The sequence below is a fragment of the Agrobacterium sp. ST15.13.013 genome (genome assembly GCF_027956525.1).
Classification (GTDB): domain Bacteria; phylum Pseudomonadota; class Alphaproteobacteria; order Rhizobiales; family Rhizobiaceae; genus Agrobacterium; species Agrobacterium salinitolerans.
The window spans coordinates 1-111,330 of record NZ_JAQKGP010000001.1; the positions used below are offsets into that span (position 1 = coordinate 1).

At 56.9% G+C, this 111,330-nt stretch carries 115 protein-coding genes and 1 tRNA gene (1 of these 116 only partly in view); 40 read left to right on the forward strand and 76 right to left on the reverse strand.

Annotation, left to right across the window (positions count from 1 at the left end):
- The first annotated feature begins 333 nt into the window (after positions 1–333).
- Complete coding sequence (locus tag PL597_RS00005) at positions 334–702, forward strand: hypothetical protein (RefSeq protein ID WP_271364320.1); 369 nt, start codon at positions 334–336, stop codon at positions 700–702.
- Between the two features lie 39 nt (positions 703–741).
- Entirely contained in the window at positions 742–1,206 is a 465-nt protein-coding gene (locus PL597_RS00010; protein ID WP_271364322.1) for a lysozyme, read from the forward strand.
- On the opposite strand, the gene PL597_RS00015 is transcribed toward PL597_RS00010, so the two are convergent.
- The 19 genes from PL597_RS00015 to PL597_RS00105 form a co-directional block, all read right to left on the reverse strand.
- Positions 1,203–1,652: a hypothetical protein gene (locus PL597_RS00015; RefSeq protein ID WP_271358732.1), complete on the reverse strand. Its 450-nt coding sequence runs from the start codon at positions 1,650–1,652 to the stop codon at positions 1,203–1,205. The two genes, PL597_RS00010 and PL597_RS00015, sit on opposite strands and share 4 nt — an antisense overlap.
- A 131-nt stretch (positions 1,653–1,783) precedes the next feature.
- On the reverse strand, positions 1,784–2,107 hold the full coding sequence (locus tag PL597_RS00020; protein WP_271364323.1) for a hypothetical protein: 324 nt from the start codon (positions 2,105–2,107) through the stop codon (positions 1,784–1,786).
- Positions 2,108–2,797: 690 nt separating this feature from the next.
- The gene (locus PL597_RS00025) at positions 2,798–3,580 is read right to left on the reverse strand and encodes a hypothetical protein (protein ID WP_271364324.1); all 783 of its coding nucleotides are present in this window, start codon (positions 3,578–3,580) and stop codon (positions 2,798–2,800) included.
- A 39-nt stretch (positions 3,581–3,619) separates the two neighbouring features.
- Positions 3,620–5,743 (reverse strand): hypothetical protein, encoded by a 2,124-nt coding sequence (locus PL597_RS00030; RefSeq protein ID WP_271364325.1) that lies wholly within the window; start codon positions 5,741–5,743, stop codon positions 3,620–3,622.
- Between the two features lie 3 nt (positions 5,744–5,746).
- On the reverse strand, positions 5,747–6,604 hold the full coding sequence (locus PL597_RS00035; RefSeq protein ID WP_271364326.1) for a hypothetical protein: 858 nt from the start codon (positions 6,602–6,604) through the stop codon (positions 5,747–5,749).
- Positions 6,604–7,950, reverse strand: a complete 1,347-nt coding sequence (locus PL597_RS00040) for a hypothetical protein (RefSeq protein WP_271364327.1) — start codon at positions 7,948–7,950, stop codon at positions 6,604–6,606. The genes PL597_RS00035 and PL597_RS00040 overlap by 1 nt, the downstream gene beginning before the upstream one ends.
- 2 nt (positions 7,951–7,952) lie before the next feature.
- A complete protein-coding gene (locus PL597_RS00045; protein WP_271364329.1) occupies positions 7,953–9,347 on the reverse strand; it encodes a hypothetical protein in 1,395 nt (464 codons plus the stop codon).
- A gap of 156 nt (positions 9,348–9,503) precedes the next feature.
- A complete protein-coding gene (locus PL597_RS00050; protein ID WP_271364330.1) occupies positions 9,504–9,740 on the reverse strand; it encodes a hypothetical protein in 237 nt (78 codons plus the stop codon).
- A 301-nt stretch (positions 9,741–10,041) separates the two neighbouring features.
- The gene (locus PL597_RS00055; RefSeq protein WP_271364331.1) at positions 10,042–11,556 is read right to left on the reverse strand and encodes a hypothetical protein; all 1,515 of its coding nucleotides are present in this window, start codon (positions 11,554–11,556) and stop codon (positions 10,042–10,044) included.
- Complete coding sequence (locus PL597_RS00060) at positions 11,547–12,110, reverse strand: phage adaptor protein (RefSeq protein ID WP_271364332.1); 564 nt, start codon at positions 12,108–12,110, stop codon at positions 11,547–11,549. The genes PL597_RS00055 and PL597_RS00060 overlap by 10 nt, the downstream gene beginning before the upstream one ends.
- A 1-nt stretch (position 12,111) precedes the next feature.
- Complete coding sequence (locus PL597_RS00065) at positions 12,112–12,450, reverse strand: hypothetical protein (RefSeq protein WP_416372227.1); 339 nt, start codon at positions 12,448–12,450, stop codon at positions 12,112–12,114.
- A gap of 132 nt (positions 12,451–12,582) precedes the next feature.
- Positions 12,583–13,509 carry a DUF5309 domain-containing protein gene (locus tag PL597_RS00070; protein ID WP_271358744.1) on the reverse strand — a complete coding sequence of 309 codons (927 nt, stop codon included), beginning with the start codon at positions 13,507–13,509 and terminating at the stop codon, positions 12,583–12,585.
- A gap of 18 nt (positions 13,510–13,527) precedes the next feature.
- Entirely contained in the window at positions 13,528–14,445 is a 918-nt protein-coding gene (locus tag PL597_RS00075) for a hypothetical protein (protein WP_271364333.1), read from the reverse strand.
- A gap of 38 nt (positions 14,446–14,483) precedes the next feature.
- Complete coding sequence (locus tag PL597_RS00080) at positions 14,484–14,729, reverse strand: hypothetical protein (RefSeq protein ID WP_271364334.1); 246 nt, start codon at positions 14,727–14,729, stop codon at positions 14,484–14,486.
- Complete coding sequence (locus PL597_RS00085; protein WP_271364335.1) at positions 14,716–16,758, reverse strand: portal protein; 2,043 nt, start codon at positions 16,756–16,758, stop codon at positions 14,716–14,718. The genes PL597_RS00080 and PL597_RS00085 overlap by 14 nt, the downstream gene beginning before the upstream one ends.
- 31 nt (positions 16,759–16,789) lie before the next feature.
- Positions 16,790–18,211 (reverse strand): hypothetical protein, encoded by a 1,422-nt coding sequence (locus PL597_RS00090; protein ID WP_271364336.1) that lies wholly within the window; start codon positions 18,209–18,211, stop codon positions 16,790–16,792.
- A 24-nt stretch (positions 18,212–18,235) separates the two neighbouring features.
- A complete protein-coding gene (locus PL597_RS00095) occupies positions 18,236–18,619 on the reverse strand; it encodes a hypothetical protein (RefSeq protein ID WP_271364337.1) in 384 nt (127 codons plus the stop codon).
- The gene (locus PL597_RS00100; RefSeq protein ID WP_271364338.1) at positions 18,612–18,989 is read right to left on the reverse strand and encodes a hypothetical protein; all 378 of its coding nucleotides are present in this window, start codon (positions 18,987–18,989) and stop codon (positions 18,612–18,614) included. Before PL597_RS00100 ends, PL597_RS00095 begins: the two co-directional genes overlap by 8 nt.
- The gene (locus tag PL597_RS00105; RefSeq protein ID WP_271364339.1) at positions 18,982–19,215 is read right to left on the reverse strand and encodes a hypothetical protein; all 234 of its coding nucleotides are present in this window, start codon (positions 19,213–19,215) and stop codon (positions 18,982–18,984) included. Before PL597_RS00105 ends, PL597_RS00100 begins: the two co-directional genes overlap by 8 nt.
- Positions 19,216–19,277: 62 nt before the next feature.
- Here PL597_RS00105 and PL597_RS00110 point away from each other — a divergent pair, with 62 nt between their 5' ends.
- Positions 19,278–19,631 carry a hypothetical protein gene (locus tag PL597_RS00110; RefSeq protein ID WP_271364340.1) on the forward strand — a complete coding sequence of 118 codons (354 nt, stop codon included), beginning with the start codon at positions 19,278–19,280 and terminating at the stop codon, positions 19,629–19,631.
- A 116-nt stretch (positions 19,632–19,747) separates the two neighbouring features.
- Here PL597_RS00110 and PL597_RS00115 read toward each other — a convergent pair whose 3' ends face one another.
- Complete coding sequence (locus PL597_RS00115) at positions 19,748–20,197, reverse strand: hypothetical protein (RefSeq protein ID WP_271364341.1); 450 nt, start codon at positions 20,195–20,197, stop codon at positions 19,748–19,750.
- A 218-nt stretch (positions 20,198–20,415) separates the two neighbouring features.
- Positions 20,416–22,788, reverse strand: a complete 2,373-nt coding sequence (locus PL597_RS00120; RefSeq protein ID WP_271364342.1) for a hypothetical protein — start codon at positions 22,786–22,788, stop codon at positions 20,416–20,418.
- Positions 22,789–23,754: 966 nt separating this feature from the next.
- On the opposite strand from PL597_RS00120, the gene PL597_RS00125 reads away from it, so the two are divergent.
- The gene (locus tag PL597_RS00125) at positions 23,755–24,387 is read left to right on the forward strand and encodes a recombinase family protein (RefSeq protein WP_271364343.1); all 633 of its coding nucleotides are present in this window, start codon (positions 23,755–23,757) and stop codon (positions 24,385–24,387) included.
- Positions 24,388–24,473: 86 nt separating this feature from the next.
- On the opposite strand, the gene PL597_RS00130 is transcribed toward PL597_RS00125, so the two are convergent.
- The 13 genes from PL597_RS00130 to PL597_RS00190 form a co-directional block, all read right to left on the reverse strand.
- A complete protein-coding gene (locus tag PL597_RS00130) occupies positions 24,474–25,346 on the reverse strand; it encodes a hypothetical protein (RefSeq protein ID WP_271364344.1) in 873 nt (290 codons plus the stop codon).
- 26 nt (positions 25,347–25,372) lie between these two features.
- The gene (locus tag PL597_RS00135; protein ID WP_271364345.1) at positions 25,373–26,095 is read right to left on the reverse strand and encodes a hypothetical protein; all 723 of its coding nucleotides are present in this window, start codon (positions 26,093–26,095) and stop codon (positions 25,373–25,375) included.
- A gap of 2 nt (positions 26,096–26,097) precedes the next feature.
- A complete protein-coding gene (locus tag PL597_RS00140) occupies positions 26,098–27,144 on the reverse strand; it encodes a hypothetical protein (RefSeq protein WP_271364346.1) in 1,047 nt (348 codons plus the stop codon).
- A gap of 38 nt (positions 27,145–27,182) precedes the next feature.
- The gene (locus PL597_RS00145; protein ID WP_271364347.1) at positions 27,183–27,359 is read right to left on the reverse strand and encodes a hypothetical protein; all 177 of its coding nucleotides are present in this window, start codon (positions 27,357–27,359) and stop codon (positions 27,183–27,185) included.
- Between the two features lie 440 nt (positions 27,360–27,799).
- The gene (locus tag PL597_RS00150) at positions 27,800–27,934 is read right to left on the reverse strand and encodes a hypothetical protein (protein WP_271364348.1); all 135 of its coding nucleotides are present in this window, start codon (positions 27,932–27,934) and stop codon (positions 27,800–27,802) included.
- Positions 27,912–28,376 carry a hypothetical protein gene (locus PL597_RS00155; protein ID WP_271364349.1) on the reverse strand — a complete coding sequence of 155 codons (465 nt, stop codon included), beginning with the start codon at positions 28,374–28,376 and terminating at the stop codon, positions 27,912–27,914. The genes PL597_RS00150 and PL597_RS00155 overlap by 23 nt, the downstream gene beginning before the upstream one ends.
- Before the next feature lie 119 nt (positions 28,377–28,495).
- Positions 28,496–28,732 carry a hypothetical protein gene (locus tag PL597_RS00160; protein ID WP_271364350.1) on the reverse strand — a complete coding sequence of 79 codons (237 nt, stop codon included), beginning with the start codon at positions 28,730–28,732 and terminating at the stop codon, positions 28,496–28,498.
- Positions 28,733–28,734: 2 nt separating this feature from the next.
- Positions 28,735–29,325, reverse strand: a complete 591-nt coding sequence (locus PL597_RS00165) for a hypothetical protein (RefSeq protein ID WP_111801481.1) — start codon at positions 29,323–29,325, stop codon at positions 28,735–28,737.
- A gap of 12 nt (positions 29,326–29,337) precedes the next feature.
- The gene (locus PL597_RS00170; protein WP_271364352.1) at positions 29,338–29,532 is read right to left on the reverse strand and encodes a hypothetical protein; all 195 of its coding nucleotides are present in this window, start codon (positions 29,530–29,532) and stop codon (positions 29,338–29,340) included.
- Entirely contained in the window at positions 29,529–29,702 is a 174-nt protein-coding gene (locus tag PL597_RS00175; protein WP_158273768.1) for a hypothetical protein, read from the reverse strand. Before PL597_RS00175 ends, PL597_RS00170 begins: the two co-directional genes overlap by 4 nt.
- Positions 29,703–29,776: 74 nt before the next feature.
- Entirely contained in the window at positions 29,777–31,111 is a 1,335-nt protein-coding gene (locus PL597_RS00180; RefSeq protein WP_271358766.1) for a DUF6538 domain-containing protein, read from the reverse strand.
- A 385-nt stretch (positions 31,112–31,496) separates the two neighbouring features.
- Positions 31,497–31,593: transfer RNA gene (locus PL597_RS00185), tRNA-OTHER, on the reverse strand.
- A gap of 312 nt (positions 31,594–31,905) precedes the next feature.
- Entirely contained in the window at positions 31,906–33,069 is a 1,164-nt protein-coding gene (locus tag PL597_RS00190) for a M20 aminoacylase family protein (protein WP_077985243.1), read from the reverse strand.
- Between the two features lie 164 nt (positions 33,070–33,233).
- On the opposite strand from PL597_RS00190, the gene PL597_RS00195 reads away from it, so the two are divergent.
- A complete protein-coding gene (locus PL597_RS00195; RefSeq protein WP_162520353.1) occupies positions 33,234–34,349 on the forward strand; it encodes a D-alanyl-D-alanine carboxypeptidase family protein in 1,116 nt (371 codons plus the stop codon).
- 192 nt (positions 34,350–34,541) lie between these two features.
- The gene (locus tag PL597_RS00200; protein WP_271364353.1) at positions 34,542–35,681 is read left to right on the forward strand and encodes a CobW family GTP-binding protein; all 1,140 of its coding nucleotides are present in this window, start codon (positions 34,542–34,544) and stop codon (positions 35,679–35,681) included.
- Positions 35,682–35,921: 240 nt separating this feature from the next.
- On the opposite strand, the gene PL597_RS00205 is transcribed toward PL597_RS00200, so the two are convergent.
- The 5 genes from PL597_RS00205 to PL597_RS00225 all read right to left on the reverse strand — a co-directional run bounded on the left by PL597_RS00205 (position 35,922) and on the right by PL597_RS00225 (position 39,808).
- Positions 35,922–36,158, reverse strand: a complete 237-nt coding sequence (locus tag PL597_RS00205) for a sulfurtransferase TusA family protein (RefSeq protein ID WP_077985240.1) — start codon at positions 36,156–36,158, stop codon at positions 35,922–35,924.
- Entirely contained in the window at positions 36,155–37,435 is a 1,281-nt protein-coding gene (locus PL597_RS00210; protein ID WP_271364354.1) for a L,D-transpeptidase family protein, read from the reverse strand. The genes PL597_RS00205 and PL597_RS00210 overlap by 4 nt, the downstream gene beginning before the upstream one ends.
- Before the next feature lie 190 nt (positions 37,436–37,625).
- Positions 37,626–38,579: an acetyl-CoA carboxylase carboxyltransferase subunit alpha gene (locus PL597_RS00215; protein WP_271364355.1), complete on the reverse strand. Its 954-nt coding sequence runs from the start codon at positions 38,577–38,579 to the stop codon at positions 37,626–37,628.
- 63 nt (positions 38,580–38,642) lie between these two features.
- Positions 38,643–39,638, reverse strand: a complete 996-nt coding sequence (xerD, locus tag PL597_RS00220) for a site-specific tyrosine recombinase XerD (protein ID WP_269823429.1) — start codon at positions 39,636–39,638, stop codon at positions 38,643–38,645.
- A complete protein-coding gene (locus PL597_RS00225) occupies positions 39,635–39,808 on the reverse strand; it encodes a hypothetical protein (RefSeq protein ID WP_035239639.1) in 174 nt (57 codons plus the stop codon). Before PL597_RS00225 ends, xerD begins: the two co-directional genes overlap by 4 nt.
- Positions 39,809–39,996: 188 nt before the next feature.
- Here PL597_RS00225 and PL597_RS00230 point away from each other — a divergent pair, with 188 nt between their 5' ends.
- On the forward strand, positions 39,997–40,578 hold the full coding sequence (locus PL597_RS00230; RefSeq protein WP_080795106.1) for a shikimate kinase: 582 nt from the start codon (positions 39,997–39,999) through the stop codon (positions 40,576–40,578).
- A 4-nt stretch (positions 40,579–40,582) separates the two neighbouring features.
- Positions 40,583–41,716 (forward strand): 3-dehydroquinate synthase, encoded by a 1,134-nt coding sequence (aroB, locus tag PL597_RS00235; protein ID WP_269833688.1) that lies wholly within the window; start codon positions 40,583–40,585, stop codon positions 41,714–41,716.
- Between the two features lie 218 nt (positions 41,717–41,934).
- Here the strand turns inward: aroB and PL597_RS00240 are convergent, their stop codons facing one another.
- A complete protein-coding gene (locus PL597_RS00240; RefSeq protein ID WP_271364357.1) occupies positions 41,935–42,216 on the reverse strand; it encodes a BolA family protein in 282 nt (93 codons plus the stop codon).
- A gap of 115 nt (positions 42,217–42,331) precedes the next feature.
- On the opposite strand from PL597_RS00240, the gene PL597_RS00245 reads away from it, so the two are divergent.
- The 4 genes from PL597_RS00245 to PL597_RS00260 all read left to right on the forward strand — a co-directional run bounded on the left by PL597_RS00245 (position 42,332) and on the right by PL597_RS00260 (position 47,051).
- Positions 42,332–42,967 (forward strand): J domain-containing protein, encoded by a 636-nt coding sequence (locus tag PL597_RS00245; RefSeq protein WP_077985232.1) that lies wholly within the window; start codon positions 42,332–42,334, stop codon positions 42,965–42,967.
- A 68-nt stretch (positions 42,968–43,035) separates the two neighbouring features.
- Positions 43,036–44,025: a cobaltochelatase subunit CobS gene (gene cobS, locus PL597_RS00250; protein ID WP_003523293.1), complete on the forward strand. Its 990-nt coding sequence runs from the start codon at positions 43,036–43,038 to the stop codon at positions 44,023–44,025.
- 106 nt (positions 44,026–44,131) lie between these two features.
- On the forward strand, positions 44,132–46,036 hold the full coding sequence (gene cobT / locus PL597_RS00255) for a cobaltochelatase subunit CobT (RefSeq protein WP_269833689.1): 1,905 nt from the start codon (positions 44,132–44,134) through the stop codon (positions 46,034–46,036).
- 37 nt (positions 46,037–46,073) lie between these two features.
- Positions 46,074–47,051, forward strand: coding sequence for an esterase-like activity of phytase family protein (locus tag PL597_RS00260; RefSeq protein ID WP_271364359.1), 978 nt, complete (start codon positions 46,074–46,076; stop codon positions 47,049–47,051).
- 2 nt (positions 47,052–47,053) lie between these two features.
- Here PL597_RS00260 and PL597_RS00265 read toward each other — a convergent pair whose 3' ends face one another.
- From PL597_RS00265 to rpmB, 3 genes are all read right to left on the reverse strand, one after another.
- Positions 47,054–47,389: a pentapeptide repeat-containing protein gene (locus tag PL597_RS00265; RefSeq protein ID WP_077985339.1), complete on the reverse strand. Its 336-nt coding sequence runs from the start codon at positions 47,387–47,389 to the stop codon at positions 47,054–47,056.
- Between the two features lie 90 nt (positions 47,390–47,479).
- Positions 47,480–48,124 carry a queuosine precursor transporter gene (locus PL597_RS00270; RefSeq protein WP_077985230.1) on the reverse strand — a complete coding sequence of 215 codons (645 nt, stop codon included), beginning with the start codon at positions 48,122–48,124 and terminating at the stop codon, positions 47,480–47,482.
- A gap of 164 nt (positions 48,125–48,288) precedes the next feature.
- A complete protein-coding gene (gene rpmB / locus PL597_RS00275) occupies positions 48,289–48,579 on the reverse strand; it encodes a 50S ribosomal protein L28 (RefSeq protein WP_003509888.1) in 291 nt (96 codons plus the stop codon).
- A 252-nt stretch (positions 48,580–48,831) separates the two neighbouring features.
- On the opposite strand from rpmB, the gene PL597_RS00280 reads away from it, so the two are divergent.
- A complete protein-coding gene (locus PL597_RS00280; protein WP_077985228.1) occupies positions 48,832–49,605 on the forward strand; it encodes a DUF3108 domain-containing protein in 774 nt (257 codons plus the stop codon).
- A 109-nt stretch (positions 49,606–49,714) separates the two neighbouring features.
- Here PL597_RS00280 and PL597_RS00285 read toward each other — a convergent pair whose 3' ends face one another.
- Both PL597_RS00285 and gloB read right to left on the reverse strand, forming a co-directional pair.
- The gene (locus PL597_RS00285) at positions 49,715–50,155 is read right to left on the reverse strand and encodes a cupin domain-containing protein (RefSeq protein WP_170985607.1); all 441 of its coding nucleotides are present in this window, start codon (positions 50,153–50,155) and stop codon (positions 49,715–49,717) included.
- Positions 50,155–50,925: a hydroxyacylglutathione hydrolase gene (gene gloB, locus PL597_RS00290; protein ID WP_271364360.1), complete on the reverse strand. Its 771-nt coding sequence runs from the start codon at positions 50,923–50,925 to the stop codon at positions 50,155–50,157. The genes PL597_RS00285 and gloB overlap by 1 nt, the downstream gene beginning before the upstream one ends.
- 106 nt (positions 50,926–51,031) lie before the next feature.
- Between gloB and PL597_RS00295 the strand changes: the two genes are divergently transcribed.
- The 3 genes from PL597_RS00295 to PL597_RS00305 all read left to right on the forward strand — a co-directional run bounded on the left by PL597_RS00295 (position 51,032) and on the right by PL597_RS00305 (position 53,913).
- Positions 51,032–51,793, forward strand: coding sequence for a class I SAM-dependent methyltransferase (locus PL597_RS00295; protein ID WP_173991008.1), 762 nt, complete (start codon positions 51,032–51,034; stop codon positions 51,791–51,793).
- A gap of 84 nt (positions 51,794–51,877) precedes the next feature.
- Positions 51,878–52,984 (forward strand): histidinol-phosphate transaminase, encoded by a 1,107-nt coding sequence (gene hisC, locus PL597_RS00300; RefSeq protein ID WP_142912085.1) that lies wholly within the window; start codon positions 51,878–51,880, stop codon positions 52,982–52,984.
- A complete protein-coding gene (locus PL597_RS00305; RefSeq protein WP_137411439.1) occupies positions 52,984–53,913 on the forward strand; it encodes a prephenate/arogenate dehydrogenase family protein in 930 nt (309 codons plus the stop codon). The genes hisC and PL597_RS00305 overlap by 1 nt, the downstream gene beginning before the upstream one ends.
- Positions 53,914–53,982: 69 nt before the next feature.
- Here the strand turns inward: PL597_RS00305 and PL597_RS00310 are convergent, their stop codons facing one another.
- Positions 53,983–54,984: a DUF2125 domain-containing protein gene (locus PL597_RS00310; RefSeq protein WP_271364361.1), complete on the reverse strand. Its 1,002-nt coding sequence runs from the start codon at positions 54,982–54,984 to the stop codon at positions 53,983–53,985.
- A 49-nt stretch (positions 54,985–55,033) separates the two neighbouring features.
- Here PL597_RS00310 and PL597_RS00315 point away from each other — a divergent pair, with 49 nt between their 5' ends.
- Positions 55,034–55,585: a gamma-glutamylcyclotransferase gene (locus tag PL597_RS00315; RefSeq protein WP_142912082.1), complete on the forward strand. Its 552-nt coding sequence runs from the start codon at positions 55,034–55,036 to the stop codon at positions 55,583–55,585.
- On the opposite strand, the gene PL597_RS00320 is transcribed toward PL597_RS00315, so the two are convergent.
- The 4 genes from PL597_RS00320 to ftsE form a co-directional block, all read right to left on the reverse strand.
- The gene (locus PL597_RS00320; protein ID WP_142912081.1) at positions 55,558–56,355 is read right to left on the reverse strand and encodes a lysophospholipid acyltransferase family protein; all 798 of its coding nucleotides are present in this window, start codon (positions 56,353–56,355) and stop codon (positions 55,558–55,560) included. The genes PL597_RS00315 and PL597_RS00320 overlap by 28 nt on opposite strands.
- Before the next feature lie 115 nt (positions 56,356–56,470).
- Positions 56,471–57,187, reverse strand: coding sequence for a YdcF family protein (locus PL597_RS00325; protein ID WP_162520358.1), 717 nt, complete (start codon positions 57,185–57,187; stop codon positions 56,471–56,473).
- Between the two features lie 129 nt (positions 57,188–57,316).
- Positions 57,317–58,324: a cell division protein FtsX gene (locus tag PL597_RS00330; protein WP_077985220.1), complete on the reverse strand. Its 1,008-nt coding sequence runs from the start codon at positions 58,322–58,324 to the stop codon at positions 57,317–57,319.
- Positions 58,317–58,976, reverse strand: a complete 660-nt coding sequence (gene ftsE, locus PL597_RS00335; protein WP_077985219.1) for a cell division ATP-binding protein FtsE — start codon at positions 58,974–58,976, stop codon at positions 58,317–58,319. Before ftsE ends, PL597_RS00330 begins: the two co-directional genes overlap by 8 nt.
- A gap of 201 nt (positions 58,977–59,177) precedes the next feature.
- Here ftsE and PL597_RS00340 point away from each other — a divergent pair, with 201 nt between their 5' ends.
- The 3 genes from PL597_RS00340 to PL597_RS00350 all read left to right on the forward strand — a co-directional run bounded on the left by PL597_RS00340 (position 59,178) and on the right by PL597_RS00350 (position 60,961).
- Positions 59,178–59,849, forward strand: coding sequence for a DUF3426 domain-containing protein (locus PL597_RS00340; RefSeq protein WP_077985218.1), 672 nt, complete (start codon positions 59,178–59,180; stop codon positions 59,847–59,849).
- A 68-nt stretch (positions 59,850–59,917) separates the two neighbouring features.
- Positions 59,918–60,460 (forward strand): hypoxanthine phosphoribosyltransferase, encoded by a 543-nt coding sequence (hpt, locus tag PL597_RS00345; protein ID WP_077985217.1) that lies wholly within the window; start codon positions 59,918–59,920, stop codon positions 60,458–60,460.
- A 141-nt stretch (positions 60,461–60,601) separates the two neighbouring features.
- Entirely contained in the window at positions 60,602–60,961 is a 360-nt protein-coding gene (locus tag PL597_RS00350) for a response regulator (RefSeq protein ID WP_077985216.1), read from the forward strand.
- Positions 60,962–61,230: 269 nt separating this feature from the next.
- On the opposite strand, the gene PL597_RS00355 is transcribed toward PL597_RS00350, so the two are convergent.
- From PL597_RS00355 to argH, 4 genes are all read right to left on the reverse strand, one after another.
- Positions 61,231–63,921 carry a TIGR02302 family protein gene (locus tag PL597_RS00355; protein ID WP_271364362.1) on the reverse strand — a complete coding sequence of 897 codons (2,691 nt, stop codon included), beginning with the start codon at positions 63,919–63,921 and terminating at the stop codon, positions 61,231–61,233.
- Positions 63,922–64,099: 178 nt separating this feature from the next.
- Complete coding sequence (gene lysA, locus PL597_RS00360; RefSeq protein ID WP_271364363.1) at positions 64,100–65,368, reverse strand: diaminopimelate decarboxylase; 1,269 nt, start codon at positions 65,366–65,368, stop codon at positions 64,100–64,102.
- A 13-nt stretch (positions 65,369–65,381) separates the two neighbouring features.
- Positions 65,382–65,585, reverse strand: coding sequence for an LPS translocon maturation chaperone LptM (lptM, locus tag PL597_RS00365; RefSeq protein WP_003509930.1), 204 nt, complete (start codon positions 65,583–65,585; stop codon positions 65,382–65,384).
- Positions 65,586–65,679: 94 nt separating this feature from the next.
- Positions 65,680–67,080, reverse strand: coding sequence for an argininosuccinate lyase (gene argH / locus PL597_RS00370; RefSeq protein WP_137411445.1), 1,401 nt, complete (start codon positions 67,078–67,080; stop codon positions 65,680–65,682).
- Positions 67,081–67,102: 22 nt separating this feature from the next.
- Between argH and tlpA the strand changes: the two genes are divergently transcribed.
- Both tlpA and PL597_RS00380 read left to right on the forward strand, forming a co-directional pair.
- Positions 67,103–67,771 carry a thiol:disulfide interchange protein TlpA gene (gene tlpA, locus PL597_RS00375; protein WP_077985211.1) on the forward strand — a complete coding sequence of 223 codons (669 nt, stop codon included), beginning with the start codon at positions 67,103–67,105 and terminating at the stop codon, positions 67,769–67,771.
- 136 nt (positions 67,772–67,907) lie between these two features.
- The gene (locus PL597_RS00380; RefSeq protein ID WP_271364365.1) at positions 67,908–69,155 is read left to right on the forward strand and encodes an MgtC/SapB family protein; all 1,248 of its coding nucleotides are present in this window, start codon (positions 67,908–67,910) and stop codon (positions 69,153–69,155) included.
- Between the two features lie 37 nt (positions 69,156–69,192).
- On the opposite strand, the gene PL597_RS00385 is transcribed toward PL597_RS00380, so the two are convergent.
- The 7 genes from PL597_RS00385 to PL597_RS00415 all read right to left on the reverse strand — a co-directional run bounded on the left by PL597_RS00385 (position 69,193) and on the right by PL597_RS00415 (position 74,508).
- On the reverse strand, positions 69,193–70,074 hold the full coding sequence (locus PL597_RS00385; RefSeq protein ID WP_077985335.1) for a 3-hydroxybutyryl-CoA dehydrogenase: 882 nt from the start codon (positions 70,072–70,074) through the stop codon (positions 69,193–69,195).
- 114 nt (positions 70,075–70,188) lie between these two features.
- A complete protein-coding gene (locus tag PL597_RS00390) occupies positions 70,189–71,118 on the reverse strand; it encodes an electron transfer flavoprotein subunit alpha/FixB family protein (protein WP_077985210.1) in 930 nt (309 codons plus the stop codon).
- A 25-nt stretch (positions 71,119–71,143) separates the two neighbouring features.
- A complete protein-coding gene (locus PL597_RS00395; protein ID WP_142912076.1) occupies positions 71,144–71,890 on the reverse strand; it encodes an electron transfer flavoprotein subunit beta/FixA family protein in 747 nt (248 codons plus the stop codon).
- A gap of 184 nt (positions 71,891–72,074) precedes the next feature.
- Positions 72,075–72,848, reverse strand: coding sequence for a rhomboid family intramembrane serine protease (locus tag PL597_RS00400; RefSeq protein ID WP_173990988.1), 774 nt, complete (start codon positions 72,846–72,848; stop codon positions 72,075–72,077).
- A gap of 32 nt (positions 72,849–72,880) precedes the next feature.
- Positions 72,881–73,459 carry a cob(I)yrinic acid a,c-diamide adenosyltransferase gene (locus tag PL597_RS00405; protein ID WP_271364367.1) on the reverse strand — a complete coding sequence of 193 codons (579 nt, stop codon included), beginning with the start codon at positions 73,457–73,459 and terminating at the stop codon, positions 72,881–72,883.
- Between the two features lies 1 nt (position 73,460).
- Positions 73,461–73,658, reverse strand: coding sequence for a twin transmembrane helix small protein (locus PL597_RS00410; protein WP_003520830.1), 198 nt, complete (start codon positions 73,656–73,658; stop codon positions 73,461–73,463).
- 16 nt (positions 73,659–73,674) lie between these two features.
- Positions 73,675–74,508, reverse strand: coding sequence for an SDR family oxidoreductase (locus tag PL597_RS00415; RefSeq protein ID WP_137411450.1), 834 nt, complete (start codon positions 74,506–74,508; stop codon positions 73,675–73,677).
- Positions 74,509–74,684: 176 nt separating this feature from the next.
- On the opposite strand from PL597_RS00415, the gene PL597_RS00420 reads away from it, so the two are divergent.
- A complete protein-coding gene (locus PL597_RS00420; protein WP_271364368.1) occupies positions 74,685–75,602 on the forward strand; it encodes a YihY/virulence factor BrkB family protein in 918 nt (305 codons plus the stop codon).
- Here PL597_RS00420 and gluQRS read toward each other — a convergent pair.
- Complete coding sequence (gene gluQRS, locus PL597_RS00425) at positions 75,570–76,469, reverse strand: tRNA glutamyl-Q(34) synthetase GluQRS (protein WP_271364369.1); 900 nt, start codon at positions 76,467–76,469, stop codon at positions 75,570–75,572. The genes PL597_RS00420 and gluQRS overlap by 33 nt on opposite strands.
- Before the next feature lie 39 nt (positions 76,470–76,508).
- Between gluQRS and PL597_RS00430 the strand changes: the two genes are divergently transcribed.
- The gene (locus PL597_RS00430) at positions 76,509–77,165 is read left to right on the forward strand and encodes a DNA-3-methyladenine glycosylase family protein (protein ID WP_162520350.1); all 657 of its coding nucleotides are present in this window, start codon (positions 76,509–76,511) and stop codon (positions 77,163–77,165) included.
- 6 nt (positions 77,166–77,171) lie between these two features.
- Here the strand turns inward: PL597_RS00430 and PL597_RS00435 are convergent, their stop codons facing one another.
- Positions 77,172–78,590 carry a helix-turn-helix domain-containing protein gene (locus PL597_RS00435; protein WP_271364370.1) on the reverse strand — a complete coding sequence of 473 codons (1,419 nt, stop codon included), beginning with the start codon at positions 78,588–78,590 and terminating at the stop codon, positions 77,172–77,174.
- Positions 78,591–78,708: 118 nt separating this feature from the next.
- Here PL597_RS00435 and PL597_RS00440 point away from each other — a divergent pair, with 118 nt between their 5' ends.
- From PL597_RS00440 to PL597_RS00470, 7 genes are all read left to right on the forward strand, one after another.
- Entirely contained in the window at positions 78,709–80,241 is a 1,533-nt protein-coding gene (locus PL597_RS00440; protein ID WP_077985204.1) for an acyl-CoA carboxylase subunit beta, read from the forward strand.
- A gap of 102 nt (positions 80,242–80,343) precedes the next feature.
- Entirely contained in the window at positions 80,344–81,240 is an 897-nt protein-coding gene (gene yghU, locus PL597_RS00445; RefSeq protein WP_077985203.1) for a glutathione-dependent disulfide-bond oxidoreductase, read from the forward strand.
- A gap of 103 nt (positions 81,241–81,343) precedes the next feature.
- The gene (locus tag PL597_RS00450) at positions 81,344–81,721 is read left to right on the forward strand and encodes a hypothetical protein (RefSeq protein WP_077985202.1); all 378 of its coding nucleotides are present in this window, start codon (positions 81,344–81,346) and stop codon (positions 81,719–81,721) included.
- A 45-nt stretch (positions 81,722–81,766) separates the two neighbouring features.
- Entirely contained in the window at positions 81,767–83,770 is a 2,004-nt protein-coding gene (locus tag PL597_RS00455; RefSeq protein WP_271364371.1) for an acetyl-CoA carboxylase biotin carboxylase subunit, read from the forward strand.
- A 133-nt stretch (positions 83,771–83,903) separates the two neighbouring features.
- The gene (gene scpA / locus PL597_RS00460; protein WP_137411456.1) at positions 83,904–86,045 is read left to right on the forward strand and encodes a methylmalonyl-CoA mutase; all 2,142 of its coding nucleotides are present in this window, start codon (positions 83,904–83,906) and stop codon (positions 86,043–86,045) included.
- A 13-nt stretch (positions 86,046–86,058) separates the two neighbouring features.
- Entirely contained in the window at positions 86,059–86,475 is a 417-nt protein-coding gene (mce, locus tag PL597_RS00465) for a methylmalonyl-CoA epimerase (RefSeq protein ID WP_137411457.1), read from the forward strand.
- 173 nt (positions 86,476–86,648) lie between these two features.
- Entirely contained in the window at positions 86,649–88,193 is a 1,545-nt protein-coding gene (locus PL597_RS00470; RefSeq protein ID WP_271364372.1) for a glycerol-3-phosphate dehydrogenase, read from the forward strand.
- Between the two features lie 19 nt (positions 88,194–88,212).
- Here PL597_RS00470 and PL597_RS00475 read toward each other — a convergent pair whose 3' ends face one another.
- On the reverse strand, positions 88,213–89,445 hold the full coding sequence (locus PL597_RS00475; RefSeq protein ID WP_271364373.1) for an ROK family transcriptional regulator: 1,233 nt from the start codon (positions 89,443–89,445) through the stop codon (positions 88,213–88,215).
- 243 nt (positions 89,446–89,688) lie between these two features.
- Here PL597_RS00475 and xylF point away from each other — a divergent pair, with 243 nt between their 5' ends.
- The 3 genes from xylF to PL597_RS00490 all read left to right on the forward strand — a co-directional run bounded on the left by xylF (position 89,689) and on the right by PL597_RS00490 (position 93,025).
- Entirely contained in the window at positions 89,689–90,729 is a 1,041-nt protein-coding gene (xylF, locus tag PL597_RS00480; protein WP_077985196.1) for a D-xylose ABC transporter substrate-binding protein, read from the forward strand.
- 181 nt (positions 90,730–90,910) lie between these two features.
- Complete coding sequence (locus PL597_RS00485; RefSeq protein WP_077985331.1) at positions 90,911–92,224, forward strand: sugar ABC transporter permease; 1,314 nt, start codon at positions 90,911–90,913, stop codon at positions 92,222–92,224.
- Positions 92,225–92,242: 18 nt separating this feature from the next.
- On the forward strand, positions 92,243–93,025 hold the full coding sequence (locus PL597_RS00490; protein WP_077985195.1) for an ATP-binding cassette domain-containing protein: 783 nt from the start codon (positions 92,243–92,245) through the stop codon (positions 93,023–93,025).
- Between the two features lie 187 nt (positions 93,026–93,212).
- Here the strand turns inward: PL597_RS00490 and PL597_RS00495 are convergent, their stop codons facing one another.
- The 7 genes from PL597_RS00495 to PL597_RS00525 all read right to left on the reverse strand — a co-directional run bounded on the left by PL597_RS00495 (position 93,213) and on the right by PL597_RS00525 (position 99,583).
- A complete protein-coding gene (locus PL597_RS00495; protein ID WP_162520348.1) occupies positions 93,213–93,446 on the reverse strand; it encodes a hypothetical protein in 234 nt (77 codons plus the stop codon).
- Between the two features lie 94 nt (positions 93,447–93,540).
- Positions 93,541–93,978, reverse strand: coding sequence for a helix-turn-helix domain-containing protein (locus tag PL597_RS00500; protein WP_077985193.1), 438 nt, complete (start codon positions 93,976–93,978; stop codon positions 93,541–93,543).
- 126 nt (positions 93,979–94,104) lie between these two features.
- Positions 94,105–95,250, reverse strand: coding sequence for a hypothetical protein (locus tag PL597_RS00505; RefSeq protein ID WP_271364374.1), 1,146 nt, complete (start codon positions 95,248–95,250; stop codon positions 94,105–94,107).
- Positions 95,247–95,960 (reverse strand): TfuA-like protein, encoded by a 714-nt coding sequence (locus PL597_RS00510; RefSeq protein ID WP_271364375.1) that lies wholly within the window; start codon positions 95,958–95,960, stop codon positions 95,247–95,249. Before PL597_RS00510 ends, PL597_RS00505 begins: the two co-directional genes overlap by 4 nt.
- Positions 95,957–97,156 carry a YcaO-like family protein gene (locus PL597_RS00515; protein ID WP_271364480.1) on the reverse strand — a complete coding sequence of 400 codons (1,200 nt, stop codon included), beginning with the start codon at positions 97,154–97,156 and terminating at the stop codon, positions 95,957–95,959. The genes PL597_RS00510 and PL597_RS00515 overlap by 4 nt, the downstream gene beginning before the upstream one ends.
- Positions 97,157–97,193: 37 nt before the next feature.
- On the reverse strand, positions 97,194–97,622 hold the full coding sequence (locus tag PL597_RS00520; RefSeq protein ID WP_077985190.1) for a hypothetical protein: 429 nt from the start codon (positions 97,620–97,622) through the stop codon (positions 97,194–97,196).
- Between the two features lie 8 nt (positions 97,623–97,630).
- Positions 97,631–99,583, reverse strand: coding sequence for a BTAD domain-containing putative transcriptional regulator (locus tag PL597_RS00525; RefSeq protein WP_162520347.1), 1,953 nt, complete (start codon positions 99,581–99,583; stop codon positions 97,631–97,633).
- A gap of 172 nt (positions 99,584–99,755) precedes the next feature.
- On the opposite strand from PL597_RS00525, the gene PL597_RS00530 reads away from it, so the two are divergent.
- The 3 genes from PL597_RS00530 (at position 99,756) to PL597_RS00540 (ending at position 102,046) form a co-directional block, all read left to right on the forward strand.
- Positions 99,756–100,247: a hypothetical protein gene (locus PL597_RS00530; RefSeq protein WP_271364481.1), complete on the forward strand. Its 492-nt coding sequence runs from the start codon at positions 99,756–99,758 to the stop codon at positions 100,245–100,247.
- 90 nt (positions 100,248–100,337) lie between these two features.
- A complete protein-coding gene (locus PL597_RS00535) occupies positions 100,338–100,709 on the forward strand; it encodes a hypothetical protein (protein WP_271364376.1) in 372 nt (123 codons plus the stop codon).
- A gap of 422 nt (positions 100,710–101,131) precedes the next feature.
- Entirely contained in the window at positions 101,132–102,046 is a 915-nt protein-coding gene (locus PL597_RS00540) for a TIM barrel protein (protein WP_271364377.1), read from the forward strand.
- 77 nt (positions 102,047–102,123) lie between these two features.
- Here PL597_RS00540 and PL597_RS00545 read toward each other — a convergent pair whose 3' ends face one another.
- Positions 102,124–103,521 carry a family 16 glycosylhydrolase gene (locus PL597_RS00545; protein ID WP_271364378.1) on the reverse strand — a complete coding sequence of 466 codons (1,398 nt, stop codon included), beginning with the start codon at positions 103,519–103,521 and terminating at the stop codon, positions 102,124–102,126.
- Between the two features lie 251 nt (positions 103,522–103,772).
- Here PL597_RS00545 and greA point away from each other — a divergent pair, with 251 nt between their 5' ends.
- Entirely contained in the window at positions 103,773–104,255 is a 483-nt protein-coding gene (greA, locus tag PL597_RS00550) for a transcription elongation factor GreA (protein ID WP_080795216.1), read from the forward strand.
- A gap of 9 nt (positions 104,256–104,264) precedes the next feature.
- Here the strand turns inward: greA and PL597_RS00555 are convergent, their stop codons facing one another.
- Entirely contained in the window at positions 104,265–105,683 is a 1,419-nt protein-coding gene (locus tag PL597_RS00555) for an O-antigen ligase family protein (RefSeq protein ID WP_271364379.1), read from the reverse strand.
- A 130-nt stretch (positions 105,684–105,813) separates the two neighbouring features.
- Positions 105,814–107,151, reverse strand: a complete 1,338-nt coding sequence (locus PL597_RS00560; RefSeq protein WP_271364380.1) for an SGNH/GDSL hydrolase family protein — start codon at positions 107,149–107,151, stop codon at positions 105,814–105,816.
- A 413-nt stretch (positions 107,152–107,564) separates the two neighbouring features.
- On the opposite strand from PL597_RS00560, the gene PL597_RS00565 reads away from it, so the two are divergent.
- Both PL597_RS00565 and PL597_RS00570 read left to right on the forward strand, forming a co-directional pair.
- The gene (locus PL597_RS00565) at positions 107,565–108,713 is read left to right on the forward strand and encodes a glycosyltransferase family 4 protein (RefSeq protein WP_271364381.1); all 1,149 of its coding nucleotides are present in this window, start codon (positions 107,565–107,567) and stop codon (positions 108,711–108,713) included.
- A gap of 55 nt (positions 108,714–108,768) precedes the next feature.
- Positions 108,769–109,869, forward strand: coding sequence for a glycosyltransferase family 4 protein (locus PL597_RS00570; protein ID WP_271364382.1), 1,101 nt, complete (start codon positions 108,769–108,771; stop codon positions 109,867–109,869).
- A 21-nt stretch (positions 109,870–109,890) separates the two neighbouring features.
- Here PL597_RS00570 and PL597_RS00575 read toward each other — a convergent pair whose 3' ends face one another.
- Positions 109,891–111,090 carry a glycosyltransferase family 4 protein gene (locus tag PL597_RS00575; RefSeq protein WP_271364383.1) on the reverse strand — a complete coding sequence of 400 codons (1,200 nt, stop codon included), beginning with the start codon at positions 111,088–111,090 and terminating at the stop codon, positions 109,891–109,893.
- A gap of 56 nt (positions 111,091–111,146) precedes the next feature.
- Positions 111,147–111,330 carry the end of an O-antigen ligase family protein gene (locus PL597_RS00580; RefSeq protein ID WP_271364384.1) on the reverse strand. It continues 1,388 nt past the right edge of the window, so the window shows 184 of its 1,572 coding nt (coding positions 1,389–1,572); the start codon falls outside the window, past its right edge; its stop codon occupies positions 111,147–111,149.

Consider the following 111,330-nt stretch of genomic DNA (forward strand, 5'->3'; position numbering starts at 1 on the left):
TGGAACAGAGAACGCTGCAAACAATCGACAATCCGTTCGGCACGAGATTGTCACCTATGTCTTAGGTACAAACTGTTACCTATGTCTCCGGTCTGGACAAGGAAAATTTGGTGTCCACGAGAAACGCCAATCCTGTTTTGATATGTCGAATTAGTGAATAAAATCAATTATTTCTGTCGGGCTGTCAACGGCAAAATTGTAGCAGTCCGTCATTTTTCTTGTAGCATTCCTCACCGCTCTAACAGGCTCTTTGTCAAGGCTCTGCGCAGCACCAAAATCCAGAAATCCGTAATTTTCTAAATACTCCTGAATTCAAAAACAGGAGATTTACTAATGGATTTAAACAATTACTTTGATGGACTTAACAGCAAGAAGCACGGTTTCAGCAAGTCTGAAGATTTTGAGAAATATTCCCTTTATCGTTGCTACATCAATATCCTTGCTCGTTGCCGCCATGAAAACCACCCGCGCTATCCCGATTATGGCGGTAGAGGCATTCTTTGCCATTTCGAGAGCTTTGAAGCCTTCGCCCGTGAAGTGGGTCTTCGCCCATCAGCCGATTTTTCCATTGATCGTATCGACAACAATAAGGGCTATGAACCCGGCAATGTTCGTTGGGCAACCGATGCTGAACAGTCTCGCAATCGCCGTCCCTACAAGAAGCGGACAAAGTCAGCGCTAAGAAAGCCTACCCTTCACTAAGCGGAAAAAGCCGGGGTGTCGTGTTCGTCTACATAATGGATGAACAACAAAACATCCCCAAAAGCTCTTCAGATTATCCGTAATGCTGAAGGCTGCAAACTCAAAGCCTATCTCTGCCCCGCAAATATTCCGACCATCGGATACGGACATACCAAGACAGTCACATTGGCTGATGTGAAGCGCGGCAAGACAATCACCCAAACCGAAGCTGATAGGCTTCTTGCCCTTGATCTGGCTGGATTCGAGAAAGGCGTGGCAAAGCTGGTCAAAGTCCCATTGACCGACAACCAGTTCGGCGCGCTCGTATCGTTCGCGTTCAATCTCGGGCTTGGCGCGCTATCAAGCTCAACTCTTCTGAAGAAGATCAACGGCAAAGCGCCGATTACAGAAATCGGGAAGTCTTGGCTGCAATGGGACAAGGCAAGGGTGAAAGGCGTTCTCACACCCTTGCGTGGGTTGACCATCCGAAGGCAGGCAGAATTCGACCTGTTCAGAGCGGGCTAAATCTTACCGTTCTTTTTGATCACTTCGGCAGCGTTGAATGCGCCCTTTGCTCCAGCTTCATTTGCATGGAACATGACGACCGTCACGCCGATTTGTGCTGTCGGCGCGTACATCGGCGTGCTGAAGGTGTTTGCACTGTACGTGCCGTAAGCGGTGTTGCCGTAGACGTTCGCAGAAGCATTGCCATAGGTGTTTGTATTCATTCCGACGAAACGAGAACCCTGCGCGGTGGCGACCTGATCAAGCCTGAAGTGGGTGTATCCACGTTTCACTGTGGCTTCAGCCGCTTTTTTCATGGTGATGGCACCGGCTGCGCTCGTGAAAATCAAACCACTCGCATTGGTGTCCAGTCGCACCGCGTTAGGTGCAAGTGGCATTTCGCTGGTGGTGGCACAGCTTGAGAGCATCGCGCAAAGCACGACGCCAGCAATAAACATGTTCTTCATAGTTCCCCCGAGAAATAGACAACAGCATTTGTATGCATTTTCAAGGGGAAGGCAATTGAATCGAATATCCGACCACAACTTTAGTTGGATTTTTAGTTAAGTGACGAGTCCGGCAACAGTGCCCTTGTTGTTCATTTGAACGATAGCGGTGCGATACGCGGTTCCGGGTGCACCACCGGCTTGACCGCCTGCACCACCGCCATTGTTACCGCCGCCGCCAGCTTGACCGTTTTCACCATAACCACCCCATCCAGCACCAGAGCCACCGTAGCCGCCCCATCCAGCGTTTGTGCCGGGCGCACCACCGCCGTTTCTGCCGGTTGCTCCACCATCGGAGCCTTGACCGCGACCACCTGTTCCGCCAGCACCACCATTTGTCCATCTACCTTCCCAACGCCGACGCGAAAGTTCGTATCTTGAGATGTTGAAAATTGGCGAGTCACGATAGTTGCCACGGTAATACCTCCAACCGTCATTGCCGTCGAACTCCGTGGCACCACCATTACCAACCCCGCCCTTGTCCGCACCGCCCCAAATCGCACCTGCGACATTTGACGTGTAGTTTGCTCGCCAGACGTAGTTAGCGCCGTCATATGCCGGACCCTCGAAGTATTCTTGTGTCCAGTACCCGCCGCCACCGTCACCTCCGCGACCACCGCCCCCGCCGCCAGCAAGGATTGAGCCAAAATTATCGACCAGCATCTTCTTAGACCAAGCGACACCGCTATCGGGATAGATGGCATGTCCACCACGCCCACCATTGTACCAACCGCCGCGCCCTTGGATCGAGCCGTAATTTTCAAGCGTAAGTGTTCCGCCCCAAGTCGCAGTTGCTTGCCCACCATTCTGGGCAGCCAATGCCCACTCGGCAGTCGATCCAGTAACGACGACACCGGAACTGATAATCACTCTCTTACGTGCGCTGGACTGCCATTGGGCAGTCGTGAACAAGTTACCCAAGATTAGGTCAGTTCGGTTGCTTGTGATTGTGACGACAATTTCACTTGAGAATACGTGTTTTAAAATACCGGAACCCGGCAGCTTCGCGTACAACTCTGTGGAGGGTTGCCAAACGCCATTAATTTTCCTGTACGCATCCACGACTTTACGGGGAGCGCTTGCCACCTGAACGTAAGTTTCGCCCATTATTCGTACCTGAAATAGATGTCGCCTTCCGATCCAAAATTGGATGCAGGTACAGCGGTCCCATAATAAAAATTTTTGCTGGCGGAATTACCTAGAGCACCCGGCTGAACTGCAGTATCCGCTTTTGCTCCTTGGGCAGTAGTTGCTTTGCCATCGAGAGCAGCTTGGGTTGCGGTGGAAATTGGAAGAGCAGAAGGCGCATATCCGGCGAGCGTAGTCGCGTTACCGTTGATGTTGATCGGCAACGTGTCACCGAAGTCAGTGTTGTCTGCCTGCATAAGAAGGCGATTACTGGCACTCATACCGAGCGAAATTTTCGCGCTTCCTTGATTGGGACCAGTGCCTTGCTGAACAGGGGTAAAGGCGACACTGAGCAGTTCAAAAGCCGTGCCATTGTAGACGACCTCAACCATCCGACCGGTGACGATAGCCCCGGCAATTAATGGCGAACCGTCAACTCTCGATACGATAGCCCGTGCACCAAGGGAATTGATGTTCAGAGTTGTCGCACCGGTATTTGTCGCGTGTGCCCAAAATCGGTAGATGATACCTTTCGAATAGGCGGCTAGTGGAGCCTCAAACGTCAGAACGTAAGCGTTAACTGCGCCAGTCGAAGTGTAAACGGGATTGGTCTGATTATAGAAGCGCTTCAGCGAACCGCGAATTGATCGAATGATTGGCGCTAATTGGGAAGGACTGTATCCGCCTTGGACGCCGTTCGGAGAAGGCTGACTGTTGTCCGCGTCAAGCTCTTTCCAATCGGAAGAAATTAGGTCTGTCATGAGCTTTTCGCCCTCTTATTATTATTGATTTTATTTAGGTTATTGGTCGTCTTCGTAGCCAAGATCACGGAAGTAGTCGGCAATGGCAGTTGCCACCGCCTGATCAGAAGTACGTTTGCGGATTTCCACGAGCTTCTTCATGTGCCCCTGCATTCCGCCCTTTTGCATCTCTGCCTTGGGAATATCGGCAAGCCACGCGACTGTTTCCGGGTTCTTGAAAAGTGCCATGCGACTATTGGTGAAGAGCTTGTTTGCTCCTGCTTTTGCAGCACCTTTTGCCGCTCCAATGGCAAGTGCGGACATCGGTTCAACACCCGCCGCCATACCGAGCGCGGAAGTCAGCACGTTGTTCTTGTCCAACGGATTGATGTTGTCGAGCATCTGTTTGTGCGTCTGACTATTTGAATGGTTCGCACCCCGGGCATATTGCTTCATGTTGTTGGAGATACGTGCAAGCCTGTCCAAATCCTGTCGGTATTGCTGGTTCTTCGTTCCCTTGAAAATGGCATCTTTGGCTTCTGGAGACATTCTCGACCACTTGTTCAGGAACATGGTGGAATTGAATTGCTCAACGCCTTCAACGTCCGTCGATTTGCCAAGCTGCTCGATGCTGCTGGAAACAACATCAGCCCATGCGTCCTTGCCACCTTCAGATTTTTCAACAGTCCTGCGAATTTGTGCGATGCGGTTTCCGCCCTTATTGGTCGTCTCGGTCGCGAATTGCCAAATCTTGTCGGTATCGGGAGCTTGGATAATTTTATCGGCAACACTGCCTTTCCCGAACCCTTTCACCGGGTCCATGTGGCGACGATACTGGTTGTTGGCTTTGCGCCATGCTTGCGCTGCATCTTCACCAGACGCCAGAGCCGTCTTTTCCATGTCGGCAGTCAATGCGCCGTACAAACTGTTGAGATGACCTGAAAGAACCTTGTCGTCTGTGTCTTTCGCCCGTTGACCAATGATCGTTCGAGTTTTCTGAAGCTGATCGAAAGTCATGCCGTTCTGTGCATCTTCCAGAATAGCCGTCGCATCATCAATCACGCTGTCAGTCTGAGAACCGATTGCACGCTTGTCGAAACTGCCCATAGCTTCACGATCCGCCTTCAGCTTCTTCAAAAAGGAAGACGTGTTGTCGATGACGGCGGGAGAGGTCACTTTCTCGCCAACGCGGTCATAGAGTTGATTGGAGCGTTGGAAGCCAGCCTGTTTTGCAGCCTTTGCCTGTTCCTTGAGAAGCTCCCCAAGTTCAGCCTGCGTTCTGGCAGTTCCTGTTCCCGATACAATCCGGTCGAATTCGCCGTCCATCGCCTGATGAGCATCATCAATGCGTTTCTGAATCTCGTCTCCGTTTCGAAGCGAAGAAAGAGCATGTTCAAATTTTGACGTGCGGGGATTACCGTTCACCATGCCGGGAAGTGGATTGTCAGCGCCAATGGCGTTTAGGTCTGCCAATCTCGCCTGAGCTTTGGCAACATCGTCAACTTCACCGACCAGCATCTTCTTGTAGGCGTTTTTACCTGCTTTCCAGCCAGCGCCAACCGCACGACCGGCACCTTCGCCAGCCGCACCGAGTGCAAATGTTTTTGCAGCATCGGCAGCTTGTTCAGAACCGGTTCGAGTGTCTTCGTTTCCGAACAACCAGTTCAAGCCGCGCTGGACACCTTCACGACCGGCAACAGAACCGCCACCAGCACCAGTTACCGCGCCACCAAAGGCACCAACGCCTGTTCCAATAACAGGAACGGCGCAACCAACTGCACCGCCGCCGAGACCGCCGAGAACACCACCAACAGCGCCGCCAACGGTTTCACCGATTTCCGGCGCGATAGACGCGAAGTCGCCAAGAGACGGAAACCAGCTTTCGCGATTGTAAAGACGCGTCCTGCCGTTCTCATCCGTAAAAATGAAGTTGTCGTCGCCATAAGGTTTTGCGTCGGGATATGTCTTCTGAAGCGCCTTCAGACGGTCTTCGGGCTTATCCAAAGCACCAACCGCCATACGGACATTCCAAGGTGCATCGCCCGCATCGTTAGAAAGGTCGCGAGGATCGGGACCAGCATATTCGAAAACGTTGGTGCCGCTGTCTTTCTCGATGATCTTGCGCTTCCAATCCGGAATGGCACCGCCATCGCGCTCAATAATTTTCTTCTTCCAATCGTCCATATGTTAAAGCGTGAAGCCTCCAAGCCCGGAGAGACCGCCCCGGCGTTTGCGCTGTTGTTCTGGCAACGAAGAAAGAACGGCTATTTCCACGGGACTGCCGCCCCCAATACGACCGCCTTGCGCCCTTGCTGTTGCCTGTATTTGGCTATTTAGCGCGGCGTCCTGTTCTGCGAGGGTCTTAGCGAAATCACCGATCTGGCTAAAGCCTTTGGTCACTTTATCGGTGTCCATGCCGAGAATGGTGTCACCAACCTGAACGTCAGAACCAGTCAGCTTATTGTAAGCATCGATCAGAACACCATTCCGGCTTTTCGGCTCTTCCGTCTTTTGAGCGGAAGCGACAACTTGTGTGCCGGGGATTTGTTTTGGCACTGATGCAGGATCGGCAGCAGCAATCACTTCCGAGACAATATCGGGCTTGGTTTGGGATGGAGCGCCATTGTAGGCGGTTTTCAGCCATTCCGGCGCATTGTCACCTTTACCACCAGCACCCCAAACCCCCGGCGAACCCATGCCGATATGCATGGAACCTGCCTGCATATAGCCGGGACCGGCACCAAAGCCGGTAATGCCGTTTGCTTTGCCTTCACTGACAATCTGCTGAAAGATCGGGCGATCCTGATCGTTCGCCCAATCCAGCTTCTTGCCGTCTTTATAGAAAAAGACATCTGCTGCGCCGCCATGATCATGCCGGGTGGAACCAACGCGACTTCCGCCTTCCTCGATTCCAGGCTGTCCACCTGAGAAGACTTCGGCTGTGACACCCATGTTTTCCAGATAGCCAAGCCGCTTCAGAAGTTCGTCAGAAAGCTCACGATTACGCGTGGCTCCCTGATTGGCATAACGGATGTAATTGACCATCAGCGCTTTCTCCGAACCATCTCGGGCGGATCATCACTGAAACGATAGGCACTACCAGCCGGAACAGCTTCATAACCTGCTTCACTATCAACCACGACTGCCTCAACAGCAGACCGCTTTTCAGGAACAGCAATGCCGCCCTTGAGAAATGCGCGTTGCTTCTCGTTTTCGGGCGTATCAGGATAGATGGCATCAACCCGAGAACTGTAGGTGGCGATCTTGTCTTTCGCGACCTTTTCCTGAATTTCGAGCAGGCGCAAAATGGAGCCTTCATCAAGGCTGATATTGCCGCCTGCCGCCTTCTCTGCAAATGCGCGGTCGCTATCGGAGATGTTGGCAGAACCAACGATGTCCTTGATCATCGCGCCGACCATTGGAGCTACGGCACTCTGGAAAGTTTCAGTATTCTGAATTTCCTTCGTGTCAGCCACGCCGAGCAATGCGCCGACCTTCTGGAGATAAAGCCGCTTATCAGCCATGGCACCGGTAATTGCACCCGACCGAATTGCATTCTGCGCTTCGAAGTTCGATTTCAGACCAGCGACTGCGGAAGTTGCGCCTTTACGTTCGTCAATGAATTCTTCGAAGATTTTGCCGTCTTTGGGAGCCGTATTGACGTTGATGTTCGTGTCGTTCTTTTTCGTAAATTCGTATTTTCGGAAATCAGGATTTTCGACGCCAAACCGATAATCCTTCTGATCGGCAGTAATTTCCGCATTCTGCCCAACAGCCGAACCAAGGCTTTCCGCCTTTTTCGTATCGAAGATGCTCTTTCCATAACCATCCGCAAGCCGATAAGAACCATCTTCCCCAAGGACCATTCCATTGTCTGCGGCATGCTGCTGCAATTTCTGGATTTGCCCTTGCGTCTCCCGAGCGCCAGCATCATCACCATTGGCAAGCTGCATTTGATGAAGGGCGAAAAGCGCCTCAATCGAATAGCCGTTCTCGGAAGGCGAGCTGTATTTTTCAACGAAGGTCGCAGCCCGATTCTGTGCATCCTGCACGCTCTGGAGCTTCACCTGATTGGCTCGATTGGTAATGCCTTTCGTCTGGCGATCAGCAATGCCATCCATGTTCGCGTTGTATGCGCCCACGCCATTGCCGAGACCCTGCCCAACAATAGACAGAAGGTTTGTCGGTTTCTCAGAAGGACCACCAGCCGCCATCATTGCAGCGCCACCCAACAAAAGGCTTTGGGCAAGCGACTGACGCTTATCGGCGTCTTCCGGCAGGAACTGCGAAAGGAAGTTTTCCTTCTTAGCCTCTTCAGGGCTGAGAACGGCTTTTAGATCGTTCTCGCCGTTGGTTTTCTTTTTGAAAAGGAAATCAAATGCACCAGCCATTGTTACGCTGCCTCCATGAGTTTGTTCACATCAACATGGAGCTTTCCGTCGATTTCGATTGCGGCGTCCGTCTTTCGATCAACTTCTTCCGCGATTGGTCCATACCAAAGCTGTTGATCAGGGTCGTTCTTGTAGGTGAATTCGTAGATTGCGAGGCGATCACCATTAGTCAGCGGCATGAAACCAACATGCTTATGCAGGACTTTTTCAGACGCTTGGCAAAGGGCAAACAAGCCAGCAAGCGACGACAAGCCGCCAAGGATTTGACCACCCGTATTCGAATAAACCGGCGTCTGCGAGGTCGTGCTGTTGTAGCCGCCGCCATTGAGCAGGTTGATGAAATTCGCTGCATTCATAATTGGCTGCTGTTGCTGCTGATCCCAAGAACCGATTTCAGCCGCCTTGAGAGCATCCAGACGAGAATCCTGACTTGCCCCGACATTCGCCAATTGTTGAGAAGGCAGGTACTGGTTCTGATACGTCTGACCAGCCATGTTGGCAGCATTGAGCTTTTGAGAAGCCAAACTGGAATCTGCCGCAACAGAAGCATTCGCCGCATTCAGCTTCTGATCGTTCAAGCCGAGCATGTTGGAAATGTTGTTCTGGTAGTTGTTGCTGAGCGTGTTCATACCGGAAAGCTGGTAGGAACGGTCATTCGCTTGCTGGTTTTGATTGTTGGCGATGTCCTGATTATAGAGCGAGCCATAGGCATTCGCTGCATTCATCTGGTTCGAGACATCCTGATTGTACTGGTTTCCGTACATGTCAGTCGCAACCTTCGCCATTTCATTGGCAGCAGCCGTTTCCGCATTATTACGCTGAGTGGCGTAAGCGCCGGAACCCATACGACCGATTGCAGCCGCCTGACTATCAATGCCGGGATTGGTGATGTTCTTCAGCTTATTGGCGATCTGGTCTTGCTGGTTCGAAACCATCTGAGAAAGATACGGATTGTTCCCGATATTAGCGCCCGAAGCAGTCTGTTGAAGGTACTGCATTGCCGGGTTGTTCGATGCCTGCCCAGTCGCAAACTGTCCATTGGCAATCTTGCTCGCCATGTCGTTCGTCGGATTGGGAGAAAAGCCAGCAGTATTCTGAAGCTGAGAATAGGTATTCTGTGCTTGCTGATTGCCATTGCTGTTCATCACGGAATTTACGGCATTCGTTGCATTGGTCAGCGTGGATGTATTGCCGTTTCGAGCGATATTTTCCGCCTGAGCCAGAGCGTCTTTCGTAGCCTGAGACTGATCAGCGATAAGCGAACCCTGATACGCTTGCGGTGCACCAGACTTATAGAGATTGTCAAGCGTCGAATACTGGTCAAGCAGATATCCTTTTGCGCCAGACCAAGGTTCAGTAGTCGAAGTGGTAGTGGTTGTCTTGGGAGTTGATGCCATTGGTTTAAAGCCTCTTTATGAATTCTTCTTCTTGTTTTTCGAAGCCATTTTTCAGGATTAGTTTATGCCATTCGGGACGGGGTGTTCCGACAAGTTTTGTGAATCCTTGATCTTTCAGGAACCGACAAAGCACGACTTGGCAATGCATTATTTCTTTCAGCGATTTGTTTTTTCCCCGGCTAAAAGCAGAACGTTGGCAATCCATTCTCCCTCATATTTACACAGTTCCAAAACACATGCAGAGCGATCAGCCGTGACAAGATGCCATTCGTTCTTGCGCAGCTTTTCGAGCATTTCAGCTTCATTAAATACTGCTGGTGTCCGCTCAAATGCAGATAAAAGCCAACCACGAACCCTAGTATATTCTTCTTCCGTGAAACCCATCTGCATCATACGTTGAACACCACATAATCAAATGTTCTAACGGTCGTCGCAGCGGCATGCGTGATTACAAAAGAGCCGCTATTGATCGCTGAAATGAACGTTGAATTGAGAGCATTCGCAGCAGCAATCGTTCTCGCCTGAAGGAAGATTTTACTCTGGCTGTTTATCTTCGGATTTGTGACCGTTGTTGACGTGGCTGAATTCGTCAGAGTCACAGAACCGGTATTATCAAACTGACTGGCAATTTGATTCAAAACACTCGTGATCTGTCGTGTATTCGTATGATCGTAGACTCTTTCCATTACGCTATTTAGCGTTTTCCCGCCGTCTGCCCGTCGATTTGAACAGCAAATGCAGTCTTCCAATCACCAGAGATATTGATACGGAACCGCTGGAAACGTGACTTTTCCCGGAAATAAGCGAAACCGGTTTCGGCATTTGTATCTTGGGGATTTGACCATTGGATTGGATCGGAAAGAAGCTTGCGAGTTCCTACCTGAACCCGAGCCGTTCCATTGCCTTCAAACAATGGTCTTGCTCTCGAAACAGATGCGATGTCAGCACCAGTCTGATTGGGAAGGACGTTTGCAAGCTGATATTCAGGTGTCTCAATGGATAGTTCGAGCGTTTGACCCGAGAACGAATAAACAGCGCCCCCATCGCTCATCGCCCAAAGCATGGACTTGCCGCCCGACCAAATAGGGTCATCAAAAGAAGCTGGAACATTATCCAACGTTCCATAGGCGTCCAACTGATCAATCGTCCACGGCAGGGAAATGGCATTGAAGATCATGTCCGCTGTCGCATCAGCGGTAGTCCACTCGCCCGTGACGTAATTGAATATCAGCATCATGTCTGGATGACCGTTCGGAGAATTAACCGAGCAGAATGACCAGTAAATCAGAGTTTCTCGGGGATCGGCAGCTACGGACATAAGATGCAGTTTGTCGGGATCGGCATTTTGCAGGAACCACTTATCAATCCGACCGGCTCCAATAGGTGTGAGGCTACCGCCATTGAGCATGTAGAACCCATCATCAGACAGGAAGAAATGTCGCCCTTCGACGGAAATCACGGATTCAGAAACAGAACAGCCTTTTCCAACCACACGGTCTGTGAAGCTGAAAACGTAAGGGGCACCTATGTATTGCATCTGAACAATGCCGCGCTGAAGCAATATCCAGCACTGATCATCGGTGACGATACCCATGATCGAACCAGAGCCATGAATATCTTGGAAATCTGCCTGAGTGGAGGGATTGAAAGCCCAATCGGAAGGTGACTCGATTCCGCTCCAGCGAACGCGGTAAGGAACAGCACCGTCCAGAGCGTCATAGGTATTCCCGAGAATGGTGAAACCTTTGGTCGTCGCAATATGTCTCCCTTTAACAAGGGTCGTCAAATTGGCGAACTGGATGTCCTGATTCATGTCGATGAATTGGGGTTCATCGCTGAAGTTGGTGAAGATTTGCAGGCTTCCGAATTCCACAGACTTCCAACGTTCTTTGCCCGTAGTCGTGTAGCCACCTGATCTGGAAATGTTCGTCCATTGACGGGTAGACGGCGAGAGCTTGTACAGCGCCGTGGCACAACCACCATAAACTTTGGCATCGCCTGATGCGTTTTGACCGATGGCTGTGCCGAGCGGGCGAGATGCCATCGCTGTGGACGAATACAAACTGGCTGCTTTCATCGGAAAGAAAGTGACACCACCCGCAAATGAGCCGCGCCCCGGCGTTCCATTATGCGCCTTCACCAACCCCGCGTTTCCAAGTGCTGGAAGGTCGGGCGTCCAAGACGCGAAGGGCTGGTCGATTACTGCCATGTAGGACCACCAAGCGTGATGGAGCCAGTCATGCGACCGCGCCTGTCATCTTCCGCAAGAACGCTGAGAGCTTCGTTCAAAGCAGCCTGTTCGGAAGCAATGCCTTCGGCATCCTTTTCCCAACGGTAGAATTCCCTGAGAACGGCTGAAATGTAGACGTTCTGGAAATTGTCGAAGAGCCAGTTCGAATTCGTCTCAGTCAACGGTGTGAAGGCTGCATAATAGGTAAGCTTGACGGTATCTTCGACTTGACCGGCAAAGATCAGTTTTCCGGCAATACGATAATAGCCGACCTCATCAGAAGTCAGCGTGGCACTGTTGATGGAAACCGGTCTGTATCGCTTCGCAATACCCGTAATGGAGCGAATTTCGATGAAGTCAGTAGGCAAATCGGCAATGTCGTCGCTGATCGAAAGGACAATCGTTTTTTCAGAACGATAGTGGCGAACAATCGGGCGAAGATGACTTTCAGCACGAAGGATGAAGCTGACAATAGGTGCATCATCGCGGATGGTGTAGCTTTTAATCAGGTCCATGAACTCATTGTAGGTCAAATCAGAGCCTCCAATTGTTCACGCGAAACTTTGCATAATCAGCGTCATTGAGACGGCGTTTCATCGCTTCAGGATCGTCGGTAATGCCTTCGCGTTTCCAATCGAAATACAATCCAATCGGAATGCCAGCGACTTTCACGACATCAGAATGTTTGCCAGTCTGATTGAAATCGGCAGCTTCTGAAGCGTTTGCATCGAGCATTGCCTGAATGTTTTTATAATCGGTTTTGACAATGATTTTGTCACCGTCTCGGATCAAAGTGACCGTATAATCGGGAGTATCTTCCCATACGATTGAGCCGGATTGGATCAAATCACCAGCTTGAAAATTGCCCATCAAGTATGCCTCTAAAATGTCTATTGACGTATTTAGCGGCGGCTTGAATTTGAGAGATTTTGCATAAAAAAGAGCCTCCGAAGAGGCTCTTAGTCGTTCCTTGAATTTATGATTATTTTGGCTGAATTTCAGCCTTTAGCCGTTCAAGTCAGCGATCTTGGCATTGCCCTTTTCATTGAGGCATTCCAGCGTCGTTTCGGTGACGAGCATATAGCGTTCACTATCACCAGTCTTGCCGAGTTCTTTCTTTTCGACGCCACGAAGAACAGCCGAATTCCAAAGAGCGGGATCGTAGGCGATGACAGTAGTCGTGGACATGAAACGATGCGGAAGGATCGTAACAGTACCAAAATCCGAAACATAGAGATCAACAGCCTGATTGACGGTCTTCTTGTCCGCGTTCTGCTGCTTGGTCGAACCACCGTTGAAGGTCGAAATCTTCGACTTCAGAACACCCGGCGCAATAACCGTGTTCGGATCACCGCCAGCTTCCCAAATCTTCTGGAGAGCGGAAATGAACAGTGCTTCAGTGAGCGGGCGAGCCGTACCAGCCGTAGGAGCGTTGACCACACCACCGGAAAAACCGGTCGATACGCCGTTCGCACCATGCAGAGCGTTGGTAGCGATAAATGCTTCAGCACCACCGAGCTTGCGAACGCCAACTGCAACAGAGCCGTTGCCCGAGACATAAGCAGCTTCTTGGTCTCGCTTCAGTTCTTTGCCTTTCTTGGCGATCTGGCGAGCAAGTTCATCCTTCGCGCCAGCCGTGTTGACGGCGTTCAGAGTGGAACTCAGGCGAATGTCCTTCTGGAAAATCTGCGTGACGTTCGAAATGCGAACAGGACCATTGAGGGTCGTATCGGTTGCATCGGCACCTTCAGCAATGGCGTTGTCCTTATTGGCAGCAGCAAGTTCGTCCTGAAGCCATTCGTGCTTGACAGCGGTTGCCTTGGTCTTGCCGATAGAGGAAATAAATGGAGTCTCTTCCGGCGAAATCATTGAAATGACGTTGCTCAAATCTTCGCGTACATGGGAGACATTAGTCGTGGTTAAAGTGGGCATTTTCTTACCTTCTTGTTCTTAGAGTAGATTTTTGATGAGGGCTGCGGCGTCCGCAACACTACGAGATTGGTTGAATTTTTCGAAAGATTGACGATCATAATCAGCAGCCGTCTTTCGCGAATTTTCCTTCGCGGAAATAACCGGCTTCTTCGCGATCTTTTCGACTACCTGCGGAATTGCCTTTTGTGCCTTTTCGGCTTGAACAACTCGGTACAGCAGATCGATTATTCGGAAGTCAGCGATGCTCTTGATTTCCTGCTCGTTAAAGCCGGTATCCAAAAGCAATCCAGTGATGTCACTGAAAACTTCATCAGCCTTATTTTTATCCTTCAGATCAGGGTACTTTTCAAAGAAGCGATTGCTCGATTCCTGAATTGCGATCTGGCGCTGCTCTTCCTCATATGCTGCTGCTTTCTGCTTCAGGGCAGTTTCAGCTTCATAGATTTGGCGAACGGCGTATTCACGCCGTTCCCATTGGGCTTTCTGGCGGACATACTCAGCCGGATCATTTTCTGAGAGCCAATCGAAATCGGGATATTCCATCTGACGAAACTCGATTGAAACTTGCTGTTTCAGGGCTTCAATCCCTGCCAGTGCTTCAGATCGAAGGGAATTAACGTCCCTTTGGTTTTCCTGATAGAACTTCCGTTGTTCGGCAATTTCTTGGGTCTTTTTCGTGTAGTCGGCTTGTCTCATATATGAGGACCGAATTTCGCTAAGGCTTACCTGATTGCCATCGATATCGAAAAATTGCTCTTCCGGCGTCTCTTCAGTTTCAGGAGCTTCAACAGCTTCATCCACTTCCGGTAATTCAACGTTCTCGTCTGGTTGCTCATCAAAAGAGTCCTCAGATACGTCGAGAGTTTGACTGATAAGATCAGCCGCTTCATTAATGTTTAATGCAGTTCCTTCCGGATTGTTGCTTTCAATTTCCATCTATTTAGTAATTCCTAAAATTATTTTGATTCGAATATTTAGTATTCTTCATCTTTCTGCGATTGCGCTTCGTACTTGGCGACTTCAACGTATTTATTGATCCTTTGATTGATCAATTTGAAGCCATGGCTAAGTTGGTGAACACTATCGAGTTCTTCCGCTTGCCCTAACTTCGTGTTCATGAACGCCTCGAAAATTTCGGCTTCAATGCACTTCATTAGGGCGCGAAAATCTTCATTTTCCTTCAAGCGAAGTGCCGCATTTGCTTTCTCAATATTGTTCATTCGGAACCTCAATCATCAACTGAGAAAGGTCATCTCTCGGTTCATTATTTTGCGTGTATTTCTTGTCGAGTTCGATGAGCTTCAGAAGGTAATTTTGCTCCTGCTGTTTGCTCTTCAATTCCATCTCTTCACGGAATTCGGATTGCTGCTGCTGAAGTTGAGCAACCAACTTCTGCATTTCGAAATTGCGATCAGCTTCGTCGGAATTCGCCTTCAACTGCGCCTTGACCTTTTCCATCTCAATCAGACCGGCATTCGGATCGACGGGAGGCTGTGGAGGTGGCGGCGGCGGAAGCGTGGAAGGATCGACAAAGAACAGGCTGCTGTTCTTGAAGCCTGCGGTCTCGGAAAGCTTGGCAAGGGTGTTGTAAATCGTCTGAGCGTTGACGATGGGAAGACCAGCCTGCATGGCGGACATTTGCTGTGCCAAGAGATTGGTCAAGGAAGCGGTAGACTGGTCACGGCTCATCACACCAAAGGCAACGGAGGTCGTCACGTCCAGTTCTGGCGTGAATTCGTCAATCGGCACGAAGTTGTTCGTGAGGCGGGCAATGAACGCCTGAGCCTCTTCCGGTTTCTGAAGAAGCTGGTCAATCACGATACGGATGAGGTAGGCATAACCAGTGTCCGCAAAATAGCGGCTGATCATCTCCACCAGAAGCTGACTGGAGTTATTGCGCTGGTTCACTGCGGTCGCCGTTGCGTTCTGAAGATCGCTTGCATTCAGCGAGACCATTTGCGGACCGACACCAGTCGTGAAGTCGAGACTATTCGACAAGTTGGCAATGACCGGCATGGCATCCCCGCCAGCGAAAGGCGGAATAGAATAGCTGATGCCTGCCTGTGGATCGTTTGAGCGAACGATGGAGCCGGGGTGAACGTTCAGAAGGTCGTCCAGATTGACGGCATCCGGGTTCACGATCTTCGTCGGATTTACGTGGCTGTGCAGATCGTCGATGATAGCGCGGTTCAGCCGAGTGATCAGGATATGATCATCGCCAATCTTGTCAGCGATACCCATGCTGAAAAGGGTGTCTGCCTGCGGGAATGGAACGAACGGAGCATATGGATAGAAACGCGTGGTCTCTTCACAATCGAGCAGGACAGGCTTTTCGATACCACCGGCAAGGGTGAAGCGATAGTGCCGCGCCTTCTTGTCGATCTTCATTTTGCAGTAGACGACAAAGACTTCGACATCATCGCCTGAAACGCCCTGATCGCCACCAAGGTCTTTCGAGCGTTCCAAGGCAATGCCATCATTCTTGCTCGATGCCAGCGCGATTTGCGACACCTTCTCGGCGTCATAACCCATTTCAAGAAGGGCAGCTTTCGACACGATCTTGCGATGCCCCTGAAGTTTGCTGCAAATCCCGCCGGTCTCGGGATCGATCTTCGCGTCTCGGGAAATGATGAAATCTTCGGGAGCGACTGAGAGGACGTTGAAAACTGGATTGCGGCGAACGGCTCTGATTTTCAGGTCTCGAACCGACATACCAACTTCGTTCAGGTAAGGCTTGGATGCTTCTTCAATGACAATCTGACCGGCTTCCTCCTGCTGATCGAATGCCAAAAGCTGCGCGTCTGGAATGCCCTTGATTGTGCGGGGAAGACCTTCAATGGTCTCGGTCGTGAATTCGGCTGTGATGATGCCTAAACCACAAATGAAACCGTTCTGGAGCCATGGCTGAAGAAACGAAAGATGGCTGTTCTTCGTCTTCAAAATCCAGTTCACAACGGACGTTTGCTGACGTGCAATCGCTTCGTCTTCTGGTCCAAATGGTAGGAATTCACAGACGTTTTCCGGGCTGTCGAAGATGCGGATCATGCTGGCAACGGACCAATCAACACGCTGCTGAACTTCAGGCGACACCCATTTCGAGCGACCTTTGATTTTGTCGTCGCCGGGAAGGTAGGCGCGCTTATAATATTTCAGCGCCGTTTCATGCTTGGTCGCGATATTTGAATTGCTGAAATTTACAGCGTCTTTCAGTTTTACCGCAATGCTGTTTTGAATAGCCTGTTCGTCCATTAATCCTTTCTCTTTTTAAGGCTATTTAGCTTCACTGATAGCTCTGGAGATTCGTGTATTCTATCGGCTTCGACCAAGAGTATTTGCTTTGAAAACGAGAAGGATTAACGCTGAAAGTGATAGCCAAGGCGTCGGCATAGTCGGGCGAACGACCGAGACGCTTTTTCAGTGCCTTCTTCTCTTCAAGTTTGATCTTGCCGGAGCCGTCATCATAAGTCGGCGTGACAAGCTCTTCGATAAGCCGCTGATGATTGGGAATGGAGACGTTCTCTGTCTGAAACCATTCGCGCATCTCAAACCAGATTTGGTCACGGACGCGATGATAGCGATCTGGATTGCGTGTCGGCGTTCCGGCGAAAATGCACGAATGCACGGGAAGACCGAAGTCCTTCAGGTTGCTGTAGACGCCGTGACCAAGACCGGTCGCATCAACGGCAATCATGGCTGGTCGAAGGTTCTTCGGCGTGGACTGATAGAGGTCTCTGACTTTGTACGCTAATTGCGTCGGATCAAGTCCTCGCCATTCCGCAAAGCCTAACAGCAAATTGTCATGGCGCATTGCCAGCACGGAACTGTCCTTACCAGCGCCAGCCGGATCAAGACCCCATATGACAGGAGCATTCGATGCAGGAACGACTTCTTTGTTGAGAACGGCGGTTTCGATCCATTCGCGGCTGATCAAACCGTCAATATCGGAAAGCGGGAACTCGCCAAGGACCATGACGCGATATTCGCGGCTGAGCGGCCCCCCGTAATTCTTTGCAAGTTGCTCGAATGTTTTGGGATCGAAATGCGGGCTATCCTTCATTTGCCCATGGACTTGGGTCCACTCGTCGCGAATGTCTGGATCGCAGTGAGTGCGCCAGAAGAAGCCGCTTGCCTTGGAAGGGTTCGAGACGAGACAGAGTTTTGCGTTCGGATCGGTGAGGATGTTCAGCAACGCGCCAGTGAAAACGGCGTCGTCAATACCGGACGCTTCATCCACTATGACGAAGTTGTTGTGGGCATGGATACCACGGGCATTATCGGGCTTGTCGCCGCTTGCCAGACGATATTCGGCAAAACAGGAACTCGGATTAACCGTGCGGCTGATGCGCGTTGCCTGAACGTCAAAGCTCTCTTTGAAGATGGGAGACATCTTTCCATGGAGTACCTGGAGTTCCTTCCAGATCGATCCGCGTAGCTGCGGTTCCGATGGTCCGAAGATGGAAACCTGAACCTGATCGTGGGTGATCAATGCCCACCAAGTCACGATGGCTTCCGCGTGCGTCTTGCCGAAACCGACACCACCGCGAAAGGTAATCGTGCGTTCGGTGCGGAAGGCTTCGCAAAATTCAATCTGTTTCGTGGTAAGGGTAGAGCCAAACACCTGAAACGCGAAAACGGCAATGTCTTCGCGGTAAATGTCTATAAGTGCTGCTAATTCGTGTAAATTTTCATCTTTATTCGCCATCCGATATTTAGCGGAATGGCGAACTCAATCAGATTTCCGGTTGAGGAAACGAAGCAGGAATTCCCGCAAATCCTCTTTCATTTTTGCGGGGTTCTTTGCGTAGTCCTTGGCGATAAGCAGCAATGCTTCCGCAAAATACATGCCGAGAAGACCAACGGCGAACGCGATGGAATTAGATGTCTGTGGATCGGCAATCGAGAACATGTACGCAATCAGGGGAGTGACGTAGGCGGCAATGATGCTGCCGATGAATCCACCGAACAGGTTCTGCCAAAGCGTTCCTGTCTTAGCCACGAAGCTTCGAACGACCGATCCGAAGAACCCTGCGATTATGTGGCTTGTCTGAAACCCGTTGCTTGCCAAGAACAGCGAAACGGCAGCAACTGCCGCAATTATCCAATCAATCATCGTCGTCGGTGTCTTCTTCCGGCGTGATGTCGATCATCTTTTCTTTGGCACCCGGCAGCTTCAGAGAATTGATTTCTGCAAGCATGCCCGCAATCGAATGGGAGTGGCTGACATTGACGTTCGTATCTGCCTTTGCCTTCGGAATGACGGCGCTCAAAAGCCATTCAGCAGCTTTGAAGCGAACGCCGTCGCTGGCGTTCTTATCGTTCATAAGCGCGATCATGTTTTCCAGCGCTTCAGGCGTGGCATCCATAATGCTGTTCCGAAGCTCTTCAGGAAATTTCTTGCGCCCACCAGAGCGATTGCCCTTCTGGAAACCGATCTTCTTTAATCGAGCTATGTTCTCTTCTGACTTGCTCCATTCACTCATTTACGGCTCTGCCTCCAAATGTTTTGAGAAAGGAAAGCGCGTCATCTTCGTACGTGAAATCGACTATGAAAAATCCTTCACCAACCGCTAAATTAAAGTCTTCTGAAATGAGTTCTCGAACCTTCGCGCCGAACTTGGAATCGATCCATTCGGCGTAAATGTTGTCCGCTTTTGCCTGTGTGATTTCGGCTTCATATCCGCGTGGAAGATGAAAAATGACTTGCATGCTTTGCTTTTCTCTGAGATTCGTTTTTCAGATATTTAGCGAAACATTGATCGGAGACCGAAATGACAACTTTCTTGGAATATTCGAAAAGCTATGAGGTTAAAGAGAACGAAGCCGTAAATGCTTTTTTGGCGGCACTTATTCGCCAAAAGAAGGCTTTCGAAACGGGCGAAACAAGCCGTCGCAGTTGGGTAAAAGAGGAAAATGGCAGCTTCTATATCAAGCTCGGAAAACTCGCAAAAACTTATCGCGTGACAAGTAGACCTGATGTCAGCGACTTCCTACATAGGGCGGCTCAGGGCGCGCAGAATGAAGCAGAAACCGATTTCAGAGCATTGATTGAAGAAGCCTATGGCTCGTCGGACGCAGCCGCAGAAAACAAGCCAAGGCGCGGTCGTAAGCCGAAGAACGCCTGATCAATTCGGCTGTTACGCGGTTGCTGTCTTCAGATGGACAGGGCTAAGACTTGCTCAAATGACTTGATGTCAAGGTTGGAGAAGCCGGTCTCTATAGCTTCTCCAACACCAGTTGGTCAGTTCAAGAAGGTCTTCATCGCGCGGTAATCACCATCGGAGATGTAATAGACATTTTCTTCACGCTGCTGACGACGCGCACTTGCTGATCTGACCAAAGCTAATTCGGTTACAACGCGAAACTGGGCAACAGATCGCCTGTCCTCCAGCTCTTCGTCTGCACCAAATTGCTCATGGCTTGCCGCGAATAGATAGTATGTTCCCCGGAATGAGCCTTCCGGGTCGGAGGTTGGAATCGCGATTCCCAACTGGAAGTACTTTCCTTCGATCCAGCATTCGGCAGGCACTACGTACATTGGCATGCACGCGCCTGTCTCAATTAGCGCCTTGTGCGTCCTCTCACCAAGGCGCCTGTTGAAGCTGAGGACGGTTTTCTCCGCTATATTTACGCGGAACCGACTTGATACATTTCTATAACCACTGCCCAGATCGTTGATATCGACCAACATTTCTCTTCCTTATAAAAAATCATTTTCTTTAAGTGGGCACTTGGCACTACGCCAAATCCCTAGATTAGGATGCCTCGGAAAAAGAATTCGTCAACAAAAAAGCTATCGCTGGAAAAAAATTCTGGATGACCTGATAAAAATAAGCAGGAAGCGCAGCAGGGGGTGTGGGGGTGCGAGTTACCCCCTGTTGTTTTTGTACGTCCGTTGACTTCTGCCGATCAAGCCGACTTCACGACAAGACCGTTGTCGTTCGCGCTGCTAATCGTGTTGCTGATCTTGAAGATATGATCAGCAACACGAACAGCATCTCTGTCTTGACCATGCCCAAACATGTGGCGATTTGCCGTTAAGATTTGGATGACTTCACCATAGGAACATCCAGACTTCTTCAGATCAACGCCAGCCTGATAGAAGTGCGTACTGCCTTTACCCAAGCCGGGAGCAATCGACCATTTTTGCAGGATGTCTTCGACAGTTTCTTTGTCTGCGATCTTGCCTGAAGAAACCGCATCTTCCTTGGAATTGCCGAAGTCAATCTGAACGCGGTTGAGATATCTTTCCGTGTCGAGGAACGACACTTTGTACGTCATCATGTCTGTCCACACAGTCCCGTCGATGAATAGATCACCTTTGAAATTCGATACGCACGGCATGCTAATTCGCTTGTTGATGCTCTTGAAACTTGGATCGATTTCGAATGCGTCACCAAACTTTTGAAAGATATCAGCACGGATGAGGGTGAATATCTTCTGGTAGTCATCGCCATTCACAGCCCGATCAAGCGGGATGAACAGATGGAAGCGCTGGTCCAGTGGCTGACTGCTGAAGCTATTGGCGATGACATGCGAGAGTTTGTTCTTCTTGAGGAATGCGCTTAGTTCGCTCGGGTCGCATTTGGCTTTGTCCACATCCATTTGAATGAGCTTCGTCGTCTGGATGTTGCTGACAAGCTTGTGATTGCTTGGATCGATGAAATAGCCTTCTCGCAATTGAGGGCAGGCAGATTTCGACTTCAACACAAGCTCTCTGGAATACCGCTGCATGATCATGACCAGATCATTCCAAGAGGCAGGAACGATAATCGGCTCTTCGCAATTAGTGCGGCTCCATTGGCGAATGAGGAAGTTTTCGTACTGGTATTGATTTTTCGCTTCGTTGCTTTCCATTTTGTTTTTCTTGTTCCTTTTTTGACTTCTTTCGTTGGCGGTCATGGCTTTTGGCTTTTCGCTCCGAAGCTCTTCTAAGCCGATGTCGAAGAACTCTGGTTCGCCTGCACATGCTTCCCCAAACATGTCGTGCAGCGCCATAGCAGACCGCTGATCAAGCACGATGATGGTGACGTGGCTGGAACTGGAATAATCGCGGTAGCTGGTTCTGGAGGCGAACTGGTATTGTGCGGCATAGGAAACTGCCATCTTCACGTCTTCGGATTGCATCTCGAAAAACTCACGTTTGAAATTGTAGACGTAAGTTGGCGGATTGATCGGAGTGAGATGGATGGCGACATTGTAGTGCTGGAAGCCGTTAATGCCCTTTGCAGAAGGGTCCAAGCGCTGCGACAAGCCGGTTTGATCGTGGAGCCACGTATAAGGCGTGGTTGCGTTGCCTTCCTCATCCTTGGCTTTCTTTACACAGTAGATGTGCGGCGTATTCGGGAAGGCTGCGTCGAAAGCCATGGCGACACGGTTTAGAAAATCCTGATAGCCAAGCCTCTTATAGTCCGCCCATGTGTCCAGTTCGTCGGATAGGTAAAGGATATGAACCAATCCTTTTTGATCTTCTGGCAGAGAACGAAGGAAGGGCTTCATTTCTTCATTTTCAACGAAATCGACTTTCTTGTGCCATGCAAAATAGGTCTCAGATTGTTCGAAACCAGCGCTCATAATGGTGACGGATTTGTAGTCCGACAGAACGGAAGGTTGCATCACCACTTGAAAGCGGAGCTTCATATCCTTGACCGTCTCAGGATCGTCCTTCAGCGCATCCTTGTAAGCTTTCAATGACGATCCACGAATAACTACCTCGTAGTCAGCGGATTTCATGGTTTGAGACAGTTCGAGAAGCTTTTGAGATGGAACGAAGGCTTCATCATCGTCAAATGTCGAAAGCAAATCGGCAATCGCTTTCGTATAGGTCATTTTATAATAGAGATGGCTATCGGAAATTATGTCATCGGGAAACAATGAAAGCAGGATGCTTTGAACGATCTGAAGGGAGGATTTCAACTTGATCGTCTTTTCAATCTTCGGTTCTTCATCGATATAAAGATCGTAATTTTCAGTACCGTTAATCTTCTTCATAGCGACGGAATGATCCACGATTATGATTTCGTGGTCGTCAGCTTTAATGGCATCTCGGAAGGCTTTCGTACAATTGGAATAGGAATTTTCGTCGTCATCCTTTCCGTCTTTGCCAGTGATAAGCTTTACGGAAAAACCGGCGTTCTTGAACATTGCTGCGATTTCGCGGCTTACGGCTTTTCGGGGAGTGGCAATCACGTTGCGGGAACCGGGCTTGATGACTTTCAGCAAGGAGTATGTCTTGCCGGAACCGGTTCTGGATGAGAGATATTTGAAAAGAAGTTTGGTCATAAAAATGGTCTCGTAAAATAGGCAATAAAAAAGGGGTTTCCCGAAGGCGGTCCGTCAAGACCTTCAAGGAAACCCCGATATTTTTTACGAGATTTTGAGTGCAGAGAAGATCAGCGGTCCTATTCGAATTGAAGACGATTAGGACTTGACGGACCTTCTCTAACTTCAGACTTATTTAGGGATTTTTGTTTCTGGCTTTTCCAGAGCACAGGGTCTCAATCGAATTATTTTTGATTATTTTCCGAAGAAGGAATGTCTCGATTAAGTCTGATCATATTAGCTTAAATTGATAGAAAAATCAATAGGAAAGATTGATTTCAATGGATACTTACACACTCTCGCTACGCGAGAATGAGCTTCGCTCATACGAACTGGATTTGAATAGGTGACTATATCTGCCAGTCGGCTATCCTGTTCATCAACAGGTTGAAAGAAGATATTGGTTGTTTTAGATTCTTAAAAAAAAGATGTCACGATTAGTATATAATAAAAAAATGCTATTATACAAAACGTGATACGTTTTTTTCAACCTGTACATAAACGAAGTAGCCGACTGATCAAATCATAGGACCATGAGCGAAGCGAATTCGAGCCGTAGGCGAGAGTTGTTAAGGTCAACTAATCAACCTTTTTCAAGCAGCTATTCAAACCCTTTCCGAAAATCAGTACCTTCTCAAATTTCCTTAAATCTAGCATTTCAAAACCCCTGCAAAATAAGGCTTTCCGGCTGCTTAATAAACGTCTTTTTTAGCGAAACGCATAATCTTACCCCCACCGGAAAATAAAAACGCTCTCAGTTTAAGGAAATCGACCAAAACCCTTGTTTCTCAGGGCTTGTAGCGTCCGATAGGGTATAGCTTTGCGTACATTAAAAATCGGGGTCTAATAGGTGTCCGTTAGGGTTGACTCCCGTCAACGTACATGCATTTAATCGGTCATTACCTTTTCGGACGCTTTGGAGCCACTATGACCACCTTCCTTTACGCTCGCGTATCAACCCTCGAACAAGACCTTTCACATCAGGAAACCCATGCGCGGGAAGCCGGTTTCAAAATCGATGAGGTGATTGCAGATCATGGCGTTTCAGGTGTCAGCACGAAGCTTTCCGAAAGACCTGAAGGAAGGCGACTGTTCGACAAGCTGCGCAAAGGTGATGTGCTTGTTGTTCGTTGGGTGGATCGTCTTGGCAGAAATTACGAGGATGTGACGGAGACTATTCGACACTTCATGAAAATGGGTGTGATCATCCGAACCGTCATCAACAAAATGACTTTCGACGGATCGACTAAAGACCCAATTGAGATGGCAGTCAGAGACGCCCTGATTGGATTCATGGCAGCAACCGCACAAGCACAGGCGGAAGCCACGAAAGCCGCTCAGAGAGCAGGTATTGAAGCGAAGAAGGGTGATCGCGAACTGTATCGGGGGAAGAAGCCAAGCTTCGACAGGAAAGGCTTCAGCGATGTCATTGACATGCTGGCTAACGATGCAGGCGCATCAGCCATTTCCAAGGTGACTGGACTTACACGACAGACCATTCTCCGCATTAAAGCAGACCCGGCAGCGGCTGAAACCGCATTGCAGAGATGGGGTATGTGATTGTTCTATAATAGTGGAATATCGCAGAAAAGTGGGGGCTGTCTTGGCGCGGGCGGAATTTGTGGTGACAGTAGCAGCTATCCACTCTAAATCAAAGATGCCTGCGGGCGCAGCATTTCATTAACATACATCCTGACGTAAGGGTCAATCACACTACGACTGATCTTGGCGTTCCTCCCAAGTACCTCTCTTTGTACTAAACTAGAGAAAAGTTGGAGGTCATTTTCATTAGTGAAATCGAAGACAGATGAACCTTTTACATCGTTGATGCAGTTTTCGATCAAGAGGTGCTGTGACTTCTCACCCATGTCGTAGCTGTGATGGCGAACCTCTTTTGTAACACGCAACGATAAATTGACCATTTCGGCTTTTAGGCTCTGAAGCTGCTCGACTATAAACTGTTCTGAACTAACCGTCTTTGTTTCAAGTCCAGCCAACTTGAACTTGCCGAAATGTCCGAGGAATGGCGAATAAGATTCGTCATCCGTTTTCCGTGCAATGCTTCCCGTTATCGCGGCAGCTACCTTTTTCTTAAAATCCCGCACATCGTCAAAACGCAAATCTGCTCGATAGTTGATATGCTCAATGGGCGACGTGTCGAAACTGTAGTCGGTCAGGTCGTCTTTTATCACGATGGTAGGCTTGTCAAATGCCAGCCTCAGCCCGAGTTCGAACATGACGTTGGCGTTCTTTCCGCTCACGTCACAGACGACAATAGGATCGTCGTATAGGTTCTGTACAATCCGTGCATGGATTACGCCAATGTCCTCACTTTCGCTAACGAGTCGAGGCGTGTAGCCAGCATCTTCAATAGCCTCATCGAGGACGATGCGTACTCGGTCCCAATGAGACTTTTCGTACTTTCCCATTGCGGCAATAGGCATGATGATGCCGCAGAAAGGACGGCTTACGTCTCTATTCGAACCTTCCGTCATTGGCTTTTGCGGTTTCGCGTTCATTCATATCCCCCATCTTGTATTCATCATCAATTGTCACTCACGCGCATAGAGGCGGAAAACTTTTCCGAGCGCTCCACAGCTAAAAAGAACTGATCATTTAGCCAGTTGGAAACCTTTTTTATTTCTGCTTCGACTTCATTGCTGCTGTATATTTCCACAAACCCTCCGTATTTGTCATAATTTTTGCTGACACCTGACCTTCTTAAATCTTGAAGGTGATAAATATTTTCGGAGATTTCATGAAACCAATCATCGATATCGCTTCCGAAGACAAACGTTGATTTCTGCATCAGTTCAACGAAATCAGTATAAGCTGGATCGCGATATTTTTGCTCGTCGTACTTTTTCCCAAACGCGATGAACTCTTCGTAGATTTTGTATCGCTCTTCGAACAGGCTTAGGCGGTAGGTCTTCTGAGCCGTCTTTTCCGCCAACTCGTGTTGTTGCTGAAGTAAGTCCGATTGCTCGTTTATCGTTCTCAACTGAGCATCAACAACTTCTTGATTCGCGGCGAATTGATCTCGCGTTTCAGTCAATTCCTGTCTTTGCGTAAGGACAGCCGCTACGAGCCAAATGAAAGCTAGCGGTGAGAATACGCCAGCAATGAAATCACCGACTTCGTTCAAGGAGTTATTCGTTGGGTAGATCAAAATTCGATCTAGCCCCAACCAACCGACAAAGATGAATACGTAGGCGATGGTTGCGATGCCTGCCACAAGAAGCCAGTTTACATTCTTCAAGTTCGGCATCTTCACTTCACCAAATTAAGCCGATGAATATCGAAGAATTTTTTACACGTCGCACCATACTGGAAATGAATTCCTTGATCAGCCTGCATACTCCACTGTCCCATATATAAATCGGTGATCTTGGATTTTAGAGAACCTTCGACTTCTTCAGGTATTCCGAGAGCGGTGGCATAGACATCAGGGGTACCAGTGATTTCGTGCGCGAATAGATCGGTCTTTTCGGGCTGCGAATTGAGCAAATCCATGTTTTGGGCAGCAAATCCAAATCCCATGAACACTATTTGCTCGGCTTCCCGGATGGCTTCGCGCATCTTCGCTACAATTTCCGGATCGCGAACGCTTTCTGACCACGTAATTAGGTTGCCAGCCATTGCTGGAAACGCGTCTGCGGTCCCGAAGGGAAAGAGTTCCAAATCTCCAAGCCATCCATACGGATGTATAATATTGATGTTGTTTACTATTTCTCTAGCCGCTTTTGGCGTCAGGTCTTCAAAGCTGCGGGCTAGAGCGTGTTCGAGATAGTGTTCGATGCATCGATCATAATTGAAACAGATGATTGTGATGTTTTGCCCAATGTTGTTCACTTCATCTGCCCGAACGCCATTTATCAACGCTTTAGTGAAGCTCCAAATCCAAGTCTCATCTAGGGATGGAGGATAGTCCACATAACCACGAGCCAATGTGGAGTTTTTCTCAGCCAATGATATGGCGTAAGCAATTTGGAGCTTTCCTACCTCGGATATAGTTAGATTGCCGGAATAGCGGTAGATGTATTCATCGATGCTATCAGCGCTATCTATCCCGACCTTGATTTGCTCACATGCTTTCAAACGAAGCAGGAACTGTTGTAGACTTTCCTCCGTCTCTCTCCCGAAGACCCTGTCGTAATGGCGAAAAATCGCCGTTGGTCCGTCTTTCAATTGACGCCACATATCAAGTTCAAAATGGCAATTATCTTTGATAGTTTTCAGCAACTGCCAGCCAACGGGGAGACCAAACTCGGCACTCGCTCCAGCGCCAATTACGAAAACGGTGTTGTCCTTGAACATTCTTGCGCAGCCCGATTTGCAACTTTACCCATCGCGAACTAAATCATGCGTTGAGTTTGGCTTGCAATACCATTTTTACGGGGAGGGTCTCGCTTTTCGAGATATGCCCAGATTACTGCCAAGGCAGTCAGGGCGATGACCGATGCAAGGACAACGGACAACACCCCTTGAGCAGAGACTTCCAGTCCCAGGAATTTTATGGTGATCTTGGGCATTGGTCGCACCTTTCCATTAAAAAACGAAATCGGTGCTGCTTGCTGCTTCGCATAATGAGAGGTGGGAGAGATTCGTCAATGGTATTGTTGCAACATTATCCCCGACACAACACCTAGTAATTCTTCTGGTGGAAAACGGGGATACGGATTGACGCTTATTTCCTGTAAGCCGCCAGCCCCATAGCAATTATCGCAAGAACGAAGATGAGGACCACCGATACGAGTCCAGATGCACTGGCTTCGAAGAACAGGAATTTGACCGATAGTTGCTGATCCATTGGAGGCGCACCTTTCCATTTAGAAAACAAAATGAAGCTGGTGCTGCTGTGCTGCGCACAATGCATTGTGAAAGGTTGTTGCGTCAACTCAAACCGTGCGCGAAGCTTGCCTCTGGACTCAAGCTTGGACCACCCCGCATCCACAGAATGGCTCCATTACAGTCATTTCGCGTTAAGTCGACTCTCGATTTCAGCCAGCTTTTCCAGATCGCGTTTTGTCAGCTTCAGCATCTGTTGCGTGAGGCTTCTGGCTTCTTTCAGAATGGCTTCGAGTTCAGCAAATCGTTGATAGTCCATGGTCGTCGTTCTCCTGTTTGATGACAGGAGTATTTAGATTTTTGACGTGTTTGCGCGACACTCGGCACATTATCCAGTCGTTGAAATATGCCGGGGTCAAAAGGACATCATGATCGAATTGGGCTTTCGCTTCGAAGTAACCGCATTCAGATGAGGAACGGCACAGATGGAGGATTTCGCGCCTGAAGCCTTCGGGACCGTTTGCGGCAACCAGTTCTTTCAGGGTCGCGTTGCTGCCGTAGTAGGTTTGCCAGTCGCTCTCTGTGATCTTCGAGCGCTTGCGGGATTTGCCTTTGAGTGGTGGAAGGGTGCGTTTTGACCTGAAGGCTTTACGACCGATGTATTTGCGACCGGTGGCAGTCTCGGTGATGAGATAGACGAAGCCGTAGAAGTTTGAGATGTCGGCGGAAGTGAATTCCTTTCCTTGATAGAGCCAAGCCATATAAAAATACCCGAATAAAGGGGTATTTATCGCGGCAACAAAAAAGGCTTCGGGAAGGAGAGAACCCGAAGCCTTTTAAGCGGAGAATAATCCATGCTGACTGAATTGCAGGATCGTCTCTATTTAGCTGTTTCTTGCGCTTGAGATTTGAGCGTCCGAATATAGGCGTCACCTTCATTGAGATAGCACTGAACCAACGCCGCTTCTTCTTCGTCAGTTAAAACCCGATTTCGGTTTGCCCATGCCCATATGCGTTTCACGCATATTACTACAATGAAGAAAACCGCCGTGGAGACGATCCATAGGAGTATCGCGCCGCCCAAGATCGTTGCAAGTATGACAGCTAATTCGGTCATAATCATCTCCGGTACGTATAGGCTTCGTTCAAAAAGGCTGCGCAATTATCGAGGTCAAGAAGTGCTTCAACACGAAGAGATGAGCTATTCTCGGTCAATAATTTCTCAAGTTTGGCAATCGCTTGGTGACAATAATCGAGGGCTTCTTTTCCCGAGCTTTGCAGGAGTTCATTATCAGACTGAGTAGAATCGCTGATAAGCTCTTCGACTGTGTTCTTATAGCGCTGAGCAACCTCCAAATCCGAAATACGGCTGTTCACAAGAGGCGCGGCAAAGTGATCCCATGAGAAGCCAAATCCTTTCAGAACACCCTGTAGTATTGCCAAAAGCCCATGCGCTTCATTGCACTTCTCAATAGCAAGACTTGGATCAGCGAGGACGCCTTCCAACGCGTCGTCAAATCTTTCCCCCACCTCTTTGAAGACGCTATTCACATGATCCCGAAGAAATTCGGCTTCCTCGTCTACTGGATCGGCGTCACCCACAAAAACCTCTAAACCGCTTGCAATGTTTTTCATTTCGTCGCGGTCAGCGGCGATTGCCTTCTCCATAAAGCTCTTCAAAGCTTCCGGATCGATTGTTGTCTGTAGCATTATTGTTCTCCCTTAGATGTGGATGATCAGATTGAGTTCGTCTTGAACCCGCTTCTTCGCCTTGGCATGTGCAATTGCCGCGTCGATGAAGCCTTTTTCTTTCGCGATACGGATCAGCCAATCATAGTGATCGAAGAATTCGTTTCGAAGTTTCTCGCTCGTTAAGAGCTTCTCAAATGTGAATTTAGCCACAAATATATCTTTCAAATAAGTAATCCAATTTCGTTTTGGATTCGGTTTTTATTGCGGGCATGAATGATGGCAGCATCGTAATAGCCCTTCTTTTTCAGTTCGGAGATCAGGCGGTCGTAGAGAAGAAAAAATTCCTGCCGAACGTTGTCGTGTTTGATTATATTTTCGAATGTAAATTCCTTCATTTTGCATATCCGTGTTGGGATATGACTCTGTTTCATATTGTATTTTTGGCTTCTGCCTTCACGGTCAAGTCATACTAAGTTTCAGTTTGGGTTGCTTGTTGTGGGACTGCTTTTTGAAGAGCGTCCAGTTTGTTTTCGAGGTCGTATCCAGCGCCGTACCTCATCGTCATGCCAGCGCTCGAATGCCCCATAATGCTGTTTTTGAGAGTATCGTTGCAGCCAGAGTTTCGCAGGCGATCTGCCATCAGATGGCGGTAACTGTAAAAGCTCTTGTCCGGGGTGACTGTGCGAATGAGCTTGTTCACCATCGCAGAGAAAGCTTCTGGTCCCGTATCGTGATTGTAGCGAGGGAATCCGTTCTTAAATTTCTTCAAGGCATTCACCGCCTCTGGAAGTAGCGGTATGTCTCTCACTCGGCTTTGAGCCTTGGCTTTTGCACGCAAAGCGTTGGGCTGGATCGAAATGTAAGGGATCGGCTCATCAATGTGGATGTCATCCGCCGTTAGAAAGGCAAGCTCTTTGCAGGTTGCGCCGGTCAATTCGCCAAGCAGCGCAATGCATTTCAGTTCGTTGTTCGCCTTGCTGCCTTGAATCTTCTCTCGAAGCTGCACCACTTCAGTTTCTGTAAAGGTGTCGCGTTTGCCATCTTGAGTTTTGAATTTAAGACCGTCGAACGGGTTTAGATGCGCCCGTTCTGGTGCAACCTCCTGCAATGCTTCTTTTACTACGACCTTCAGCCACATGAATTTCTTGTTCGCCGTGGCAGGGGTAATCTTGCCTTCCTTCTTTGTTGCCGCCTTGAACCGCTTCGACAGTTTGAGCTTGTAGTCGCGAGCAACCGTTGCGGAGATGTCGAGAACGTCCAAGTCACCGATTTCTTCGATGAAATTGCTGACGGCTTCCCGGTACTTCATCCATTTTTTATCGGACTCTCTTTTATTGCCCGAATGCAACTCATCGCTATGGAGGTTGATGTACCGTTCCAGCGCCTGTGAGAGTGTCATTGCCGGTTTTGTGGCAACGCCGCCAAGTGCGGCAATTTCGGCATGGTCTGGAGACTGGATGATGTTCATCATCTTTAGCTGCCCCGCCATCATGGAAATTGAATCGCGTATGTTCGCCAACTCAACTTCGAACGCTGGCTGGTAGTTGACCCCCAACCTATTCGAGACTTTCGAAAGCTCATCGAATGAAGGTCGTTCAATATCTGCGATATCGGACTCACTGAACAGATTGCGATAGTAAGTCATGAACGCGGCTGCTTTTACCGCCGCCTCATTCTCGGATCGGGTTTTCAGTGAGTGCCAGAACTCCCGCCTCTTGAATTTTCGTCGTTGGGAGACGGGAACGGCGATCCGGAAATAATATACGCCCTTACGGTTGAATATGTGTTTTACGTCGAGCCGCATTACCATGACCTCCCAATATGAATAAAAAACACCTCCTTCGACAGAACATCGGTGAATTGATTTGTTTTCAAAATATATTTGATTTCCGCACGGGCGAATAGAAGCGAATATGTGACGCCTCCGCGAATGCGGTTGAATATATTAATGGCATATTCAATGAATGCTGTCAATAGAAACGTGGGAGTTATTCTTGTTCTTCTAAAATAGTAACTTTCTGTTTTGGAAACATATTGGATTTTGCGCTCAATGATACTTCGATAGCGCAAGAGGCTCCGTATAGGATCAAGCAAACATATGAACGCACGCGATTTTGTAGCAACGCCGTCTGAAAAATGTAGCAAAAAGGGGCTTCTACCCCTTAATTTATTGATTTTTATAGAAAAAATGGTGTCCACGAGAGGATTCGAACCTCCGACCCCAGGATTCATACCGCTTCGGCTTTCGCCGCCGTCCCGCCGTTTGCCGGCAAGACGTTCGTGGTCTGGACTGTCCCTTCACCATGGGCCGTCAGGCCTTTAGGTGCTGCCCATCCAGTCTCTACACCTTCACCGGATTTCTCCGGAGCTTGGCTCGGGATTGGCATGCTGGAAGACCAGCGAAGCTTTCCCCGACTTTGAGCAGATCGATTGCGTCGTTTCCGGGCGCAACCCCCAATTTGTCTTAGGAATCCTGTGCTCTATCCTGCTGAGCTACGTGGACACTGAATTGCTCTTTAACCCGAGGCAGCCATTGGATCAACCGCGTTCTTCATCGCGGTCGATCTCTTCCTCGGCTTTCTTCGCGTTGACCGGCAATCAGCTCGTCAGGCGCTGTTCGGCCAGTTTCACCCAGTAGGAAATGCCATAAGCGATGGCGTCATCATTGAAATCATAACCGGGATTGTGAAGCCCGGCCGAATCGCCGTTGCCGATGAAGATGAAGCAGCCCGGCCTTTCCTTCAGCATAAAGGAGAAATCCTCTCCCGCCATGGAGGGATCGACATCGGGGTCGACATTCGGTTCGCCCGCCACATCGCGGGCCACACGAATGGCGTGGTCGGTCTCGGCGGCGTGGTTGAAGGTGACCGGACAATAACGCTCATAAACGACTTCCGCTTCCGCGCCGTTGGCAAGGGCGACACCTTCAGCCATCTGCTTGATGCGATCCTGCGCCAGATCGCGCACTGTTTCATCCAGGCTGCGCACCGTGCCGGCGATCAGCGCCTCGTTGGGAATGATGTTGTGGCTTGAGCCGGCCTGAAAGCGGGTGACGGAGACGACAACCGAACGGATGGGGTCGGCGTTGCGCGAGGCGATCATCTGCAGGTTGCCGACGATCTGCGCGCCGATGGTAATGGGGTCGATGGTGCGGTGCGGCTGCGCCGCATGGCCGCCACGGCCCTTGACGGTGATCGAGAATTTGTCGGGTGCCGCCATGATGCCGCCCTTGCGGATGGCGAAGGCGCCGAGCGGTATGCCCGGCATGTTGTGCATGCCATAGACCTCGTTGATGCCGAAACGCTCCATCAGGCCGTCCTCGACCATGGCAAGCGCGCCGGCGCCGCCTTCTTCCGCCGGCTGGAAGATGACGGCGATGGAGCCGGCGAAGTTACGGGTCTCGGTGAGATATTTGGCCGCGCCGAGCAGCATCGCCGTGTGGCCGTCATGGCCGCAAGCATGCATGGCGCCCGCGGTTTTGGAGGCCCAGGGCTTGCCGGTTTCCTCGAGGATGGGCAGCGCGTCCATATCCGCGCGAAAGCCGATGGTGCGATTGCCCGGAAGATTGCCCCTGATGATGCCGACGACACCCGTGCGTCCAAGACCGGTCACGATTTCGTCAACGCCGAAAGATTTCAGCTTCTGCGCAACGAAGGCTGCGGTGTTGTCGACATCATACAAAATCTCGGGATTTTCATGCAGGTGACGCCGCCATTCGCTGACTTCCTGCTGGAGTTCGGCGGCTCTGTTCAAAATTGGCATTCGTTCATTCCTGGGTTCATCGGTACGGCGTGCGGTAAAATCCTATCCTCCGTGCCGGATAGTGCGCCGCATAATTGACGTAATCAATGTACTTTGCCATTGCTAGGACATATATGGTGAATATTGCCATTCCCCGACCGAAGACGGGAATTCGAGGACAAGCCTTGCCACAGATTTTTAAATCGTCAAACGCCGCCCGACGGCTCTCCGCAGCTATTGCCATCGCGACCGCAGGCCTCGTCGCCGCGGCGCCCGTGGCCAATGCCAATCCGAAAATGGTTGTCGATGTTAAAACCGGCAAGGTGATTTCCCACCAGGAAGCCTTCCGCAAATGGTATCCCGCTTCGCTCACCAAGCTGATGACCGCCTATATCGCCTTTTCGCAGATGAAGGCCGGCAAGATCAGCCCGCAGACGGAAGTGGTGATGAGCAAGAAGGCCGCGGACCAGCCGGCCTCGAAAATGTATTTCAAGCCCGGCCAGAAGCTGACGATGGATAGCGCTTTGAAACTGCTGCTCATCAAATCCGCCAATGACATCGCCGTGGCGATTGCAGAGACCATCGGCGGCACCAGCGATAATTTCGTGGCGCAGATGAATGCGCAGGCCCAGCGGCTGGGCATGAGTTCCACCCGTTACATCAATGCCAATGGCCTGCCCGGCAAGGGACAATATACGACAGCCCGGGATCTGGCGCTGCTGGCGCTGATCATCAAGCGCGAGTTTCCGGAATATGCCCATTATTTCTCGCTGGAAGGCGTCAGCACCGGCAAGAAGAACTATGCCAATTTCAACATGCTGGTCGGCCGTTTCGATGGCGCGGACGGTATGAAGACCGGCTTTATCTGTGCCTCCGGCTTCAATCAGGTGTCGTCGGCCGTGCGCAATGGCCGCTCTGTCATCACGGTCGTGTTGGGTGCGGACAGCCTCGCCGGGCGCACCGACCAGTCGGCCGATCTGTTGCAGATGGGTCTGACGGCCCCTTCCGGCCAAGGCGTTTCGCTGGCCGCGCTGGCGCCCTATGGCGATACCGGTGATGTGAACGATATCAGCGCCGAGATCTGCAACCCGAAGGCCGCCAAGGTGCGCAGCGAAAGCCGCGACGAGGCCGGCCGCATGGTCATCCATTCCCCCTATGTTCAGGAAATGACCCGCCCGCCCGAATATTCCTTCGCCGGCCTCATTCCCGGCAGCGAGACGGTGGCGGTGAATGCCACCAAGGGAGCCGGTAAGGGCGAACTCGCGAACGTGCCGATTCCGATCCCGCGCCCGACATTCTGACGATCGGTGATTTCCTTAAGGGAGAGCCTCGCGGTTGCAATGCGGTTTGTGTATTCGCAGGTCGATGATGTTATGATATTACAGTGTCGCTCGCGGCTTGCAGGCGCGGGCGATTTCTTTTAGCTCCAAGCGGCTCCGGGTTTCGTGTCGTCCAGTGACCTGCCGGAGCGGCCATCAACACACAGGCAGGTCATGTCTCGCGATCGCATCCCGGTTTCCATCATCACCGGATTTCTCGGCGCCGGAAAATCGACGCTGCTCAACCGGCTCCTCAAGGATCCGGCGATGAGCGATGCGGCGATCATCATCAATGAATTCGGCGATGTCAGTATCGATCATATGCTGGTCGAAAGCGCTGGTGAGGGCATTATCGAACTGGCGGAAGGCTGCCTGTGCTGCACGGTGCGCGGCGAGCTGGTGGATACGCTGGCGGAACTGATGGACGGCATCCAGACAGGCAAGCTGAAGCCGGTAAAACGGGTGGTGATCGAGACGACGGGCCTTGCCGATCCTGCCCCCGTCATGCAGTCTGTGATGGGCAACCCGGTCATAGCGCAGAATTTCGTTCTGAACGGTGTGATTACGGTGGTGGACGCCGTGAATGGCCTTTCCACGCTCGACAATCACCAGGAGGCGGTGAAACAGGCCGCTGTGGCCGACCGTCTGGTGATGACCAAGCGCGCGCTTGCCGATGCCGCGACAATTTCCACGCTGACAGCCCGTCTACAAGCGCTCAATCCGCGTGCGATCATCGAGGATGGCGACAAAACCGATTGGAGCGCTGCGGGGCTTCTCGACAACGGCCTTTACGACGCCGGCAGCAAGAATGCCGATGTCGGTCGCTGGCTGGGCGAGGAGGCGGAGCACGATCACCATGAACATGATCACGAACAGGGTCATCACCACCACTATCATGGCGAACACGACAACCATCACCACGACGTGACCCGGCACGATGCGTCTATCCGTTCTTTCTCGATCGTTCACGAAGAACCGGTCAGCCCGATGGCGATCGACATGTTCGTGGATCTGCTGCGCTCGGCGCATGGGGAAAAGCTTCTGCGCATGAAGGCCATTGTCAAGCTGTCGGATAATCCGGGCCGGCCGCTGGTGCTGCATGGGGTGCAGAATATTTTCCACACGCCCGAGCGCCTAGCGGCCTGGCCGGATCCGGTCGATCAGCGTACGCGTATGGTGCTGATTACGAAGGATTTGCCTGAGGCTTTCGTCCAGGACCTGTTCGCGGCCTTCACAAGCACACCGGGTGTCGACCGGCCGGACAGGCAGGCGATGACGGATAATCCGCTGGCGGTCTCCGGGTTGCGGTTTTAGGGCGTGTCGTGATGGTCTAGGTCGGTGGGAGTGGTTCACCCCCCTCTGTCCTACCGGACATCTCCCTCTCAAGGGAGATCGACAAGCGGCTTGCTCCGACCATCTTTATGGGGACAGCAACCCGAAGTGCAGAGCTGGTGAGAAAACGAGCAGTCGCCGCAACTGATCTCCCCACCTTGAGGGGGAGATGCCGGGCAGGGTAGAGGGGGGTAAGCCCGGAGCGTCAGCATTGAACGCCGGTTACCCGCCCTTCACAATCCGAAACCGGTGTCCCTTATCCAGCGCAGTGGTTTCCACCAGGCTATGCCCATCCTCATTGCACATATGCGCAATATCGATCACCGCCAGCGGATCGGTCGTCTCGACGGTCAGAACATCTCCCGCCTTCAGGGTTGCGAGTTTCTTGCGGCTTCTCAAAACCGGTAGGGGGCATTTAAGCCCCCTCAAATCATAGACGATCTCGGCCGTGTCGCTCATTCCTTGGCCCAGAACTTCCAGAACGGCTTCTTTTCCGGCGCTTCCGGAGCAGCAGGTGCTGCGGAATAGGCAAGCGGGTTCATGGTCGGAACCGGGACGCTCTGCCCGGCTGCTGCGGGGGTAGCCGAGGCAACCATCGTCGGTGCCGCGGGGGCCGGGTTCGATTGCGGTGCTGCGGGCTGTACTGCCGAAGGACGCGGGCCACGCAGGGAAGAGGCGGTTGCGGTCGTCGCCGGTGAGGACGACGTCACCTGCTGCGCCTTTTTCTCCATCAACGCGGCATATTCGGTTTCCTTCATCAGCTTGCCGGCCTTCAGCGCCGAGCCAGTCGGGGCATAGGCGGGCTCGCGGCCCTTGCGCTTTTCGGCCACCAGCGCCTTGCGCTCGGCTTCGCTCGGGTCGTACCAGGCCATGCCGTCATATTTCTTCATCGCCTTTTCATAGGCGAGATCGTAGGTCTTCTCGTAGCTGGAGAGTGCGCTGACGAGCGCCGGCGGTGTGCTCATGGCCGGGCATTGGGCAGACGCATTGAAGCTGCCGCCTTCCGTCTGCTGGTTGAAGACATATTTCTTCTCGCAGACATTCACTTCCGGCGGGCGCTTGGTCACTTCGAAATTGTCGTATCCGACCTTCAGCATCTTCCAGAATTCGAGATGTTCGCTCTTGCGATGACGGGCCATGTTTTCCGCCGTCATGCGGAAGGGGAAGGCCTGCAGCTGCACTGTCTTCTGGCCGCCCTTGAAGGCGTCGCGCGCAAAACCGTAGATTTCAAGAATCTGCGCATCCGTCATCGAATAACAGCCGGAGGAGGAGCAGGCACCGTGGATCATCAGATTGGTGCCGTTGCGGCCATTGGCGGCATCATAGCGGTTCGGAAAGCCGGTATTGATGGCGAGGTAATATTTCGAGTTCGGATTGAGATGCGCAGGCGTCAGGTTATAGAAACCTTCAGGCGCCTGCCGGTCACCCTCTTTCACCTTGGGGCCGAGCTTTCCGGACCAGGCGCATATCTGGTATTCGGCGATTTTGTCGAAGCGGTTGTCGCGCTTGGCCTTCCAGATTTCCAGCGCGCCTTCTTCCTTGAAGATGCGGATCATGATCGGCGAGGTACGATCCATGCCCTTTTTGTCGATCTCGGCCAGGATGGACGGAGACAAGGGGTAATCGACCTTGTTCTTGATGTGCGACACATCACGTTCGACGGTTTCAAGCGTATCGTTGCAGCCGGTGAGAATAAGCGCGGTGCAGGCGAGAAGGGCAAAATGTGTCAAACGCATGATCTGATCCGAAAGACGATGGCACGAAATGGCGGCAGTTCTATACCGTTCCGTGTGCAATTTAAATACGGTATTAACCGTTTACATCTTCTTAACTCAAATCGGATCCGCCCCGCGGCCGCCGATACATCTGTTGATGTGACCGGACTATGGCCGAGTTGGGGCGACAGCGGCGGAAATTAAGGCCGCCTTAGAGGTTTCGGCCGATATCCAGGAATTTCTGGCGGCGTTCGGCGCGCAGCTGCGTGCCAGAGCGCTGGGAAAGATCGGCCAGGGCCTTGGCGATAACGTCACCCGTTGCGTTGATGACGGTTTCGGGAGCGCGGTGCGCGCCGCCGATCGGTTCCGGAATGATTCCGTCGATGACGCCGAGCGATTTGAGATCTTCGGAGGTGATCTTCATGTTGGTCGCGGCTTCCTTGGCGCGGGTCGAATCGCGCCAGAGGATGGAAGCGGCGCCTTCTGGCGAGATCACCGAATAAATCGCATGTTCGAGCATATAGACGCGGTTGCCCGTAGCAATCGCAATTGCGCCGCCCGAGCCGCCTTCGCCGATGACGACGGAGACGATCGGCACCTTCACGTTGAGGCACATTTCCGTCGAGCGGGCGATAGCTTCGGCCTGGCCGCGCTCTTCGGCGCCGACGCCGGGATAGGCGCCTGCCGTATCGATGAGGGTGATCACCGGCAGCGAGAAACGGTCGGCCAGTTCGAGCACCCGGATCGCCTTGCGGTAACCTTCCGGGCGCGGGCTGCCGAAATTATGCTTCAGGCGGCTTTTGGTGTCGTTGCCCTTTTCCTGGCCGATGATGGCGACGGGCTGACCGTTAAAACGGGCAAGGCCGGCCTGAATGGCGGCGTCTTCGGAAAATTTGCGGTCGCCGGCCAGCGGCGTGAAATCGGTGAACAGCGTCTTGGCATAATCGACGAAATGCGGACGCTGCGGGTGACGCGCGACCTGCGTTTTCTGCCAGGCGTTCAGCTTGGAATAGATGTCCTGCATCGCGTCGTTGACGCGCGATTCCAGGCGGTTGATCTCCTCCGAGGTGTCTATGCTCTCGTCTTCATCGGCAAGCTTCTTCAGCTCGATAATCTTGCCCTCAAGGTCCGAGATAGGTTTTTCGAAGTCGAGATAATTGTGCATGAGATCCGTTTCCGATCGTTTTGCGCAAGGTTTGAGCCGGATTATCCGGCGGTTCCGGTCGCTCTAATCAAGGTTTTTGCCCTGTTTGGCAAGGGGGTGATGCGTTTGTACCAGCTCTTGCAAGCGTTCTTCCAGCACATGTGTATAGATTTGTGTCGTGGAAATGTCGGAATGGCCGAGCAGTTCCTGCACCGCGCGCAGATCCGCACCGTTCTGCAGCAGGTGGCTGGCAAAGGCGTGGCGCAGGACGTGCGGCGATATCGCAGACGGGGTTAGGCCTGCACGGACGGCGATGTCCTTCAGGTCGCGGGCGAAGACCTGGCGGGGCAGGTGGCCTTCCTTGCTGCTGGAAGGAAATAGCCACGGGCTTTCCGGTGTCTCCGGTTTTTTCTGCGAAGCGGCCACCTTGCTTTTCTCGGATGCGAGCGCCTTTCTGGCAGCCTCGTATTTTTCCATCGCCTCGATGGCGGCGCGGGAAAGAAGGACCATGCGGTCCTTGTTACCCTTGCCGCGGATCATCAGGAAGCGGCCTTCCTGACGCAGCACCTTGACCGGCAGCGAGACGAGTTCGCTGACACGCATGCCGGTGGCGTAAAGCAGTTCGAGCAGAAGATGCATGCGGATGCGGGCAAGCTGGCCCGGGCCTTCGGTTGCCGCTTCCTGCGCCGCGAGACCGAGAAGCCGGTTCACATCGGCGACGCTCATCGTTTTCGGTAAAGCGAGACCTTTCCTCGGCGCGTCGATGATGCCGGTCGGGTCGTCGCCGCGCAGCCCTTCCGAATAGAGAAAGCGATAAAACTGCCGCATGGATGAGAGGCGCCGCGCCTGCGAGGTGGCGGCAAAACCCTGCGCGGAAAGATGGCTCAGATAGGCGGAAAGGTCAGGCGTCTGCGCCTGCGTCAGGGACTGGCCGCGCTGACCGAGAAATTCGCGCAGATCGGAAAGATCGCGCTCATAGGAAGAGAGCGTGTTGGCGGCAGCCCCGCGTTCGGCGCTCATCATTTCCAGAAAACTTTCCAGCCGCGTACCGTCGCGCCCTGCCATCGGTTGTCCGCTCATGGGGTGCGCCTTGCCGGTTCGGTCGACGGCGGGTTCAGCCGCTCGGAAGGGATGCGGACCGTCACTTCGCGGTCGCGCGGTTTGACGACCATGACGAGCAGAACCATGCCGCCATAGATCAGCCCCGCGATGGTCGCCAGTATCATCGTGAAGCGGAAGAGGGTGGGCATGGCGGCTCCGTGAAAGTGGCGGTCGAAATTTATATGCGGTGCGGTGAAAGCGGCGACAAGATCAAAATGCCCGCTCCGCCCCATGCCGCATGCGGCGATGATTGTGATTCACCGCAATTCAGTCAGCAATTTGGCTTGACGCTTCGTAAACATTTGCAGATATCCATGCCAAACGGGCTTTCAAATCTATGAATGAAACGAATTTATCCGTCCCGGCCACACTCGGGGAGCAAGCGCGGGCAAAGCTCGGACGGCGCAACATCGTCTTCGTCGGGCTGATGGGGGCTGGAAAGTCGGCGGTGGGCCGCATGGTCGCCCAGCAGCTCAGGGTTCCTTTCATTGATACGGATGTCGAGATCGAGCGCGTGTCGCGCATGACGATATCGGAACTTTTCGCTACCTATGGCGAGGAAGAATTCCGGGCGCTGGAAACGCGGGTCATCAAGCGGCTGCTGCGCGGCGGCCCCAAGGTCATTTCCACCGGTGGAGGTGCTTTCATCAACGACAATACCCGTCGGCACATCGCGCGCGGCGGCATTTCATTGTGGCTGAAGGCCGATCTCGAGGTGTTGTGGGAGAGGGTCAACAAGCGCGATCATCGCCCGCTTCTCAAGACCGAAAACCCCAAGGCCACGCTGGCGGCCCTGATGGAGAAACGCTATCCGATCTATGCAGAAGCGAATCTGACCATCGAATCCCGTGATGTCCGCAAGGAAATCATCGTGACCGAAGTGCTGGCCGCCATAGCCGGCATCGAACAGAAAGACTGATCCCATGACGCCTTCCGAAATTCACGCCGATGAACGTCTCGTCCATGTGCCGCTTGGCGAGCGCGCCTATGACATTCTGATCGGGCCGGGCGTCATCGGCCGGGCGGGCGGCGAGATTTCGGCGCGGCTGAAGGGCAAACGCGCGGCGATCATTACCGACGAACATGTTGCGCCGCTTTATCTCGAAGGCCTGATGGATGGCCTGCAGACAGATGGCATTGAGGCCGTCTCGCTGACGTTGCCGGCTGGCGAAAAGACCAAGAGCTTCGAGCATTTGGTCACCGTCTGCGATGCGGTTCTCTCCGCAAGGGTGGAGCGTAACGATGCGGTGATCGCGCTCGGCGGCGGCGTGATCGGCGATCTCGCCGGTTTTGCCGCCGGCATCGTGCGCCGTGGCGTGCGCTTCGTGCAGATACCGACCTCGCTTCTGTCGCAGGTGGATTCCTCCGTCGGCGGCAAGACCGGTATCAACACCCGCCACGGCAAGAATCTGATCGGTGTTTTCCACCAGCCCGATCTGGTGCTGGCGGATACGGCGGTGCTGGATACGCTAAGCCCGCGGGAATTCCGCGCCGGTTATGCCGAAGTTGTTAAATACGGCCTGATCGACAAACCGGATTTCTTCTTCTGGCTGGAAAAAAACTGGGATGACATCCGCACCGGCGGCCCGGCCCGCATTCAGGCGATTGCGACCAGCTGCCAGGCCAAGGCAGACGTGGTGGTGGCCGATGAAAAAGAAAACGGCGTGCGCGCCCTTCTGAACCTCGGTCACACTTTCGGTCACGCACTGGAAGCGGCAACCAATTACGACAGCAAGCGGCTGGTGCACGGCGAAGGCGTCGCCATCGGCATGGTGCTGGCCCACCAGTTCTCCGCCCGCCTCAATCTGGCAAGCCCCGACGATGCCGCCCGCGTCGAGGCACATCTGAAGGCCGTCGGTCTGCCGACCACGATGAAGGATATTCCCGGCGAATTGCCGCCGGTCGAGACGCTGATGGCGGCAATCGCGCAGGACAAGAAGGTCAAGGGCGGCAAGCTCACCTTCATCCTTACCCACGGCATCGGCCAGTCCTTCGTGGCTGACGATGTGGCGGCGTCCGAGGTGCAGTCGTTCCTGACGGAGAAGCATCCGGGATGAGATGTTGAGCGATACGGTGAGGGCGCCCCCTCATCGCCTCGCTCCGCTCCGGCACTTCTCCCCGGCGGGGAGAAGAACAAGCCGCTTTGGCAATGCTATACGGGGGAACGGCGCTGGCGCTTTGAGCAAGGCGTTGCCGCCCGGTTTCTTCTCCCCGCCGGGGAAACGGTGGCCCGAAGGGCCGGATGAGGGGGCTTGCTCTCGGCTCCAATGACCACCTAGAACCGCACCGCTTCCCCCGGTGCCGCCGCCTCTATCGCCAGCGCATGCAGCCCGGCATCGAGTTCCGGCTTCAAAAGCGCGTTGATCGCCCGGTGGCGTTCGACGCGAGACTTGCCTGAAAAGCTTTCCGACACTATCTGAACACGCATATGTGTCTCGCCCGTACCGGTTATATCCGGCTGGTGGCCGGCATGCATCTGGCTTTCATCGACGACCCTCAGGCGCTGCGGTGAAAAGCTTTCCCTGAGCTTGGTTTCTATGCGCTCTCGCAGAGACATTCGAAGGGCTCCAATTCTGTTTGCAGGTCTTTGAAGGGGGCTCCTTAAAAGCCTGTAACATTCCACTTTGTCAATTCTTGTTGTGCGGCTTTTCGCACCCCATAATCAGGGCATCATGAAACTGGATTCGAAATATTTCGACCGCATCCGCACGCGCCGGAAAAGGGAGCGGGAACCTGAGGTTCAGGCCCCAACCTGCCAGTGGGACGGATGCGACAAGCCGGGCGTTCACCGGGCACCCGTCGGCCGCAATGCCGAGGGGCAATTCTTCCTGTTCTGTTTTGAGCATGTGAAGGAATACAACAAGGGCTATAATTACTTTTCCGGCCTCTCCGACAGCGAAATCGCCCGTTACCAGAAGGAAGCGATCACCGGCCATCGCCCCACCTGGACGGTGGGCGTGAACAAGACTGCGCGCGACAGCCCGCTGCATTCCACTTTGCGCTCCGGCTCAGCCAGCGGCAACGCGCGTATTCGCGATCCTTTCGGCTTTACCGGCGGTTTTGCCGGCGGAGGAAGGGCCGGCGGCACGCGCATGCAACAGGACCGCAAGCTGAAGACGCTGGAGGCAAAAGCCTTCGATACGCTCGGTCTTCCGTCCAGCGCAAAGCAGGAAGACATAAAAAGGCGTTATAAGGAGCTTGTCAAAAAGCACCATCCTGATGCTAATGGTGGCGATCGTGGTTCGGAAGAACGTTTTCGGGCTGTTGTTCAAGCATATCAATTGTTAAAGCAGTCAGGTTTCTGCTAAGCCAACTTACGTGTTTACCGCCTGATTGATGATGTGGCCGGGTGGCTGCCGCCCGCCTTGGAGACGTGATGAGCAAAATCGACCTTGATATTTCCAACCTGCCCGACACGACGGTGTCTGTGCGGGAGGTTTTCGGCATTGATACGGATCTGCGGGTTCCCGCCTATTCCCAGGGCGACGCCTATGTGCCGGACCTCGATCCCGACTATCTTTTCGACCGCGATACGACGCTCGCGATCCTTGCCGGTTTTGCTCACAACCGACGTGTCATGGTCTCCGGTTTCCACGGCACGGGTAAATCCACCCATATCGAGCAGGTCGCCGCCCGCCTCAACTGGCCCTGCGTGCGCGTCAACCTCGACAGCCATGTCAGCCGTATCGACCTCGTCGGCAAAGACGCCATCGTCCTCAAAGACGGCAAGCAGGTCACTGAATTCAAGGACGGCATCCTGCCCTGGGCCTACCAGCACAATGTGGCGCTCGTTTTCGACGAATACGATGCCGGCCGCCCTGATGTGATGTTCGTTATCCAGCGCGTGCTGGAATCTTCCGGCCGCCTGACGCTGCTCGACCAGAGTCGCGTCATCCGTCCTCACCCGGCGTTCCGCATTTTTGCGACCGCCAACACCGTCGGCCTTGGCGATACGACCGGGCTCTACCACGGCACGCAGCAGATCAACCAGGCGCAGATGGACCGCTGGTCCATCGTCACCACGCTGAACTACCTGCCGCACGAGCAGGAAGTGAACATCATCGCCGCCAAGGTGAAGAGCTTCGACAATCCGAAGGGCCGTGAAACCGTCTCCAAGATGGTGCGCGTGGCCGATCTCACCCGTTCGGCTTTCATCAATGGCGATCTTTCCACGGTCATGAGCCCGCGTACCGTCATCACCTGGGCGGAAAATGCGGAAATCTTCGGCGATCTCGCCTTTGCCTTCCGCGTAACCTTCCTCAACAAGTGCGACGAGCTGGAGCGCACGCTGGTTGCCGAACAGTATCAGCGGGCCTTTGGCGTCGAGCTGAAGGAAAGCGCTGCGAACATCGTTCTCAGCGCCTGATCGTCCCCGGCTTGTCCGGAGACGATTTCGATGACTTGAAGACGCTGGCAGACTGCGCGCATATCGATGGGCGGTCTCCACGCGTCGGCAAATGACAGGAAAGACAATGGCAGGGCGCGGCGACAATTCCAGAGCAAAACCGGGTACGGCGGTCGATACGGAGCCGTTGCGTCAGGCGATTGCCGGATGCGTGCGATCCGTCGCTGGCGATGCCGAAGTCGAAGTCGTCTTCGCCAATGAACGGCCGGGCCTTGCCGGCGAGCGCATGCGCCTGCCGGAAATCTCCAAGAAACCGACAGCGCAGGAAATCGCCATCACCCGCGGTCTCGGCGATTCCATGGCGTTGCGCCTTGCCTGCCATGATGCCGATACCCACGCGGTCATGTCGCCGCAGGGCGCCGAAGCGCGGCTGATTTTCGATGCTGTCGAACAGGCGCGCGTGGAATCGATCGGCGCGCTGCGCATGCCCGGCATGGCCTCCAACATCCAGGCCATGAACACCGAAAAATACGCCAAAGCCAACTTCGCCGGCATCAACAACAAGGACGATGCGCCGCTTGCCGAAGCTGTGGCGCTTCTGGTGCGCGAGAAGCTGACGGGTGAGAAGCCGCCGGAAAGCGCCGGCAAGGTTGTCGATCTGTGGCGCGATTTCATCGAGGACAAGGCCGCCGGCGACCTCAAGGATCTCTCCAGCGTCATCACCGACCAGAAGGCCTTTTCGCGGCTGGTGCGCAAGATGCTGACCTCCATGCAGATGGCGGAGGATTTCGGCGACGAGGATAACGAGCCCGAGAGCCAGGAAGCGGAATCCAACGAGGACCAGCCGCGCACCAACGAGACCGAAGAGGAACAGGTCGAGGAAGAGGCCGGCTCCGACGCGACGCCCGCCGATGAAAACGAGGCCTCGCAGGAGGAAATGGAAGAAGGCGAGATGGACGGCGCCGAGATGTCGGACGAGGAAATGTCCGACGATCTCGACGAGGATTCCGAAACGCCCGGCGAGACCCGCCGCCCCAACAGCCCCTTCGACGACTTTAATGAAAAGGTCGATTACCGCATCTTCACCCAGGAATTCGACGAGGAAATTCACGCCGAGGAACTGTGCGACGAGGCGGAACTCGACCGTCTGCGCGCCTTCCTTGACAAGCAGCTCGCTCATCTTCAGGGCGCCGTCGGACGGCTGGCAAACCGGTTGCAGCGCCGCCTGATGGCGCAGCAGAACCGTTCCTGGGACTTCGATCTGGAAGAGGGCTACCTCGATCCGGCCCGCCTCGTCAGGCTCATCATCGATCCGATGCAGCCGCTTTCCTTCAAGAAAGAACGCGACACCAAGTTCCGCGATACCGTGGTTTCGCTCGTCATCGACAATTCCGGTTCGATGCGCGGCCGTCCCATTACCGTGGCTGCCACCTGCGCCGATATTCTCGCGCGCACGCTGGAGCGGTCCGGCGTGAAGGTGGAGATTCTGGGCTTTACCACCAAAGCCTGGAAGGGCGGGCAATCGCGTGAACAATGGCTCGCCAATGGCAAGCCGGCGTCGCCGGGCCGTCTCAATGATCTGCGCCATATCATCTACAAATCGGCGGACGCTCCGTGGCGGCGCGCGCGGCGCAATCTTGGCCTGATGATGCGTGAGGGACTGCTCAAAGAAAACATCGACGGTGAAGCGCTGATGTGGGCGCATAACCGCCTGATCGGCCGCCCCGAGCAGCGCAAGATCATGATGATGATCTCGGACGGAGCGCCGGTGGACGATTCGACCCTGTCGGTCAATCCCGGCAACTATCTGGAACGGCACCTGCGCGCGGTCATCGAGCAGATCGAGACACGGTCGCCGGTGGAACTGCTGGCAATCGGTATCGGCCACGATGTGACGCGCTATTATCGCCGCGCCGTGACCATCGTGGATGCGGACGAACTGGCCGGCGCGATGACCGAGCAGCTTGCGGCGCTCTTCGAGGATACGAGCGGTGCTTCCGGTTCGTCCCGCAGGCTGCGCCGTGCCGGATAAGCGGGGTAAGGCTTCTTCCCTTTGCAAGACGCTTGCGATGGCCGCCATTCTCGCGGCCGCATGGCTGTTCCCGGTTTCCATCGGCGCTTCCACCATCGATGTGCCGGTGAGCGCGCGTCTCCTCTCCTCTTTCGAGGTCGGCACCAGCGAAAAACGTTTCGGCAAGCTGGAGTTTGTCGGCGGCATGGTGATGAGCGCGCCGGAAAAGCTGTTCGGGGCGATATCGTCCATCCGTTTCCGCCCCAATGGGGAGGACTTTGTTGCGGTGCTGGATACCGGCCATTGGCTGACGGGCAGGGTCTTGCGTGACGCTCGCGGTGCTTTGTCCGGAATTGCCGATGCGCGCATCACCCCCATGCTGGACATGAGCGGGCGCGAACCGCCGCGCAAGATGGAGATGGATGCGGAAGGGCTGGCGCTGCGCGACGGCAAGGTGTTCGTCAGTTACGAGCAGCGACACAGGATCGATATCTATCCCGATCCGGGCTTCGCCACCGCAAAGCCGCTCGAACGTCTGCCATATCTCATCCCCAGCAACGAGTTGCGTCATAACGGCGGCCTGGAGGCTCTCGCGGTATCGCCGGCCGATTCGCCGCTCGCCGGCGCTCTGGTCGTCGTGGCTGAAAAAAGTATCGATACGGACGGCAATCTTCTCGCCGCCATATTGGAAGGCCCGCTGAAGGGCACATTCGCCGTCACGCATCATCCGTCATTCGACGTGACTGACGGTGTGTTCCTTCCCAATGGCGACCTGCTGCTTCTCGAGCGCCGCTTCAATTTCGCTGAAGGCGTGGGTATGCGCATCCGTCGCATCCGTGGTGCTGATATCCGGCCGGGTGCTGTGGTGGATGGCGAAATCCTCATGGAAGCCGGCATGGCCTACCAGATCGACAATATGGAAGGCATGGATGTGGTGAAGGGGCCGGACGGCTCGACGCGCCTCATCATCGTTTCCGATGACAATCACTCGTTCCTCCAGCGCAACTTGATGCTGGAATTCAAGCTGGTGGAGTAAAATCAGGCCTGCTGCTGTGCCGCCTTGTAGGCTGCCATCAGGTCCTCGACGGGAATGCCGTCGATCTTCATGCCGGTCATTCGGCATGACGTTATCTGCGCACCCGACAGGTTTGAGTTGCTCAGTTTCAGACCGGAAAAATTGACGTCATCGATCGACCAGCCGGACATGTTGTTATCCGTGAACGACGCACCCGACAAATTGATATTGTTGAAGCTCGCCCCGGAAAGATTGACGTTGTCGAAGACCGTGCCGGATAGATTGACGTCGTTGAAGGTTGAGCCTGAAAGCGTGGCGCTGGCGGCCTCCACGATGTCTATAACGTCCTTGATCTGCATGTCGACCTGCCTCCGCGCTGTGCCACGGACGACAGACTGCAATGCTGACGGCTGGCTTGCAAGCGCGATTTGATCCGCGCTTGCCCGGCCTCAAACGCGGCCCGTTTTGACGGTGTCCGGCATCGGCTTCAGCGTGTTCATCAGCGCGCCGTAGGGCAGGAGCATGACGAGGCCGACGAGAACTTTCACCGACAGATCGCCCAGCGCCCAGGAAATCCACCGAGGGGCCTCCAGAGCGAAAACGCCGAGCAGCGGCGCGCTTTCGGTGGCGAAGGCGTCGTTGGGGCCGACAAAGGAGAAGCTCGCGGCAAAGGCGATGGAGAAGAACAGGGCCGTGTCCAGCACCGATCCCAGCATCGAGCCCGCGAGTGGCGCATGCCACCAGCGTTGGCGGCGCAGGCGGTTGAACACGGAAATATCCAGCAACTGGCCGATCAGATAGGCGGTGCCGGACGCAACAGCGATGCGCGGAATGGATGTCCAGAAGGACAGCGTGACACCAACGACGAAGCCGGCAAGCACGACGCGACGCGCTATGGACGGGCCGAACTGGCGGTTGGTGAGGTCCGTGACGAGGAAGGCGATCGGATAGGTGAAGGCACCCCAGGTCAAAAGGTCGCCGAGATTGACGCCGAACAACGAGCCGGAAAGCGGGTATTGCACCAGAATATTGGACGCGACGACCACCAAAGTCATCAGCAGAACATAGATAAGCGTAAAACGCAGATAGGGCATTTTTTTATCCTGGGTGATGCCACCAGTTGGAGCCAAGCATCGGAAGAAAACGTCTCAAACGGTTTTCGCAAAACCCGATGCAACGAAAATCTGGAACAAACAAAAGGCTTGAGCGGCAAAAGCCATCCAAGCCTTCTGAATATCAAATGATGTCGAAGCCGCTATTAAGCAGCTTCAGCCGTCTTCTTGGCGATCTGGCGGCGCAGGAGACGAGCGCGCATGCTCAGTTCGTTTTCGCCGGACTTCAGAAGGAAGGCATCGAGGCCGCCACGGTGTTCAACGGAGCGCAGAGCGGCTGCGGAAACACGCAGGCGGAAACGCTGGCCGAGAGCATCGGAGATCAACGTGACCTGGCAGAGATTCGGAAGGAACCGGCGCTTGGTCTTGTTGTTGGCGTGGCTGACGTTGTTGCCCGTCTGGACGCCCTTGCCGGTCAATTCGCATACACGGGACATGGGTACACCTATTTCGTTTCGTCTGTTTCACCACTGGCTCGCCACCGGCAAAACCGGGGTGGCAATCCAACTGGCCATGATTGGAAAGTTGCGGTTCTATAGTCAGACGGGACCTAACAGTCAAGCCGCTCGCGATCAAATGAAAGGAAATTCCGGCGTTTTCAACCGGCATCCGCTTTTTTATTGCCACAAGTCAGCGTATATGATCGCCCGATAAGGCCGCTTCCGCGCCTCTTTTAAGGTGATATCGAAATGATTGCCAGAGGAAAAAGCATTTTCGTGGCCGCGACAATAGCGTTAACGGGCGTCTCCCCCTCGCTCGCCGCAGAAGCGCGCCACACAAGCGAATACAGCATCAATCTCGGCATTTTGCCGATTGCCAGGGCGAGTTTCTCGACTCGCATGGATGGGCCGAATTATTCGATCTCCGGGTCCTTCAGCGCCGCCGGCCTCGCCAGTATCCTCAAGGATATTTCCGGCAAGACGACCGTTTCCGGCGCCAAGCGCGGCCACCGGCTGCAGGCCAACGAATATTCGCTGGTCTACAAGGACGGCAAGCGGGTACGCACCTATGACGTTGTCTATCGCAACGGCAACGTCACATCGACGACGGTGAAACCCGAACCGAAAGCCCGGCCGGACAACTGGGTTGACGTGAAGGACCGCGACCTGCGCTCGGTTCTCGATCCGATTTCCGGCCTCATCATTCCAGCCGGCGGCCGCATCTGCCCGACTCGCCTGCCGATCTATGACGGCGAATCGCGGCTCGATCTGGTTTTGAGCTCCAGCGGCACCAGGCCGTTCAAGACCAACGGTTTTAACGGCGACGCCATCGTTTGCAAGGCGCGGTATGTGCCGAAGTCGGGTTACAGGCAGGGGCGCAAGGATATCGAATATCTGAAATCCATTTCCATGGAGATCTGGTTCGCCAAGTCGAACAACATGGATGTCTATGCGCCTGTCTACGCCATCATTCCGACCCGGGTGGGGCAGGTCTATATCACCGCTACGAAATACGGCGGCTGACCAAGATTGATGGCAGGGCAATTGAAAGTAGGCGTCGCCGCGTATTTCCTCTCCCCGGCGGGGAGAAGAAACAAGCGGAGCACGACCGGGCCTCTAATTGCTCTCAGGGTTATGCCGCATCACCTGGCGACCAGCCCGGCTCGGCCATAACGAAGCTCGAAAAGGCAAAGCCCGGCGAGACGGTGCAGCCGACGAGCGTGAAGTCACCGCGGCTTTCGGCCGATTGCCAGCAATTGGCGGGAACGATGACCTGCGGGCGCTCGCCTTCAAGAATGGCGGGGCCGAGCGTGAAGGTCCGCACTTCCCGACCGTCCTGCGAAAGATGCAGCGCAATCGGCGCGCCGGCATAATAGTGCCAGACCTCAACCGCATCGGTGACCCGGTGCCAGTGCGAGCGGTCGCCCTTTTCCAGGAGATAATAGATCGCCGTCGAATGACCGCGCTCACCGCCTGCCTTGTCGCGGAACGTCTGGTGGTAAAAACCGCCCTCGGGATGCGGCTCCAGCCCCAGTTCGCGAATGATCGCCTGCGCCGATATCTCCGTTCCCATCAGAAATTGTCCTTGCGTGTGCGGATTTCCGCGAAAACATCGGCATCGGTGGCGCTTTCAAGGCCGAGATATTTGCGAATGCCGGCATCGGCCACCCGCATATAGGGGTTGGTCTGTTTTTCGAGCCCGATGGTGGTGGGAATGGTGAATTCATTCGCCTGTCGCGCCTTTTCGATGTGGGCCGCGCGCTCGCTCAGTACAGCATTTTCCGGGTCGACGGTGAGGGCGAAACGGGCGTTCGTCAGTGTATATTCATGGCCGAAATAAACTTTGGTCTCATCCGGCAGTGCCATGAGCTTCTGGAAGGAATGCCACATATCCGCCGCCGGACGTTCGAACAGGCGGCCGCAACCCATGGCAAACAGCGTATCGGCGGCAAACAGCAGCCCGTCATCGGGCAGATAATAACAGATATGGCCTGCCGTATGTCCGGGCGTGGCGATAACCTGAACGCGGCGGCCGGCGAATTCGAATTCGTCGCCATCGGCCTGCGAACGGTCGAGGCCCGGAATCGCAACCGCTTCGTCATAGGGGCCGTGAATTTCGCAGCGGAACCTGTCTTTCAGAGCCAGATTGGCTTCCACATGGTCCTGATGGTGATGAGTGGTCAAGATATGGGTGAGTTTCCAACCGTGGCCGTCGAGCGCCCGCAGGATAGGCCCTTCTTCCGGGGCGTCTATGGTGGCCGTCGCGCCGCTTTCAGGATCGTGCAGGAGCACCCCGAAATTGTCGCTGCGGCAAAGAAAGACGTCAATTTCCAAAGGTTTCATCTTATCCTCTCCATTTGCCGGCCAAAACCGGCGCATTCGTCCGCCTGCTTTCCTATGTAAGGGCAGACGCCTTGAAGTCCAACCGCCTGATGCTACATTCTCGCCCATGAATACCGATATCGTCGATCTGCGCGAATTCTATCATTCTCCGCTTGGCCGCGCGGCCGAGCAGGCGATCACCATGGCGCTTTCGACGCTGTGGCCGCCTTTGCCGGAAGAGCGGCTGGTCGGCCTTGGTTACGCCGTGCCGTTTCTGGAGCGGTTCCGTCGCGATACGGAGCGCACCTTCGCCTTCATGCCGGCGGGGCAGGGGGCTGTGAACTGGCCGGCGGGCGAGCTGTCTTCCACGGCGCTGGTCTTCGACGAGGAACTGCCGCTGCCTGATTCGTCGATAGACCGGGTCTTGATGGTGCATGCGCTGGAATTTGCCGAAAATCCGCGCGAAAGCCTCAAGGAACTGTGGCGGGTGCTGGCGCCCGGCGGCCGCCTCGTCATCGTGGTGCCGAACCGGCGCGGCGTCTGGGCGCGCATGGAACATACACCTTTCGGTTCCGGAAGACCCTATTCACGTGGACAGCTGACGGCGCTTTTGCGCGAAACCAATTTCACGCCGGGCGCCTCCGCCGAGGCGCTGTTCTTTCCGCCCACCACAAGCCGGCCAATACTGAAATTCCGCCGTTATCTCGAACATACCGGCCGTCGCCTCTGGCCACTGTTTTCCGGCGTCATCGTGGTGGAAGCCCAAAAGCGCCTCTATCAAGGGCTGCCGGTCACCCAGCGTGCCTCGCGCCGCGTTTTTGTGCCGGTACTGGCCCCACAGGGCGTGCCCACCACCCGCATCGCGGCAAGCCAGAGAAAGCCGCGCTGACCCTCGACAAAGTGCCCATTCCGGTCTAATGCCTCCGGCATTGCTTTTGCCGGGTTCTCCGGCGTTTTTCCAAAGGTCGATCAAATGAGTGCAGAGCTTAGCCAACCTGTTCCGCGTCCGGGTATTCTGGATATCGCCGCTTATGTTCCGGGCAAGGAACATGTGGACGGCGTTGCGAAGGTTTATAAGCTCTCCTCCAATGAAACGCCGCTTGGGCCGAGCCCGAAGGCGATCGAGGCTTTCAGCGCTGCCGCCAGCCATCTGGAAATCTATCCGGACGGTCAGGCGATTGCGTTGCGCCAGGCGATTGCCGACGTGCACGGTCTCAATATCGCAAACATCCTGTGCGGCAACGGTTCGGACGAGCTTCTCGGCCTGCTTTGCCACGTCTATCTAGGTGCCGGCGATGAAGCGATCATCACCGAACACGGTTTCCTCGTCTACAAGATCCAGATCATGGGTGCGGGGGCAACCCCGGTGACGGTGAAGGAAAAGGATTGCGCTGTTGATGTGGATGCGATCCTCGCCGCTGTGACGCCGAAGACCAAGATGGTTTTTCTCGCCAATCCGGGCAATCCCACTGGCACCTATGTTCCGGTTGCGGAAATCCGCCGCCTGCAGGCCGGGCTGCCGAAACATGTCGTGCTGGTGCTGGACGCCGCTTACGCCGAATATGTGCGCAAGAACGATTACGAAGCCGGGCTTGAACTGGTCTCCGGCAACCGCAACGTGGTGATGACCCGCACCTTCTCGAAGGTCTATGGTCTCGCCGCCCTGCGCGTCGGCTGGATGTATGCCCCTGTCGATATTATCGACGCGCTGAACCGCGTGCGCGGGCCGTTCAATATGAGCGCGCCGGCTATCGCGGCGGGCGCTGCGGCCATCCGCGATCAGGCCTTCGTAGAGAAGGCCGTGGCGCATAACGCGCTTTGGATGGAGAAGCTGGTCACGGCCTTTACCGGCCTTGGCCTTACCGTCACGCCTTCGGTCACCAACTTCATCCTCATCCATTTCCCGGATCAGGACGGCAAGCGCGCGGCGGATGCGGACGAGTTCCTGAGCCGACGCGGCTACATTCTGCGTGCGGTGCGGGGGTATGGTTTCCCGAACGCGCTGAGAATGACCATCGGTTCTGAAGAGGCCAATCTCGGCGTCATCGCGGCCCTCACCGAGTTCATGGGGCAGGCGTGATGGGTGAAATCATGTTCGAACGCATCGCGCTGATCGGCATCGGCCTGATCGGCTCGTCGATTGCCCGCGATGTCAGGGAATTGGGGCTTGCCCGCCATGTGACCATTTCCACCCGCAGTGAAGATACGCTGACACGGGCGGAGGAACTGGCGCTTGGCACGGATTACACCGTTTCGGCGGCTGAAGCGGTCAAGGATGCCGATCTCGTCATCGTCTCGGTGCCGGTCGGTGCTTCGGAAAGTGTGGCGCAGCAGATCGCGCCGCATCTGAAGCCGGGCGCCATCGTCACCGATGTCGGCTCCACCAAGGCTTCTGTTATCGCGCAGATGGCACCGCATATTCCTGACAACGTGCATTTCATTCCCGGCCATCCGCTGGCGGGTACGGAAAAATCCGGCCCGGATGCCGGTTTTGCCGGTCTCTTCCGCGAGCGCTGGTGCATCTTCACGCCGCTGCCGGGCACGGATGCCGCGGCGCTGGAAAGGCTGAAGGATTTCTGGCGGGCGCTGGGTTCCCGCGTGGATGAGATGGATGCCGAACATCACGATAAGGTCTTGGCGATCGTGTCGCATCTGCCGCACATCATCGCTTACAATATCGTCGGCACGGCGGACGATCTGGAGACGGTGACCGAATCGGAAGTCATCAAATATTCCGCCTCCGGTTTCCGCGATTTCACCCGTCTTGCCGCCTCCGATCCCACCATGTGGCGGGATGTCTGCCTGCATAACAAGGATGCGATCCTTGAGATGCTGGCGCGGTTTTCCGAAGACCTCGCTTCGCTGCAAAGGGCGATCCGCTGGGGAGAAGGCGACAAGCTGTTCGAACTGTTTTCCCGCACCCGCGCTATCCGACGCTCGATCGTCCAGGCCGGTCAGGATGTTGACGCGCCGGACTTTGGGCGTCACGCGCTGGATCAGAAGAAGTAGGGCGCATTTAGTCTCCCTCTGTCATCCTCGGGTCAAGCCCGAGGATGACAGAGGGTATAAATCAACTGCTCAAATCGGCGGGATTTTCCCAAGCGGAATAAAGCCGCTGACCGTGGCGCGGCCGCGATCCACCACGAGGTCGACGGATGCCCTGTCGCCGCCGCCGGCGAGCGCGCCGAGCAGTTTGCGGGCAGTATCGATGGTGGATTGCAGCTGCGGAAACGCCTGTTTGGCATTGTCGGACCACGACCCCAGCTTTTCGATTTCCAGCTTGAACTTTCCGGAGAGATAACCCTCATTGTCAAATGAGAAGGGGCCGCTGATGCGCATGGTGCGGCCTTCGCCAATATCTGCCACCAGCCGGCGAAGCTCGCCGCTCGCGCCATAAAGGCCGGATTTGTCGCTGCCATCCACCATGCCTGCCTTGCCCGCCAGCGTCACGTCCAAGATGGCGTCGAGGCGCGGAAGAACCTGCGGCCAATCCTTGATGACGGTTGCCGAATCGGTGAGCGTGATCGCGCCATCGAGATCGGCGCCGTTCTGGCGCAGATGCATTTCGGTCTTGACGGCATCGAAGTCGATGGTCTGCCCGGTGACGGAAGAAATCGCCTGCGCCTTCAGCCCGTCGATGACGAGCGAACTGCGGTCAATGCCCTTCAGCTTGGTGACGATGCTGGACTGCATGTTCTGCCAGGCGGCTGAGATCGTCAGGCCATGGGCGGAACGGATTTCCGCCGGCGAATCGAGTTCCCAGACGATGTGGCCGGGATTATAGACCTGCGCCGCCGAGCGAAGTTCGCCGAAGGAAGCGGAAACGCCGTTCTCCTTGTCATCCACCGTCACCCTGGAGCAGAAGAGACCGATGCGGAAGGGATAACCCTTGAAGGCGATATCGCCGCATTCACCGCTGACGTTGCGGGCCTGCGAGGGGGCAATGACGTTCAGAACCGTCTGTTTCAGCCTATCGGCGGCATAAAACCACCCGGCGGTATAAAGTCCGATGACCACGAGGATGGCGATGGCGAGCCAGAGGAATTTTTTGGAGGTGCCGGATTGGCTTGACGCTGCCATATTGATCTCCGATGAACAGACTTCAGACAATTTCGATTTGGCTTGCGATATGGACGATTTTTGGGTCTTTGGCTACGGTTCGTTGATGTGGAACCCCGGCTTCGCCTTTGAAGAGCGGCAGCAGGCGCGGCTTCACGGGTATCGGCGCTCACTCTGCATCAGTTCCAATTTTTATAGGGGCACCGAAGAAAAGCCCGGTCTCGTTCTCGGTCTGGAGCGCGGCGGTTCCTGCCTTGGCGTCGCTTTCCGCGTGCGTGGAGAGGACCGGGAGCCGGTCATGGTCTATTTGCGCGAGCGCGAACTGGTGACGAATGTCTATAAGGAGCGGCTGGTTTCCATCGCGCTTTCCGATGGCAGGCGCAGCAGCGCCGTAACCTATGTGGCCGATCCCGCGCATAAGCAATATATCGGCGGTCTCGGCGTTGCCGAGTCGGCGACCATCGTTGCAGCCGCATCGGGCCGGTCCGGGCCGAATACGGATTATGTCTTCAACACCGTGCAGCATCTGCAGGAGATGGGCATTCGCGATTCCCTGCTGGAGAGCATCGCCAAAAATGTCGGCACGCTCGTTGCTCAGCCGGCGCCGGTTTCCTTGCCCTGAAGTTCGGCGATCCGCTTCACGGCGGTCGGCGGCAGCGGCAAATGCGGGTTGTTGCGCACCGTTTCCAGCAGCAGCTCGTCGCTCGCCTTTTCCGTCACATCGATCAGGCGCTTGAAGAACACGTCGGGGTCCAGCCCCGGCTCGATGGCCGGCAGGATACGCACCTTGAAATGGCCGGGATAACGCATGGTGGACCGGCGCGGCCAGAACAGGCCTGGATGCATGGCGACGGGAATGACCGGCACCTGAAGGTCCCGGTAAAGCCTTGCGATGCCATAACGATATTCAGGCTCCGCACCCGGCGGGCGGCGTGTGCCTTCGGGATAGATGATGAGTTCGCGGCCGGCGGCCATTTCCTCTTTCGCCCGCTCCATCACCTTCAGCATCACTTTGCCGCGGGCGGCGCGGTTGACCGGGATCATGCGCTGTTTCATGGCGTACCAGCCGAACAGCGGAATCCACAAAAGCTCGCGCTTCAGAATATAGACCGGATCGGGAAGATTGGGCAGCAGCGCGTAGGTATCCCAGAAGGACTGGTGCTTGGGCGCGAAGATGCAGCCGGTTTCGGGAATGTTTTCCAGCCCTTCGATCTCGAAGGTGGTGCCGACGATGGTTTTCATCAGCCAGTGGTTGGATCGCGCCCAATTCTTGGGAATTTCGTAGGCGATCTTGCGCGGCAGGATGAAATAGATCGGCGTCAGCACGATCATGCGGACAATCAGGTTGAGATAAAACAGCGTATTGAAAAGAAAAGAGCGCAGCTTGAGCATCAACAGCCTTCCCGGAGCGCAGCCGTTCCGAAGCCGTGCATATGCCTCGATACCGGATGCCGATGCCAGACGCCTACACGAAAACAAGGGGCCGCAGCAAGCACGTTCTCGCCGGTCAGGACGAAGCGCTTGTCGTCTTTATCCGGGAATAATCGGCGGCGGCCTTGCGCAGACCGTCGCCCTTGCCGAAACCGGTGAGGTCGCGTCCCGCCGCCGCCACGAACTTCAGATATTCGTAAAGCATGGTTCTCACCACATCCGGCTCCACGAACCAGTTGGTGCGGACAAGATCGGCGCTGATGACGGGATAGGCGATGAATTGCGTCTGCGGGCTGGCGCTGCGCAATTCATGCAGGCTGCGATGCATGTGGTAATTATTCGTGACGACGACGATGGAGGAATAATTGTGGTCGCGTATCCAGCTTGCGGCCTCACTGGCGTTGCCGATCGTATCGATCGCCTTGTAGCCCATGTCCACGCAGCAGGAAAACATGTCGGATGACCCTTGCGTCATCTTGCGGATTTGCGAGCGAGTGGTGGCCGGGTTGACGCCGGAAATCAGAAGCCGCTTGCCCACGCCGTCTCTGAGCAGGCCAACGGCCTGTTCGATGCGCTGATAACCGCCCGTAAGAACGATGATGGCATCGCCTCTCGCCCCCTCCGGCGGACGCATGGAGGCGACGGAATCGGCAAACCACAGGAAACCGCCGGAAAATGCGCCGAGCGCAATGACGCAAAGCAGGATGAGCACGCGAATAAAACGGCGCAAAGGACCGCGCCGCGACAACAGGCCTTTTCTGGCCGGCCGCGCCGTCGTCTGATCCTGGTCCATCCGACTCACAAACATTCCTCCTGAATACTCGCCGATTAAGGCAAGGAACAGGCATTTTTGTCCACCGTCTGCAGGTTACATCCGGCTTGTGACGGTTTCAGTTTTCCCGCGGGGTTATCGGGGATAACCTCACGATGCAAGCCCATCGCTTTTCGAAGGATCGGAGCGGACGCGGTCGATATCGTCGATGGTGCGGATGACGGTTATACGAGCCGTGAGGGTGGTCAAAAGCGCGATGACGATCATCGTCATGGCGATGCCGAGATACCCGCCGAGACCCACCGAAAACGAGCCGAAAAGCGCGCTTGCCTGATCGCTCTGCGGCGTAGCGACAGTGCTCGATTGCCAGAAACCGGCGACAAGGAATACGCCGGCGGCCAGTGCGCTGCCGGCCGCCGCCCCCTTGAGGCTGATCTTCAGGAAGTGCTTCTGGAATTCACGCGCCACAAAGCTGCTTTCGGCGCCGACAAAATGCAGAACCTCGACGATATGCCGGTTGCCGGAAAGCGCGCCGCGCGTCGCAAACACCACCGTCAGCACCATGGCGGTGAACACGAGGATAAGAACACCGACGCCGATCATGACAGTGGTTCTGGCCATGGAGACCAGCCTGTCGACCCACGTGCGGTGGTCGTCCAGAAATGCCTGCGGAATTTCGGCCTTCAGCATATCCCGCATCGCCTGGAAATCGGGTGGATTGTTTTCGTCGATGGTGATGACGACGAGACGCGGCACCGGCAGTTCCGAAAGATCGAGACCGCTGCCGAGCCACGGCTCCAAAAGGCGCGACGTTGCCGCATCGTCGAGGATGGTGCCATCCCGCGTGCCCACGAAGGTAAGCGCCAGATTGCGCGCCTTGTTTAGCGCCGCATTCATGTCCAGCCCGTCCTCGGGCTTGATCTGGATGGTGATCTCGCGGGAAATCTGGCTCTGCCAGGTGGCGGCGGTGGCGCGCACCATGGAGACGGCACCAAGGGTGAGGCAGGCGAGAAAGGCCATGATGGCGATCACCACCATCAGCGCATTGCCCTGAATGTTGGAAGGCGGCAGGATCGGCGCCATCGGGCGGATGCGCATGGGCGGGCGCTTCGGCTGCGCCGCTTCCGGCTTCAACGGCTTGCGGTTGATCTCATTCATAGATATCGAGCCGCCCTTCAGTGAGGATCATCCGGCGCGCATCGATCTGGTCCATCAGGCCAAAATCATGGGTGGCGATGACAACGGCCGTGCCCAGCCGGTTGAGTTCCAGGAAAAGGTTGAGAAGGCGCTTGGCCATCGGTGGATCGACGTTGCCGGTCGGCTCGTCGGCCAGCAATATTTCCGGCTGGTCCATGAGTGCGCGGGCGATGGCGGCACGCTGCTTTTCCCCGCCGGAAAGAATGGCCGGCAGCACGTTGATGCGCTCGCCGAGCCCGACCCATTTCAGAAGCTCTATCACGTCGTTGCGATAGGCGCTTTCTTCCTTGCCGCGCACGCGCAGCGGCAGGGCGACGTTTTCATAGGTCGTCAGATGGTCGAGCAGCCGAAAGTCCTGAAACACTATACCGACGCGACGGCGCAGCATCGGCAACTCGCTACGTGGAATGCGCGAAACGTCACGGTTGAACATGCGGATATGCCCGCGCGTAGGCTGCAGCGACATCAAAAGCAGGCGGAGCAGCGTGGTCTTGCCGGCACCCGAAGGGCCGGTCAGAAACTGGAACGAACCCTTGGGGATATCGAAGGTCATGTCCCTCAGGATCTCGGGTCCCATGCCGTAACGCAACCCGACATTTTCGAAATGGATCAACGGACTTCCAGTCTCTTCGTTTCGTGGTGCTTCGCAAGCCGCTGGCGCATGAGGCCCGGACGGCGCGGTCTAACCCGGTTCCGGTGGCCTGTGCGAGCCGTTTTTGCGAAGCATTAACCAATTAAATTTAAAACTTGGCAGGATTCGTTGCAATGCCCAGTTTTGCGGGCCGGAAAACCTCACCCAAGGAATTCTATGGCTATGTTCCGTTCATCTCGCCGGCAAGCGGCATTCGATTTCGACCTCCTGATGCCGGAAACGCCGGTACGCCGCACGGCGCGGGCGGCAAATCCCGACCGCGATGTGGTAGACGCGGAATTTGTCACCATCAAGGAAAACCGTTCGCGGCAACCCGGAAACGACAATCGCGGTGCAGCGCGCCGGCAGGTGAAAAAAACGCCCGTTACCCTCGCCATTCTTTGCCTCGCTTTCATCGGCTGGGTGGATCGCAGATTGTCTCGCCTGTCGGCGGATGCCTATTCGGCACTGGTGGCCGGCCTCGCCATTTTTGTCTTCGTATGTTCGGGCGGCCTCTCGGTCGTGGTGCCGGAAAAGACGGCTGTCGCGGCCTCGGTCAATCCTCTCGCCATTTCCCATGTCACCGTAACCCCGCAGGAAGCGGGTGGCATGGATATCCTGCTCATCAACGGCATCGTGGAAAACAATGGCGGCAATCTGGAAGAGGTGCCTGCCCTACGCGCCGATCTCTTCGCCGCCAAGGGGCAGCTGGTAGCCAGCATGGTCATCGAGCCGCCGGTCAAGGAAATGCAGCCCGGTTTCAGCCACGGTTTTTCGGCAAAGTTGCGCCATCCCGGTGGAAAAACGCCTGAGATCAAGCTTTCCTTCGTCGAGGCGGGTGCGTCTGAACGCTGACTGTGCTAACGCGTGTCTTCTATTTTTACTGAAAGGTAAAATCGGCAAGGCGCAGCACAGGAGTAAGAATGCCCGTCGTCCGTGGAAAAAACATCGAGCCGCTTTATAGCGCCGAGCAGATCGCCGAGCGCAATCGCGACATGGCCAAGCACATCGCCAGCGGCCCGACCAAGGATTTACTGGTCATTGCCGTGCTCAAGGGATCGTTCATTTTCGCAGCCGATCTTATCCGCGCACTGCATGACAGCGGCCTTGCTCCTGAGGTCGAGTTCATCACGCTGTCGAGCTATGGCGCCGGCACGGTGTCGCAAGGGGTCAGGATCGTCAAGGATATCGACAGCGACGTGAAGGACCGTGATGTGCTCCTGATCGACGATATTCTCGAATCCGGCCGCACGCTGCGTTTCGCCAAGGAACTGCTTTACGAGCGCGGTGCGCGCAATGTCACCATCGCGGTGCTTCTCGACAAGAAAGTGAAACGCAAGGAAGATCTGGAGGCCGATTATGTCGGTTTCGAATGTCCTGATTATTTCGTCGTGGGTTACGGCATGGACGTGGCTTATGCCTTCCGCGAATTGCCCTTCGTCGGCGTCGTGACCGGCGACGCCTGAGTACTTCGTTGTGCCGGAACGGCACAGCACGGAGACGCCTCATTAACCATTCACCCAGCCAAGGGCTGGGTGTTTACCTCTTGAAAAGAGGAGCCTGCGATGTTGCTCACGGCTGGAAATGATGCCCAGGAGCAATGAATAATGGCGAAGATTCTGATTACCGAAGACGAGGATGCACTGCGGGCTTTCGTCGCTCGCGCGCTGCGTCTCGACGGTCACGAGACCTATGAGGCGGCGGATGGCGAGCAGGGGCTGGAGAAGCTCCAGGAAACCAGTTTCGATCTTCTTCTTTCGGATATCCGCATGCCGGTCATGGATGGCATCGAGCTGGCGCACCGCGCCGCCGAAAGCTTCCCGGCCATGCGCATTTTGCTGATGACGGGTTATGCCGAGCAGCGTGAACGGGCTGATGATCTGGCGACGAAGATTGTGGATGTGGTTTCCAAACCCTTCGCGCTTCCGGATATTCGCAAGGCCGTGGCGCGGGCGCTTGCGGCGTGAGTGATAAGATCACACAGATTTGAGGAAGGCGGCCCCATGGGTCGCCTTTTTGTTGCGGAGTTGTCAACTCTCTCCTCGTCATGCTCGGGCCTGTCCCGAGCATCTGCGACGTATCGGTTTCATGGGAGGTTGACAGATCCTCGGCACAAGGCCGAGGATGACGTCAAAGTGTTTCGCGACGCGCCTAGTAGCTTTCGCCGCGGCCTGCTCTTCCGGAAAGTCACGAAATTAAAGTGGCGGGCCGGATCGCCGTGAATGGCTTCTGATCCTCACCGTATATCCAGCAACCGCTCCAGATACCGCCGCTCGATTTCACCGGGCGGGTTGTTGCCGAGTTTTTCGCGGATAGCCTCGAGGATTTCGCGGGCGCGCTGCACGTCGATTTCATCCGGCACTTTCACCTGGTCGCCGAAATCCGGGCCGGTGGTGCTGCGCGGGCGGCCGAGCGGGTCGCGGCCGTTCTGACCGCCCTGGCCCGCCATGCCCTCCTGACCCTGTCCGGGCTGCTGGCCCTGCTGGCGCATGGCCTGCATGATCTGGCCCATCATGTCCTGCGCACCCTGGCGCAGCGCATTCAGCGCATTGCCCTGACCTTCGACCGCCTGCTCGCCCTGGCCCTTGCCCAGTGCCTCGCCGGCTCCTTCCATTTCCTGCTGTGCCTTGCCGAAGTTCTCGCCCGGTTCCATGCCGAGATCACGAAGGCCCTGCTGCAATTCGCCGAGCTGCTTGCCGAGCGCATCCTGCTGGGCCCGCAGGTTTTTCAGCGCGTCGCGCAATTGTTCGGCCGTCATCCGGTCGCTTGGCTGTCCGCCCTGCTGGTCATTCTCACCCTGTTGGTCCTGCTGTCCCTCTTGCGGCTGCTGGCCGTTTTCACCCATCTGCTGTTCGTCTTCGCCGCCCTGTTGCGGGTCGCCGCGCTGCATCCGGTCGCGCAGCGCCTGATCGAGCTTGAAGGTCTCGTCCATCAATTTCTGCTGCTGCTGCAGTATTTCGCCCAGCTTGTCGATCTGCTGGCGCATCTTGCTGCTCTGCTGCTGCCCCTGCTGGCCCTGACGCTGCGGGCGGCCCGCCTGCAGATTGTTCATCATGCGCTGCAGCTGCGAGAGCATTTCCTGCGCGGCGTCGCGATTACCGGAGCGGGCAAGGTTCTCGATCTGGTTCATCATGTTTTCCAGATCGCGCTGACGTAGAACGTTCTGCGCCTGCTGGTTCATGTTGGCCTGCGGCGCATTCTGCATGCGCTGCGCAAGCTCGCTCATGAACTGCTGCATCGCCTCGCGCAGTTCCTGCATCAACCTGGCGATTTCCTCGTCGGAGGCATTGCGCTGAAGCGCTTCGGAAAGCGCATTCTGCGCATCGCGCAGGCGTCTTTCGGCTTGCGAAAGATCGCCGTCCTCGATGCCGAGCGCGATTTCCCAGAGATAATCGGCCGTGTCCTTCAGCATCTCCTCATTATAGGCGAGCCGCATGCGGGTCTGGGCCGATTGCAGCAGGAGATAATGGGTGGTGTTGGGAATGGTCTCTTCCGGGCGCAGGCCCACCGCCTCGTTATAGGCGATAGCTTTCGGCATCTGGCGCGTATCGAGCGAGAATATCTGCCGCTGCTCGGCAATGGAAGCGGCCAGCGGTTCGGAGAAATTGCGGCCCGGCAGCACCATTTCATGCGCGGGGCTACGACCCGTCTGGCCGGCACCGTCCGTCGCCACCAGTGTGATGCGCACGCGCTTTCCCGCCATCGGATGTTCGGTCAGGTTGCGGCTGGTCAGGCCCTTGATCTCGCGATTGTTCTGCCGCGGCAGATCGAGCTTGAATTCCGGCGGCGGGTAAAGCGCGCTTGCACCTTCCACAACGCCCACAGGTTCGATGATGGCGTGGGCTTCCTTCAGCCCATAATCGTCCTTGGCGGTAAAGCCCACTTCCAGCGCGCCGTTAACGGCCCGGCGCGGCATGTTGTCGAAGGCAATGCTGGGCGGCTGGTCGGCGATGACGTTGAACACCCATTGTTCGCCATTGGCGGTAATCATGCCGCTTTCGGTAACATCCATGGTGAAGGTGCGCGGCGCGACGGGCTGATCCGCCGAACGAACCGGCGTCTGAACGGCGATATCGCCGCTTGCGCTGTCGACACGCGCCGTTTCCGGCGCAAGCTTTTGCAGCGCGCCTGCCATTTCAGGCTCGAAAGTCACTTCCTCGCCGCCATCGCCGCCGGTCATGCGGATCGTCAGCTTGGAGGATTGCGGCACGGAAACCGCGTCACGGTTGGTTGCGTCACGTCCGGTCAGGAAAATCGGCGCGCGACCGGTATAGGATGGCGGCGTGACCCACGCGTCGAGACGAATATCGGGATTGAGCGGACCGACGGCCGGTCGGCTACGGAAGGCATCCGCAATCGTGCCCGCGCCGTTGGAATAGGAAAAACCGAAGGCGGCGGCCAGAAGAAGGGCGGGAATGGCGCGCAGCGCCAGACGGTCATAACGGGCGATATCGGGTTTCGGCAGGCCCGCATTCAGCGCGGCAATGCGCTCCGCCATGCGGATCTGGTGTTCTTTCCACAGCGTTCGGGAAAAGGGCGTATCGAAGGCGGGCTCGTCCTCCTGCACGCCAACCGGCTGGTGCGCGAGACCGTTGCGGTCTTCAAGCAGGCGCGAGGCTTCATGATCCGTCGGCCATTTCAGCCGAAGGATCGGTAAAAGCGTGGCGATGAAACTGAAAACCAGCACGAAAACGACGCCGAGCCGCAGGAAATCCGGCATATGCCGGTAGAGGCCGAACCAGGCAAGGGCTAGAAACACGGCGGCGATGGAAAGTGGCCACAGCGTTTTCGGCGCAATTTTCTCCGAGAGCAGCACGATTTTTGCGAAGAAGCGCTTGGCGACGACCCGGCGGGCAAGGTCCGGCCGCTGCGCAAACGCACCAGTCGCGCGCTTTCCGCCAGTCTTGTCCTCTCCGCCTGTGGTCATCAATCCGTTCTCCCGGTTCTGGCCACGTCGAACGCCATTCCCGGAACGGCGAGCTGTTTGTATCACGGGGGCAAGGATAACATTCTTTGTGGCGAAGACGAGGGCGCCCAAGCCCTCGCCCCCATTTTTTAGGCAGCTTCGCTTGATTGTGATCGGCAAACCGGTGATACGGGCGAGCTCAATCGAGCCAGGCGGGTACGGAATCGAGCGCGATCAACTCTTCATAGGTGCCGCGCGGACGGATCACGTGGAATTTGTCGTCCTTCACCAGCACTTCCGGCACCAGCAGGCGGGAATTATAGGTGCCGGCCTGCACCGCGCCATAGGCGCCGGCGGAGCTGACGGCAATCAGATCACCCGGCTGCGGTGCCGCCATCTCGCGGTCGAGCGCCAGATAATCGCCGGTCTCGCAGACGGGGCCAACGATATCGGCCTTGATGCGCGGTGTGTTTTCGGCCGGCTGCACCACCGGGCGAATGCCGTGATATGCCTCGTAGAGCGTCGGGCGGATAAGGTCGTTCATGGCGCCGTCAACGATCACGAAGGTCTTGTCGCCGCCATCCTTCACATAGATCACTTCGGTCACCAGAATACCGGCATTGCCGACGATCAGGCGGCCCGGCTCGGTCACGATCTTGCAGTTGAGGCTCTTCAGCTCATTCTTGACGATATGCGCATAGGCATCGGGCAGTGGCGGCGGGTTGTTGTCATCGCGATAGGGAATGCCGAGACCGCCGCCAATATCGACATGGCTGATCGTGTGGCCATCGCCGCGCAGCGCCTCGACGAGTTCGCGCAGCAGCCGGAAAGCGTCCTCGAAAGGCTGCAATTCGGTGATCTGGCTGCCGATATGCATGTCGATGCCGGTCACTTCGATGCCGGGCAGGGTGGCGGCATGGGCATAAACCGCGCGGGCGCGTTCATAGGAAATGCCGAACTTGTTTTCCTTCTTGCCGGTGGAAATCTTGGCGTGGGTGCGCGCATCCACATCCGGATTGATACGGAAGGAGACATGCGCCCGTTTGCCGGCCTTGACGGCGCGCAGGTTGAGGACTTCCAGTTCCGGCTCGGATTCGATGTTGAAGCAATAGATGCCGGCTTCCAGCGCATAATCCATTTCCGCCACCGTCTTGCCGACGCCGGAGAACATGATGCGGCTTGCCGGCACGCCGGCTGCGAGTGCGCGGCGCAATTCGCCGCCGGAGACGACGTCGATGCCGGCGCCGAGCTTTGCAAGCGTTTTCAGCACCGCCTGATTGGAATTGGCCTTCATGGCGTAACAAACCATCGCGTCCACATCCGCGAAAGCGCCTGCGAACACCTTGTAGTGGCGTTCCAGCGTTGCCGTGGAATAGACGTAGAAGGGCGTGCCGACCGCCTTGGCGATCTCAGGCACGGGCACGTTTTCGGCGTGCAGCACGCCGTCGATATAGCCAAAATGGTTCACGGCTTTTTACCCGTCAGAGAAGCTTGTCGAGAATGAACGGACGCTCAGCCGTCGCCGGCTTCGGTTCGCTTCCATCGGCGGCGCGTTTGTTGCGCATTTCGACCGGCGTGCTCGGCGGATCGATGTCGCCCTTACGCCCGCAGGCGGAAAGAGCAAGGCTGACGGCGAGCGTCATGCCGATGGGAACGATGAGTTTGCGCGCGGTTTTTGAAAGCATGGGCCTGTCCAAAGGAAATATGTGCCTCTCTGATAACGAAAAACAGGGCGCTTGTGCACCCTGTTTCTTGTGATCGCATTGTAACGCGAATTTATCAGTTGCGTTCACGCCACCAGGCGATCTGCTTGCGCACCTCCGAAGGGGCCGTGCCGCCGAAACTCGTGCGGCTGGCGACCGATGCTTCTACGGACAGAACGTCAAAAACACCCTTGGTGATGCCGGGGTGGATGGCCTGCAATTCTTCCAGCGAAAGATCGGCGAGATCGCAGCCTTTTTTTTCCGCCAGCGCTACGGCATTGCCGGTCACATGGTGGGCATCGCGGAAGGGCAGGCCCGCTTCGCGCACCAGCCAGTCGGCAAGATCGGTAGCGGTGGAATAACCCGAACCGGCGGCGGCACGCATACGGTCCTTGCGCACTTCAAGGTCGCGGATCATGCCGGTCATGGCGGCAATCGCCAGTTCCAGGCTTTCGGCGGCATCGAAAACCTGTTCCTTGTCTTCCTGCATGTCCTTGGAATAGGCGAGCGGCAGGCCCTTCATCACTGTCAGAAGGGCGATCAGCGAGCCGTTGATGCGGCCGGTCTTGGCGCGCACCAGTTCGGCGGCGTCGGGGTTTTTCTTCTGCGGCATGATCGACGAGCCGGTGGAAAAGGCGTCCGACAGGCGGATGAAGCCGAATTGCGGCGTCGACCAGATGACGATCTCTTCGGCGAGACGCGACAGGTGCGTGGCACAGATAGAAGCGATGGACAGGAATTCCAGCGCGAAATCGCGATCGGAGACGGTGTCGATTGAGTTGCGGGTCGGTTCGCGGAAACCAAGAGCGCTTGCCGTCATGTGGCGGTCGATGGGATAGCCGGTGCCGGCAAGGGCGGCTGCGCCGATCGGGCTTTCGTCCAGATGCTCGATGGCGTGGCGCACGCGGGCGCGGTCACGGCCGAACATTTCCACATAGGCCATGCAATGATGGCCGAAGGTCACCGGCTGCGCCGTCTGCAGATGGGTGAAGCCCGGCATCACGGTATCGGCATTTTCTTCGGCGCGGTCGAGGAAGGCGGCGATGAGGGCGGTCAGCATCCCTTCCGTCTTCTGCAGTTCTTCCTTGACCCACAGGCGGAAATCGAGCGCCACCTGGTCGTTGCGCGAGCGGGCGGTGTGCAGGCGACCAGCCGCTGTGCCGATGAGGGTCGCAAGGCGCGCTTCGATATTCATGTGAATATCTTCGAGTTTGCGCGAAAATTCGAAGGTGCCGGCTTCGATCTCTGACAGGATCGTGTTCAGACCCTCGATGATCTTGTCTTTATCTTCAGGCGAAATAATGCCTTTAGATGCCAGCATGGTGGCATGCGCCATAGAGCCGCGGATATCCTGGGCGTAAAGCTTCTTGTCGAAGCCGATGGAGGCATTTATCTCTTCCATGATGGCAGATGGCCCGGAAGCGAAACGCCCGCCCCACATCTGGTTGGAGGATTTCTGATCTGTGCCGTCAGCCATGTTAAGTGCCCTGGAGTATTCGATGACAGAAAAAACGCCGTTCAGGCTTCCTTCCGCCAAATTGGTTGCAATTGCTGCCGTGGCCGGTGTGCTCGCCGGTGCTGGCGCGGTCTGGTTCAGGCATATTGGGTCTGAGAGCCCGGTTCAAGGGGCAGCGGTGGCAGACGGCGGTTTATGTGAGGGTGCGGCAAACCGCATCGCCTCGCTGAAACCGTTTCTGAAAGGGCAGGTCGCGGCCATGTCGGCGGCGGACAGGCCGCGCATCATTCCGCTGTCCTTCAAGGGGCCGCAGTCGCAAGACATGACGCTTGCCGATCTCAAGGGCAAGGCGGTTCTTCTCAATCTCTGGGCCACATGGTGTGTGCCCTGCCGCGAAGAGATGCCGGCGCTGAACGCGCTGGAGAAGGAAAAGGGCGGCGAGAATTTCGAGGTCGTTGCCGTCAACATCGATACTGGCGCGGATGAAAAACCGAAAGCTTTTATGGATGAATACAAGATCGATGCTCTGAAGCACTACCGCGACAGCTCCATGGGCGTCTTCAACGTTCTGAAAAAGGAAGGTCTTGCTTTCGGCCTGCCGGCAACCCTGCTGCTGGATGAAAACGGCTGCCTGCTCGCGGCCATGAACGGCCCGGCGGCGTGGGACAGTGAAGACGCCGAGGCGCTGGTGACCGCGGCTACTGGAAAATGATGCGGTGGCCGGAATATTGGGCACTATGAGCCGCAACCGCCGTCAACGCCCGGCTTTCCAGCGGACGGGCCGGTGCAGACAAGCCCGTACCCGCCTCGTATAATGATACTGGCTTCCGCCATGAATGGGTGCCGATATGGAGTTGCTAATTCCCCGGCTTGGTCTTGCTCTCGCCATCGGCCTGCTCGTCGGCCTTGAGCGCGGCTGGCGGGAGCGCGATGCGCCGGCGGGCAGCCGTACCGCCGGGATCCGGACCTATGGCATTACCGGTCTGCTGGGTGGCGTCTTCGGCGTGTTGGCCGCAGAGCAGAATAGCGTTTTCGCTTTTGCGGCGGGTTTTCTGGGGTTTGCATTCAGTTTTTCATGGTTCAAGCTGCGCGAAGCGCGTCATGACAATGATTTCAGTGTCACCGGCGTGGTTGCGGCTCTCTGCGTCTTTGCCCTCGGCGGGCTTGCGGTAACGGCGCACTATCAGGCGGCGGCGGCTGGTGCTGCGGCCCTTGCGGCATTGCTTGCCGGCAGGGAAGTTCTCCACCGCCTGCTGAAACGGCTGACTTGGGTCGAGCTCCGCTCCGCGCTGGTGCTTGCCGTGATGACCGCCGTTGGCCTGTCGATCCTTCCGAACCGGGCGATCGATCCGTGGGGCGGCTTCAACCCGTGGGAAATATGGCTGTTCACCGTGCTCAGCGCCGCGATCTCCTATTGCGGCTATATTGCCGTGCGCCTCCTCGGCTCAACTCGCGGCCTGCTGGTGACCGGGCTGGCGGGCGCCCTTGTTTCATCGACCGCTGTAACTGCCAGCTTCGGGCAGAAGGCGAAAAGCGGTGAAAACGCGTGGCCTCTGGCCGGTGTGGCGGTGCTGGCCGCGGCTGTATCGTTGCTCCGGATTCTCGTTATCGTTCTCGCCCTCTCGCTGACAACGTTTTCGCTTATCGCACCGGCGACGCTGACTGCGGCACTGGTTCTCGGATTGAGCGGCGCCGGCCTGATAAGGCTGCAGGACACGCAGACCGGGCAAGAACTCAATGCAAAAAACCCGTTCGACTTGGCGCCCCTTGCCATCTTCGCCGCGCTTTTTGCCGCAACGCGAACGCTGAATGCCGTTCTTCTCGTCTGGATCGGCGCCGGCGGCTTCATCGCGCTCACGGCTCTGTCCGCCATATTCGATGCCGATGTCGCGGTTCTCAGTGCGTTGCGAACCAGCGCGCAGAGCATTTCGTCGGACATTTTGGCCAGCGCAATCCTCGCCGCTCTCGCCGCCAACGCGGCAGGACGCATATTCGTCGCCGCCGTTTCCGGAACGCTCGTTTATTGCGGATTGCTTACGGCCGCATCCATCTTTGCCGCGGGTGTCGGAGCGGTTACCTATTTGCTGATTGCCTGAGGGTTCAGCCGAAGGCAGAGACGATATTGGTCCGGGCTCAGCGCGTCGGAACCGGCGTCTCACCCCGATAATCGTAGAAGCCGCGGCCGGATTTGCGGCCGAGCCAGCCGGCCTCGACATACTTGACCAGCAGCGGGCAGGGGCGGTATTTGCTGTCGGAGAGACCGTCATGCAGCACCTGCATGATCGACAAACAGGTATCGAGGCCGATGAAATCGGCAAGCTGCAGCGGTCCCATCGGGTGGTTGGCGCCAAGTCGCATGGCTGTGTCGATAGCTTCCACCGAACCGACGCCCTCATAAAGCGTATAGATCGCCTCGTTGATCATCGGCAGCAGGATGCGGTTGACGATGAAGGCCGGGAAATCTTCGGCAACGGTGATCGCCTTTTCGAGCGTCCGCACATAATCCTTGGCCGCGTCGAAGGTCTTTTCATTGGTGGCGATGCCGCGCACCAGTTCCACCAGCTTCATGACGGGGACCGGGTTCATGAAGTGGATGCCCATGAACTGTTCGGGACGGTCGGTGGCCGATGCAAGCCTAGTGATGGAAAGTGACGAGGTGTTGGTGGCGAGAAGCGCTTCCGGCTTCAGAACCGGGCAGACCTGCGTGTAGATCTTGCGCTTGATCTCTTCGTTTTCCGTAGCAGCCTCGATGACAAGATCCATCGGCGCCAGATCATTGACGTCGGTCGATCCGCTGATGAGCGTCAGCGCCTGCTTGCGGGCCTCGTCGGAAAGCTTGCCGTTGGTGACCTGGCGGGCGAGATTGCCGTTGATCGTGGCAAGGCCGGCCTCAATGCCTTCCTTCGAAAGATCGTAGATGTGAACCCTGTATCCGGCAATGGCGGAAACATGCGCTATGCCACACCCCATCTGACCGGCTCCGATGACACCGATATTCTTAAAGGGGGCGGTCATATGCTGTTCTCCCATGTGCTGCATATAGTAATTCGCTGGCGATGTTACGCATATCGCTGAAAAAGAGAAGGCGGCGCGTTCAAAAAACGCGCCGCCTTCATCATGTATTTAAAATCAAAGGGCTTTTTGCAGTTCCGGCAGCGCCTCGAACAAGTCTGCGACGAGACCGTAATCGGCAACCTGGAAAATCGGCGCTTCTTCATCCTTGTTGATGGCGACGATGACCTTCGAATCCTTCATGCCGGCCAGATGCTGGATGGCACCGGAAATACCGGCCGCGATGTAAAGCTGCGGCGCGACCACCTTGCCGGTCTGGCCCACCTGCCAGTCATTCGGCGCGTATCCGGCATCGACGGCAGCGCGCGACGCACCAACGGCGGCGCCCAGCTTGTCAGCGACGGGAAGGATGACTTCCTTGAATTTTTCCGAAGAGCCAAGCGCACGGCCGCCGGAGATGATGATCTTGGCGGAGGTCAGTTCCGGACGATCTGACGAGGCCAGCGCGTCGGAAACGAAGCTGGAGACACCGGGGTTTTCAGCGGCTGCAATGGTTTCGACTGCCGCCGAACCACCTTCTGCCGCTGCCGCAAAGGCGGTCGGACGCACGGTGATGACCTTCTTCGCGTCGGTCGCCTGCACTGTCTGGATGGCGTTGCCGGCATAGATCGGTCGCTTGAAGGTATCAGGGCTGACGACCTCGATGATTTCCGAGACCTGCGCCACGTCGAGAAGGGCCGCAACGCGGGGCGCTACGTTCTTGGCGGATGCCGTCGCCGGGGCGATGATGACATCATAAGAGGGGCTGAGCGAAACGATCAGCGCCGCCAGCGGCTCGGCGAGCGCGTTGGCATAGGAGGCGTCGTCGGCGAGCAGCACCTTGGAAACGCCCGTCAGCTTCGCGGCCGCGTCGGCCGCCGCTTTCGCGCCAGAGCCAGCGACCAGCACGTGGACGTCGCCGCCGATCTGCGTTGCCGCCGTCAGCGTCTTTGCCGTCAGGTCGGAAAGGGTTGCGTTGTCGTGTTCTGCCAGAAGAAGAATGGCCATAAGAATATCTCCCTTTTCCGAAACCTTAGAGGACGCCGTCGGCTTTGAGCTTTTCGACCAGTTCGGCAACCGAGCCAACCTTGATGCCAGCCTTGCGGCCCGCGGGCTCCTCGGTCTTCAGCACCTTCAGGCGCGGCGAAACGTCGACGCCGAAATCGGCCGGCGACTTTTTGTCGAGCGGCTTCTTTTTTGCCTTCATGATGTTCGGCAGCGAGGCGTAACGCGGCTCGTTCAGACGAAGATCGGTGGTGACGACGGCTGGCAGTTTCAGCTCGATAGTCTGCAGGCCGCCATCGACTTCACGGGTAACCGCGACCTTTCCATCAGCCGGTACGACCTTGGAGGCAAAGGTGCCCTGGCCCCAGCCGAGAAGGGCTGCCAGCATCTGGCCGGTCTGGTTCGAATCGTCATCGATCGCCTGCTTGCCGACGATGACGAGACCGGGCTGCTCAGCCTCGGCCACACCCTTCAAAAGCTTGGCGACGGCGAGCGGCTCGACCGTCTCGTCGGTCTCGATCAGGATAGCGCGGTCAGCGCCCATCGCAAGCGCGGTGCGCAGCGTTTCTTCCGCCTTGGCCGGGCCGATGGAGACGACCACGACCTCTTCGGCCTTGCCGGCTTCCTTCAGACGAAGGGCCTCTTCCACCGAGATTTCGTCGAACGGATTCATCGACATCTTCACATTGGCAAGCTCAACACCTGAACCATCCGATTTTACGCGGATCTTCACGTTGTAATCGACGACTCGTTTGACGGGGACAAGGATCTTCATCGGCGGCTTTCCTCAAACTCCTGTCCGCTTTGGCCAGTTGACCGCGCGGACCTCCAAAAACAGGTTGGCGACATGGATAAGCATTTTTCCCGCAATTACAACGGAGCAATCTTCATTATCGCATGCGCGTAAGGCATATCTTACGTTGACGTTCACGTAAATACTCTATCTCTTTTGCAAGAGCTCATCTGCTCCCGTCATAGCCCCGTTCGATTTGCGACAACCCCGCCGTTTGCGACGGATTCTTGAACTGCGCCGCCCTTGGCGGAACAATCGTGCGGTCAAACAGGGGAACGCCCCGCCTGCGCATGAAAATCACCATGATCGCGCCAGCCATGATGCCGCCAACATGCGCGCCCCAGGAGACGTTTTCCTCAAGCCCGAGTGCCAGCATCAGGAACTGCTGGCCGATCCACAGCGCCAGCGGAACGAAGGCGGGCAAGGGAAGCGGAATGCGCATGAGAACCAGCACCCAGACGCGAACCCTGGGATGCAGAAGGAAATAGGCCGCGACGACGCCCGAAACCGCACCCGAAGCGCCGATCAGCGGCCCTTCCGAGGTGGGGGCGACGAAACCGTGAAACAGGGCGCCGGCAATCGCGCAGACGATATAGAAGATCAGGAAACGGAAATGGCCGAGCGCATCCTCGACATTGTCGCCGAAGACCCAGAGAAACAGCATGTTGCCGGCCAGATGCCAGAAATCGAGATGCAGGAAAGCATAGGTGACAACGGTCAGGTCATCGGGAACGACCTGCAGGGCGGGTTCCAGATAGGCGTAGTCGAACACCACTGCCGGAATGAAACCGAGGCCGAGCGCTGCTGCATTGGCCTGCGTGTCGCTGGCAAGGACGCCGGTGAACAGCCAGACCAGCACATTGACCGCGATCAGACCGATCGTCACATATTGCAGCCGGATATGCTTGAGGGAATTCGCATCGTGCAGCGGTATGAACATCGAACGCCCTTTGGTTGTGTCGTTGAAACGCTTTAGCGGTTCTTGCCGGGAACCCACAATATGTCGGCCTTGCCGGCCTCATTGGCGAAGCGGGCGGCGACGAACAGGAAATCGGACAGGCGGTTGGCGTATTTAAGCGCCGCCGGGCTGACGATCTCGTTCTCAGTGACGGACAGTTCCACCATCAGTCTCTCCGCCCGCCGGCAGACGGTGCGCGCCATGTGCAGATTGGCCGCCGCCGCGCTGCCGCCCGGCAGCACGAAAGAGGTCAGCGGTTCAAGCGCGACATTGAGATCGTCGATTTCGTTTTCCAGCCGCGTGACCTGGCTTTCGACGATGCGCAGCGGCTCGTAAGAAAGCGGCTCGCCATTATCAGGCGTGGCGAGATCGGCGCCGAGGTCGAAAAGATCGTTCTGGATCCGGAACAGCATGGCATCCAGCTTTTCAATCCCGCCCGTATAAAGCCGCGCGACACCGATCGCCGAATTGGTCTCGTCGACCGTGCCGTATGCCTCGACGCGAAGGTCGTGCTTGAGGCGACGCGGGCCGGAAACCAGAGCCGTCGTGCCCTTGTCGCCGGTGCGGGTGTAGATCTTGTTCAGCTTCACCATGTCAGCGGCCACCGCCGGTGAGCCAGAGGGTGAACATGATCAGCACAATCGCCACGGCCTGCAAAAGCAGACGAAGCTGCATCAGCTTGTTGGAACGGTTGGCGTCCTGTCCCTTCAGCATGTTGAAGAGGCCGCGTATCAGCACGATGACGACGAGGCCCATAACGATAAGGGCCAGAACGGTGGTGAAGCCGGACATGCGGTATTACTCCTCCTCAATCGAATCTGCGCAGCAGACGATAGAATAGTCCGGCAGGCAAGAGCCGTTTCAGGATAAGCCCCTGTTTGGCCGGCACGGTAACGGGATAATGCGGCTTCGGTTTTGCCGCCGTCAGGGCGTGTTTCAACACGGTATAAACGGCGTCCGGACCAAGCTTGTGGCGGTTGACGGGGCCGGAACCATCCATGCGCGCCAACTGGCGTTTATATTCCGCCGCATGGGCTGAATTTTCGAGATCGATGTGCTCGTTGATATGGGCAAGCGCGGTGGCGGTGAATTTGGAGGTGATCGGACCCGGTTCGATCAGGCTCACATGGATGCCGCTGCCCTGAAGCTCCATGCGCAGCGTGACGCCCAGCCCCTCAAGCGCAAATTTCGAAGCGGTGTAAGCGCCGCGATAGCGATAGGGAACGAGACCGAGAATGGAGGAGCAATGCACGATGCGGCCCGAACCACGCTTGCGCATGAAGGGAATGACCCGCCGCGTCAGATCGTGCCAGCCGAAGACATTGGTTTCGAACTGGGCTCTCAGCGCTTCGACAGGCAGGTCTTCCACCGCGCCCGGCTGGCCATAAGCGCCATTGTTGAAAAGCGCGTCGATGCGCCCGCCGGTGCGGGCGGCAACCGTATCCACCAGTGCTGCGATGGTTTCGGGCTTGGTGTAGTCCATGATCAGGGTTTCGATGCCCTGATTTTCGAGAGCGGCCATATCGGCGATGCGGCGCACGGTGGCAAAAACCCGCCAGCCATCCCTGTGCAGCGCGCCGGCGCAATGAGCCCCGATGCCAGAGGAACAGCCGGTGATGATGATGACCGGTTTTTCAGACATGTTCTGCCCCGCCAATGGACTTTGCGCCAAGGGGCGCTCAGATTCACAAAATTAAATTGCGCAAAATCCTTTTCGGAAATGGAACCGAAAGCCGGGTTTGCGCGCTGTACAAAGCGAAGCTGATTTCCCATATTCGGGGCGAAGTTACAAATGAAATGCCGATGAATGGAGGTGACATGGTTGCCGCAGTGCGCCTGGCAGGCAAGGTTGCCTTCGATGCCTATTCCCATTTCGCCGAGGATGACGGCTGGGCGATGGCGAGCCATATGGCGCTGTCCATCCTTCTGGCGCTGTTCCCCTTCCTGATCTTCGGCACGGCGCTGGCCGGTTTTCTCGGGGCCGACCAGTTTTCCGAAACGGCGGTGCATCTGATTTTCGATACATGGCCGGAAGCGATTGCCGGGCCGCTGGCGGCGCAGGTGCAGCAGGTGCTGACCATTCCGCGCGGCGGGCTGCTGACGATTTCGGTGCTGGCAGCTGCCTATTTTGCCTCCAACGGCGTCGAGGCGCTGAGAATTTCGCTCAACCGCGCCTATCGTGTCACGGAGACGCGCTGGTGGTATATTACCCGTCTGCTCAGCCTGCTTTACGTGCTGATTGCGGTTGTGGTCTTTGCTGGCATCAGCATCGTCCTCGTCGCCGTGCCGGTCGCCACCTCTTTTGCCGAGCAGCGGTTCCCCTGGCTGACAGACGTGCTGAATACGGTCTCCAGTCTTGGTCTTTACGGTACCATCGTTGTGCTGACGGCGGGGCTGGTGGCGGCGCATCTGTGGCTTCCGGCCGGCAAACGCCGCATCTGGGATGTCTGGCCGGGAATCCTGCTGACGATGATCTTCTGGGTCATCGGTGCGGCGATCTTCGCCTATTACCTCTCCACCTTTGCCAATTATGCGGCCACCTATGCGGGTCTCGCCTCGGTTATGGTGGTTTTGGTGTTTCTTTATATGGTCGGCGTCATCTTCATGCTGGGTGCGGAGGTGAATGCGGCGCTGATGAAGTACAAGGTCCGGCAGATCATCCGCCGCAATATCGGCAGCAATGGCCCGCGTCGCGAGCGGGCACTAGAGGAGGCCGACAAGCCGGCGGATATCTGAGGGCGTCGCTCCTTCTGCCCGCAGGGCGGAAATGCCGGTACTGCCTTCGCTTTTCGAAAGCTTGCGCCCGTCTGCGCCCAAGATCAGCCGGTGATGGTGATAGGCCGGTTGCGACAGGTCCAGCAGGTGTTGCAGCAGCCGGTGAATGGCGGTGGCATGGAACAGATCCATGCCGCGCACCACATGGGTGATACCCTGCAGCGCATCATCCACCACGACGGAAAGATGATAACTCGAAGGCGCGTCTGAGCGCGACAGCACCACATCGCCCCAAAGGGCGGGCTGGGCCTCGATTTTTCCCGTCTCGCCATCGCCGCTTTCCTGCCAGAACAGGGGGATGCCAGCGGCGCGGATCGCCTTTTCCATGTCGAGCCGCCAGGCGTGCGGCCGGCCGGAAGCGAGCAGCGCTGTCCGTTCCGCCTTTGGCCTCTCCCGGTCTATGGTCGGGTAAAGCGGCGCGCCATCGGGATCGCGCGGCCACAACCCTCCCTCCGTTTCGAAGGCCCTGACGATCGCCTTGGTTTCTCCGCGGCTAAGAAAGGCAGGGTAAGCAAGCCCTGCCTCGATCAGCCTGTCCAGCGCCATGCGGTACTCATCGAAATGCTCCGATTGCCGCCGCGCAGGTTTCTCCCAGTCGAGACCCAGCCAGCCAAGATCGTCATAGATTGCCTGTTCCAGCTCCGGGGTGCAGCGCGTCTGGTCGATATCCTCGATGCGCAACAGGAAGCGGCCGTCATTGTCTCGCGCCATATCTTGGTTCAGGAAGGCGGAAAGCGCATGGCCGAGATGCAGCAGGCCATTGGGGCTTGGTGCAAAACGGTAAACCGGTTTTTGACGGAACGGCGAAGGCATGGTTTCTTCTGCCATGTTTTAAAGAGCCAAACCAGCCGGCTGGCGGCATATGGAATGACGGATATGAAAATCATTACCGGGATGGATGACATCAGCGAAGGGCTGGAACATCTCACTCTTCTCGATCCTGCGCTTGGCCCCGTCATTGAAATAGCCGGTCCGCTGGAACTGCGCATCCACGAGCCCGGCTTTGCCGGCCTTGCCCATATCGTCGTCTCGCAGATGGTGTCGCGCGCCAGCGCCAATGCCATATGGGCGCGTATCCTTGCCGGCACCGGCGGCGCGGTCACGGCGGAGAATTATCTGGGTGTGCCGGAGGAATTGCGCGCCACCTTCGGCCTTTCCCGGGCCAAGGCGACGACACTGGAGGGACTGGCGCGCGCCGTCACGCAAGGGCAGATCGACCTTGACGGCGTGGTGCGCAAGGAGGGACTTGCGGCCCTTTCCGAACTGGTGGCGCTTCGCGGTATAGGCCCGTGGACGGCGGAGGTTTATCTGATGTTCTGCGGCGGGCATCCGGATATTTTTCCGGTCGGTGATGTGGCGCTGAGATCGGCGGTGGCGCATGCGCTCGATATGGAAGTGAGGCCGGAAGCGAAATGGCTGGCGGAGCGGGCGGCGCTCTGGTCGCCGTGGCGCTCCGTGGCCGCCCGGCTTTTCTGGGGTTATTATGCCAACATCATGCGGCGCGCCATGGCGCCGCTGCCCTGAGTGTGGTCAAAAATCGGCGATACTGTAGGGCAGGGCCCCGCGCGACAGATGATCGAAATGCAGCTTGCGTTTCAGCGGCGGCACCGCGCGCTGTACGCAATCCACCCTCTCGCAGACCCGGCAGGATATGCCGATCGGTTTGAAGGAGGCGGCATTGCCGAGATCGAGCGTATCGGCATAAACGAAATTCTGCGCGTGGGAAATTTCGCAGCCGAGCGCGATGGCATAGCGCGGTCTATCCGTGTTGAAACCCGCGCCGGCTTTCTCGATCTGCGTGGCAATGGAAAGATAGCGTACGCCGTCAGGCGTTTCCGCCAGCTGCCGCACGATCCTGTCGGAGCTTTCGAAGGCCTGATGGATATTCCACAGCGGACAGGCCGCGCCGAAACGGGCAAATTGCAGCCGCGTGGCGCTGTGGCGTTTGGTGATGTTGCCGGCGCGGTCGATCTTGGCGAAAAAGATCGGCACGCCTTTTGTACCTGGCCGTTGCAAGGTGCTCAGCCGGTGGGCCACCTGCTCAAGGCTTGCGCCGAAACGAACGGCCAGAAGCTCAAGATCGTGGCGTAGCTCCTGTGCCGCCTGATGAAAGCGGCCATAGGGCAGGATGAGCGCTGCGGCGAAATAATTGTGCAGTCCGATACGACAGATTTCGGCCGCTTCCGTGTTGCGGAAACCGGCGCCGGCCAGCACCCTGTCCACCGTCGCGCCGGCGTGAAGCTGGGCAATCTGCAATGCAAGCTGAAAAGAGCGGGTCGGCGCGGCCATGTAGGAGCTCAGGGCGAGCGTCTTGCTCGCAGGATCGAAATGCCGGATCAGGCCGCCCGCCGCATCGGTGCGGGTGATATGGATGCCGTAACGGTTGTGCAGATGCGTCGCCAGAATGCCGTAGGTCTCGCCACCCTCGATGTCCAAGTCCTCTGCCAGCTCCTCGGCCAGAAGATCGATCTCGGCGACGTAGTTGTCGACGAAGTGGAAGAAGTCGCGCACCTCCTCGTAAGGGGTTCTTTCCACTTGCGCGGTGCCGCGACCCAGCCGGTCATCCAGCTGCACCAGCTGCTCGCTGTTCTGACGATAGGCCTGGTGGGCGCGCAGCAGCGCATGGGCAAAACCCGGCGCGTTCTGGGCGATCAACTTCAATTCCTGGAGCCCAGGCTCGTAATTCAGGAACAGCGGGTCTTTCAGCGCCTCGCGCACGGCGGAAACCAGCCGGTCGCTTTCACCGGTCGCCAGCTCCGCCATGTCGAGCTGGAATTTTTCCACCAGCGTCACCAGAACGCTGGCCGAAACCGGGCGCTGGTTGTTTTCGATCTGGTTCAGGTAACTCGCGGAGATACCAAGCCGCTCGGCAAATTGCGCCTGCGTGGCGCGGGCGTTTTCGCGAAGGCCGCGAACCTTGCGGCCGATGAAGAGTTTTTCCGTCGCCATGTTGCAACTTTGCAAAATTTAATATTGCAAATATTTATGGCACGCATACGCGCACGATCAAGGCTTCTAGGCGAATGTTTTCTAAGCTATTGATTTTGAGGAAACGCATGGAGGAAACATGCCCGGCATTCTGGAGCAATTGGAAACGCGGCGCGCCGAGGCGCGGCTCGGCGGCGGCGTCAAGCGCATCGAGGCGCAGCACGCCAAGGGCAAGCTGACGGCGCGCGAGCGCATCGATGTGCTGCTGGATGAAGGCTCCTTCGAAGAATACGACATGTACGTGACCCACCGGGCGGTGGATTTCGGTATGGCGGAACAGAAGGTGGCCGGCGACGGCGTCGTCACCGGCTGGGGCACCATCAATGGCCGACAGGTCTATGTGTTTTCGCAGGATTTCACCGTGCTCGGCGGTTCGCTGTCGGAAACCCATGCGCAGAAAATCTGCAAGATCATGGATATGGCGGTGCGCAACGGCGCGCCGGTGATCGGCCTCAACGATTCCGGCGGGGCCAGAATTCAGGAAGGCGTGGCCTCGCTCGGCGGTTATGCCGATGTGTTCAAGCGCAATGTCGTCGCCTCTGGCGTCGTGCCGCAGATATCGGTCATCATGGGCCCCTGTGCGGGCGGCGCCGTCTATTCGCCGGCCATGACCGATTTCATCTTCATGGTGCGCGATACCTCCTACATGTTCGTGACCGGGCCGGATGTGGTCAAAACCGTGACCAACGAGATCGTTACGGCGGAAGAATTGGGCGGAGCCTCCACCCACACGAAAAAATCCTCCGTCGCCGACGGCGCTTATGAAAACGACATCGAGACGCTGGAGCATGTGCGGCTGCTGTTCGATTTTCTGCCGCTCAACAACCGCGAAAAGCCGCCGGCGCGCCCGTTCCACGACGATCCGGCGCGGCTGGAAGCACGTCTCGATACGCTGATCCCTGATAGTTCCAGCAAGCCATATGACATGAAGGAACTGATCCACGCGCTGGCCGACGAAGGCGATTTCTTCGAGTTGCAGGAAGCTTTCGCCCGCAACATCATCACCGGCTTTATCCGTCTCGAAGGCCAGACGGTGGGCGTCGTCGCCAACCAGCCGATGGTGCTGGCCGGCTGCCTCGATATTGACGCCTCGCGCAAGGCGGCGCGTTTCGTGCGCTTCTGCGACGCCTTCAACATTCCGCTTCTGACGCTGGTGGATGTGCCGGGTTTCCTGCCCGGAACGGCGCAGGAATATGGCGGCGTCATCAAGCACGGCGCGAAACTTCTGTTCGCCTATTCCGAGGCGACGGTGCCGATGGTGACGCTGATCACCCGCAAGGCCTACGGCGGCGCTTATGACGTGATGGCCTCGAAACATATCGGCGCTGACGTGAACTATGCCTGGCCGACGGCGGAAATCGCCGTGATGGGCGCAAAGGGGGCGGCGGAAATTCTCTATCGTTCCGAGCTCTCCGATCCGGAAAAGATCGCTGCGCGCACGAAGGAATATGAGGAGCGTTTCGCCAATCCCTTCGTCGCTGCGGAGCGCGGTTTCATCGATGAGGTCATCATGCCGCATTCCTCACGCCGCCGCATCGCTCGCGCGTTTGCGTCGCTGCGCAACAAGAGCGTGGAAACCCGCTGGAAGAAACACGACACTATTCCGCTCTGATCCGCCGCAGGGCTGGAAAAATGCTTCGGCCACCTTACTATATGGATGTTAAGGCGCCCGGATGTCCGGATGTCCTCCCGAAAAGCAAAAGGACACATTTTCATGGCCGAAAATTCCTCCGCAGATAATTTACCCGCAGGATATGAAGTGCCCAAGGTCTGGACCTGGGAAAAGGGCAATGGCGGTCAGTTCGCCAATATCAACCGCCCTATCGCCGGTCCCACCCATGAAAAGGAACTGCCTGTCGGCAAGCACCCGCTGCAGCTTTATTCGCTGGCGACGCCGAACGGCCAGAAGGTCACCATCATGCTGGAAGAATTGCTGGCCGCCGGCCACAAGGACGCAGACTATGATGCCTGGCTGATCAAGATCGGCGAGGGCGACCAGTTCGGCTCCGGTTTCGTCGGCGTCAATCCGAATTCCAAGATCCCGGCGCTGATGGATCACTCGACGGCTGAGCCGACGCGCGTTTTCGAAAGCGGCTCGATCCTCGTTTATCTCGCGGAAAAATTCGGCGCTTTCCTGCCGAAAGAGGGCAATGCCCGCACACAGGCACTGAACTGGCTGTTCTGGCAGATGGGCTCCGCACCCTTCCTCGGCGGCGGTTTCGGCCATTTCTACGCCTATGCGCCGATCAAGATCAAATACGCCATCGACCGTTACGCGATGGAGGTCAAACGCCAGCTCGACGTGCTGGACCGGCACCTGGCTGAAAACCGCTATCTGGCGGGTTCGGAATATACCATCGCCGACATGGCCGTCTGGCCGTGGTATGGCAAGATCGCGCTTGGTCAGGCCTATGGCGATGCCGGTGCGTTCCTTGAGGCGGACGGTTACAAGAACGTCATGCGCTGGACGCTCGAAATCGGCGAACGCCCGGCGGTCAAACGCGGCGTGATCGTCAACAAGACTTCGGGCGATCCGTCCGAACAGTTGCATGAACGCCACGACGCCTCCGACTTCGAGACGAAGACACAGGACAAGATCGGCAAGGCGTAAGGAAGGATTAGAGCGCCAAAAGCGCTCTAACTATTTGAATTGACGCATTTCCGGACGTAAAAGCAAGGCAGCTTTTACTGGAAATGTTCTGGAAGGACAAAAGATGGCGAACCTGCCCGAAATGACCAAACACAAGGGATTTCCCTCCGGCATGCCGAGCACGGGCGTCCAGTTCACCATCCGCCGCGCCAACCCCAAAGGGGTAACACCTATCAAGATGATACCCCGAAGGGCGCGCAACGACACCAAGGAGCATCGCATCGATGCCGCCTTCCTGCACTCGCTCTGGCACCATTTCGGGCCTGAGCCCTTCGAGCGTGGCAATCTCGACGCCGCCCGCCTCAACCTCCTCTTCGGCCGCGAGGTGGTGCCGGCGGAAAAGAACTTCGATCCGCTTTCCTATCAGGCGATGCTTGTTATCGATGAGCGTGTCGCCCGGCAGAATTTCCCGGAATCCTTCGAGAATTTTTTCGAAATTTGACGACTACTCACGGGTTTGCGCTGAGGGAAGAGGGGCAACAACCGCATGATCAAGAAAATCCTCATCGCCAATCGCGGCGAGATCGCCTGCCGGGTGATCAAGACGGCCAGGAAGATGGGCATCGCCACTGTCGCGGTCTATTCGGATGCGGATGCCAATGCGCTGCATGTGAGACAAGCGGATGAGGCCGTTCATATCGGCCCGGCCCCCTCGTCGCAGTCCTATATCGTCATCGACAAAATTCTGGAGGCCATCAATAGGACCGGGGCGGATGCGGTCCATCCCGGCTACGGCTTCCTGTCGGAAAATGCTGTCTTCGCAGAAGCGCTGAAACAGGCGGGCGTCGTCTTCATCGGCCCGCCTGTTGGCGCCATCGAGGCCATGGGTGACAAGATCACCTCCAAGAAACTGGCCGCGAAAGCGGGCGTTTCCACCGTCCCCGGCCATATGGGGCTGATCGAGGATGCGGATGAGGCGGTCAGGATCGCTTCGCAGATCGGTTATCCCGTCATGATCAAGGCGTCGGCCGGCGGTGGCGGCAAAGGCATGCGCATCGCCTTCAACGATGCCGAAGCGCGCGAGGGTTTTCAGTCCTCCAAAAACGAGGCGAAGTCGTCTTTTGGCGATGACCGCATCTTCATCGAAAAATTCGTCACCCAGCCGCGCCATATCGAAATTCAGGTGCTGGGCGACAAGCACGGCAATATCCTTTATCTCGGCGAACGCGAATGCTCGATCCAGCGGCGGAACCAGAAGGTCATCGAGGAAGCGCCGTCACCCTTTCTGGACGGAGCGACCCGCAAGGCCATGGGCGAGCAGGCCGTGGCGCTGGCGAGAGCGGTCGGTTACCATTCGGCCGGCACGGTGGAATTCATCGTCGATGGTGACCGCAACTTCTATTTCCTTGAAATGAATACCCGCCTGCAGGTGGAGCATCCGGTGACGGAGCTGGTTACCGGCATCGATCTGGTCGAACAGATGATCCGTGTGGCATCAGGTGAAAAGCTCTCCTTCGGGCAGGCGGATGTGAAGCTGAACGGCTGGGCGATTGAAAGCCGGCTTTATGCTGAAGACCCCTACCGCAACTTCCTGCCCTCTATTGGCCGGCTGACGCGTTATCGCCCGCCGCAGGAAGGCGAACAGGAAAACGGAACGGTCATCCGCAACGATACCGGCGTTTTCGAAGGCGGCGAAATCTCGATGTATTACGATCCGATGATCGCCAAGCTGTGCAGCTGGGGCAAGGATCGGACGACTGCCATCGATGCCATGGGAGAGGCATTGGATCGTTTCGAGGTTGAAGGCATCGGCCACAATCTACCGTTCCTGTCGGCCGTCATGCAGCATGAGCGTTTCCGTGCCGGCCGCCTGACGACGGGCTTTATTGCGGAAGAGTTTCCGGAAGGCTTTTCCGGCGTCGAGCCGGATGAGGCCGCCGCGCGCAAGCTTTCCGCCATTGCGGCCATCATCAATCAGCGCCTGCAGAACCGCGCGGTTGAAATTTCCGGCACCATTGGCAATCACCGCCGCATTGTCGGTAGTGACTGGGTGGTTTCGTTTGGCGCGCTCCGCCACGGGGTCAGCGTCGAAACCGGTGCGGATGGTACAGCGGTCCGTTTTGAGGATGGGATGGCGCTGACCATCGATACCGGCTGGCGTCCCGGCCAAAGCCTTGGGCTGTTCACAGTGGCGGGCGAGGTCATCGCCGCCAAGGTCGATCTTGCAGGTGCAGCGGTTCGCTTGCGCTGGTGCGGCATGGATGTTCTCGCCCGCGTGCGCAGCCCGCGCGTGGCGGAACTGGCGCTGCTGATGCCGGAAAAACTGCCACCGGATACGTCGAAACTGCTGCTCTGCCCCATGCCGGGCGTCATCACCGGTATTTCCGTGGGTGAGGGCGAAGAGGTGGAGGCCGGGCAGGCGCTGGCGACGGTGGAGGCCATGAAGATGGAAAACATCCTGCGCGCGGAAAGACGCGGTCGCGTTGCCAGGGTGGCGGCTAAACCGGGCGACAGCCTCGCGGTGGATGAAGTCATCCTCGAATTCGAGTGACGACCTTTGGCCGTTTTTGCGGAACGGATGCGGATCGGAGTGGTTTAAGGGGGCGGGCCTGCGGGCGGCCGTTCGATTTTCGTCACGATCAGCCGCCACAGTGCTAAAATGAAATGCAGAAGGGGAGAGATGCATGTCGGGTGAAAAAACGGTGCGGGATTGGCTGCAGCTTGCCGAAAAGGAGCTGAAGCGCTCACCGGACACACTCGTCTGGCACACGCCGGAGGGCATCGAGGTCAAGCCGCTCTATACGGCTGACGATCTGCAGAAGATTTCCCATCTCGACAGCCTGCCCGGCTTTGCGCCCTTCACGCGCGGCCCGCGCGCCACCATGTATGCCGGGCGGCCCTGGACCATCCGCCAATATGCCGGTTTCTCCACGGCGGAAGCCTCGAACGCTTTTTATCGCAAGGCGCTCGCCGCCGGTCAGCAGGGCGTTTCCGTCGCCTTCGATCTCGCCACCCATCGCGGTTATGACAGCGATCATCCGCGCGTGGAGGGCGATGTCGGCAAGGCGGGCGTGGCGATCGACAGCGTCGAGGACATGAAAATCCTGTTCGACGGCATCCCGCTCGAAAAAGTCTCGGTGTCGATGACCATGAATGGCGCGGTTATTCCGGTGCTCGCCAGTTTCATCGTTGCGGGGGAAGAGCAGGGGGTGCCTCGTGCCGCCCTTTCGGGCACCATCCAGAATGACATTCTCAAGGAGTTCATGGTCCGCAACACCTATATCTATCCGCCGGAACCCTCGATGCGGATCATTGCCGATATCATCGAATATACGGCGAAGGAGATGCCGAAATTCAACTCCATCTCCATTTCCGGCTATCACATGCAGGAAGCGGGCGCGACGCTGGTGCAGGAGCTTGCCTTCACGCTGGCGGATGGCCGCGAATATGTGCGCGCGGCCCTTGCCAAGGGGCTGAATGTCGATGATTTTGCCGGGCGCCTGTCGTTCTTTTTCGCCATCGGCATGAATTTCTTCATGGAGGCGGCGAAGCTGCGCGCCGCGCGCCTGCTCTGGTCGCGCATCATGCAGGAATTCAAGCCGCAAAAAGCGTCATCGCTGATGCTGCGCACCCATTGCCAGACGTCAGGTGTCTCGCTTCAGGAGCAGGACCCTTATAACAACATCGTCCGCACCGCGTTTGAGGCCATGTCCGCCGTGCTTGGCGGTACGCAGTCGCTGCACACCAATTCCTTCGATGAGGCGATTGCCCTGCCGACGGAGTTTTCCGCCCGCATCGCCCGCAATACGCAGCTTATCCTCCAGCATGAAACCGGTGTCACCAAGGTCGTCGATCCGCTGGCCGGTTCCTATTATGTCGAGAGCCTGACCGATGAACTGGCAGAGAAGGCCTGGGCGCTGATCGAGGAGGTGGAGGCGCTTGGCGGCATGACCAGGGCGGTGGCGGAAGGCCTGCCGAAACGGCTGATCGAAGAGGCGGCAACACGCCGCCAGGCGGCGGTGGACAAGGGCGAGGAGGTCATCGTCGGCGTCAACCGTTATCGTCTCGAAAACGAGGAAGATATCGATGTTCTCGATATCGACAATGCCGCCGTTCGCGCCGCGCAGATCCGCCGCATTGAGGAGACGCGCCGCCGCCGCGATGGCAAGGATGTGACCTCCGCCTTGGCGGCACTTTCCGAGATCGCCCGCAGCGGCAAGGGCAATATTCTCGAAGCCGCCGTTGTCGCCGCCCGCGCCCGCGCCACGGTGGGAGAGATTTCCGATGCACTGCGTGCGGTCTTCGGTGACCATGCCGCCGTGCCGGAGGTGGTGAGCGATATTTATGGCGAGGCCTATAGGGATGAGCCTGAACTTGCCACGCTCTCCGCCCGGCTTTCCGGTGTTGCTGAGAGGATCGGCACCAAGCCGCGCATCATGGTCGCCAAACTCGGGCAGGACGGACATGATCGCGGCGCGAAGGTCATAGCCTCCGCCTTCGGCGATATCGGTTTCGATGTGCTGGCCGGCCCTTTGTTCCAGACGCCCGTTGAAGCGGCGGATATCGCCGTTCAGAACAGGGTGCATGTGGTGGGCATGTCGTCGCTCGCCGCCGGTCATAAGACGCTGGCGCCGCAGCTGGTTGAGGCGCTGAAACAGAAGGGCGCGGAAGACATCATCGTCGTGGTCGGCGGCGTCATTCCACGGCAGGATTATCAGTTTCTGCTCGATCACGGCGTTTCGGCAATTTTCGGACCCGGCACCAATGTCATGGATGCGGCCAACAAGGTTCTCGACCTGCTCGAAGGCGTCAGGCGGAACGTGTGAGGGGAATACGGCCATGTTCGCAAGATTGAATCACGTCGCCATCGCGGTGCCCGATCTCGATGCCGCTATTGCCCGCTACAGCGCACTTGGCGCAGAGGTCTCGGAGCCGCAATCGCTACCTCAACACGGGGTGACGGTGGTTTTCATTCAGGCTGAAAATACCAAGATCGAGCTTCTTTATCCGCTCGGCGAAAATTCGCCGATTGCCGCTTTTCTCGAGAGAAATCCGGGCGGCGGCACGCACCATCTTTGCTTCGAAGTGCCTGACATTGTCGCGGCGCGCGACGATCTCGTCAAAAAAGGCGTTCGAATTCTGGGTGACGGCGAGCCGAAGATCGGCGCGCATGGCAATCCCGTTCTTTTCCTGCACCCAAAGGATATGGGCGGCGTGCTCTATGAGCTTGAACAGGTTTCTCGGACACATGGCTGAAACACAGACCCCGTAAGAGGCTGGCCATACGGTGGATGGCGCGCAGCGGCCGTTCGCCTTTGCCGGAACGTGTTTCGTTTGTTTTCTTTTGACATTCGTTTTGTTTTCGTTTTTATGGCAATTGTCTTTCAACGATGGGGACGAGGTCCCCCCGACGCTGTCGTGGAGGCTCTATGTCCGGCGAGAATATTTTCGATCTTTTTGTCATCGGTGGCGGCATCAATGGCTGCGGCATTGCCCGCGATGCCGTGGGCAGGGGCTATTCCGTGGCGCTTGCGGAAAAGGGCGATTTCGCTTCCGGCACGTCTTCCGCGGCCACCAAGCTCATCCATGGCGGTTTGCGTTATCTCGAACATTACGAGTTTCGCCTCGTCCGCGAAGCGCTGATGGAGCGGGAAATCCTCTGGGCCATGGCCCCACATGTCATCTGGCCCATGCGTTTCGTCCTGCCAATCCAGAAAGGCGGCGTGCGCCCGGCCTGGATGGTCCGGCTCGGCCTGTTTCTTTATGACAATCTCGGCGGCCGCAAACTTTTGCCGGCGACCGGCACGCTCGATCTTCGCAAGGACCCGGCGGGCAAGCCTCTGAAACCGGCTTTCGCCAGGGCTTTCGAATATTCCGACGGCTGGGTGGATGATGCCCGCTTCGTGGTTCTCAACGCACGCGATGCGGCGGATCGCGGCGCGACCATCATGAACCGCACGCGCGTCGTTTCCGCACGGCGCGAAGGCGGGCTGTGGCTCATCGAGACGCTGGACGAAAAAACCGGTCGTTCGGCCACGCATAAAGCGCGCATGCTGGTCAATGCTGCCGGTCCCTGGGTGGATACTGTGCTTTCCGGCGTCTTCGGGCGCAACGACGTGCACAATGTCCGGCTCGTGCAGGGCAGCCACATCGTTGTGCGCAAGAAGTTTTCCGATCCGCGCGCCTATTTCTTCCAGAACCCTGATAACCGCATCATCTTCGCCATTCCCTATGAGCGCGATTTCACGCTGATTGGCACCACGGATCGCGACTACAAGGGCGATCCGGCCAGGGTTCGCATTTCCGAAGACGAAATTTCCTATCTCTGCAACGCGGCCAGCGACTATTTCAGCGAACCCGTTCGGCCGGAAGACATTGTCTGGACTTATTCCGGCGTACGGCCGCTCTTTGATGACGGCGCTTCGAAAGCGCAGGAAGCCACACGCGATTACGTGCTGAAGGTTGAAGAGGCCGAGGGTGAAGCTCCACTCCTCAATATTTTCGGCGGCAAGCTCACCACCTATCGGCGGCTGGCGGAACATGCGCTGGAAAAGATCGGCGCGGCAATTGGCGAAAAGGGCAAGCCGTGGACGGCGGGCTCCCACCTGCCGGGTGGCGATTTCGGCGCTGAGAGATATGAGGCGCAGGTTCGGGCGCTCGTCTCCCGATACCCTTTCCTTGATGGACGCCATGCCGAGCGGCTTGTCAGAAACTACGGTACGAAGGCTGCAGAACTGTTGGGAGGCGCCACCGATGTCTCCGGCCTCGGCCGGCATTTTGGCGGCACGCTTTATGAATGCGAGGTGCGCTGGCTGGTTGAACACGAATGGGCCTCCGCGGCCGAGGACATTCTCTGGCGACGCACGAAACAGGGCCTGCGCCTGAGCAAGGAAGAGGCTGCCGGTCTCGATGAATTCGTGGCCATGCTGACGGGCGGCGAGCAAAAGGCCGAAGCCGTGGCGGAGCGCGCCTGAAAATCCGCCAGCCGCCCTGTCAGCTCCCTGAACTCTTCACCGGTCTCTCCGGGCCGTCGGCGCTCAGGATGTAGTCGTCTGCGGCTGAAAGCGCGTGTTCCATATGCCCTTCAAACACCAGTTCCGGTTCGTTGGGCGCTATGGCAATTTTCGGCATGCCGCCGAAACGCACCGCCTGCGATTGCGCCAGACCGTCGCGCAGGCCGCTTTCCAGAAGATCGAAATAGCGGGTGCCCGGGCCGGTGATGAAAACCGGCATATGGCCATGCAGACTGAAGAGGCGTGAAAGACCGTTGCCGAGCGCAAGTCCGGCGGTGCGAAAGGCGAACCGCGCCATGCGGGCGCCGGTGCGGGCCGAGGCGGCGATCTTGTCCACCTCCGCAATCGGCACGAATTTCGCCGGTTCCGCCTGCGGCGGGGCTTCGAAAGCAGAACGCAGTATGGCGTAAAACCCGGAATAGGCCTCAATGCAGCCTTTGGTGCCGCAACGGCACAGCGCGCCGTCGGCCAGATGCAGCATATGGCCGAAATTGGGGGCGCTGACCTCGATTGCGCCGCGCGCCGCGCGGGCGATGCCAAGGCCGATGCTGTGGCCGAGGGAGAGGGTGACGAGGGCCTCCGGCGCCGGGTTTTCTTTTGCCTGCTCCCGCATCCAGATGGCTTTTGCGGCCAGCAGCGTTTCGTTGTTCAGCGTCACGCGAATGCGGCCGTCCCCGGATACCAGCCGCTGGAAATCAATCCTTTCGTCACCGAGAACCGGCGACCAGACGAGTGTTGCCGTGGCCGTATCCACCAGCCCCTTGCTGCTGATCGAGACCTGGAGGATATCGTGCCGGTCAATGCGTGAGCGATCGGCAAGTCTTGCGAGACCGGCGAGGATCGCGCCGCCGAATGTACCTTTTTCAGCGGCAATCCTTTGTTCGGTGAAACGGTCCACCAGCTTGCCGGCATAATCGACCAGCGAATATTGCACGCTTTCGGAAGAGATGATGATGATGGCGACATGGCAGAAAGCGCCGCGCGGGCCGAAGAGAATGCGAGGCCGGCCGCGGCCGGCGGCGGCGAGCTGCTCTTTTCGCAGGATGAGACCGGCCCGCTCAAGCTCGGTGGTGATGGCGGACACGGTTGCGGAGGCAAGCCCGGTGGAAGACGACATGTCGGTATGGGAAAGGCTGCCGTGCAGGCGCAGCGCCGCCATCACCGACAGGCTGTTTTTCTGGCGCACCAGTTCCGTACTTGCAATGGCGGACATGGGCTGGGGCATGCTCCCTGAACGGCCTTTTTCCTGTTGTGCTGATCTGCTCTGATGGCGCATGCCAAAGCGAAGATCAAGGCACCCGGATGCTGCCCGCAGCCGTTGTTGACAGCATGGGGAATCTCTGACATTAATTTTCTCGACTGTCGAGAAAATTGTGAAACCACAGAGACCGGCAGCTTTTTCCGGGCGATTTTCCTGCATGGAGGTGTGGGGCGTCGCCCTTACCGGGAGGACATCATGAATTCTTTTGCCAAGCTTTTGGCGGGTACAGCCGTACTCGTTTCCCTGCATACCGCGGCTATCGCGGCCGATCTCGTCGTCGGCGTTTCCTGGTCGAATTTCCAGGAAGAACGCTGGAAAACGGATGAGGCGGCCATCAAGGCGGCGCTTGACAAGGCCGGCGCGAAATACATCTCCGCCGACGCGCAATCATCCGCCGCAAAGCAGCTGACCGACGTGGAATCGCTGATCGCGCAGGGCGCCAACGCGCTGATCATCCTGGCGCAGGACAGCGACGCGATTGGCCCGGCTGTTGAAAAGGCCGTTGCCGAAGGCATTCCGGTCGTGGGTTACGACCGCTTGATCGAAAACCAGAACGCCTTCTACATTACCTTCGATAACAAGGAAGTCGGACGTCTTCAGGCTGCCGAAGTCTTCAAGGTGAAGCCCGAAGGCAATTACGTCTTCATCAAGGGCTCTTCTTCCGATCCGAATGCGGACTTCCTGTTCGCCGGTCAGCAGGAAGTGCTGAAGGCTGCCATTGACGGCGGCAAGATCAAGAATGTCGGCGAAGCCTATACCGATGGCTGGAAGCCGGAAAATGCCCAGAAGAACATGGAACAGTTCCTGACCAAGAATAACAACAAGGTCGATGCGGTCGTCGCCTCGAACGATGGCACAGCCGGCGGTGCAATCGCCGCTCTCGCCGCGCAGGGCATGGCCGGTTCGGTTCCCGTTTCCGGTCAGGATGCCGATTTCGCCGCACTGAACCGCGTCGCGCTCGGCACGCAGACGGTCTCGGTCTGGAAGGACAGCCGTGAACTCGGCAAGGAAGCGGCAGGCATCGCGCTGGAATTGGCCGGCGGCAAGAAGATGACGGAGATCAAGGGCGTCACGGCCTTTGACGGCGGCCCGAAGAAGGTCACGATGCAGTCGGTCTTCCTGAAGCCGATCGCCATCACCAAGGACAATCTGAACGTCGTCATCGATGCCGGCTGGATCAAAAAGGAAACGGCCTGCCAGGGTGTGAAGGCCGGAACCGTCAAAGCCTGCGATTGATCGAATACGTCCCGGTTCGGGCGCTGCGCCATGGCTCATGGCGCAGCGCCTTTTAGAGCATTTCCAGGAAAAGTGGGCCCCGGTTTTCCGTCCGGAGATGCGCCAGAAAAAAGCGTTGGAGCGTTTTCGCGATTCAGGGAAAAACGAAAACGGTCTAAGATGTAAGGAGCACCGGCAGTTCATGGCCGATACGACCCAATCCAATTCCACAACGTCGCAAAAGACGGAAAAAGCAGGCTCGATAACGCGCTTCATCAACGCCACCGAGCTGGATACCAGGCTGCTCGGCATGGTGGGTGCACTTCTTCTGATCTGGATCGGATTTCATATCCTGTCGGGCGGATTGTTTCTGACGCCGCGAAACCTCTGGAACCTTTCCGTGCAGACCGCGTCCGTGGCTGTCATGGCGACCGGCATGGTGCTCGTTATCGTCACCCGCAATATCGACCTGTCGGTCGGGTCGATCCTCGGTTTCTCCGGCATGATCATGGGCGTCACACAGGCGGAAATCCTGCCGCAAATCCTCGGTTTCGAACATTGGGCAACCTGGATCGTCACGCTTCTGGTCGGGATTCTCGTCGGCGGCGCCATCGGCATGCTGCAGGGCTCCATCATCGCTTTCCTGAACGTGCCGTCCTTCATCGTTACGCTTGGCGGCCTGCTGGTCTGGCGCGGCGGCACATGGTTCATCACCAGCGGCCGCACCGTGGCGCCGATGGATTCCACCTTCCGCCTGATGGGCGGCGGCACCAGCGGCTCGATTGGCGCGACATGGAGCTGGATCGCTGCCATCATAGCCTGCGTCGCCATCATCGCGGCAATCCTCAATTCCCGCCACCAACGCCGCCGCTTCGGTTTTCCGCTGCGGCCCGTCTGGGCGGAATATTTTCTGGCAGCTCTCGGCTGCGTCGTCGTCATCGGTTTCGTGGCGGTGGTCAACAGCTATCCATGGCCAATCAACATCGCCCGCAACTATGCCGATGCCAATGGCATCGCCTGGCCTGAAGGCGGCCTGTTCATTTCGCACGGTATCGCCATTCCGGTACTGATGGCGCTTGCCGTCGGTGCGGTCATGACCTTCATCGCCACAAGGTTGCGTTTCGGACGTTATGTCTTCGCCATCGGCGGCAATCCGGAAGCAGCCGAACTCGCCGGTATCAAGACCCGCTGGGTGACGGTGAAAATCTTCACGCTGATGGGCGTTCTGTGCGCCATCGCCGCGGCCATCTCGACCGCCCGCCTCAACGCGGCCACCAATGCCCAGGGCGAGCTGGACGAGCTCTACACCATCGCGGCGGCCGTCATCGGCGGCACCTCGCTTGCCGGCGGTGTCGGAACCGTAGCGGGCGCGATGCTCGGCGCGCTCGTCATGCAGTCGCTGCAATCCGGCATGGTACTGGTGGGCATCGATACGCCCTTCCAGCGTATCGTTGTCGGTGTGGTCCTGGTCGTCGCCGTCTGGCTCGACACCATCTACCGCGCCCGCGCCAAGTAAGAACCGAGGAGAACTCCTATGACGGACCAAGTCACGCCCCTCGTGGAAATGCGCAATATTTCCATTTCCTTCGGCGGTATCCATGCGGTGGAAAACGCCTCTGTCGATCTTTTCCCCGGTGAGGTGGTCGCCCTTCTCGGCCACAACGGCGCGGGCAAATCGACCCTTATCAAGATACTCTCCGGCGCATACCGGCGCGATGGCGGCGATATTCTCATCAATGGCGAGGATGCCGATATCCGCAATCCCCGCGACGCCAAGAAATACGGTATCGAGACCATCTACCAGACGCTGGCGGTGGCGGATAATGTCGATGCGGCGGCCAATCTTTATCTCGGCCGCGAGCTGAAGACGAAATGGGGCACGCTCGATGATGTCGCCATGGAAGCCTCGGCCCGCGAGGTGATGGGGCGGCTCAACCCCAATTTCCGGCGGTTCAAGGAGCCGGTGAAGGCGTTGTCGGGCGGCCAGCGGCAATCCGTCGCCATCGCCCGCGCCATTCTGTTCGATGCCCGAATCCTCATCATGGACGAGCCGACGGCCGCACTCGGGCCGCAGGAAACGGCGCAGGTGGGCGATCTCGTCAAGGAGCTGAAACGGCAGGGCATCGGCATCTTCCTCATCAGCCACGATATTCACGACGTTTTCGATCTGGCCGACAGGGTCTTCGTGATGAAGAACGGCAGAGTGGTCGGCCACGCGCGGACCGAGGATGTCACCAAGGATGAGGTTCTCGGCATGATCATTCTGGGCAAGGTGCCGCCGGGCGCAGTGGCGGGTCCGGGCGCCGTCGTCGTCTGACAACAGGATTTGCCAGTCTTTACCTTTGATATAAATCGAGGCCCGGTAAAAACCGGGCCTCGACAAACGCTAGGAACAAATTTTATAAAATAGGTGCGTCCGGTGTGTTTCAGCCCAGCCGGAACCGCAGACGAAAAATGTCTGCAGCTCTGCGCAATTGCAGACGCGGTCTTTTAAATGCGGTTGTTCAATGTAGTTCGGCGTGTGCCAAACCGCTGCCGTTCATCTCTGCAGCTGCGTTCGGCAAGCCATGCTGATTTATGTCCTGCGCCAGCGACAACAGCGCCATTTCCAGGAAATAGGTCGACATGCCCAGTTCCAGAGATTTCGAGCGCTGGCAGAGATAGGAAACCATCCGCCCGAGCGCCAGAATCTCGTCCGCATTGTCCTGTTCAAGTATAGCCGTGGTAGACGCCGCCATGATTCCCTCTCGACAGTCGACACTATGAAAACGCGATGATGTTGCGTTGTTCATTTTCGACCACATCGAGCGTCACGCGAGCGTCACACCTGTGTCAATCGCCGTTTTTGTCCGCCGGCGCGGCGGCGTTTTCCGCCGCTTCAGTGGCGGCAAGCGATGTCACGAGAGCGACGATGCTTCTGCGCACGGCGGCGCTCTTGATACGCGAAAAGGCCTGGTTGAGCGAAAAGCCTTCATTCGAGGCCACGAAGGTCTGCATGGCATTGATCGTACCAAGAGCCGGGTTGGCCGGATCGCCATCGGGCGTGGCGTTGGCGAACAGGGAACTGACCTCAACGCCGAGAATCGACGCGATGGCCTGCAGACGGGACGCACCGACACGATTGGCGCCCTTTTCATACTTCTGGACCTGCTGGAAGGTGATGCCCAATCGCCCGGCCAGCGCACTCTGGCTCATGCCGAGCGACTTGCGGCGCATTCTGATTTGTGCGCCGACATGGACGTCGATCGGGCTGGGTAGTTTGGCGTGCATTACAAATTCCTCCGCTTGAGGTTCTTAAATCCGATGATTATCAATTAATATTGTTGAAGGTATACATTCAACACAATTTCCACGGGTATTATGAAGCTTTATTGACAAAATTGCACGGTTTTTTGTTCATAATCGCGTGTCCGGGCCGCGATTTATTATTTTTGTCGCACAACGCAACGCACCGTTGCGGCTGGAAAGGTGGCTCCATCCGCTCACGCCGATGGTTTGAAAGCCGAATCCATCCCAAATTCTTCGGTTCATTGCATCGAATTCCTCAAGCGGTTCGGTATCGCCAAAATGCGGAATCCAGACGAATGGCCGTTCCTGACCGGAACGTATGACATTTTCAAGAAACACATTGTTGTAAAGTCTGGGCAGGCATTTGTTGGTGTCGATGGCCGGCGAAATCGGGATGGGATTGCGCTCGATCGCAAAGCCCTGCCGCGCGAGCCAAAGCGCCGAGGCGTCCAGTTTTCGTTTAAGCTCCGTTGCGGCGCGGGCATCGCATCCGCCATGGGCGAGGGGGTCGGCGAGGAGCAATAGCGGCCGGCCGCCGCTTCTCAGACCGGTGACGGAAACGAACTGGTCAACGTGAAAGCCGCATTGGTGCATTTTTTTATCGGCAACCTCCGCTCCGCATGTTTCCATCGCGGAAAAATCGGAAGAAGCCGGAATTTGACCGAGATCGCCCGGCCGATATCCGAAACTGAAAATGCTGCTGCCGTCGAGAGCCTCAATCTTTCGCAACCGCTGCGAAGGGATGGGCGCATTCCTTCCGATTCCCCTGTCATCCCGTAGGCTGGAATGGCCCACCAGCCGAAAATCCGGGCCGACGAGCTGGTTGCCCCCTGCCAGGGCGACATCGGAATGGGTTGTCGCCGCTCCCATATATTCGGCGAGGCTGGCGCCGACGGCATTCTCTGCCAACAGCACGAATTCCGCCGTAATATCCGCCGCACGTACATGGAACATGTCCTGTATCCATGGATGGGAAATACTGTCGTTTCCGGCAAGGGGTATCAGATTCGTGCTGCAGCGTGTTGGCAGGCTGCCGAGCCAGGCTCGTGCCGACTGGAGACAGGCGTGATCAATCACGATAACGGCGGTGATATCTACAGGCAGGGCCGAGAGCAGGTTTCCGATCGGAATGAGCGGTGAAACACAGTCAGCGGTCCTGTTTTTCGCCAATAAAGAGGCGGGCAGTGCGAGCGCAATCGTGCGGATCAGCCCGCCGCAATCGGGGATCAGAGACAAGGGCTGGATGGCGCTCAAGACGTTTTGTTCCCTGCCGGCCGCCTTGCCGCCAATTGCTGGAAAAACATCGTATTCTGGAGTTTCCATGATGGCGACGGTGGCGATGGCAATGTTTCTCCCGTGAGCATTGCCAGAAGCCTCGTCGCATCGTTTCTCTTGACGGAAACCGCATTGGCCGCGAGCAAATCTGCCGTCGCGGTGCCGAGACCGGCTTCGGCAGCGATGGAGCGCCATGTCCTGCCGGCAAAATGCAGGTTGCTGGCGGCACGCGCGAGCGCGCCAGATTGCTCCGGGGTGAGCGTCTCGCGGCAGGCCGCAAGCGTCGCCTCGGCGTCTACCAGCGCAACCGTCAGCGGGCGGTAATCGAGCGCACCCGGCGCGTGGCTCACCGCCACATCGGCATCGGAAACACGCCGCCCATCCCGATAAGCCTCGAAAATCTCGCCGATGCCGATCATGCCGAAGGGGGCGCATTCCGCCGCCCTGAGCGCACCCATGCTGGCAGCGCCGATAACGGTAACGCCGTTCGAAAGCGCATAGAGGATTTCCTTGTGCCAGACGGCGGCGCAATCGCCGTAAAGCCCGTCTATCAGTCCGATTGTGCCGACACCGTGCCGAACCGCATCGAAAATATCGCCGCAGGCGGCCGGACCGCAAAGATCGAGACCGGCAGTATATTCGCCTGCGATGCCGTGGATGGACGGGCCTGCAAAAACCACCGGCTTCATTCGAGGCCCCCGACAGTCAGCATGCGATCGAGAGTGCGCTGCGAGATGTGTTGCAGGCCGCCGCCGGCCGGGGCAAGGCCGCTTGCCAGAACCCGCACCACATGCAGGCCGGATACCTCCGTTTCCAGTGGAAAGACATAGATATCCTCAATGCCGCCGGCGAACAGGTGCGTCGCAAGTTGACGCCATGGCGGCGAAGAGGCGGCGTCATGTATAAAATCGAGATTGGCCGACGCCCTTTCCATCGGCTGCACGCCGGCGGCCGAAGACCCGGCCGCAACCATATCCCGCTGGTAGCGGAGAGGAGAAAGATCGTCCCTCGTGCCACTGATATCGGTCAATCGCGACTGGATCGCCTCCAGCAGCGCTGCAATCGCAGCGCCATGAATATCAGGCCGGCAACCGGCCCCCGCGGCGCTGCGGGTGGCAGGCCCATCCTGCGCCTGCAGCGACCGGGGCAGGCTCGCCATCGCCACCGGCACGCCAAGCCCATTCGTCAGGTCGAAGAAGGACGGCGGCAGGCCGATGTCCGACAGATGTTGGACAAGACGGTCAAACGAAGGATCGACGCCGGCCGGAATGAGGATCGGCTGCGGTGCGACGGCGCGCGTCTCGAAAGTGTCGACGAGAAAGCAGGCGTCGTTTTCAATGAGTTCGAGCAGGGCATGGAGAACCGCATGGTCATGGTTGAACCCGGCCGCGAGCCCTTGCGAACTCATGCGGAAGGCCCGCCGGTCCCATGGGAAATCCACGCGGAAATCCATGCCGACAAGTTCGTAAGGCGCAAAAACCTCCTGTTGCCGGCGAATGGACGTTCCCTTCACCCAGGCGCGTTCTTTTCTCGGATCGAGCGCGTCGCAATCAACTCTGCCGACGGTTTCGAAGGGAATGATGGGAGTTTCCTTCTCCCGCATCTGCTGAACGGAGCTGAAGGCGGCGATATGTTTGCGGGTTTCTTCGGCAACTGCACCTTCGATCGCTTCCATGATCGCCGATAGCCGGGCCTGTTCCGCGACAAGCCCCTTGCCCTGCGAGACCGACAGCCCGCGCGAATTGGGCCGGGCCGCGAACCAGACGGGAATACCGATAATATCGAGACCGGTCACATCACCGACACGGGTAATCCCGAACCGCCGAAGCAGTCCGGGATCGAAGAACGAAGCGTCGGCATGCCTTGAAGCCGCTGTCGCTGATATGGGAGCATCGGCGCGGGCCAAGGCTGCGCGACCGCGATCAGGGCGCGGTGTTGCTGTCGTCGGCAAGAATCGCGTCGAACAGTTCGCCGGTGACGGCGCCGGCCGGGCCGACAGCCTTCAGGGCCGCTTCGATCGGCGCCTGCACCATGCGGTTGAAATCCCAGCCGGCGTCGACCACTTCGCCGATAAAGGCGAAATCTGCTTCGGAAACCACGGCGCCGCCGGCGACGAGGGCTTCGATGCCCTGGATCTGCACCTGATCCAGTTCCGCTTCCGGCTGGCCGTCCTGGCGAACGAGCATGGACTTTGCGGCCGCGGCCACACGGGCATAGCCATCCACGCCCGGATGGCTGGTTTCATACGCGGCAATCGTCTCATGCGAGACGGACGCAACCCGAAGCGGCGCCGTGCGAATGAAGAGAACGCCAAAACCCTTTTTTCCGACAATGAAGAAATGCGAGGACATAATATCTCCTATTTAATCCCAGCTAATCGAAGTGCGTGATAGAATTTTTCATTCGCTACCGGGTCCCGGTCCGGAGACAGACTGCTGATCTCCCTCGCCGTCATACCCGGATAGTTTTCCTGAAGCCTGTTGCCGGTTTCCAGAGCGGCGGCCAGATCGCCATGCAGGGCGTGGCTTGCGGTCAGGACGCGCAACGCAGGCTCGTCATTTTCCATCCGCCCGCACAGTTCCACCGCCGTGCCGTAATCCTCGCGCTTGAACGCGATGCTGGCGCCGGCCCACCAGTAGATGTCGGGCGCCAGAGGATTGAGATCGATGGCCTGCTGAAATTTCTCCCAGGCGATTTCCGCATCGCCGAAATGAGCAAGCGCGTCGGCATGCTGGAGCAGGAGGTCCGCCGAGTTGGGCGCCAACGCCTCCGCCTCGAAGAATTTTTCGGCTGAGACATCGAAATCCCGCTGGTAGAGCGCCACCACCGCGCACATCCAGTGGCCCACCCCAAGGGCGGGGTCGATTTCGACGGAGGAGTCTGCTTCCGCCTTGGCGCGATGCAGGAGATGGGGGTCGTTGCCGCCCAGCATCAGCCATTCCAGTTGCAGGCTCTGCGCCACGCGGGCGCGGGCAACCGCCATGCCGTGGTCGAGATCGACCGCCTTGCGGAACATCGAGCGGGCTCTTCTGAGAAGCGGCAGATCGCATTTGCCGCGCAGAAGCTGCTGGCCCTCCAGCAATTGCCGGTAGGCCTCGCCGCTGTGGTTGCGGTCGGGCTCCACCTGAAGCCGCTCGATTTCGCGGGCAAGCGCTGCGGCCACCTGTTTGGAGAGCAGGCGGAAAGCGGCGTGAATATGTCGTTCGGTCAGAACCGCCTCCAGCGACCAGACGATTTCACCGCTGGCGTCCTCGATCAGCGCAACCGACATGCGGGTTTCGTCGAACACGGTCGAAATGATGCGGTAATCCGCCCGCAGCATGGCGTAGCCGTCATCGGCCCGGTCATGCGCCAGTGCAAAGGTGCTGTGCGGCGAAAGCACGGTGAAGGTGCGGTATCGGACAAGGCTGTTGGCGACATCCTCGACAAAGGCCTGCATGACCGGCGAGACCGGCTGCCCGTCGACCCTTGCCGGACGAACGAATGCGATGCGCGGTTTCGTCTGGGATTTCCGGCGAATGCCCTCTTCCGCCTCGGCGGGGGCCGCTATCGTGGCGGCCAGGCTTTGTATTCGCCGTCGCAGCGCCACGGTTTCCGCTTCCGGGGAACGACCTTCCTGACGAAGCTGCTCCATCAGAAGCTGGTGCATGCCCTCACAGGCGCTGATATTTCCGATCCGCGCATAGGCCGCCATGGCGGCGCGGTAGGTTTCTTCGCGTTCCGGTTCGAGCTTGCAAGCGCATTCGGCAAGCCTGGAGATGTCGTTCGAACTGGCGCGGCCAAACCGCGTCAATTCCTCCAGAAGCTGGGTATAGCTCGAAAAGAACAGGTCCCTGAGGCGGCGGCGCTCAGAAAGCAGCCAGAGATAGAGATGGTCCTGCCCGGCCTCCAGCCCCTCCAGCAACTCGCCGCCGAATTCCAGCAGCGCATTGAGCCGCCGCATCGGGTCTTCGGCCCTTGCGCCGGCAAGGAAGAGGGCAAGGTCGGTGCGCTGCGCCAGCCTGCCGGCCTTCAGGTCGTTTCCTTCGGTCAGAAGGATGGCGTCGTCCTCATTGGGCAGTTTCTGCAGGCGCAAAATCAACTGCCGCAAATTGCCGAGAGCCCTCTTCTGCTCGACATTTTCCCACAGCAGCGATGCGGCGTACTGGCGGGAAAGGGACTGGTTCGGCGCAAGGATGAGGGCGGCGGTCAGCGCGAAGCCCTTGGACGGAAAAAATGCCTCCCGCACCGCATCACAGCGCGGGGTGCCAAAAAGCCGGATCGGTATCAGTTCAGCGTTCCCAGCCACTTTCGTCCCCTCATGAACCATCATCTAACAACGTGTCCGGGAAATTGAAAGTCATCATAGCGTTCCATTTGACGCTGGTGTGACGCGGCTTGGGTATTGTCGCAGACAGAAGCATGAATGACGGGTGGAAAACAGCGGACATGCGACGGGCAGGCATCGGGAATTTTCGACAGTGATAGCGTTCAACGGAAGCTACATGGCCTTCGAGCCGCGTATCGAGCCTTACCAGCGTGCCGACGATGTCGGATATGCGGTCAGTGAATTCATGTGGTTCAAGGGTCGTCCGTTCTATCCGGTATCGGCGCTCGTCCATGCGAAGGTCGCGCATGCCAGGCTGTCTGCGGAAAAGGGTGACGACGAGGACGAGGATAATCTCGATATTCTCTTTCGCATGCCGCTGGTGGCGGGCGGGCACTTTTTCGAGATTGTGCTGCGTTCGAATGAGGGGACGTCCTACGGCGGCTGGGTGTGGGGAGAGGAACTGGAAATCCTCAATGAATTCGTCAACGGTTATCGCGTTCTGGCGGGGAAGTTCGACGACAGGTTCATCCGATTCGAATATTCCAGGCGATTTCAGCGCTACCGGACAATCGAGCCGCTGCCGGTGGAAAAATCCGTTTTCCTGATCCAGCGGGAGGCGAAACCTTATGCGGGCAGGCGTGATCTGCCGGGGGTCCCGGTAGCCTGATGACGGGGGCGGCCTTTGGGTCGGCGGGGGAAGCATGGACGCGCTTATCGCGGCATGTCCGGTAAAGCGCAGCTTTACCGGAAGTAACTCGTGAATATTTTTATTTTTATTGTGTGGAAGATTATGATGCCCAATAGAGGTAAAGTGCGTAACAGGGGGGTATCATCGCAGCTTGTGGCGGTGAATTGCGTTTCCCGCGACGATACGCTTTCCGATGCGGAGAGCGTCGGGGATAATTCGCGTCCGCGCGGCGACAGGCTCTACGTTGTCGGCGAACCTGTTTCGCAAACATTATCTTCATCTGTCGTCGTGGACGATCGAGCCGGAGACGAGGCGTCGGGCAGGGCCGAGATTCGAAACAGGATCGTCGATGCCGATATCAGGGCCGCCAAATGGGCCTGGGCGATATTGGCCATTGCGCATTGCTGGCTGATTTATTTCATGGTGTACAATCTCGGTTAGCGCCTTCCGCCCGAATACATGCAGCTTTAACCCGCCGGTGCGAAAACCCATCGCCGCAATTTGCGACCAATCCGATTTTGAGCGGACCCGAGCGTCCGAAACCAGACCTTGCGACAATTTCCCCCGCAAGTCTTCATGATGCCGCCGCTTGTCCAGGCGCGGCGTGCGCTCCCTGCTGTTTGCCAGCGGAAATGTCATAAAGCTGTAAATGAAGAAACTTAATTGAGGGATCGGTTTCAACGGAAACGGATCACAATGTCCCGTTCGCTTTCCAACACAACGGCGGCGACCCTGGACTTTCTTACGATATCGCACCGCCCGGGATAGACGACGCCAATATCGGCCGCCCGGACCTGCTGGAAGTGGCGTCGCATGCACGGCGCCCGAGCTCCCATGACCTTTTTAACCCTGGAGATGACGACGTGAGCAATCTTATAGGTACCGGCTTCAACGCCCACTCGGATGATGGCGAACTGGCCACCCTCGAACACGATCTGCGCGCGCTTGCCGAAATCGGCTGCGATACCGTGGAAATCGCCGCAACAAGCCTCGACATGATCGCCGGCGGCCAGCTCATCGAGGAGCGCGCCGACCGTTTCGTAGCGCTCGCGAAGCGGTTCGACTTCCGTTACACCGTGCACGGTCTCGTCTCTTCGAATTTCATGGATCCGGTGACATGCCGTTACCAGATCGACGCGGCCAAGGCGCTTGCCGTTCTATGCGACCGTATCGGTGCGGGCATTCTCGTCCAGCATGGCGGCGCGCTGCGTGCCGACCAGATCGCCGAACGGGCCGATGCCGACAGCCGCGAGCGGGACGCGCTTTTCGAACTGGCTGAATTTTGCAGGCCCTATGGCGTGCGCATCGCACTCGAGAACATCTTCTCCACCGAGCCCGGCCAATATCGCCAGACGCCGGCCGAGGTGGCCGCAACCGTGAAGGCTGTCGGGCACGACAATCTCGTAGCGCTGATCGACTTCAGCCATGCCTATCTCGAATCCACCTATCGTGGCCTCGATTTCCGCGATGAACTTCGCGCCATGGCGCCGGTTGCCGGCCATCTGCATGTGCATGATTCCTTCGGCCGCCCGCAGGGCTTCTATCAGCCCTATTTTCCTCAGGAAAACACAGCGCTCGGCATCGGCGATCTGCACATGCCGCTCGGCTGGGGCGATATCGACTGGCAGCACATCTTCTCGGAACTTTCCTTCCTGCCAGATACTGTGCTGATGATGGAAATCGGTCGCCGCTATCGCGCCGAGCAGCCGGCAAGCCTTGAAACGGCGCGGCATCTGATTTCGCTGAACGCCGCCCGCACCCAGCTCGCGGCCGAGTGATGGGCCTGACAAGGCGTGAGCCGAGAGGCTGATGTTTGAAACGCCGGCAGTCCCGATGCGACTGCCGGTGTTTTAATTTATGCGGCCCAGTCCGAGAGCGAATAGGCCCTGATGTAATCGATCATCATCTGCGAGCCGTCGCTGAAATCGGCTGCCGATGGCGTTCCCGCCGTGCCACCGACGGCAAGGTTGACGACCATGTACATGGGGTCATGCATATCGTCAGGCGTATCCGTCTGCGCCACGGCGACATCATCGAAATACCAGGTTATGTGTTCGGCATCCCACAGCACGCCATAAGTGTGAAACCCGTCCGTGCTCGGTACGCTGACATTGTTGATCACCGAGGTCTGTTCACCGGTGGCGTTGGAATGGGCGGACATGATGAGCGTATTGGGGTTCTGGCCGCGCATTTCGATGACATCGAGTTCAGGCGGCCAGGAGCCATCTTCGGGCAGCAGCCAGAAGGCAGGCCAGGCGCCCCGGTCGGTCGGCATATCCGCGCGGATCTCGAAATAACCATAGGTCTGGCTGAAGGAGGAATAGGTGTTCAGCATCCCCGAGGTATAGTCATAACCCTCGACCTCGTCGGCAATCGACTGCGGGGTCTCCTCGGCGGTGATGGTCAGGACGCCGTTTTCGGTGCTGAAAGGATCGACCTCCGATGTGCCGGCATAGGCCGGGTTGATATACCATTGCGCCTCACCATTCGTCGTCAGCGAGCTTCCCTTTTCCGGCGCCCACCAATATTTGGCGTCCCAGATACCCTGATCGCCACTGCGCAGCGAGAGCGTATCGAATTCATCGGCAAAGGTCTGGGTAAGTGACGAGCGGTCGAGGCTGAGTTCGAACTGGTCGGCCTGAAGGTCGTTTACGGTCGTTCCAGCAAGAACGATGGCCTCGCCATTCGAAAAATTGAGCCACAGGTCGTCGCCTTGCTGTGTGGCGCTGCCGACAAGCTGATCGAAAGATGTGATGCCGTAGCCATTGAGCCGGATCGTGTCGTTGGCGCTGAAATCGGTAATGAGATCGGTGCCGTTGCCGCTCGTGAAAACAAAGGTGTCGGCCCCGCCGCCGCCGATCAGCACGTCGTTGCCGGCCCCGCCATCGATCGTCTGACTGCCCGACCCGCCGGTAATGATATTGTCGAGCGAATTGCCGAAGGCAAAACGCCCGTCACCCGTTACCCGCAGATTCTCGAAATTGTCGGGCAGGGTGTAACTCATCCATGTATCGATGGTGTCGATGCCTTCCCCGGCATTTTCGGCGGCGCGATTGATGCTCGAATAGAGATAATAAATATCGTCGCCCGTGCCGCCGGCCATGGTCACGTTGACGGAACTGTCTCCCCACATGGAATCATTGCCTGCCGTGCCGGTGAGCAGCGGGCCGGAACCCGTGGCGGAGAAAAATCCCGTGGAGTTGCCGCTGTAATAGAGTGTGTCTCCAAGCGCATTCACTACTGTCCGGGCCATGAGCCGTCTCCTGTCCGTTAGCGTTGGCGTCTCACTCCTCCTGCTGCACACTCTAACAGGGCAAAAAGCCCCCTGTTAGGCCGAAATATGAGGGGTATGTTCCGTTACGGTTGCATTGAGCTGTTGAACGAGCACGTTGTCCTGACCCGCTTGCGCCTGTTACATGTCCGTTTTGAACCCGCGCAGCGTGCTCTTGCGGGCGCCTGCGAGCGATGGCAGGATTGGGGCATATCGGGAATGGAGTGTCAGGATTGAGCGTAGCCTTTACCAAGGAAGACAGTGCAGAAACCGCAGCCGAAACCGTTCTGCCGGACCGGATAATCTCGCCTCATCCCAATTTGGTAACGCGGTCCGGGCTGAAGGCCCTGGAAGAGCAGCTGCGGCTGGCGCGCGAAGCCTGTGAGGCGGCTAATGCCATTGAAGACATCAATGAAAGACGCCGCATTTCCGCCAGCCCGCTTCGCGATCTGCGATATTTCTCCGAGCGGGTCCGTACCGCGCAATTGATGCCTGATCCGCCAGCGGACGGCGTCGTCGTCTTCGGCAGCCTGGTGACGTTCAGCCGCGATGACGGGCGAACGCAACGGTTCCGGATCGTCGGCGAAGATGAAGCAGATCCCGCTGCGGGAACGATGTCCTATGTCTCCCCGGTTGCAAGGGTGCTGATGGGAAAAGCGGCTGGCGATCTCGTCAGTTTGGGCGGGAGGGAGATCGAGATCGTCGATGTGGCCTGAAACGTCCCGTCAGAACACAGGCGGCCTTAGACCCGGCGGGTCGCTGATGAGGCTTCGTTCTCCCCTGTTGCGCGCATTGTCTGCCGTTCCCAGCATCCGCATCATTGTGTTTCTCAGGAAAAGCCTGAAGTCCAGATCAATGGCGGTATAGGCAAGCCCAAGCCCCACATGAGCCATGAAGACGGGGTTGAAATTCAGCTCTTCAAATTGATAGCCAATAATGACGCCGATTGCTGAATAGGCGAAAAAGCCGATTTTGCGTTTTCGGAAAATTACATAAACCAGCGCAAAGGCGCTCATGATGCAAAATCCCAACCCGGAAGCGTAGGCGGTGGCCATAAAACCATTATGTGGTGTGCCGATCCTCGATATCCGCGCAAGTTCTTCGTATCGCGCGGTAAACCCTATGCCCACAGGATGCTGGAACATGACCTGAAAACCGCCGGTGATCGTCTCCCACCGCTCATGCAAATTGTTGCTGCTGTTGCTGTCCTCAAGAAAACGTTTCGTAAAGGCCTGTTCCGCAAAGTCGAAAGCACCGAGCGGCAAAACGGCGGCGATGACGAGCGCGCACAAGGCAAACCCGAAATAGGTGCTGAGCAGCATTTTGATCGAAAAATTCCGAACGTAGAAATAGAGCCCGATAGCGAGGACGGCAAACACCCCCGAGCGGTTGAGCGTGAGGGTGAAGCTGGCGAGATATACGAGCAGAAACACGGCAAACAGTGCGGGGCGTTTGTGGCGTTCGGCGACATAGGCCGCGGCTGCTCCGGCCAGCGCGAAGGCCGGTCCAGCTGTATTGCCGACGGGCCAGATGCCGCCTGCCTTTTCGACGCGCAAAAGCAACGGTGTCACTTCACCTTTCGCCGCAAGCTCCAGGACGCCTGCCTCATCGAACATGAAGGACAATCCGAGCGAGGCGAGCTGGTCATGGATGACGGTGTCCAGGAAAAGCAGGATCGTCACCGCTATGAACCCCGCAAATATGCCCCAGCAGAACAGTTCGAGGAGGTTTTCCTTGAACAGCATATAGGCAAAGAACAGAAAATAGACGGCATAAAAATAGGTCATCGCCGTTGTATAAAACTCGCCATCGCCGCGCGCGTCGGCAAACAGCGTCGTGAGGACAAACAGCATCGTCAGCGGAACAAGATAAAACAGGATAATCGACAGCGTCAGGCAGCGAATGTAAAGCAGGGCGAGGACGGGCAGCGTCATCAGCACCAGCATGTCGGTAATATTGAGGAAACGCAGGCCGAGATTGCTGGTCAACACATTGCACTGAATGAAGAAACCGATGGAAAATACGAATATCGCGAGACAGACGCCGGGAATATTGATCGTTTTTGACGGGTAAAACGGCATTGCCAAAATAAAACCCGGTATAGAGGGCTGGCGCGACGCCGCATGATTTGCTGGTCTTCTCATCAGCAGTCTCTATCTTTTGTGAGCGGATTTCGACTGTCCATAGGAGAGCTCTACCGCCTGGCAATGAATATAATATAACGACTATTAGTGGGCTGGATGGCGCCGCCACGCAAGACATTTTATCGTTTCGTCATGAGATCAGATTGCCTTTCGGCAAATCCCCTTCGACGGCGATGATGCGCTGAATATGAAGTGGCTCATTCGAGCCGGGCGCGCCGGTGCCGAATGCCGGAAGGATTCGCAAATAAAGAGTATACCCCGCCGGGTTGATGTCGGGGTCTATGGCGATCCCGTTGGCGATCGCCCACATCCAGCCGCTATTGCCGGCGATGTTGGCCCCTCCAAATTGCAGGGCGGAGCAAACGATCGTCCGGACTGCGCCGCCGCTTTTTGCAACCAGCGTTATGTAGGGCAGACGCTGCTTTCCGTTGTTTTTATAAAGAACGGCGAAGGAAACGGTCCTGCCGATCATCGCGACGGCCTCCGCATTGCGGAAATAACGTGTGAGCCCTGCCGTCTGGCTGCCATTTGCATAGAGGGCGAGGCTGCTTGCAAAGGACGGGGAGAAGATGATTTCGGTGGTTTGGGTGGCGGAACCTGGCGAAGTCATGCCCCAGCCCGTCGGGACGGAACCAGTCCAATCGGTGAAATCACCATTGCCGATGAGATTGGCGGCGGGCAGCCTTGGCCAGCAAGGTGTCTGGAAGCTGTTATCGCGTGCCGACCTCAGATAGGAATCGAGCAGGGCCTGGGCTACCAGGCAGGAACCCGCCTCGTTGGGGTGAATATTGTCCCGATAAAGGGCGGCGTCCTTGCCCTTCGCCATAAATACGGCATGCGTATCCACCAGCGTGAGATTCGGATGGGAGCGGGCCAGGTCGAGGATCGCCTGATAGACCTTGTCGTAACCCATGCCATCACGCCACGGGTTCTGCGTGGTGATGAGTTGAGGAGCATTTGGCCATTTCCATTCGGTCATTCCCAGTGGTCCGAGCAGCGCGGCTCGTCCGGAGCTCAAAATGCTGCCCGGCATTTCGAAAGTTTGCATATTGTGGCCATGATGCATGATGCAGAGGTCGGGACGGGGAATCTCCAGCGCTGCCGAGCGCTGTTCCGCAAGCATGTACCCCGCCATGCCGCCGGGCAGCGTCGCAAGATAGAGCGTCAGCGTCGCCCCCTTGCCGGCGCGCAGCGTAACCGGGGCCGCATAGGTTTTTGGTCCGGTGGCGGCGCTCGTCTCCCATTCCGCCCAGCGGTATAACACAACAGTCGTATCGTGCAGATCGCCGAGCATCATCGCAAATTGCTGAAATGGTCCGGCTTCGGCATGGGCGGTGCTGTCGCCGTTCACGAAGATCGCGGCATTCTGGCCGGCCGCCAGACGGGCCCGCAAGGGCGAGAACGCGGTCAGGGAAAGACCGGCGTCGCCCATGTTTCGGGAACCTATGCCGAGCGTTAAGCCGATCATGCGGCCACCTCTTCCGTTCGCGCCATATATATGCATATGTTGTATCCGGGCGGTGTCATTGTTCGCTCTCCTGGTCTGGCCTTAGAATAATCCCGCTGCGAGACCCGGGGAAAAATGCGGGGGGCGAAACAGAAAACAGCGCATGAAAAAGAGCGTCGTAAATTTTTCTTTGATTTGGCTCGAAATGTAGAAATAGAATATTATTCTAATTACTATTGGTATTATTGAATTTTATTAATAAAATGGGCTTTTATTCAGTTGTTTTTAACTATCTGTATGCGTTTTTGCGCAGATTTCGGTGAGGATATTCCTGTTGCTTTCGGGCGGGTTCGTTGTTTTTGCCGGTCGTCAGTTCGTGCCCGCAATTACAGGCGGATGCGTCATGGGTCCTCCCATCCGGCGGGGGAGACGCCATGACATCGGCTCTTTTCGTCAGCCATACCGGAGAGAAGGGTGGCGCCGAACTTTTTCTGACGGACCTCGTCAAGGCGGGCCCGCACTCCTGGCGCGCCTGTTTTCTCAGTGGCGGTGCGGCCGCAGATGATCTCATTGATGCGGGGCGGACTCCGGTCATGCTGTCCGCTGGAGAAAAAATGCTGTCTATACGCCGCGATGCGTCTTTCGGCGCGCTGTTGCGCGGAGCGGCCGACGTGGTGGCGGTTGCCTGGCAATTGAGCCGGGAGGCGAGGCGCTATGATGTGATCTGCGCCAACTCGCAAAAGGCGCTTTTTGTCTGTGCGCTGGCCGCGACGTTCAGCCGTCGGCCGCTCGTCTGGATTTTACACGATATTGTCACCGATCCCGCTTTCAGCGCCGCCAATCGCCGGGCCTCGCTGGTATTTGCGCGCCTTTTCGCCAGGCTGGTTGCTGTCAACTCCGACGAGACGGGCCGGGCTTTCATCGAGGCCGGCGGCGAGGCGGATAAGGTTCGCATCGTCTACAACGGCTTCGACCCCGCGAAAGCAAGGATTTATGAGCCCGGCGCGGCCGCGCGGCTGCGTGCGGAACTGGGCCTTGGTCCGCAACCGCTTGTCGGCCTTTTTGGCCGGCTGAGCGAATGGAAGGGACAACATGTATTTCTGGACGCGATTGCGGCGATGGAGGGCGTGCAGGCGGTCATCGTCGGCGGTGCGCTTTTCGGGCAGGAAGCGTATGAAGCGCGAATCCGCGAACAGGCGTCCCGTCTCGGTCTCGACGGCCGCGTCCGTTTCCTCGGTTTCCGCCCGGATGTGCCGGAATTGATGGCGGCGATGGATGTGGTTGCTCATACCTCGATTGTTGCCGAGCCCTTCGGCCGGGTGGTGGTGGAGGCGATGATGTGCGGGCGTCCGGTTGTCGCCACGCGCGGCGGCGGTGTTACCGAAATCATCCGTGACGGCGAAACCGGCCTTCTTGTGCCGCCGGGGAATGCGTCGGCGCTGGCAGCGGCGATCGGCCGCATACTGTCGCAACCGGCTCTGGCGGAAAGGCTGGCGCGAAAGGGGCGGGAGGATGTGAGCCAGCGTTTCTCACTGGAGGAAACCTGCCGCTCCGTTTCAGCGCTGCTGACGGAGGCGGCGTGAGGTTTCGCGCGGCGATCGACAGGAACAGGCAATGCCGGCAGGCGGAAGGGCCAGGATGCGCATTCTCATAAACATGCCGAGCCAATATGGCGGCAAGGCCTCCGGTGTGGCCCGCGTGACCTTCAGTTTGCTGGAGCGGCTGCTGGAACAGACGACCGATGACTATGTTCTGCGCTCTCCCTGGATGCGGGCGCAACTGCCTGAAAACCTGCGCGACAGCCGGTTGCAGCTCATCGAGACCCCACGGCCGCGCGTCATGGTTTTCGATGTGGTGCGTCAGGCCGTGACGCTGCCCGCGCTCTGCCGCCGGCATGGCATCGATGTGCTTTTTAATGCCGATCCTTTCGGAAGTCCCCTCGGCGGCAAACGGCGTCTCACCCTTGTTCATGATCTTTATTTCAAAACCATTCCGGAACAGATCGGCTGGCGGGCGACCCTGACGACTGATTTCATCTTCAAGCTGATGATGGCCGGTTCGGATCGGATCGTCTGCGTATCCGAAGCGACGCGGAAGGATCTCGGGCGTTTCTATCCCGCCGCTGTCGGTAAGAGCATCACCATTCATTCCGACAGCACGCTGAATGTCGATCCCGGGGCTTTCGACACGGTGCCGCCTGTTCCCGGACGCTACATACTGGCGGTCGGAAACGCGACGTCCAATAAGAATTTCGCTCTCCTGGGCAAAGCCTTTGCCATACTAGGCAAAAAATGGCCGGATTTGCGCATCGTGCATGTTGGCCGTGACGAGGCGGAGGAAATCGCCGGCGCGCTGGACGATCCGCAGTTGCAGGCCCGGCTGATCCGGCTTTCCGGCATAGATGACCGGCAACTGGCCGAACTTTACCGTCACGCAGCCTGCCTTTGCGTCCCCTCCACCTATGAAGGCTTCTGTCTGCCGGTGCTGGAGGCGCAGCAGCTAGGATGCCCGGTCGTCTGCTCCAATCGTTCGGCAACACCGGAGATTGCCGGCGAAGGCGCCCTGACTTTCGATCCGTCGGATGCTCAGAGCCTTGTCGACACGCTTGAGCGACTTTTGGATAATCCGGAGCTGGCAGAAAATCTCCGTCAGGCGGGTTATGAAAACCGCAAATCATATTCATGGCAGAAGGCTGCGGAGAGCTACGTGCAACTTTTCAAGCAAGAAGCCGCCGCCTGAGGAGGGACGCCGTCGTCACGATCATGCGGTTTTGCACACATCCGCATAGAGCTTTTCATAGGCCGCGACGACCCCATGTGGCTCAACGCCTTGGCGAATTCGTTCCCGGGTCTCAAGCGTTTCCGCAAGCATGGCGGGATTGCGTATCGCCTCCGCCAAGCGCGCGGCCAGTTCGGCGGCATTGCCCGGAGCGAACAGGCGTTCCGGCCTGTCCGCCCCAATCTGTTCGGCAACACCCGCGAGATTTGCGCCGATGACGGGTATGCCGCGCAAAATGGCTTCAGCGACGGTGCGGCCAAAGGCCTCCGGCCATAGGGGCGGTACGATGAGGCAATCTATGCCGGCGAAGAAATGATCGGCCTCCACATAGCCCGGAAATTCGACCGGTAGGCCGGCTGCCTTTTGTTGATAGATCTCGATACCTTCCGGCGCGCGCCCTGCCATGACCGCGCGCCAGCCCTGCGGCGGCAAAAGCCGCAACGCTTCTATCAGCAAGTCAGCCCCTTTCGGTGCTTCGATGCGGCCCAGATAGCCGAAAACCAGAGGGTTGCCGGGTGTGCGGGCAATGCGCGGTTCCGGCGAATCTGGCGGTGAGATGGCGTTCCAGATCACCGCGCGGCGGTTTTCCCGTATATGGATGAAAAAACCGGCCCGGATGTGGCGTTCGACGATATCGCGACCAACGCCGGCGACAGCATCGACTGCGCATTGGCAACGCCGGTGGAGGTAAGAAAACGCACGGCATTTTTTGCTGCCGCCGTCGCAGATATGCCCATCATGAAACAGGGAGCCATTGGTGCACATGCTCGTGAAATCATGCAGCGAATGAACCAGTGGAACGCCACGCTTGCGGATCATCGGCCAGATCAGCGGCGTCAGTTCAGACAGCGAATGGGTATTGACCACGTCCGGCCGGAAATCATCGATGACACGCGCAAGCCGGCGAACGAGGCGCGGGTCCAGTTGCACAGCGATCTTATAATATTTTCGCTTCCATTCCGGTTGCTGCCCCCAGTCGCCGATAAAGAACGGCGTGGTATGCCCGAGGCGGTGAATGGTGAAACCATCGCGTTGTTCCCCTGCCTGCTCTTCACGCGAGATGGCGGCCACCGCGACCGTGTGCCCCTTATCCACAAGTCCATGCGCAAGGTCTTCCACGAATATTTCCGCACCGCCCACCCGATCCGGAGAAAATAGCGAGGTTATCTGCAATATCCGCATGCTCAATTTCCTGCGCCTTTAAGGTCACTAAGCCTATTTTGCATTCATTAAATCCGTTATTGCAGACGAAGCGGCGTTTGTACTGTCGGACCTGAACGGTCCGGCGCCGGCATTGCAGCATCGTCTGGAAATTGTCTGCGCCTTTTGCGGCCTTCCCGCTCCATTCCGGGCGGGTTCAGGCAAAGCGTGACGACCGGGGCGAGGAAAACGGCATAGGCCATGGCAAAGCCCGGAACTTGC

What these genes read in the sequence shown, in the direction of transcription:
- PL597_RS00005 (WP_271364320.1), top strand. Translation starts at nt 334, where the DNA reads ATGGATTTAAACAATTACTTTGATGGACTTAACAGCAAGAAGCACGGT.
- PL597_RS00010 (WP_271364322.1), top strand. Translation starts at nt 742, where the DNA reads ATGAACAACAAAACATCCCCAAAAGCTCTTCAGATTATCCGTAATGCT.
- PL597_RS00015 (WP_271358732.1), bottom strand. Translation starts at nt 1,652, where the DNA reads ATGAAGAACATGTTTATTGCTGGCGTCGTGCTTTGCGCGATGCTCTCA.
- PL597_RS00025 (WP_271364324.1), bottom strand. Translation starts at nt 3,580, where the DNA reads ATGACAGACCTAATTTCTTCCGATTGGAAAGAGCTTGACGCGGACAAC.
- PL597_RS00030 (WP_271364325.1), bottom strand. Translation starts at nt 5,743, where the DNA reads ATGGACGATTGGAAGAAGAAAATTATTGAGCGCGATGGCGGTGCCATT.
- PL597_RS00035 (WP_271364326.1), bottom strand. Translation starts at nt 6,604, where the DNA reads ATGGTCAATTACATCCGTTATGCCAATCAGGGAGCCACGCGTAATCGT.
- PL597_RS00040 (WP_271364327.1), bottom strand. Translation starts at nt 7,950, where the DNA reads ATGGCTGGTGCATTTGATTTCCTTTTCAAAAAGAAAACCAACGGCGAG.
- PL597_RS00045 (WP_271364329.1), bottom strand. Translation starts at nt 9,347, where the DNA reads ATGGCATCAACTCCCAAGACAACCACTACCACTTCGACTACTGAACCT.
- PL597_RS00050 (WP_271364330.1), bottom strand. Translation starts at nt 9,740, where the DNA reads ATGATGCAGATGGGTTTCACGGAAGAAGAATATACTAGGGTTCGTGGT.
- PL597_RS00055 (WP_271364331.1), bottom strand. Translation starts at nt 11,556, where the DNA reads ATGGCAGTAATCGACCAGCCCTTCGCGTCTTGGACGCCCGACCTTCCA.
- PL597_RS00070 (WP_271358744.1), bottom strand. Translation starts at nt 13,509, where the DNA reads ATGCCCACTTTAACCACGACTAATGTCTCCCATGTACGCGAAGATTTG.
- PL597_RS00075 (WP_271364333.1), bottom strand. Translation starts at nt 14,445, where the DNA reads ATGGAAATTGAAAGCAACAATCCGGAAGGAACTGCATTAAACATTAAT.
- PL597_RS00080 (WP_271364334.1), bottom strand. Translation starts at nt 14,729, where the DNA reads ATGAACAATATTGAGAAAGCAAATGCGGCACTTCGCTTGAAGGAAAAT.
- PL597_RS00085 (WP_271364335.1), bottom strand. Translation starts at nt 16,758, where the DNA reads ATGGACGAACAGGCTATTCAAAACAGCATTGCGGTAAAACTGAAAGAC.
- PL597_RS00090 (WP_271364336.1), bottom strand. Translation starts at nt 18,211, where the DNA reads ATGGCGAATAAAGATGAAAATTTACACGAATTAGCAGCACTTATAGAC.
- PL597_RS00095 (WP_271364337.1), bottom strand. Translation starts at nt 18,619, where the DNA reads ATGATTGATTGGATAATTGCGGCAGTTGCTGCCGTTTCGCTGTTCTTG.
- PL597_RS00100 (WP_271364338.1), bottom strand. Translation starts at nt 18,989, where the DNA reads ATGAGTGAATGGAGCAAGTCAGAAGAGAACATAGCTCGATTAAAGAAG.
- PL597_RS00105 (WP_271364339.1), bottom strand. Translation starts at nt 19,215, where the DNA reads ATGCAAGTCATTTTTCATCTTCCACGCGGATATGAAGCCGAAATCACA.
- PL597_RS00110 (WP_271364340.1), top strand. Translation starts at nt 19,278, where the DNA reads ATGACAACTTTCTTGGAATATTCGAAAAGCTATGAGGTTAAAGAGAAC.
- PL597_RS00115 (WP_271364341.1), bottom strand. Translation starts at nt 20,197, where the DNA reads ATGTTGGTCGATATCAACGATCTGGGCAGTGGTTATAGAAATGTATCA.
- PL597_RS00120 (WP_271364342.1), bottom strand. Translation starts at nt 22,788, where the DNA reads ATGACCAAACTTCTTTTCAAATATCTCTCATCCAGAACCGGTTCCGGC.
- PL597_RS00125 (WP_271364343.1), top strand. Translation starts at nt 23,755, where the DNA reads ATGACCACCTTCCTTTACGCTCGCGTATCAACCCTCGAACAAGACCTT.
- PL597_RS00130 (WP_271364344.1), bottom strand. Translation starts at nt 25,346, where the DNA reads ATGAACGCGAAACCGCAAAAGCCAATGACGGAAGGTTCGAATAGAGAC.
- PL597_RS00135 (WP_271364345.1), bottom strand. Translation starts at nt 26,095, where the DNA reads ATGCCGAACTTGAAGAATGTAAACTGGCTTCTTGTGGCAGGCATCGCA.
- PL597_RS00140 (WP_271364346.1), bottom strand. Translation starts at nt 27,144, where the DNA reads ATGTTCAAGGACAACACCGTTTTCGTAATTGGCGCTGGAGCGAGTGCC.
- PL597_RS00145 (WP_271364347.1), bottom strand. Translation starts at nt 27,359, where the DNA reads ATGCCCAAGATCACCATAAAATTCCTGGGACTGGAAGTCTCTGCTCAA.
- PL597_RS00150 (WP_271364348.1), bottom strand. Translation starts at nt 27,934, where the DNA reads ATGGACTATCAACGATTTGCTGAACTCGAAGCCATTCTGAAAGAAGCC.
- PL597_RS00155 (WP_271364349.1), bottom strand. Translation starts at nt 28,376, where the DNA reads ATGGCTTGGCTCTATCAAGGAAAGGAATTCACTTCCGCCGACATCTCA.
- PL597_RS00160 (WP_271364350.1), bottom strand. Translation starts at nt 28,732, where the DNA reads ATGACCGAATTAGCTGTCATACTTGCAACGATCTTGGGCGGCGCGATA.
- PL597_RS00165 (WP_111801481.1), bottom strand. Translation starts at nt 29,325, where the DNA reads ATGCTACAGACAACAATCGATCCGGAAGCTTTGAAGAGCTTTATGGAG.
- PL597_RS00175 (WP_158273768.1), bottom strand. Translation starts at nt 29,702, where the DNA reads ATGAAGGAATTTACATTCGAAAATATAATCAAACACGACAACGTTCGG.
- PL597_RS00180 (WP_271358766.1), bottom strand. Translation starts at nt 31,111, where the DNA reads ATGCGGCTCGACGTAAAACACATATTCAACCGTAAGGGCGTATATTAT.
- PL597_RS00190 (WP_077985243.1), bottom strand. Translation starts at nt 33,069, where the DNA reads ATGCCAATTTTGAACAGAGCCGCCGAACTCCAGCAGGAAGTCAGCGAA.
- PL597_RS00200 (WP_271364353.1), top strand. Translation starts at nt 34,542, where the DNA reads ATGTCTCGCGATCGCATCCCGGTTTCCATCATCACCGGATTTCTCGGC.
- PL597_RS00205 (WP_077985240.1), bottom strand. Translation starts at nt 36,158, where the DNA reads ATGAGCGACACGGCCGAGATCGTCTATGATTTGAGGGGGCTTAAATGC.
- PL597_RS00210 (WP_271364354.1), bottom strand. Translation starts at nt 37,435, where the DNA reads ATGCGTTTGACACATTTTGCCCTTCTCGCCTGCACCGCGCTTATTCTC.
- PL597_RS00215 (WP_271364355.1), bottom strand. Translation starts at nt 38,579, where the DNA reads ATGCACAATTATCTCGACTTCGAAAAACCTATCTCGGACCTTGAGGGC.
- xerD (WP_269823429.1), bottom strand. Translation starts at nt 39,638, where the DNA reads ATGAGCGGACAACCGATGGCAGGGCGCGACGGTACGCGGCTGGAAAGT.
- PL597_RS00225 (WP_035239639.1), bottom strand. Translation starts at nt 39,808, where the DNA reads ATGCCCACCCTCTTCCGCTTCACGATGATACTGGCGACCATCGCGGGG.
- PL597_RS00230 (WP_080795106.1), top strand. Translation starts at nt 39,997, where the DNA reads ATGAATGAAACGAATTTATCCGTCCCGGCCACACTCGGGGAGCAAGCG.
- aroB (WP_269833688.1), top strand. Translation starts at nt 40,583, where the DNA reads ATGACGCCTTCCGAAATTCACGCCGATGAACGTCTCGTCCATGTGCCG.
- PL597_RS00240 (WP_271364357.1), bottom strand. Translation starts at nt 42,216, where the DNA reads ATGTCTCTGCGAGAGCGCATAGAAACCAAGCTCAGGGAAAGCTTTTCA.
- PL597_RS00245 (WP_077985232.1), top strand. Translation starts at nt 42,332, where the DNA reads ATGAAACTGGATTCGAAATATTTCGACCGCATCCGCACGCGCCGGAAA.
- cobS (WP_003523293.1), top strand. Translation starts at nt 43,036, where the DNA reads ATGAGCAAAATCGACCTTGATATTTCCAACCTGCCCGACACGACGGTG.
- cobT (WP_269833689.1), top strand. Translation starts at nt 44,132, where the DNA reads ATGGCAGGGCGCGGCGACAATTCCAGAGCAAAACCGGGTACGGCGGTC.
- PL597_RS00260 (WP_271364359.1), top strand. Translation starts at nt 46,074, where the DNA reads ATGGCCGCCATTCTCGCGGCCGCATGGCTGTTCCCGGTTTCCATCGGC.
- PL597_RS00265 (WP_077985339.1), bottom strand. Translation starts at nt 47,389, where the DNA reads ATGCAGATCAAGGACGTTATAGACATCGTGGAGGCCGCCAGCGCCACG.
- PL597_RS00270 (WP_077985230.1), bottom strand. Translation starts at nt 48,124, where the DNA reads ATGCCCTATCTGCGTTTTACGCTTATCTATGTTCTGCTGATGACTTTG.
- rpmB (WP_003509888.1), bottom strand. Translation starts at nt 48,579, where the DNA reads ATGTCCCGTGTATGCGAATTGACCGGCAAGGGCGTCCAGACGGGCAAC.
- PL597_RS00280 (WP_077985228.1), top strand. Translation starts at nt 48,832, where the DNA reads ATGATTGCCAGAGGAAAAAGCATTTTCGTGGCCGCGACAATAGCGTTA.
- PL597_RS00285 (WP_170985607.1), bottom strand. Translation starts at nt 50,155, where the DNA reads ATGGGAACGGAGATATCGGCGCAGGCGATCATTCGCGAACTGGGGCTG.
- gloB (WP_271364360.1), bottom strand. Translation starts at nt 50,925, where the DNA reads ATGAAACCTTTGGAAATTGACGTCTTTCTTTGCCGCAGCGACAATTTC.
- PL597_RS00295 (WP_173991008.1), top strand. Translation starts at nt 51,032, where the DNA reads ATGAATACCGATATCGTCGATCTGCGCGAATTCTATCATTCTCCGCTT.
- hisC (WP_142912085.1), top strand. Translation starts at nt 51,878, where the DNA reads ATGAGTGCAGAGCTTAGCCAACCTGTTCCGCGTCCGGGTATTCTGGAT.
- PL597_RS00305 (WP_137411439.1), top strand. Translation starts at nt 52,984, where the DNA reads ATGGGTGAAATCATGTTCGAACGCATCGCGCTGATCGGCATCGGCCTG.
- PL597_RS00310 (WP_271364361.1), bottom strand. Translation starts at nt 54,984, where the DNA reads ATGGCAGCGTCAAGCCAATCCGGCACCTCCAAAAAATTCCTCTGGCTC.
- PL597_RS00315 (WP_142912082.1), top strand. Translation starts at nt 55,034, where the DNA reads ATGGACGATTTTTGGGTCTTTGGCTACGGTTCGTTGATGTGGAACCCC.
- PL597_RS00320 (WP_142912081.1), bottom strand. Translation starts at nt 56,355, where the DNA reads ATGCTCAAGCTGCGCTCTTTTCTTTTCAATACGCTGTTTTATCTCAAC.
- PL597_RS00325 (WP_162520358.1), bottom strand. Translation starts at nt 57,187, where the DNA reads ATGGACCAGGATCAGACGACGGCGCGGCCGGCCAGAAAAGGCCTGTTG.
- PL597_RS00330 (WP_077985220.1), bottom strand. Translation starts at nt 58,324, where the DNA reads ATGAATGAGATCAACCGCAAGCCGTTGAAGCCGGAAGCGGCGCAGCCG.
- PL597_RS00340 (WP_077985218.1), top strand. Translation starts at nt 59,178, where the DNA reads ATGTTCCGTTCATCTCGCCGGCAAGCGGCATTCGATTTCGACCTCCTG.
- hpt (WP_077985217.1), top strand. Translation starts at nt 59,918, where the DNA reads ATGCCCGTCGTCCGTGGAAAAAACATCGAGCCGCTTTATAGCGCCGAG.
- PL597_RS00350 (WP_077985216.1), top strand. Translation starts at nt 60,602, where the DNA reads ATGGCGAAGATTCTGATTACCGAAGACGAGGATGCACTGCGGGCTTTC.
- PL597_RS00355 (WP_271364362.1), bottom strand. Translation starts at nt 63,921, where the DNA reads ATGACCACAGGCGGAGAGGACAAGACTGGCGGAAAGCGCGCGACTGGT.
- lptM (WP_003509930.1), bottom strand. Translation starts at nt 65,585, where the DNA reads ATGCTTTCAAAAACCGCGCGCAAACTCATCGTTCCCATCGGCATGACG.
- argH (WP_137411445.1), bottom strand. Translation starts at nt 67,080, where the DNA reads ATGGCTGACGGCACAGATCAGAAATCCTCCAACCAGATGTGGGGCGGG.
- tlpA (WP_077985211.1), top strand. Translation starts at nt 67,103, where the DNA reads ATGACAGAAAAAACGCCGTTCAGGCTTCCTTCCGCCAAATTGGTTGCA.
- PL597_RS00380 (WP_271364365.1), top strand. Translation starts at nt 67,908, where the DNA reads ATGGAGTTGCTAATTCCCCGGCTTGGTCTTGCTCTCGCCATCGGCCTG.
- PL597_RS00385 (WP_077985335.1), bottom strand. Translation starts at nt 70,074, where the DNA reads ATGACCGCCCCCTTTAAGAATATCGGTGTCATCGGAGCCGGTCAGATG.
- PL597_RS00390 (WP_077985210.1), bottom strand. Translation starts at nt 71,118, where the DNA reads ATGGCCATTCTTCTTCTGGCAGAACACGACAACGCAACCCTTTCCGAC.
- PL597_RS00395 (WP_142912076.1), bottom strand. Translation starts at nt 71,890, where the DNA reads ATGAAGATCCTTGTCCCCGTCAAACGAGTCGTCGATTACAACGTGAAG.
- PL597_RS00400 (WP_173990988.1), bottom strand. Translation starts at nt 72,848, where the DNA reads ATGTTCATACCGCTGCACGATGCGAATTCCCTCAAGCATATCCGGCTG.
- PL597_RS00405 (WP_271364367.1), bottom strand. Translation starts at nt 73,459, where the DNA reads ATGGTGAAGCTGAACAAGATCTACACCCGCACCGGCGACAAGGGCACG.
- PL597_RS00410 (WP_003520830.1), bottom strand. Translation starts at nt 73,658, where the DNA reads ATGTCCGGCTTCACCACCGTTCTGGCCCTTATCGTTATGGGCCTCGTC.
- PL597_RS00415 (WP_137411450.1), bottom strand. Translation starts at nt 74,508, where the DNA reads ATGTCTGAAAAACCGGTCATCATCATCACCGGCTGTTCCTCTGGCATC.
- PL597_RS00420 (WP_271364368.1), top strand. Translation starts at nt 74,685, where the DNA reads ATGGTTGCCGCAGTGCGCCTGGCAGGCAAGGTTGCCTTCGATGCCTAT.
- gluQRS (WP_271364369.1), bottom strand. Translation starts at nt 76,469, where the DNA reads ATGGCAGAAGAAACCATGCCTTCGCCGTTCCGTCAAAAACCGGTTTAC.
- PL597_RS00430 (WP_162520350.1), top strand. Translation starts at nt 76,509, where the DNA reads ATGACGGATATGAAAATCATTACCGGGATGGATGACATCAGCGAAGGG.
- PL597_RS00435 (WP_271364370.1), bottom strand. Translation starts at nt 78,590, where the DNA reads ATGGCGACGGAAAAACTCTTCATCGGCCGCAAGGTTCGCGGCCTTCGC.
- PL597_RS00440 (WP_077985204.1), top strand. Translation starts at nt 78,709, where the DNA reads ATGCCCGGCATTCTGGAGCAATTGGAAACGCGGCGCGCCGAGGCGCGG.
- yghU (WP_077985203.1), top strand. Translation starts at nt 80,344, where the DNA reads ATGGCCGAAAATTCCTCCGCAGATAATTTACCCGCAGGATATGAAGTG.
- PL597_RS00450 (WP_077985202.1), top strand. Translation starts at nt 81,344, where the DNA reads ATGGCGAACCTGCCCGAAATGACCAAACACAAGGGATTTCCCTCCGGC.
- PL597_RS00455 (WP_271364371.1), top strand. Translation starts at nt 81,767, where the DNA reads ATGATCAAGAAAATCCTCATCGCCAATCGCGGCGAGATCGCCTGCCGG.
- scpA (WP_137411456.1), top strand. Translation starts at nt 83,904, where the DNA reads ATGTCGGGTGAAAAAACGGTGCGGGATTGGCTGCAGCTTGCCGAAAAG.
- mce (WP_137411457.1), top strand. Translation starts at nt 86,059, where the DNA reads ATGTTCGCAAGATTGAATCACGTCGCCATCGCGGTGCCCGATCTCGAT.
- PL597_RS00470 (WP_271364372.1), top strand. Translation starts at nt 86,649, where the DNA reads ATGTCCGGCGAGAATATTTTCGATCTTTTTGTCATCGGTGGCGGCATC.
- PL597_RS00475 (WP_271364373.1), bottom strand. Translation starts at nt 89,445, where the DNA reads ATGTCCGCCATTGCAAGTACGGAACTGGTGCGCCAGAAAAACAGCCTG.
- xylF (WP_077985196.1), top strand. Translation starts at nt 89,689, where the DNA reads ATGAATTCTTTTGCCAAGCTTTTGGCGGGTACAGCCGTACTCGTTTCC.
- PL597_RS00485 (WP_077985331.1), top strand. Translation starts at nt 90,911, where the DNA reads ATGGCCGATACGACCCAATCCAATTCCACAACGTCGCAAAAGACGGAA.
- PL597_RS00490 (WP_077985195.1), top strand. Translation starts at nt 92,243, where the DNA reads ATGACGGACCAAGTCACGCCCCTCGTGGAAATGCGCAATATTTCCATT.
- PL597_RS00495 (WP_162520348.1), bottom strand. Translation starts at nt 93,446, where the DNA reads ATGGCGGCGTCTACCACGGCTATACTTGAACAGGACAATGCGGACGAG.
- PL597_RS00500 (WP_077985193.1), bottom strand. Translation starts at nt 93,978, where the DNA reads ATGCACGCCAAACTACCCAGCCCGATCGACGTCCATGTCGGCGCACAA.
- PL597_RS00510 (WP_271364375.1), bottom strand. Translation starts at nt 95,960, where the DNA reads ATGAAGCCGGTGGTTTTTGCAGGCCCGTCCATCCACGGCATCGCAGGC.
- PL597_RS00520 (WP_077985190.1), bottom strand. Translation starts at nt 97,622, where the DNA reads ATGTCCTCGCATTTCTTCATTGTCGGAAAAAAGGGTTTTGGCGTTCTC.
- PL597_RS00525 (WP_162520347.1), bottom strand. Translation starts at nt 99,583, where the DNA reads ATGATGGTTCATGAGGGGACGAAAGTGGCTGGGAACGCTGAACTGATA.
- PL597_RS00530 (WP_271364481.1), top strand. Translation starts at nt 99,756, where the DNA reads ATGGCCTTCGAGCCGCGTATCGAGCCTTACCAGCGTGCCGACGATGTC.
- PL597_RS00545 (WP_271364378.1), bottom strand. Translation starts at nt 103,521, where the DNA reads ATGGCCCGGACAGTAGTGAATGCGCTTGGAGACACACTCTATTACAGC.
- PL597_RS00555 (WP_271364379.1), bottom strand. Translation starts at nt 105,683, where the DNA reads ATGAGAAGACCAGCAAATCATGCGGCGTCGCGCCAGCCCTCTATACCG.
- PL597_RS00560 (WP_271364380.1), bottom strand. Translation starts at nt 107,151, where the DNA reads ATGATCGGCTTAACGCTCGGCATAGGTTCCCGAAACATGGGCGACGCC.
- PL597_RS00565 (WP_271364381.1), top strand. Translation starts at nt 107,565, where the DNA reads ATGACATCGGCTCTTTTCGTCAGCCATACCGGAGAGAAGGGTGGCGCC.
- PL597_RS00570 (WP_271364382.1), top strand. Translation starts at nt 108,769, where the DNA reads ATGCGCATTCTCATAAACATGCCGAGCCAATATGGCGGCAAGGCCTCC.
- PL597_RS00575 (WP_271364383.1), bottom strand. Translation starts at nt 111,090, where the DNA reads ATGCGGATATTGCAGATAACCTCGCTATTTTCTCCGGATCGGGTGGGC.